Consider the following 89,132-nt stretch of genomic DNA (forward strand, 5'->3'; position numbering starts at 1 on the left):
CAGATCGCCGTCGCCGGGCGCATGGGCGGGAACAGTGGCACGGCCAATCCCATCGTGGGCGGCGGTGGCCATCCGCTGACACTGCGCCTTGCTCAGGGCGGCATCGGTCGCAACGATGGCAATGGTGGTATTGCCGCGCTCGCTGGGCAGGCTGTCTGTCGCGGCCAGGGCGTGCATGGCCCGCATCTTGCGACTGTCGAGGCTGCGACCCAGCCCACTGGCGCTATCCGGGCCGAGGCCGCCAAATTCACCGTCCACCTCAAAGGGGGCAGCCCAGAAATGCCGATCCCCCGGGGTGGTGACGCTGCCCATCGGATTGGCGGCAACAAGGGCGCCAACGGTGACGCCATTGTCCAGCACAAAAGAGGCAGAACCCAGCCCGCCCTTTACCATGGCGGTCAGCGCCCCCATGCCAGCCCCATGGCTGCCCAGGGCGAAATCGGTTGCGGCCGCCTGAAAGGCGGCGCGGCCCAGGGCGCGATAGGGGTTATCCTGCCAGTCCTTGTCGCCACCATTCAGCAGATCAAACAGGATGGCGCCGGGCACCAGCGGGATGATGGCGGGACCCAGGGCAAAGCCCCTGCCAGCGGCCCGCAGCCCATCCACCACGCCGGAACAGGCATCCAGCCCATAGGCCGACCCGCCAGAAAGCACCAGCGCGTCAATCTTGGCGACCGATTTATCCGGTGCCAAGAGATCTGTTTCGCGGCTGCCAGGCGCGCCCCCCATAACATGGACCGACGCGGTCAGCGGTTCTGGGCTCAGCAGTACAGTGGTGCCTGATTTCACCACCGGATCATCGGCATTGCCGACCAGCAGGCCGGGGACATCCGTGATAAGGTTCTTGGGACCTGGGATCATTTTGGCGGGTTCCTGTTCCAAAGCCAAGAACTGGGCAGAGAGGCCCAGCTCTATAGATGTCATCTGCCCGGTCTTTGATCTGTCTCAAACACACCTAAGGGTGCGGTCAAGACGACCGGGCAGGTGGGGGGAGGCGGGTGGCCCCTAGATGCAGCGGCCGCCGTCGACTTCCATGGCGACGCCTGTGACCATGCTGGCCTCATCCGAGCAGAGATAGCAGGCGGCATTGCCCATGTCCTCGGGGGTGGAAAACCGCCCGATTGGAATCGACGAGATGAACTTGGCGCGCACCTCCGGTGTGTCTTCGCCCATGAAGGATTTCAGCAGCGGCGTTTCCCCGGCGACCGGGTTGATCGCATTGACCCGGATGCCCTGCGGGGCCAGTTCGACGGCCATGGTTTTGGTCGCGGTGATCATCCAGCCCTTAGAGGCGTTGTACCAGTTGAGATTGGCACGTGGCGAGACCCCTGCTGTTGAAGCCACGTTGAGAATCACTCCGCTCGCGCGGGATTTCATGTGGGGCACCAGGGCGCGGGCTGTCAGGTAGACCGATTTCATGTTCACATTGAACACCCGGTCAAAGTCGTCTTCGCTGACCTCATCCAAGGGGGTCGGCAGATGGGTGACGCCGGCATTATTGACCAGGATATCGACCTGGCCAAAGTGGGCGATCGCGGCCTCGGCCATGGCGTTGACCGAAGCGGCATTCGCCACATCAACCTGCTGGGCCATGGCTGCGTCGCCGCGCTCTGCTGCCATGGTCTGGGCGGCTTCGGCATTGATGTCTGCGATCATCACCCGCGCGCCCTCGGCTAGAAATTTATCAACGATACCAAGACCAAAACCAGACGCGCCGCCTGTTACAATTGCGCATTTTCCAGCAAGCCGCATGATGTGCTCTCCTCAAAAATAATTTGGGCACAACATGGCGAAGGCGGCGGGTGGGTGCAATCGCTAGGATCACTCTGGAGTGATTTTTCCACGGGTTGATTTGATCGCACCGCGCTGTTTTTTGCTGTCCAGCCGCCGCTTGACGGATCCGCGGGTGGGTTTGGTCGCTATACGACGTTTTGGCGCCACCAGGGCCTGGCGGATCAGCGCCACCAGTCGGTCGCGCACCAGTTCTCGGTTGCGTTGCTGCGAACGGGTTTCGTCGCATTGCAACAGGATCGCGCCTTCCTTGGTCCAGCGGCGTCCGGCCAGCCGTTTGAGGCGGGATTTCACCGCCGGGGTCAGTGCCGGACAGCGGGCCGCTTCGAAACGCAGTTCAACCGCGGTGGCCACCTTGTTCACATTCTGCCCGCCCGGCCCCGAGGCGCGCATGAAGCTCTCGCTGAGTTCCCAGTCCTGCACTGTGATGTTATCTGTGATTTCGAGCATGGGGCAGGATCTAGCGCGACTGGGCCAAATGGAAAAGGCTGCAGCCGGGCAGGGCGCAGCCTTTTGTCGGAACTGTTGTATTGCGGCGTGGTGCTGCCTTAGCGGGCTGGCGTGGCTGTCAGCCGGGTCACCAGAAAGCGGAAGGGGATCAGCGCCAGCAGCGCCAGGCCCAGCTTGACCAGCCAGTCAGCCAGCGCCAGCGATACCCAAAGCGGCACCAGGGGGCCAAGGCCCAGCAGCGGCAGCATATCTTGCGCCCAGGAGGTGTCATTGCCAGGTTCAATCCAGGCCAGCGCACCGGAAAAGGCTATGGTGAAGAACAGCGCCGTATCCACCACAGAGCCAATCAGGGTCGAGGCCAGCGGCGCCCGCCACCATTTTCCGTCGCGCAGGGCGGCAAAGATCGAGACATCTAGCAGCTGCGCGGTGAGGAAGGCCAGGCCAGACCCAAGTGCGATGCGCAGGGTGACCAGGGGGCCAAATTCACCAATGATCTGGGTGCCGATGAGCGAGCAGGCCACCCCGGTGACAAAGCCGACCAGCACCACGCGGCGCGCAGCAGCGCTGCCATAGACGCGGTTCATCACATCGGTGATCAAAAAGGCAATGGGATAGGTGAAGGCCCCCCAGGTCAGCCATTGGCCAAACAGGAATTGCACCAGGATATTCGAGGCCACGACAGTGGCCGCCATGGCAAGAATGCCAGGAAGATGAGAGCGGTTCATTTTTCAGTTCCGTTTTTTATACAAGGTCGCGGCGACTTGTTCCGCAGGATCTGCGAAAGACGCGCCCGTTTATCGCTGTGCAGGCCATTTGGCAAGCCTTTTGCCCCTGTGTGGCAGGTGGTGGCGTGACGGCAGCGATGACAACAGCCAGAACACAGGCGGGGCTCCCGCCCGGTTCCACACAGTCAAAGACTGTGCCTCTCCCGTTGGGCCGGGCACCGCGCGGTGCCCGGTGCGGCCGCGCCCGGTGGCGGGGGGGCAAAAGGAAGAGGCGGCGATACCGGAGGGGACAGGCCCTATTCGGGCAGGAAAAACTCTACCAGTTCGGTGCGCTGCAGGCTGCGGAAATTGTCATCCGACACCATGGTGGCCCGCAGCCGGTCTGCGGCGTCGCGCCAGACCGATAGTCCTTCGAGATTGTCGTAGGCGCCAAGCGCGCTTTGGAACAATGTGACCTCGTTCTGCGGCCCCTGTGCGGTGATGTCCCAGCGACGTAGCCGACTGCGAAAGCCGATCAGCATAAAGCTGCGCTCAAGCAGGTAGAACCGGCCATCCGGGCCAAAATCCGCCCCTACAGGGAGAAAGCCGTCCCGGCGTGGCAGCGCAAAAGGCTGGCTCCAACGGTGGCCATTCCAGCGCCAGACCGGGATATCGCCAGCAGCATTCGGGGCATTTTCCGGCAGGGTGTACAGCCGCCCCTGCGCATCAACCGCCAGGGCCTCCAGCGCCTTGTTCAGGGGCATCGCGTCAAAGGCATCGGGGCGCGGCAACACCTGCGCGCGGGCGCTGTCGGCCCGCTGATAAGCCACCCGTGGCACCCCCTCGAAAGAGATGTAGACTGTGCCATCGGCGGCAATCGCCAGGCCTTCGCTGTCCATGACGCGGCCAAACAGGGTGCGCCCGGTGGAGGTGCGCAACTGCTGGGAACTGCGCAGCTGGACCTTGGAAATCGTGCCCCTGTCGCGCTGGATATCGGCGCGGACCAACCGGGCACGATCGCTGAGCACCGTCATCGCGCTGCCATCTGCCGAAACATTGATCCCTGAAAACCCGCCAAACCAGCTTTGGCTTTCCTGCCAAATGTAGCGCCCGGCGAATTGGGCGGTCTCGTGGCGCGGGCGGGGACGGTTTGCGGCATAGGCCGCAACCGCCGCCAGACCGCTGGCCAGCAGCAGACAGATGAGCAGGCTGCGGCGCGATCTAGCGGCCATACGGGGTTTGCCGAGGTTCACAGCGTGTTGGTCCGTTTTGTATGGGCCGTGTCTGCTGCGGCGCAGTTTGCACACACCCAGTCTGCGCAGGCCCGTTCTGCATGGCTTCGCCTGCCGACTCTCGGGAATTCAGCTTTTAGTCTGATTGCAGAACGGCTGCGCATTGTCTGGGTAAATCCGATAGGGTGTAGTCGCGCCGAGGCTTAGGCGCTGGGGCGTTGGGGTCAACCGGTTTTGGTGGGGGAGGGTTCAAAATGTCATTGACCCAGCGCTGCGCGGCCTCGCAGCCGTCGCCACGTGGCGGGCGATCCTGATCGACGCAGCCGCGTGCGCCCCTTGGGCAGGCCAGCCGGACATGGAAATGATAGTGATGTCCCCACCAGGGGCGAATTTTGCGCAGCCAGCGCCGATCCCCCTTGGCATCCTTGCACATCTGCACCTTGGCACCGGGGAAGACGAAAATACGCGCCACCCGCTTGTCCTGGGCGGCGGCCTTGATGATCTCGTGGTGGGCGCGGGTCCAGTCGGAATTCACATAGGCCCCGTTGTTGCGACGCATGGAAATGGAAGAGAGCTTTTCGCGCTGCGAGCGGCTATAATTCAGCCGGTCCGCCGGGCGCATCCAGATATCAATATCCAGCCCAACCTGATGGCTGCGATGCCCTGAGGTCATCGGACCGCCGCGGGGCTGGCTGATATCGCCGATATACAGGCCGTTCCAGCCCGGCTGACGGGCGGCAATACGGCTCAGCTTTTCTATGAAATCAATGGTTTCAGGATGGCCCCAGTTGCGGTTTCTGCTCAGCCGCATGGCCTGCCAGGTGGGGCCGGTTTCCGGCAGTTGCACGGCACCAGCAACGCAGCCCTTGGCATAGGACCCATGCGGCGCCGCTGCCTGGCGAGAGCCGGTATCCTTGGCCCCAAACAGCTGCTTGGCCGGGGTGGCGGCGCTGGCCGGTACTGCCAGCGCAAACACAACACAAATACTCGCTATCAGTTTTTTCAAAACTGGTCTCCTCTTGCCTCGACCCGGTGCAATAGGATCAATCCAAGGATGAACAGAAAGACCACCGGGGTAATACCCAATCGTGCGCTACCTGTCAGGGTTGTGGCAACCCCAATCAGGAGCGGTGCCAAAAAGGCGGTGGCCCGACCGGATAGACCGTATAGTCCAAAGCTCTCTGTTGCCTTGGCGGGATTGGTATGGCGCACCATCAGGCTGCGGCTGGCGGCCTGCAAGATTCCGCCGAAACCGCCGATCAACATGCCGCAGCCAAAGAAAATCGCATCCGGCAGGCTAGAGCCAGGGGCAAGAGGCACGCCAAACAGTGTCTCACGCGACATGTTGACCACGATGATGCAGACTAGGGTCAGCACCAGAATCGACCCCACGATGACCGGCTTGGGGCCAAGCCGCTTGTCAGCAAAGCCGCCGACCCAGCTGAAGAGGGCCGCCGCAACAGCCGAGATGACGCCGAAAACTCCGATCAGCGTGATTTCCCAGCCCAGCACCAAGGCGGCATAGACACCACCAAAACTATACAGTCCGTTCAGCGCGTCCCGGTACAGCATCGAAGACCCCAGATACCGCATCAGGCTGGGCCGCTGGCGCAGCGCCTTGACCGAGGTGACCACCAGCCCGATGGCCTGGCGCAGGGTGCCGCGCTCGCCCGTGCGGGCATCATCCTTGACCCAGAGAAAATAGGGCACCATGAAGACGATGAACCACAACGCAGTGAAGGGCCCCACTGCGCGGGTGCCCTCGCGGCTTTCGGCGTTCAGTCCCAGAATGGGATCCAGCCCGATCAGGGTCTTGCCTGTTCCCTGTTCCACAAACAGCAGCAGCATGATGAACAGCGCAAGCACGCCGCCCAGATAGCCAAAGGCAAAACCGGACCCAGAGATCGCCCCGACGTCGTCTTTATCGCCAAGGCTGGGCAGTTGCGAATTGGCAAAGATCAGGGCGAATTCCGCGCCGATAAAGCCAAGGCCAAAGCAGATCAGCATTGTCCAAAGATTGGCACCGCCCGGATCCATGAACCAGATCGCCCCGGCACCGACAACATACATCAGCGAAAACCCCAGGAGCCAGGGTCGCTTGTGCCCGGAAATATCGGCCATTGCGCCAATGAAAGGCGCGCCAAAACCGATGAGCAATCCGGTAATGGTCAGCCCGCGCGACCACATGGTCTGGGCCTGGGCGCTGGCGGCTTCGGGGTCCAGGCCTTCCCCCATGTAGTAATTTGCGGCGACAGCGGCAAAGAAAGGGCCAAAGACAAAGGTCACCAGCAGCGTGTGATAGGGCTGGCTGGCCCAGTCAAAGAACCACCAGCCCCAAATGCGCTTGCGCGCCGAAATATTGCTCATCCTGTCCCCACCTGTTTTTCTGTGGCGATAAGACAGGGGTGGGGGCCGCTAGGCAAGCCCATCTTGCATCGGCGGTCGGGGGCGTTGCGCGTCCGCCGCGCGCCAGGCATCACTCCAGTCGGGCGTCGCTGTTTCTTGGCATGTGCCCCTGGTGCCACCGTTTAACCAATGGTCAACCGCAACCTCGTGGAAGCCTTGCACATGGGGGCCGGGCTGCTTACCTAGGGGCCTGATATTTGAAAGAGGTAAATGATGCTCTCGCTGTTCCAAATTTTGCTGCTGGTCCTGGACATTGTCTGGTTCTTTATCATTGCCCATGTGATCATGAGCTGGCTGATCAATTTCCAGGTGCTGAACCTGCAACAGCAGCTGGTTGGGCAGATCTGGTACATGCTGCAACGCATTCTTGAACCGCTTTATGCCCCGGTGCGCCGCATTCTGCCCAATATGAGCGGCATTGATCTGGCGCCGCTGGTGGTGCTGATCGCGGTCTATGCGCTGCGCATCATCATTCAGAATAATATGATGGCCTTCTACTAGGCGCGATCATACCGCCGCCGAATGCAATTTCAGCGGGCGAAGCCGATTAAATGTGTAGGGGTGAAGCGTAAAGCTTTGCCCCTTTCGCTTGCCGCCCGAATCGACCTGTGGGATTGTAGCGCCTAAATCAGAGCAGCCGCCCCCAACGAGGTCCCACTTCATGACAGCCGCGCCAGCGACCCCCGAGACAGAGGCCTCTGTCACTCCGCTATTGCGCGATATCTTTGGCTTTGATGCCTTTCGCCCCGGTCAGGAAGAGATCGTCGATGCGGTGACGCGCGGCGAGAACGTGCTGGCGATCATGCCCACCGGTGGCGGTAAATCGCTGTGCTTCCAGCTGCCCGCGCTGCAACGGGCGGGCATCACCGTGGTGATCTCGCCGCTGATTGCCCTGATGCGTGACCAAGTGCGCGCCCTGCAGGCGGTTGGCGTCAATGCAGGGGCGCTGACCTCTGGCAATACCGAGGAAGAGACCGAAGCCGTCTGGCAGGCCATCGAGGCGGGCGAGCTGAAGCTGTTGTATATGGCGCCCGAACGTCTGGCCTCGGGGGCGACCCTCAGCATGTTGCATCGCATCAATGTCAGCCTCATCGCGGTGGATGAGGCCCATTGCGTCAGCCAATGGGGCCATGATTTCCGCCCCGATTATCTGCGCATCGGCGAGCTGCGTCAGGCGCTGGACGTGCCCCTGGCTGCCTTTACCGCCACCGCCGATTCTGAGACCCGCGAAGAGATCGTGCGCAAGCTGTTTGACGGCCATGTCCCGCGCAGCTTTCTGCGTGGCTTTGACCGGCCCAATATTCATCTGGCCTTTGCCGCCAAGGATGGCCCACGGCGTCAGATCATGGAGTTTGCAGGGGCCCGCAAAGGGCAGTCTGGCATTGTCTACTGCGGCACCCGTGCCAAGACCGAAGACCTGGCCCGCGCCCTGCGCGATGCCGGTCACGCCGCCTGCCACTATCATGGCGGTATGGAGGCCGGGGAGCGCCGCGATGTGGAAACACGGTTTGCCCGCGAAGATGGTCTGATCGTGGTGGCCACCGTGGCCTTTGGCATGGGCATTGATAAGCCGGACATCCGCTGGGTCGCCCATGCGGATCTGCCCAAAAGCATTGAATCCTATTATCAGGAAATTGGCCGGGCTGGTCGTGATGGGGCGCCTGCTGAAACGCTGACGCTGTTTGGATCGGATGACATCCGCCTGCGGCGCAGCCAGATCGACGAAGGTCTCGCACCGGCTGAGCGTCGCGCCGCAGATCATGGGCGGCTCAATGCACTGCTGGGGCTGGCCGAGGCCCTGACCTGCCGCCGCCAAAGCTTGCTGAAGTATTTTGAAGAAGCGTCAGAGCCCTGCGGCAATTGCGATCTTTGCGATAGCCCGGTAGATGTGTTCGACGGCACGACGGCGGTGCGCAAGGCGCTGTCGGCTATTTTGCGCACCAATGAAACCTATGGCGCGGGCCATCTGATCGACATTCTGTTTGGCAATGAAACTGACCGGGTGCGCGAAAAAGGCCATGATGATCTATCGGTCTTTGGCTGCGGCAAAGAATACAGCAAACGACAGTGGCAGGCGGTGTTCCGGCAAATGATGGGCCATGACCTGGTGCGCCCCGACCCCGAACGCCACGGCGCCCTGCGCATGACCGAAGCCGCCCTGCCGGTGCTGAAAGGCGACGCGCAGATCTCGCTGCGCCGCGATACCATCAAATCGGCGGAACGCCGCCCTGCAGTCAAGATGCTGGTCTCGGAAGAGGATGCGCCGCTTCTGTCGGCCCTGAAGGCCAAGCGTCGCGCCCTGGCCGAGGCGCAGAAAGTGCCCGCCTATGTGGTGTTCAACGACAAGACCCTGATCGAAATGGCCGAAGCCCGCCCGGAAACCCTGGATCAGATGGCCCGGATTGGTGGGGTGGGGGCCAAGAAGCTTGAGCGCTACGGGGCGGAGTTTCTGCAAGTCATCACCGGCGCGGTGGAGCAGCTGCACCCCGCAAGGCGCAAGCTGGCCATGCGGGCGGGGGCAGGCAGTACATATGACGCGCTGATGGCGGCGCAGGCGCAACTGACCCGTGGCACCTGTGGCACCCTGAAACCGCTGAGCTGCCCGGCGCAGTTGCTGGCCAAGGTGGCGCAGATGCGCGCGACGGATGAACGCGGCATCGCAATCCTGCTTGGCGACCGCCGGGCAGAGAGATTCTTGCCCGCCTTTCTGGACGTTCTGCGCCAGACTGACTAAGTCTGATCACGGAAACAAAGCGGCAACAAAAGGAGCGCGCGATGCTGGTAGTGGTATCCCCGGCCAAAAAGCTGGATTGGACAGAGCGGGAACAGGAGATGACCTTTCCTGCTTTTCAGAATGATGCCATCGCTCTGAATGCCGTGGCGCGTGGTCTGTCTGTGCCAGAGCTGATGAAGCTGATGCATATTAGCGAGGATCTGGCCAAGCTGAACTATGACCGGTTCCGCGACTTTGCCGCAGATCCGCAGGCCAAAGACCTGCGCCCTGCCGCGCTGGCCTTTGCCGGCGATACCTATCAGGGGCTGGAAGCGGCTTCGCTGGAGCCCGAAGAAATGGCCTGGGCACAGGATCACTTCCGTATTCTGTCCGGGCTTTATGGCCTGCTGCGGCCGCTGGACGGGTTGCAGCCCTACCGGCTGGAGATGGGATCGCGGCTGAAAACCCCGCGCGGCAAGAACCTGTATGAATACTGGGGCAGCCAGATCGCCGAGGCGCTGAACGCCCAGGCCGAGCAGATCGGCGCGCAGGTTCTGGTCAACTGCGCCAGCCAGGAATATTTTGGTGCCGTCGATCTGAAGGCGCTGAAATTGCAGGTGGTGACGCCGGTCTTCATGGAGCTGAAAAACGGCACGCCAAAGATTGTCAGCTTCTACGCCAAACGTGCCCGCGGGGCGATGGCGCGCTACGTGATTCAGCACCGGCTCTGCGAGGCCGAGGCCCTGCAGGGATTTGATGCCGGTGGCTATTGCTATCAGCCAGAGCTGTCCGAGCCGCAAAAACCGGTTTTCCTGCGCAAGCCAGAGGCCTGATCCTAGGCGGCGGTGGTTACTTTGACGGGTTGGAAATCGGTCGTGGCGTGTTGCAGAATACGGTCCAGAATGACCGCCTTGCGCAGGGGTTTGGTCAGATAGTGATCCAGCCCAGCGGCAAGGATGCCTTCGGAATCTCCGTTCATGGCATGCGCCGTCAAGGCCACGATGGGCACGTGACGACCGGTCAGCATCTCTAGCTGACGGATGTGCTTGGTGGCCTCTTTGCCGTCCATCTGCGGCATGGAAATATCCATGAAGATCAGATCAGGTTCAAAGCTTTGATACTGTTCAAGCGCCTCTAGGCCATTGTTGGCAAACTGTAGTTCGATGTTGAGATCTTTGACCATCTTGCGAAAGACCAACTGGTTGGTCTTGTTGTCTTCGGCGGCCAGAATGCGCATCTGCCGCGCCTGCATCTCTTGCGGGGGCAGGGTAAGCTGTTTGGCTGCTGCATTATCTGCGGCATAGGCCTGTTCCAGGGTCAGTGGTTCTGGTTCGGCCTCTGCGGTCCCGTCTTCCAGTGTGATCAACTCTGGTACGGCGTTGCCGTTGGCGTCTGGGGCCTGGGGCCTGGTGATGGCATCGGCAGCGGTTTGTCTATCCAGCAGGGAATTGCCCAGGGTCGCAAGCTTGGCAAACAGCGCGTCGCGCGGCGTCGGCCTTGGCAGCAGATCCAGAGAGAGCTCCTCTATGTCGCTAGTGGGGTATTCGTGCAGATTGGAGCAGAGCATCACAATGGGCACATCCTGCCACCCCTGCTCGCGCAGCTGCCGGGGAAGCGCCAGCCCCCCATCGCCGGAGAGGGTGTGATCGCCAATGACGATGTCGATGCCATCGTGCATCTTTGCCCCTGCCTCTGAAACGTTCCTTGCTGCGGTGACTTCAATCCCCAGCAACATCAATTGTCGCTGCAGAATTTCAGTATTGAGCGCCGAATCGTCCACCAGCAGAATATGTTGCAGACTTTTGGGCAGATTGGGGGCGGGGCTATGGGTTAGCCCGACGGTGGGCAGCGGAATGCGGAAACCAAAGCAGGATCCTTTGCCCTCGTCGCTTTCGACCCAGATTTCGCCCTCCATCAATTCGATCAACCGCCGCGAGATGGCCAGCCCCAGACCGGTGCCTTCGAACTTGCGATTGCTCTCATCCTCGACCTGGTTGAACTCACCAAAGACGTGATCGATCTTGTCCTCCGGGATGCCGATGCCGGTGTCTTCAATCATGCAATGCACCGAGCAGACGCCTTCTTCCGGGTCGGAAACCCCGGTGACGCGCAGGGTGACATGGCCTGATTTGGTGAATTTCACCGCATTGCCTGCCAGATTGGTCAATACCTGACGGATCCGCCCCGGATCGCCAATGAACTGGGTGGGCAGAAACAGGTCGTAATCCACCAGCATCGACAGACCCTTGTCGCGCGCAGTGGGCTGCAACAGCATGACGATTTCGTGGATGCAGCGCTCCAGATCAAAGGCTTCCGTGTGCAGGACAAGCTTGTCGGCCTCGATTTTGGAATAGTCCAGCACGTCGTTGATGATCACCAAGAGCGCCTCACCCGAGTTCTGGATGGTCTTGGCGTAGAGCTGTTGTTCTTCGTTCAGGGCGGTGTCGTTCAGCAGTTCTGCCATGCCGACAACGCCGTTCATCGGGGTGCGGATTTCATGTGACATATTGGCGAGGAAGGCTGATTTGGCGCGGTTGGCCGCCTCGGCCCGTTCGCGGGCGTTGCGCAGCTCTTCCTCGTAATGCACCGAAGAGGTGATATCGAGTGCCAGGCTCACCACGTCGCCGCCATGGCCGCGTTGGTCAATAAGGCGCAGATAGCGGTCGTCCCACAGCTGGATGATAATGGGGTCGGGCGAGATCGACAGCCAGCGGTCGCCCATCATGGCGCGCCAGGCGTCTGGCTTCAGCTTGCCGGTATTGACCAGGCCTTCATCAGTCAGAATTTGCAGGATCCGCATGTACGAAACCCCTGGAGAGACCTCTTCCAGCCCATCAAAGATGTTGAGATAGGCAGTATTGGCACCAATCAGCTGGCTGTCTGCGTTGAAAAAGGCAAAGCCATCCTGAAAAGCCTGGATCGAATGCCAGAGCCTGCGTTCTGCAGTTTCGATCTTTTCATTGGCCATGCTGAGGTCGGATTTGACCTTGGCATTTTCATCCCGCACCGTTGCCACTTCGGCTTGGCTGACGCCGATCTGCTTGGTCAGTGCCAGTGCATGACGGCCCAGTTTGCGATTCGCAGCCGAGAGTTCAGCCTGCTTGAGCTCAAGCAGTCGTTCCGCGGCCAGTCTGGCGCGGCGCTCTTCTGTGATCTTGTCAGCAAGGCTCATCCCTGCGAGCTCCATCAAAATAACAACAGTTAGAATCCCCATAGGGGGCAACGGTTCAGCAATAATCAAATGTCTGGTAACTAGTCTTACGCGTGAACATCTTGCTATGACGTTAAGCCCGTGTCAGCCTTGTAGCGATTTGGGAGAGCGTCATGTCAGTTCAATTTTTTACACGATCCACGTTTTTTATTGTTTGGGCGCATCGGGTTGCTGCCAAAGTCGCCGCTGCTTTGGCAGGGCAGGTCAAAGGGTCCAGCTGCGCGCTGGTCGTGCTGGCGTTTGCGGCGACGGTCGCTGGCCTGCCCCAGCGTGCCACGGCAGACCCAGCTATTCCGCCGCTGCGCTATCAGGCCTTTATGGATACGGATTATTACGGATCGGACCTTCAGGCGCTGTTTGATACTGACCTTGCCGCCTGCGAACGGGCCTGCTCTGCCCAGGACAGCTGCGCTGGATTTTCCTATAATACGCGGGCCAATGCCTGTTTCCCAAAGCAGAATATGCAGACGGCCACGCCCTTTGTCGGGGCGGTTTCTGCGCTGAAGCGTGCCCAATCCCCACAGATGCTGGCCCAGGGCGAGAGCCGCGCCAAGGATCTGGCCTTCCTGCGCGAATCGGATTTGCAGCTGGCCTATCGCCAGGCGAAAGAGATCGGCCTGCGTCATGCCGCCGAAGGCGCCACCCTTGAGGACATGGTGATTGCCGGGCAGATCCAGGCCCGCAATGGCAATGACAAGGGCGCGTTGCGCTGGCTGGCGCAGGCGGTCGCGCTCAGTGATGAGGCTGGGCTATGGGCAGAATATTCCGCCGTATTGCTGCGCTACAGCGGGGACAAAAGCCGGGGCCAACAGGAACTGCGCAATCAGGCGCTGGCCTCCGGGTTGAACGCTTTTTTGCGCGCGCCTTCAAATGCGGTTCAGGCCAATGGGCTGGTTGCCGCCGCGCTGGCGCTGGAAAAACTGGGCCGGGGGCGGGACATGCTGCCGGTGCTGCGCCTGGCACAGGCCCGCGCTCCGCGCCAGGATATCGCCGGGCTGCTGGACCGCTCAATTGCAAAATACGGCTTTCACGTCACCGACAGCCGGGTGCATAGCGACAGCGCCAATCCGCGGCTCTGTGTTGAATTCTCGGAACCCCTGCTGCTTAGTGGGGTTTCCTATGAGGATTATGTCAAACTGCCAAGGCCCGGTGTCGTGGCCACTGCCCAGGGGCAGGAGCTTTGCCTCGAAGGTCTGGAGCATGGGACGCGCTACAGCCTGACCCTGCGCCGGGGGCTGCCTGCGGCGAATGGCGAGGCGCTGCTCAAAGATGTAGACCTGACCCATTATATTGGTGACCGCAGCCCGGCGGTGCGTTTCCCCGGGCGCGCCTATGTGCTGGCCAAGACAGATCAGGCGGCGCTGCCGATTGAAACGGTCAATCTGGATGAGGTCGATCTGCGCCTGCGCTGGATGAGTGACCGCAACCTGCTGCGCAGCATTCAGGATGGCTATTTTGGCCGCCCGCTGTCGCAGTGGCAGGAAGAACATTTTGCCAGCGATATCGCCGAAGAGATCTGGCGCGGCACCGCAGTTCTGCAGAATGAACTGAACCAGGATATGACCACCCGGCTGCCCCTGGCCGAAGCAATAAGCGGGCAACCAGTTGGCATCTACGCGCTTTCGGCCAGTATCAAGGGCGCCGACCCCTATGACAACCCCGGCGCCACCCAGTGGTTTGTTCTGACGGATCTGGGGCTTAGCTCTCTGTCTGGCAGCGATGGGCTGCATGTGCAGGTGCAGGGGCTGTCGGATGCCAAGCCGCGCGCCGGGGTTGAGGTCACGCTGATTTCCAACGCTAATGCAGTGCTGGGTAAAACCACCAGTGACGCAACAGGATATGCGCATTTTGCGCCTGGTCTGGCGCGCGGGCGTGGTGGGGCTGCCCCGGCCATGGTTCTGGCCCGTGTACCTGGCTCTGATGACACAGAGGCGGGCGAGGATTTTGCCTTTCTGTCGCTGAAAGATGCGGCCTTTGATCTGTCCGATCGCGGCGTCGAGGGCCGCCCGGCCCCTGGCCCGGTGGATGTCTTTCTGGCCACGGATCGCGGCGCGTATCGCGCCGGAGAGGTGATCCATGTCACTGCGCTGACCCGTGACAGCACCGCCCATGCAATCGAAGGCCTGCCGCTCAGCGCTATTTTGACCCGCCCCGATGGGGTGGAATACAGCCGCCATCTGTCGAGCGGCGGCAAGATGGGCGGTCATGTCTTTGCCCTGCCCGTGGGGCCAAGCGCGCCACGGGGCACCTGGCGGCTGGATATCAAAAGCGACCTAAAGGCCCCGGCCCTGGCCACGCGCCAGATCCTGGTCGAAGATTTCATGCCGGAACGCATCGATTTTGAACAAAGCGTCGCCAATGCCGATCTTCTGCGCCAGGGCGAGGCCGCGCAGATCGACATCAAGGCGCGGTATCTGTTTGGCGCCCCCGGCGCTGACCTGGCCATCGACGGCGATCTGCGTCTGCGTCCGGTTGACCGTCTGGAAGGCTGGCCCGGCTATCGCTTTGGCCGTCATGACGCGCCGCGCGACAGCCAACGCAACTATTTTGGCGATGAAAGCACCGATGCGGCAGGCGCGGCCCGGATCACCGTGGCCCTGCCCGAGATCGAGGCCGCAGGCCGCCCGCTTGAGGCCTCGCTGACCACCCGGCTGACTGATGGATCGGGCCGCCCGGTGGAACGCAGTCTGGATCTGCCGGTCAGCCCCGAGGGGCCGATCCTCGGCATCAGGCCGCTGTTCGAAGATGTGGTCGCCGAGGGCACCGAAGCCGGCTTTGAACTGGTGGCGCTGTCGCCCAGCCGCCAGCCGATGCCGATGCGGGTGAAATGGAGCCTGAACCGGATCGAGACCCGCTATCACTGGTATCAGCTCTATGGCAATTGGAACTGGGAACCCAGCACCCGCCGCAAGAGCATCGCCACAGGCGAAGCCACGCTGGGCGAGACCCCCTTTGTGCTGTCGACCCCAACCGATTGGGGCCAGTATGAATTGGTGGTGGAGCGGCTGGATGGGGACTATGTCGCCGCTTCGCTGGATTTCTATGCCGGCTGGTACGCCCCGGCCGATGCTTCGGCAACGCCGGACCGACTGGAGGTGTCGCTGGATCGCGATAGCTATAGCCCCGGCGATACTGCCCGGCTGCGGCTGCTGCCGCAAAGCAGCGGCACGGCGCTGATATCGGTACTGTCGAACCGGGTTATCGAACGCCAGGCCGTAGAGGTCGAGGCCGGTGAAGTGGTGATCCCGCTGAACGTGACGCAGGACTGGGGGAGTGGTGCCTATGTGACCGCGACGATGCTGCAACCGCTGAGCGGGCGGGCCAGCCGGACCCCGACACGGGCGCTGGGGCTGGTGCATGCCAAGGTGACCCAACCGGGACAAGAGCTGCGGGTCAGCGTCGAGGCTCCGGAACTGGCGCGCCCCCGCAGCACGGAAACGGCGCGCATTGCCGTGACCGGGGCCGCACCCGGGGCGCAGGTCTGGCTGACGGTGGCGGCGGTGGATCTGGGTATTCTGAACCTCACCGGATTCAAATCGCCAGACCCAAGCGGGTACTATCACGGCCAGCGCCGCCTCGGGATGGAGCTGCGCGACCTTTACGGACGGTTGATTGATCCGGGCAACGGGGCCTTTGGGCAGTTGCGATCCGGTGGTGATGCGAACCGTGGCCTGCAGATGCAGTCGCCGCCGCCCACCCAGGATCTGGTGGCCTTCTTTTCCGGCGCAGTTCAGGTGGATGAAAGTGGATCGGTGGATTTTCCGATGGATCTGCCAGCCTTTAACGGTACCGTGCGGCTGATGGCTGTGGCCTGGTCCAAAACGGCGGTTGGCCAGGCCGAAGCCGATATGCTGGTGCGCGACCCGGTGGTTGTGACCGCGACCCTGCCGCGCTTTCTTGCGCCGGGAGATCAAAGCCGGGTGCGGATCGAAATGGTGCATGCCGACGGCCCGGCGGGTGAAATGCAGCTAAGCGTACAGAGCCTTGGCAGCGGCCTGTCCCTTGGAACGCTGCCCGCTTCGGTAGTGTTGGAAGAACAGGGCAAGGCGGTGCTGGAATTGCCGGTCACCGCCACGGCTGTTGGTGATCCGGAACTGGTGTTGTCGCTGGTGACGCCTGCGGGCAAACAGCTGAGCCAGGTTCTGCGCCTGCCGGTGCGGGCCAATGATCCGGTTGTGGCGACCACCCGCCGTTTCAGCCTGCAAAAGGGCGGGACGTTCCAGCTGACGCCGGATGTCTTTGCCGGGCTGAACCCGGGCACCACCAGCGCCGTGCTCTCGGCGGGGCCGCTGGCCCGGTTTGACGTGCCCGGTCTGCTGCAAAGTCTGGATCAATACCCCTACGGCTGCACCGAGCAGGTGACCTCCAAGGCGCTGCCGCTGCTCTATCTGTCTTCGGTGGCGCAGTCGCTGGGCCTGGGGCAAGGGCCGCAGGTGGATGCGCGCATTCAGGCGGCAATTCAGCGGGTGCTGACCCGCCAGGCCGGCAATGGCGCCTTTGGCCTCTGGCGGGCCGAAAGTGGTGATTTCTGGCTTGATGCATATGCGTCTGACTTCCTGTCGCGGGCGCGGGCACAGGGGCATACCGTGCCCGAAAAGGCCTTTGTGCGGGCCATGGACAACCTGCGCAACCGGATCAACTATGCCTCTGATTTTGACGGAGGCGGCGAAGATGTGGCCTATGCGCTGCTGGTTCTGGCCCGTGAAGGGGCCGCTGCGATGGGCGATCTGCGCTATTATGCCGACGTAAAGGCAAATGATTTTGCCACGCCTCTCGCGGCGGCGCAGTTGGGGGCGGCGCTGGCGGCTTACGGCGATCAGCGCCGGGCGGACCGGATGTTTGCCCGTGCGGGCGCGTTGCTGGAACAGGCCGGGGCGGAACGCCCGGTTTGGCGCGCCGATTATGGCACCCAGCGCCGCGATGCGGCTGGCGTGCTGGCATTGGTGGTCGAGGCCAGGTCCGACGCCCTGCCGCTGGAACGGCTGACCCAGCTGGTGACGGCAACAACCGACCGCAGATCAACGCAGGAATCTGCCTGGACCCTGCTGGCGGCGCATGCGCTGATCAAATCGCCAGAGGAGTCAGGCATTCTGGTCAATGGCCAACCAAGCAAAGGCCCCTTTGTGCGGGTGAGCGGCGATCAGCTGGGGCTGGATCTGGCAATTTCCAGCGCCAGTGGCGCGGCGGCGGATCTGACCCTGACCACGCTTGGCGTGCCAGAGGTGGCGCCCGAAGCGGGGGGCTATGGCTATACTATCCAGCGCAGTCACTACAGCCTGAACGGGCAGAAGCTGGCCGGTACGGAGTTTGCGGTTGGCGATCGCTTTATCACCGTGCTGCAGGTCACGCCGCATGAAACGACTGGCGCGCGGCTGATGGTGAATGATCCGCTGCCCGCCGGGGTGGAAATCGACAATCCCAACCTGCTGCGCTCGGGCGATCTGCGCGATCTGGAGTGGTTGCAACTGTCCGTGGCCGAGCACGCGGAATTCCGCAGTGATCGCTTTCTGGCGGCGGTGGATCTGTCCGGCAGCAAGCCGGTGACGCTGGCCTATATCAGCCGGGCGGTGACGCCGGGGCGGTTCCACCATCCGGCGGCGCAGGTCGAAGACATGTACCGCCCGGCCTATCGCGCCCATACCGCTGCCGGATCGGTTGAGATCCGGTGACCCAGGGCGCATCTGCCGGGTCGCAGGCCGGGGGGGCTTCGCGGCTGTGGTACCGGGGCTTTGCCCTGGCGCTGCTGCTGGCCCTGGCATCGGCCGGGCTGCGGGGGCTGGACCGCTGGGTGGCGGATACGGCGCTGCCGGTCACCCTGGCGGAAACCTCGACAGAGGTGCTGGACCGCAAGGGGGATCTGCTGCGGGTCTATCCCGTGGGGAATGGCATCTGGCGGATGGCACCGCAGCTGGAACAGGTCGATCCGCGCTTTATTGCGATGCTCACCACCTATGAGGACCGGCGGTTCCAGTCCCACGCGGGGGTGGATCCGCTGGCCCTGCTGCGGGCGCTGGGGCAGGCGCTGTGGCACGGGCGCACCGTGTCGGGCGGATCTACCTTGACGATGCAGCTGGCGCGGCTGCTGGAGGATGGCACCACGGGGGCCTGGGCGGGCAAGATCCGCCAGATGCGCCTGGCACTGGCACTGGAGCGGCACCTGTCCAAGGATCAGATCCTGGCGCTTTACCTCACCCATGCGCCCTATGGCGGCAATCTCGAAGGTATCCGCGCTGCCAGCTATGCCTGGTTTGGTCGCGCGCCCAATCGACTGACACCCTCGCAGGCGGCGCTGCTGATTGCCCTGCCACAATCGCCAGAACGTCGCCGCCCGGATCGTGCGCCGGTGGCGGCGCAGGCGGCGCGTGATCGGGTGCTGGATCGGTTGGCGCAGGCGGGATTGCTGACAGGAGCCGAGGTTGCCATGGCAAGCCAGGCCCCGCTGCCCTCTGTCATGCAGCCCTTTCCGCGTCTGGCGCCACATCTGTCGGACCGGCTGCTGGCGGCGCGACCGGGGGCGGCACGGCTAACGCTGACCCTGGAAGGGGAAGTCCAGGCCAAGATGGAACAGTTGGTGGCAGAGGCTGCGACCCGTGCGGGCGCGCGGATCTCGGCGGCGCTGCTGGCGGTGGATCACCAGACCGGAGAGATCATCGCCTCGGTGGGCTCCCCCGCCTATGCCGACAGCGCGCGGCAGGGCTTTGTCGATATGACCCAGGCGCTGCGCTCGCCGGGATCCACCCTGAAGCCGCTTGTCTATGGCATGGCGTTTGAGGCCGGTCTGGTGCATCCCGAAAGCCTGATCCATGATGGCCCGATTGATTTTGACGGCTATGCGCCGCAGAATTTTGATGGGGCCTTTCGCGGCGATATCCGTGTGCGTCAGGCGTTGCAACTGTCGTTGAATATCCCGGTGGTTCGCCTGACCCGAGAGATCGGCCCGGCGAAGCTACTGGCCCGATTGCGGCGGGGGGGTGCGCAGCCACAATTGCCCGCCAGTGACAAGCCCGGATTGGCCATCAGCCTGGGCGGCATCGGCACCTCACTGCAGGATCTGGTGCAGGTCTATGCGGGGATTGCGGCGGGGGGGCAGGGGGTTGCCCTGCGCAGTGATCAGACCGTTGCCCGCCACCCGTTGCCCCGGCTGCTGTCCGAGGAGGCAGCCTGGCATTTGGGCGATATCCTGCGCGGGCTGGCACCGCCAGCGGGGGCGCGGGCTGGGGTGCTTGCCTATAAAACCGGCACCTCCTATGGCCACCGGGATGCCTGGGCCATTGGCTGGGATGGGCGGCATGTGATCGGGGTCTGGCTGGGGCGGGCGGATGGCACCCCGGTACCGGGGGCCTTTGGCGGCGATCTGGCCGCCCCATTGCTGTTCGAGGCCTTTGGCCGTCTTAAACCCGAGATGACGCCCTTTGCCCCGCCGCCTGCGGCGACGCTGATGGTCGGGGCGGCGGAGCTGCCGCTGCCGCTGCGCCGGTTTCGCCCCCGCGATGCGGTTTTTGATGCGGCAGCGGATGCGCCGCAACTGCTGTTCCCGCCGGATGGTGCCCATCTGGCGCTGGAGGGCGGCCCGTTGGTGGTGAAACTGCGCGGCGGCCTGGCCCCCTTTGCCCTGCTGGCGGATGGTCGGGTCCTGACCAAGGGTCAGCGGCGGCGCGAATTCGAAGTGCCCAATCCCGGACAGGGGTTTTCCAGCCTGGTGGTGGTCGATAGCGCGGGCCAAAGCGCCCGTGCCGGGGTGGAGATCGACGCGCCTGGCCTCTGAGGTGATCGCTGTGCGGTTGTTTGTGGTGCCTCTTTGCCTGCCAGTTTGCCCGTACACCTGTGCGCCTGCCTGTGCACCTGTGCGCCTGCCGTTTGGCCCGCCGCCCCTACTAGCGACGGCCTTCGCGCAGCCAGCCAGCCAGTATGAAGGCAGCCGCCAGCAGCAGCCCCAGCCAAGCCGGCAAAAGCGCTGTTTGCGAGACAGATAGGGTTTCATGCGCGGCGCGGGGGGTCAGGCCTATCCAGTTGCGCCCGGCGGCGGGGCGGCCCGGCTTTACGTCGCGCAGCCTTGGCAGCCCCTCTTCCAGGCGCAGGCTGCCGCCGCGTAGCGGGGCCAGCACCGGGGCCAGGACTGTATCGGTGGCGATGTTCTGCTGGAATTCGCGCGGCGTCGCAGGGCCAAGGCCGACAACCGCGCTGGCCTCGCCTTCGCGCAAGCGGTAGAGGCCCGGCATGCTGCCGGTATGGGTTGCCTCCCACAGGCCGGGGGCGCGTTGCTGCATGGTCAGGGTGGTCTCTTGCCCATCGGGGGCGGTGATCACCAGCGGCCCGGCTGCGCCCTGCATGCGGCGGCGGAAAATCTGCATGCTCTGGCCGGTGCTTTCCGCCCAGAGCATCTCTTCCTCCAGTTCTGGTTCCTTCATCATCCAATGGGCAAGGCGGCGCAGCAGTTCCAGCTGTGGCCCGCCACCTTGATAGCCGCGACTCCAGAGCCAGGCATGGTCCGAGGCCAGGAGCGCCACCCGTCCGGCCCCAACCCGGTCAAGCACCAGCAGCGGCCGGGGGCCGAGGCCCTGCATCAGCACATGTCCCTGCGGCGAAGACAGTTCGATCTGGCGCAGCCAGCTGCCCCAGCTGGGGCCGTCATCGGGGCCGGTATTGGTGGATGTGGCGATGGTTCGATGAGCCTGTTCCAGGCCGGCGGTGACGGGGTGGCGATGGCCAAGATCGGTGATCCGGGGGCGGTAGGGCTGTTCCAGCACCCGCGCGGTGGGGGCGGCAGGCAGCACCCGCGACAGGGGCGAGCGATAGATCGAATCGGCGCTGGCAAAATCCGGCCCCGCCGCCACCAGAACAGCGCCGCCCTGTTCCACATAGTTGGCCACGTTATCAAGATAGAGCGCCGGCAGAATGCCGCGCCGTTTGTAGCGATCAAAGATGATCAGATCAAAATCCTCGATCTTTTCCAGAAACAATTCGCGGGTGGGAAAGGCGATCAGTGACAGCTCATCCACCGGCACCCCGTCCTGCTTTTCTGGCGGGCGCAGGATGGTGAAATGCACCAGATCAACCGAACTGTCGGATTTCAGCAGATTGCGCCAGGTGCGCCCGCCCGCATGGGGCTCTCCCGAGACCAGCAGGACCCGCAGCCGGTCACGCACGCCATTGATCTGCACCAGGGCGGCATTGTTGCGGTCAGTCAGTTCGCCCTCTGCCTGCGGCGTGGCAAAGCGGATCACGTTGCGCCCGCCATGTGGCAGGGTCAGGGGCAGGTCGAAATCCACCCCCAGCGGCAGGACAAAGCTCTGCACCGGGCCACCGTTTATGGAAATTTCCACCGGGGCCTGGCCTTGATCTGGCGGCGCGGCGCCTTGATCCTCGATCCGCAGGGTCAGGGTGACAGGTTCGCCGATAATGGCAAAGGCGGGTGCCTGGCGCAGCACCAGGCGGCGATCCCAGTCGCCCTGCCGTCCGGTCAGCAGCAGATGCATCGGCGCGGGCAGATCAACCGGCTGATCGGCATCATGCACCAGCCCGTCTGACAGCGCGATAATGCCAGCCACACGGCCCTGTGGCTCATCCGCGAGCGCCCGTGACAGCGCCTGCATCAGCGCGGTGCCACTGTCCGCTGCGCCATCGGGGAGGTCGATCCAGCGGGTTTCGGTATTGGGTCGCGCAGCCAGTTGCTGCTCCAGCCCGGCGCGGGCGGTTGCCAGCTGGGCCTGCCGGTCTGACAGATGCTGGCTGGCGGTATTGTCCACCGCCACCAGCACGATATCCTTCAGGTCTGCGCGGTTTTCTTGCTGCGCCACTGGCCCCATCAGCGCCGCCAGCAGGCACAGCGCTGCTAGCCCACGCAGCCCCCAGCCGGGCAACCGGCGCCATAGCGCCAGCGCAATGCAGGCCACAGCCAGCGCCATCAGCGCCCAGAGCACCGGCCAGGGCAGCAGTGGATCAAAGAGCAAAACCTGTGTCATCGCATCTGCCCCTATTGTCCCAGCCGTTCCAGCAGGGCTGGCACATGCACCTGGTCTGATTTGTAATTCCCGGTGAGCACATGCATCACCAGATTGACCCCAAAGCGAAAGGCCAGTTCGCGCTGGCGTTCGCCGGAATAGCCACGCCCGACTGGCAACAAGGGCCTGCCGTCGCGATCCACCGCCCAGGCCGCAGCCCAGTCATTGCCGCCAATTACCACCGGCGTCACCCCATCGTTGAGGTCGCGAAAGGGGATGCCTTCGACCTGCACTGCATCGGCAGGTGCCGCCTCAACCCAAAGCGGGCCGCGCGGATGGCGGCCGGGAAAATCCTGCAACAGGTAAAAGGCCCGGGTCAGCACATGATCGGATGGCAGTGGCTCCAGCGGCGGGATATCCAGCGGCAGGGCCAGTTGCTGCAACCGGCGTGCGGCGGCGCTGACCGCCCCATTGGTTGGGCGGCCGCTGGCCAGCGCGGCATCGCGGGTGTCGAACAGGATCATGCCGCCAGAGCGCAGATAGGCATTGAGCCGCGCATAGGCCGCTGCCGAGGGCAGCGCTTGTTCCGGGATCACCGGCCAGTACAGCAGCGGATAGAGCGCAAGATCGTCGCGTTCCAGATCAATGCTGACCGGCAGTGCAGGTTCCACTGAGGTGCGAAAATACAGGGTGTCCGACAGGCCACGCAGCCCGGCCAGGGCGATACGGTCGGTTGTGGCATCGCCCGTGAGAACATGCGCCAGGGTCAGCTCAGCAGCGCGGGTGACATGATCTGCGGGGATGTCCTGACCGGCGTTTGGGTCTGTGTTTCCAATGGTATCCTGACCAGAGCCTGCGGGGGTTTGCACTGGAACTTGGGCCTGAACCTGCGCCTGCGCGGGGGCGGGGATCAGGCCAGCAATCAGCAGACCAGCCCCAATCAATCCAGCTCCGGCGATCATGCCCACCCCGGAAGCGCGTCGCAAAAGGCCGCTGATCTGCAGGGTTGCCAGCACATCCAGGCTCAACAGCAGCAGCGCCAGCCCCAACAAAAGCCCCGCCAGCGGACGTTCCGGGGTGCTGTCATAGCCGGCAAGGCTGATCCCAGCCCCCCAGCGCGCCGGGGGCAGGCTATCGCCCTGGCGCAGGGTGTTGCGGGCCAGACTGCGGCTATCGCTTTGATAGAGACCAGGGCGCAGCCCAGGCCCGGCCTCGGCGGTGATCAGATCAGGGCCGGATACACCGGGCAGGGTGCCTGCCTCGGCCCGACGGCCATAGCCATCCAGCACCGTGACGGGCCGCCAGGTGGTGCCCTCCAGGCTGGTGGCCTCTGGTGGTTTGGCAGCGGAAGAGACCGCCAGTCGTTCCAGCATGCGTACAAAGAGACCCGAAAGCGGCAGGCTGCTCCATTCCGCATTTGCGGTGACATGGAACAGCACCACCTGCCCCTGTCCCAGTGGCTTGCGGGTGACCAAGGGGGTGCCATCCTCCAGCGCGGCGATGACGCGATCAGCCAGGCTCGGGTCGGGTTGGGCCACCACCTGGGATGAAACAGAAACCTCTTCGGGGATGGTCAGGCCAAAGAAGGGAGAACCTGCGGCAAAGGGGGCCAGGGTCTTGGGTTCCCCCCAGCTCATGGCGCCGCCGATGCTGCGCCCGCCAATGCGCAGCCGCACCGGCATGAGGGTTTCTTCATCCTTGCGGGCGGTGTCGCTGCTGGCCAGACGCGGCCCGGCAAAGCGCAGCAGCAAGCCGCCCCCCTCGACCCAGGCGATCAGCGCGTCGTTGATCTGTGGCGAGAGGCGCGCCACATCGGCCAACACGATAACATCAGGGTTGGCGGGCAGGATCTCGCTCAGGCTGCCCTCCAGCAGGTCAGCGGTGGGGGCCAGGGCCTGGCGCAGGTAGTGCAGCTGCGAGAGCAGCGCCAGCCCTTCATCCGCAGCGCCGGCGGCAATCAGGGCCACCTCACGCCGCCGCAGGCGATCATCGCTCAGGCTGACGGCACCGGCAGACCGCTGGCCGGTGATTTCAAAGCGTTCAATGCGGGCGCGCAGTTCGGCGGGCAGGGTCAGCCGGGTGCTTGCCAGCAGCGCGTCGGGTGCAAAGGACAGGCCAACCTGTGCCAGGGTGCGCTGGGTGCCGCCGGGGTCACGGCCACGGGCCTGCACCACTATCTCGGTCGGGGTGTTGATATTGGGGCCCGCATGGCTGCGCAGGGCGGAAATTTCCAGGGCGCCGTCTTGTGCTTCGGGCGGCAGCAACCCCAGCACCGGCAACCCCGAAGAGACCACGGTGACCGCGCCCCGAGCGGCCAGCGCGGTTGTGATGCTTTCCTGCTCCGAATAGGCCAGCCCATCACTGAACCAGAGGCTGTCAAAGTCCATATCGCTGTTGTTCAAATGGTCCAGTGTTGCCTGGATCTGCGCCGGGCCGGGCTGCCAGGGTTGGGGGTGCAGGCCAGCCAGTTGGCTTTGCCAGGTGCTGGCGGCCTGAAACTGAAGCGCCTGCGGTGCGCTTAGCTGCAATAGGGCCACGGGGCGATTGGCGCGCCCGGCATCTTCAAGCCGGGTGGCGATCTGCTTGCGGGTCTGGGCCCAATGCGCGGCCCCCGCCCAGGAGGCATCGACCACGACGACCAAAGGCCCGGACCCTGCCGTCTCGCGGGTTGGGTTCAGCACAGGCCCGGCAAAGCCCAGGATCGCCGCCGCCACGGCCAAGAGCCGCAGCACCAAGAGCCACCAGGGGGTGCGGTCAGACTGGCTGTCGCGGTCCGACAGGCCCAGCAGCAGGATCACTGCCGGAAAGACCCGTTTCTTTGGTGCAGGCGGTACCGCCCGCAGCAGGATCCACAGAATGGGCAGCGCCAGCAGCCCCAGCAGCAACCAGGGCGCGGCAAAGCCAAGGCCGGCAATTGATGTCATGGCTGGCCTCGATCCATCGCATGATAAAGCCACATAAGGGCGGCAAGGGCGGGGTCATTGCTGTGGTGCAGCCCCAGGCGCCAGCCGGTGGTGCGGCACAGCTGATCCAGCGCATCGCGCCGTTCGGCCAGCCGCGCCAGATAGCTATGGCGCAGGGCATCTGCCTTCAGGGTTTCATGGCTGAGCGCCCCGCCGACGCTTTCGAACCGGGTGCGGCCAGCATAGGGAAACTGCTCTTCCGCCGGGTCCAGCACCTGCAGCAAGACCCCGTGAACGCCGCGATCCGCCGCCTTGGACAGGGCGCGTTCCAGCGGCGCAAAGGGGCCGAGAAAATCTGAAATGAACAGGGCGCGGGCCTGCGGAGCCATGGCGCGGTCCTCGGGTGGTGCATAGTCTGCAACCTGCACAGAGGGGGCTTTGGGGCTGTCTTGGGCAGTGCTGAGCGCCTCTGCCAGACGCAGGCTTTGCAGGGTGCCGCGACGCGGCGGCAGGCTGCCACCGGTCAGCCCGACCCGTTCACCGCCCCGCAGCATCAGAATAGACAGGGCCAGGCCAATCAGGCAGGCGCGGTCGATCTTGCGCGGCTGTTCAGGCGAGGAGGCAAAGCGCATAGAGGCCCCCGCATCAACCCAGAGATAGACCGTCTGGGCAATCTGCAATTCGCGTTCACGAACAAATTGCACATCCCCGCGCGCGGATCGACGGTGATCGACCATCCGGCGGCTGTCGCCCTGTTGCAACGGACGATATTGCCAGAAATCATCACCCATGCCGGCCCGCCGCCGCCCGTGGTCACCGCTGAGCACTGACCCGGCCAGTTGCTGCGCCTGCACCAAGAGCGGCGGCAGGGCGCTGGCGGCGCTTTCGGCGGCGCTGCGCAGTCTGGCGGGGGCATTTGCGGCCTCCTGAGGGGCGGCGGTCTGGCTCATGCGGCGATCCCGCTTTTGTTCAGGTCGGCGGCGGTTTCGCTGATCAGATCCGCAAGGCTGTCACCGCGCGCCCGTGCCGCAAAGCTGAGCTGCATGCGATGGCTAAGCACCGGCAGCGCCATGTCGAGCACATCCTCGGCGTTTGGCGCAAGACGGCTGTGCAGCAGGGCGCGGGCGCGCACCGCCAGCATCAGCGCCTGCGCGGCGCGGGGGCCGGGCCCCCAGGCCACGGTTTGCGCCACCTGCTGAGATACATCGGGTTCACTGGGGCGGAAGGCGCGCACCAGATCCAGGATCAGCTCTACCACGGCGTCGCCCACGGGCATGCGCCGCAGCAGTGTTTGGGCCGCAACAAGCTCGGCGGCGCTAAAGACCGCATGGGCGCTGTCTTCGCTGTTGCCCGTGGTGGCCAGCAGGATGTCGCGTTCGGTATCGCGGGTTGGGTAGGGCACGTCGATCTGCAGCATAAAGCGGTCCAGCTGCGCTTCGGGCAGCGGGTAGGTGCCTTCCTGTTCGATCGGATTCTGGGTGGCCAGCACGTGAAACGGCTGGCCCAGCGGCCGGTCAGCACCGGCAACGGTGACCTGGCGTTCCTGCATCGCCTGCAGCAGCGCTGATTGGGTGCGCGGGCTGGCCCGGTTTATTTCGTCCGCCATCAGCAGCTGGCAAAACACCGGACCCGGCAGAAAGCGAAAGGCCCGGGTGCCATCTGCGGCGGTGTCCAGCACCTCCGAGCCGAGAATATCGGCGGGCATCAGATCGGGGGTGAACTGCACCCGTTTGCCATCCAACCCCATCACGGTCGATAGGGTTTCCACCAGCCGGGTCTTGCCCAGGCCGGGCAGCCCGACCAGCAGCCCATGGCCGCCGCACAGCAGGGTGGCCAGCGTCAGGTCCACAACCCGTTCCTGGCCGATGAAGCGGCGGGTGATCGAGTCGCGCGCCAGTTGTAGCTTTTGCTCCAGCGCTTCGATGCCGGCCAGCAGGTCATCAGGTTCGGGCATGACATTCCTTTCTCAGCGGATATACAATCGTATTGTATCGCGGTTGAGGGAAATGGCAAAAGCAATGAGTGGACAAAAAACTGTGACACCGTCGGCAGATGGGCTGGCCGCCTCGATCCGGGCGGCAGAGAAGGCGACAGGCAAAGCGGGTGGCACGCGCGGATTGCCGCCGGTGCATCTGTGGAACCCACCCTATTGCGGTGATCTGGACATGCGGATCGCCCGTGACGGCACCTGGTATTACCTTGGCAGCCCGATTGGCCGCTTTGAATTGGTCAAGCTGTTCTCTTCGATCCTGAAGCGTGAAGAGGGCAAATATTTCCTGGTCACCCCGGTTGAAAAAGTCGGCATCACCGTGGAGGACGCGCCCTTTGTCGCGGTTGATTTTGAGGCCACCGGGGCGGGGGCAGAACAACAGCTCTGCTTTACCACCCATGTGGGCGACCAGATGGTGGCGGGCCCGGAGCACCCGATTCGGGTGGAGCGGGACGCCGAGACCGGCGAACCATCGCCCTATGTGCGCGTGCGCAGCAATCTGGAGGCGCTGATTGACCGCAAGAGCTTTTATCGGCTGGTCGAGCTGGGCTGCCACCATGACGGCTGGTTTGGTCTCTGGTCCGGTGGGGTGTTTTTCCCGGTGATCCCTTCGGATGAGCTGCCCGTAGGCTAGGGCATGGTCTGGGGCTTGCTCTGGGTGCGGGTTAGGAAAAATGCGTTATTTTCGGTGCTTGGCCTTGCCTGGGGGGGGCGCTAGACCCTAGCGGGATCATCGGTGCCTGCGTGGTGCCAACAGACCGGAGGTTTCCTTGAATGCCTAGATTCGCGGCAAATATTTCAATGCTCTTTGCTGAACTGCCCTATCTGGAGCGTTTCGCCGCCGCGGCCGCCGCCGGGTTCACGGCGGTGGAAATCCTGTCCCCCTATGATGTCGCGGCAAAAGAGACCCAGCGAGCGCTGCTGTCGCAAGGGCTGGAGCTGCTGCTGATCAATGCGCCGCCGCCCAATTACACGGGCGGGGTGCCGGGCTATGCGGCACATCCTGATGGGGTTGACCGGTTTCAGCGTGATATTCGCCGGGTGCTGCGCTACGGCGAGGTGCTGAGAGTGGGGCTGATCCACATCATGGCCGGCTATGCCAAGGGCGATGAAGCCCGCGAGACCTTTATCAACAACCTGCGCTGGGCCGCGGATCTTGCGCCCAGGCAGCGCTTTACCATCGAGCCGCTGAATGCCGGGGATCAGCCGGGGTATTTTCTGGACGATTACAACCTCGCCGCAGAGATTCTGGAGGCAGTGAACCGCCCCAATGTCGGGCTGCAATATGATGCCTATCACGCGCAGATGATCCATGGCGATGCCGCGCAGGTCTGGCAGAACTTTGGCAAGCAGGCGCTGCATGTCCAAATTGGTGCCGCGCCCAGCCGATGCGAACCCGGCACCGGGCCGGTGGATTTTGAGGCCCTGTTCCAGGCCATTGATGCCAGCGGCTACAAAGGCTGGATCAGCGCAGAGTACACCCCCTCGACCCGGCGTACCGAAGATAGCCTGGGCTGGCTGCCAAGATCACGGGTGCTCAGCATCGCACGAGGCTGAGGGCGGGTCTGATGGCAGGGCGGGGGGCTGGGCTGAAGGCGGCGTGTTGCCTTGCGGTAAAAGGCAGGCGCTCCCGCCAATTCCGCAACATCCCCAGGGGGATGTCGCTTCATTGTTGGGGGTGGCGCCGCGCTGACGCGCGGCGAAACGACCTGCTGAGATGCGCTTCAGGGGCAGGTGTGCCCAGAAGCGCCTTTGCAAGGTTGGGGCCTGCTGAGTCGCCTCAAGGGCAAGCCGCGCTGGGCGCGGCGGCTTTGCCGCCCTTGACCCGAATCAGCAGAAAAAAGCGATCGTGCAGGCCTGTGAGGCCCGAAAAGCCCGAGGCTTGGTGCGGGCGCGCCGCGCGTCTGCGCGGCGCCACCCCCAACGGGGGAGGACCAATCTCTGATTGTTCCGAGACGGGCGGGAGAGCCGCCTTGGTGCAGAGTGAGTGAATCCTGGCCTGAAAGCATGTCGCGTTCATGGCCATTCAGACGGCATGCTCTAGTGCGCTTCGGCCCAATTTCTGCCCTGGCCTGCCTCGACGCTCAGCTTCACGTCCAGATGCACTGCGGGGCTGGCGGCACCCTCCATGACCTGGCGGGCGGTCTCTATGGTTTCTGCCACCGCCTCTTTGGGGACTTCAAACAGCAGTTCATCGTGGACCTGCAGCAGCATCCGCGCAGGCAGGTGGGCGATGGCCTGGGGCATCCGCACCATGGCGCGACGGATCACGTCGGCGGCAGTGCCCTGGATCGGGGCGTTGATGGCGGCGCGTTTGGCAAAGCTGGCGCGCGGTCCCTTGGCGGCGATTTCGGGCGTATGGATCTTGCGGCCAAACAGCGTCTGCACATAGCCGTGCTCTTTGGCAAATTCCACCGTCTGATCCATATAGGCGCGAATACCCGGAAAGCGTTCAAAGTAGCGGTCGATAAAGCCCTGGGCCTCGGCGCGTGGAATGCGCAGATTGCGGGCCAGACCAAAGCCGGAGATGCCGTAGATGACGCCAAAGTTGATCGCCTTGGCCTGACGGCGAATATCCGGGGTCATTTCCTCCATCGGGACGTTGAACATTTCTGACGCGGTCATGGCGTGGATGTCGTGGCCTTCGGCAAAGGCGGCCTTCAGCGCGTCGATACCGGCGACATGGGCCAGGATGCGCAGCTCAATCTGGCTATAGTCGAGGCTGAGCAGAAGATTGCCTTCATCCGCCACAAAGGCCTCGCGGATGCGGCGGCCTTCCTCGGAGCGCACGGGAATATTCTGCAGGTTGGGATCTGATGACGCCATGCGGCCGGTATTGGCACCGGTCTGGATATAGGAGGTATGCACCCGGCCAGTATCCGGGTTGATATGGTCCTGCAGCGCATCCGTATAGGTGGATTTCAGCTTGCTCAGCTGGCGCCAGTCCAGCACCAGGCCCGGCAGCTTATGTTCGGTGGCCAGATCTTCCAGAATATCGGCGCCGGTGGCATAGGCACCTGTCTTGCCCTTTTTGCCGCCGGGCAGTTCCAGCTTGTCAAACAGGATCTCGCCCAGTTGTTTGGGCGATCCGACATTGAAGGGCTGGCCCGCCAGGGTGTGGATTTCATCCTCCAGCCCGGCCATTTTCTGGGCAAAGGCATTGGACATGCGGCTGAGTGTATCGCGGTCCACCTTGATGCCATTGCGCTCCATCTCGGCCAGCACCGGCACCAGAGGCCGTTCCAGGGTTTCATAGACCGTGGTGACCTGCCGCTGGTGCAATTCGGGTTTGAAATGCTGCCACAGGCGCAGGGTGATATCGGCGTCCTCCGCGGCATAGGGGACTGCATCGGCCAGCGGCACCCGGTCAAAGGTGATGGCGGATTTTCCCGTGCCCAGCAGAGGCTTGATTGGCAGGGGCGTGTGGTCGAGATAGCGTTCCGACAGGGTATCCATACCGTGGTTATGTTCACCCGCGTGCAACGCGTAGGACATCAGCATGGTGTCATCAATCGGGGCCACATCAATGCCATAGCGGTGCAGGATCTTGGCGTCATATTTCATGTTCTGCCCGATTTTCAGCACCGCCGGATCCTCCAGCATCGGCTTCAGGATCGCCAGCGCATCGTCCAGCGGCATCTGCCCCTCCGCCAGACCTTCGCCGCCAAACAGATCATCTCCGCCCTGTTTATGGGTCAGCGGAATGTAGCATGCCGCCCCCGGTTCAACGCAGAGCGAGACGCCGACCAGATCTACCACCATGGCATCCAGCCCGGTGGTTTCGGTATCCACCGCCACATAGCCGCGCGCATAGATCTGATCGATCCAGCCCTGCAGGGCGGCGGTATCCCCGACCGAGGTGTATTTTTCCGCGTCAAAGGGCACCGCGCTGGGGGCGGCGACAGGGGCGGCTTCGCTCACGGGGGCTTCCGGGATGCTGGGCACCTCGCGGCCCAGCTGTTCGGCCATGCGCTTGGCCAGGGTGCGGAACTCCATTTCCGCAAGAAAGCCCAAAAGTACCTCGGCATCGGGTTCCAGCACCTCAAGATCTTCGAGGGTGAAATCCAGATCCATGTTGCAGTCCAGCTGCACCAGTCGTTTGGACATTTCGATCTGGTCGCGCTTGTCGATCAGGGTCTGACGGCGTTTGGGCTGTTTGATTTCTTCGGCCCGGTCCAGCAGCTCTTCGAGCGAGCCAAATTCATTGATCAACAGCGCCGCGGTCTTGATGCCGATGCCAGGCGCGCCGGGGACATTGTCGACAGAATCTCCAGCCAAGGCCTGCACATCGACCACCCGGTCGGGGCCAACGCCAAACTTTTCCACCACGCCGTCGCTGTCGATGCGTTTGTTCTTCATTGCGTCCAGCATTTCAACGCCGCCGCCAACCAGCTGCATCAGATCCTTGTCCGATGAAATGATGGTGCAGCGCCCGCCGGCATCGCGCGCCTGACAGGCGAGGGTGGCGATAATGTCGTCGGCTTCATAGCCCTCGACCTCTTTGCAGGCGATGTTAAAGGCGCGCGTTGCCTCGCGGGTCAGCGGAAATTGCGGTCGCAGATCTTCCGGCGCAGGCGGACGGTTGGCCTTGTAGAGATCATACATTTCATTGCGGAACGACTTGCCGGAATGGTCGAAAATCACGGCGACATGGGTCGGCGCATCCGGGCCAGTATTGGCCTCGACATAGCGGTGCAGCATGTTGCAAAAGCCCGCCACAGCGCCAATTGGCAGCCCGTCTGATTTGCGCGTCAGTGGCGGTAGGGCGTGATAGGCCCGAAAGATAAAGGCCGAACCATCAATCAGATGCAGATGGCAGCCCTTGCCGAATGTACTCTCGCTCATGCCTGTCGCGCTCCCCTGGGAAATCCGTTCGTGTTCCGTTTCCGGTTATCGGTGATCTGGCGCGTAAGGGCAATTGCCGTTTGGGCCAGAGCCTAGAACATGCCCATGGCCAGCCCCGCGCCCAGAGCCTGACCCAGATCGGCGCAGCGGGCCAGCTCTGCTGGGGCAATGGATTTCTCGGCCAGAATCGCCTCGGGTGTCTGGGCATGGGTGCATAGGATCAGCGGCGGCTGGATCTCGCGCAGGCGCCAGCCCTGGGCGATGCGGGCCAGTTGCCGGGCCGCGCCGGTCCCATCCGAGCCGGCGCAGATCATCTGGGCATAGGCACGCCCGTTGAGCTGGCCCAGCACCGGGTAGTAGCAGCGGTCAAAGAACTCTTTCATCTGCCCTGACAGGCTGGCCAGATTCTCTGGGCCGCAAAACAGATAGGCCCCGGCTGCCAACAGATCGTCGGGACCGGCCTCGGCGGCCTGCAACAGCCGGGTGTCGCATTCCTGGCTGGCCGCGGCTGTTGCAGCCTTCGCCATTTGCCGGCTGCCGCCGGTGCGGGAATGATAGATGATAAGAAGCGTGCTCATGCCTTCAGCATATCCAGAATGGACTGTGGTGTCAGCGGCATCAGAAAATCATGGTGGGCCGAGGCTGCGACAGGCTGCACCGCATACGGGCACCAAGCATGTTTCAGCCCCCTGGCGATCCTGACGGCATAGCGCGCGAGCGATCCGGCCTGCTACATCGCTTTGTCTTCGAAACCCTTGAGGATGTATTTGCAATCGCAATAGGGACATTCCACAAAGCCGGTGTCCTCGGGGATCTGCAGATAGACACGGGGATGACCCAGCGCGCCTTCGCTGCCATCGCAGGCAACGCGGCTGGTCTCGACGATTTTGGTTTCGGGCGCTTCAATGGTCATCGCTGGCGGTCCTTATGAATTTCGGCTAGGCGCATGGTGAAACCATGTATGTATGATGCCAAAACCGGGGGCAAGAGCTGCAATGAGAGATGACGCAATCCATATCGAAAGCTTGCGCAAAACCTACAAGGGCGCCAAGGGCCAGCCGGAAAAGCAGGCCCTTAAGGGCATCGATCTGACCATTCCGCGCGGGTCTGTCTTTGGGCTTCTGGGGCCAAACGGGGCGGGAAAATCTACCATGATCAATATCATGGCCGGGTTGGTGCGCAAATCTTCCGGGCGGGTGACGATCTGGGGCTTTGATCAGGATGCCAACCCGCGCCAAAGCCGCGCCGCCATTGGGGTGATGCCGCAAGAGTTGAACCTGGACCCGTTCTTCACCCCGCGCGGCGCGCTGGAGGTGCAGGCAGGCCTTTACGGCGTGCCAAAATCAGACCGGCGCAGCGATGAGATCCTTGCCATGGTGGGGCTGACCGACAAGGCCCATGCCTATGCCCGCACCCTGTCGGGCGGCATGCGTCGGCGGCTGCTCTTGGGCAAGGCGCTGGTGCATCATCCGCATATTCTGGTGTTGGATGAACCAACTGCCGGGGTGGATATTGAGCTGCGGCAAATGCTTTGGGCCAATATCCGCAAGCTGAACCAGCAGGGCATGACCATCATCCTGACCACCCATTACCTGGAAGAGGCCGAAGAGATGTGCGACGAGATCGCCATCATCGATCAGGGCAGCGTGGTGGCGCGCGACAGCACCGCCAACCTGCTGGGCCGTCTGGATGCCAAATCCATGATCGTGCAGCCCGCCAGCCCGGTCACGATCCTGCCGCAGGGGGCTGGCATCACCTCTGAACTGCGCGAAGACGGCGCGGTGGTGCTGCGCTACCACGGCAATGAAACCAGCGCCGAAGAGGTGCTGTCAGCCGTGCGCGCCGCCGAAATTTCCATCCGCGATGTCAAAACCGCCGAGGCCGATCTGGAAGATGTCTTCCTGTCTCTGACCAAATCGGGCTGAGCTGACAGGCTGGCCCCTTGCTCCCCCTGCCCCTGCCCAGGCGCGCGCCGGGGCAGGGGATTGGCAATCGTTGTGAACAAAGTCTTGCACTGTTTAGCGGGCGAAACATTTGCCGCCGCGCGGAAGGTGGTTCACCCCGGCGGGGCAAGCGGGTAAAAGGCTGCAAACCTGTTGCAACACCGCCCTGATCCGGAGCCCTGATATGTCCACGCCCAAACCTGTTGTTCTGTGTATTCTTGATGGCTGGGGCAGTGCGGAACCCGGTGCCGCCAACGCGCCCTATCTGGCCAAGACCCCCACCTTTGATACGCTGATGGCCGCAGGGCCACAGGCGCGGCTGGTGACCCATGGGCCGGATGTTGGTTTGCCCAGTGGTCAGATGGGCAATTCCGAGGTGGGCCATACCAATATCGGTGCTGGCCGCGTGGTGGCGATGGATCTTGGCCAGATTGATCTGGCAATCGAAGATGGCTCTTTTGCACAGAACGCCGCCCTGTTGGATTTCATAGCTAGGCTCAAGAAAACCGGTGGTGCGGCGCATCTGATGGGGCTGGTGTCTGATGGCGGGGTTCACGGGCATATCAGGCATATTCTGGCGGCGATCCGTGTCCTCACCGACGCGGGCGTACCGGTCTGGCTGCATGCCATCACCGACGGGCGCGACGTGGCGCCGAAATCTGCCTATGGCTACTTTGAACAGCTGAAAGAGGCCCTGCCGCAGGGGGCCAGGATTGCCACGGTGACGGGGCGCTATTTTGCCATGGACCGCGACAACCGCTGGGAACGGGTGGGCGAAGCCTATGCCGCCATGATCAAGGGCGAGGGCCGTTCGGTGGCGGATGCCCATGATGCGGTGACCCATGCCTACAACCAGTCCGAAACGGATGAATTCATCGGCGCCAGTGTGATCCGCGGCTATGATGGGGTGCAGGATGGCGACGGCTTCTTCTGCCTGAATTTCCGCGCCGACCGCGCCCGTGAAATTCTGCGCGCCATTGGCGAGCCGGGCTTTGCCGAATTTGACACCGGCCCGCGCCCCAAACTGGCAGCGCTGCTGGGCATGGTGGATTATTCTTCCGCGCATAACGCCTATATGACCACCGCCTACCCCAAGGCTGAACTTGTCAATACGCTGGGCGAATGGGTTGCCAAACAGGGCAAGCGGCAGTTCCGCCTGGCGGAGACTGAAAAATATCCGCATGTGACCTTCTTCCTCAATGGCGGCAAGGAAGAACCAGAGCAGGGTGAAGACCGTGCCATGCCCCAATCCCCCAAGGTGGCGACCTATGATCTGCAACCAGAGATGAGCGCGCCAGAAGTGACCGAGAAATTCGTTGAAGCCATCAACGCGGGGTATGACCTGATTGTCACCAATTACGCCAACCCCGATATGGTCGGCCATACCGGTGATATCCAGGCCGCGATCAAGGCCTGCGAGGCGGTGGATCAGGGGCTGGCCCAGGTGGTAGAGGCGCTTCGGCGCGTGGGTGGTGCCATGCTGGTCACCGCAGATCACGGCAATTGCGAGGTCATGGTCGACCCGGAAACCGGCGGTGCCCATACCGCGCATACCACCAATCTGGTGCCACTTGTGTTGGTGGGTGGGCCAAAGGGCGCCGGGCTGCGCAACGGCCGCCTTGCCGATCTTGCCCCCACCCTGCTAGAGCTGATGAACCTGCCCAAGCCAGATGAGATGACGGGCGAAAGCCTGCTGACCTGACAAAGCTGACCTGACAAAACAGACCAAGAAGATCTGAACCACATGATGACACGCGCCGCTGGGCTGCTTTTCCTTGCACTGATCACCCTTGCCGCACCGCTGCAGGGTTTGCAGGGGGCTGCCCGCGCGGCCGAGACGCCACCGGCCCCGGCAGAGGCCGCACGACAGGCCGCGCGCCAGCTGGAGGCGGCAACCGTCGCACTGGAGGCGGCAGACAGCGCGCGCGACCGGGTCAAGGCGTTGACGGAAACCCTGCACGCCTATGAGGCCGGGCTGGGTGCCATGCGCGAAGGTCTGCGGCGGGTTGCGCGGCGCGAAAGCCAGCTTGTGGCGCAGCTGAAATCCCGCGAAGACGAGGTGGCCGAGCTGCTGGGCATCCTGCAAACCATCGAAACTTCGGCACCGCCGGTGCTGATGCTGCACCCTTCGGGGCCTTTGGGCGCGGCGCGGTCGGCCATGATGGTCGCCGAGGTGACACCGGGTCTTTATGCCCGCGCCGAGGCCCTGCGCCAGGACCTGGAAGAGGTACAGACCCTGCGCATTCTGCAACAGAGCGCGGCCGACACCCTGCAAGAGGGGCTGGCCGGGGTGCAAGAGGCGCGCACGGCGCTGTCGACCGCCATTTCCGATCGCACCGACCTGCCGATGCGCTTTACCGAAAATGGGGTGCGCACCGCGATCCTGATTTCCTCGACGGAAACGCTGACCGGCTTTGCCAGCGGGCTGGCCGAGGTGGCGGGCGGTGCGGATAAGATCACCCCGCTATCAGTGGATATCAGCGCCCAGCGGGGCAGCCTTGCGCTGCCGGTCGAAGGTCTGCTGCTGCGCCACTTTGGGGCGCGGGATGCCGCCGGCATTGCCCGCCCGGGGGTGCTGATTGCCGCGCGCCCGCGCGCCTTGGTCAGTTCTCCGACGGCGGCGACGATCCGCTATCGTGGCCCGCTGCTGGATCTGGGCAATGTGGTGATCCTGGAACCGCAGCCCGATACGCTTTTTATTCTCTCGGGTCTGGAAGAGGTTTTTGGCATCGCCGGGCAGGTCATTCCCGCAGGCACTCCGGTGGGCCTGATGGGGGGCAGCCCGCCCCAGGCTGGTGCCATTTTGTCACGTAGTGGTGAAGGGGGTGGAACTGACCGGACAGAAACGCTCTATATAGAAGTTAGAATGGACAACAGTCCGGTGGATCCAGAAACATGGTTCCAAATCGGAAAAGGTGGATAAGGTTTCATGAAAAAATTTGTCATGGCGGCTCTTGGCGGTACACTGGCCGGGATCGTTGCAACAACCTATGTGGCCGGGCCCCTGCTGGCGCAGGAGGCAAGCCGCGAGGCGACGGTCTATGAACAGCTGGATCTGTTTGGTGACATTTTTGAGCGTATTCGCGCGCAATATGTCGAAGAAGTCGATGAGAAAGAGCTGATCGAGGCGGCGATTGGCGGCATGCTGTCCTCACTGGATCCGCATTCCAGCTATCTGTCGCCAGAGGATGCCGCCAGTATGCGGGTGCAGACCCGTGGCGAATTTGGCGGCCTTGGCATCGAGGTGACCCAGGAAGAGGGCTTTGTCAAAGTTGTCTCCCCGATTGATGGCACCCCGGCAGACGAGGCCGGTATGGAAGCGGGCGATTTCATCACCCATGTGGATGGCGAAAGCGTGCTGGGCCTGGGCCTGGACGAAGCCGTCGATCTGATGCGCGGCCCTGTCGGATCTGAAATCATCATCACCGTGGTGCGCGAAGGCGAAGGCGAGCCCTTCGATGTTTCGATCATCCGCGACACCATCAAGCTGACAGCCGTGCGGGCCCGTACCGAAGGCGACACCGTGGTGCTGCGCATCACCACCTTCAACGACCAGACCACCCCCAATCTTGAGGCCGGTTTGCAAGAGCAGGTCGAAGCGGCCGGCGGCATGGATAATGTCAACGGCATCGTGCTGGATCTGCGCAACAACCCCGGCGGGCTGTTGACCGAAGCAATCAGCGTTGCTGACAGCTTCCTCGACAGTGGCGAGATTGTCTCTACCCGTGGTCGTGACCCGGAAGACGGTGAACGCTTTAACGCGGTGCCCGGTGATTTGTCGAATGGCAAACCCATCGTGGTGCTGATCAATGGTGGCTCTGCCTCGGCCTCTGAAATTGTCGCCGGTGCGCTGCAGGATCATCGGCGCGCTATCGTTGTTGGTACCAAGAGCTTTGGCAAAGGCTCGGTGCAGACGGTGATGCCACTGCGCGGCGATGGCGCCATGCGTCTGACCACTGCGCGCTACTACACGCCGTCGGGCCGTTCCATTCAGGCCCTGGGCGTGTCACCTGACATCGTGGTGCAGCAGCCCCGTCGCTCGGCCGAACCCGAGGACGAGGAAGAAAGCCTGGCGCGCCGGTCTCGTAGCGAGGTGGATCTGCGCGGCAGTCTCAACAATGACAGCCTGACCGAGGATGAAATTCGCCAGATCAAGGCAGATCGTGCCAAGGCGGAAAAGGCGGCGGAATTGCGCGAGCAGGACTATCAGCTGGCCTATGCCATCGACATCCTCAAAGGGCTTGTCGCCCTGGGACCAAAGCCATAACTGCCAAGGTGTTTTTCATCACCTGTTCAGGGGGGAACTCCCTGAATTTGCACTGCGCAACACCCAAGGCCGCCCCTCACGGGGGCGGTCTTTTCTGCCCTGTTGCGCTGAAACAGAGACTTTGCCCCGGTTTTGGTCTATGACCAAGAGCGCACCGCCCTGTGCGGCCCCCCTTGAAAGCCCGTGCCTATGACACCAACCGACGATCCGATTGACGCACCAGCCGGTGCCACCCCAGCCGCCTCTGCCACAGGGCTGAGCCCGCTGGAAAAGCTGGGCTGGCAGCCGTTTTTTGCGGATCAGGTGGTGGATGAGGATCTGCAGGCAACCCCGCCGGCGCGCGTTGTCGAGGCCCATCGCAGTGGGCTGCGGGTGCGGGGGGATGGCATTGATCAGCTGGTGCCGCCCAAGCTGGCCGCCACCGTGGGCGACTGGGTGTTGCTGGATCGGGTGCTGCCGACCTCTAGCCGGGTGCTGGAGCGCAAGAGCCTGTTCAAGCGCCGCGCGCCGGGCCATGATCGCAGCCTGCAGCTGATTGCTGCCAATACTGACACGAGCTTCATTGTTTCCTCGTGTAATCCGGATTTCAATCTGGCCCGGCTGGAACGCTATCTGGCGCTTGCCTTTGGCGCGGGCGTAGACCCGGTGATCCTGCTGACCAAGCCGGACCTCTGCGACGACCCGACGCCCTATGTGACCCAGGCAGAAGCCATCTCGGAGCGGGTGCCTGTGGTGCTGCTGAACGCCAAGAGCGCAGAGGCCAAGGCGCAACTGGCCCCCTGGTGTAAACCTGGCGAAACGCTGGTGTTTCTTGGGTCCTCCGGGGTGGGGAAATCAACCCTAGTCAACGCGCTGTTTGGCAAGGAAACGGCCGAGACCGCCGCGATCCGCGAAGATGACGCGCGTGGCCGCCACACCACCCGGCACCGCCACATGCGGTTTCTGCCCAATGGCTGCGCGGTGATGGATACGCCCGGCATGCGTGAATTGCAGATGGCCGAGGCCGAAAGCGGCATTGCCGATCTGTTTGAGGATCTGACGGAACTGGCCAGCCAGTGCAAATTTCGCAATTGCAAACATCAAAGCGAGCCGGGCTGCGCCCTGACCGCCGCCTTGGCAGAGGGCACCATCACCCAGGCGCGACTGGAACGCTGGAACAAGCTGGCGGCAGAGGATTTGTTCAACACCGCCTCGCTGGCAGAGCGCAAGGGCAGCGACAAGGCGCTGCACAAAACCATTCGCGCGGTTCAGAAACGCAACAAGAAGTCACGCCGCTAGGGGGTGTTTTTGACATTAACGCCCGGAAATCGGCGCCACGCCTTGCCGGGATTGGCTAGGCTGGCCCCATGATGTTTGACCTGCCTGATTCCCAGACGCTCTATACAGCGCTTTGTGCCCGCGATCCCGCCTATGAAGGGCGCGCCTATGTGGGCGTGTCTTCTACCGGGATTTTTTGTCGCCTGACCTGCCCGGCGCGGAACCCCAAGTTTGAAAACTGTCAGTTCTTTGCCAGCCCCGGTGCCTGTATCGAGGCGGGGTTTCGCGCTTGCAAACGCTGCAAGCCGCTGAAGGCTGCCGCCGGTGATGACCCGTTGGTGCAACCCCTGATCGACGCGCTGGAGGCACGCCCGACCCATCGCTGGCGCGAGGGGGATCTGGTGGCATTGGGGCATGATCCCTCTACCGTGCGGCGGGCCTTCAAGCGCCATTTCGGCATGACCTTTCTGGAAATGGCCCGGCAGCGTCGGCTGCGGGAAGGCTTTACCGCGCTTTCTGCCGGGGCGCCGGTGATTGCGGCGCAGATTGATGCGGGCTTTGACAGCCCTTCGGCCTTTCGTGCTGCCTTTGCCCGGTTGGTGGGGATGGCGCCGGGGGCGTTTCGCCGTGATGCATTGCTGCTGGCGGATTGGATCGACACGCCGCTGGGGGCGATGATCGCCATCAGTTGTCCGCACCGGCTGCATTTGCTGGAATTTGCCGACCGCAAGGCGCTGCCGCGTGAAATGATCCGGCTGCAAAAGGCGCAGCCCGGTGGCGTTGGCTTTGGTCGCCCACCGCCAACCCAGCAGATCGCGGCAGAGCTGGCGCGCTATTTCGCCGGAGAGGTCGCCCGGTTTCAGACGCCGCTGGCGCTGCATGGCACGGCCTTTGAACAAGAGGTCTGGCGCCATCTGTTGCAGATCCCCGCGGGCGAGACCCGCAGCTATTCGCAGATCGCCCGCGATCTGGGGCGCGCCAGCGCGACACGGGCGGTGGCGCGGGCCAATGGCAGCAACCAGATTGCCGTGGTGATCCCCTGTCATCGGGTGTTGGCGGCAGATGGCAGCCTGACCGGCTATGGCGGTGGGCTGTGGCGCAAACAGCGTCTGATCGAGATAGAGACCGGATTTCGCAGCCGCCTGATGGCCTGACCGGCCCTGTTGTGCCTAGGTGGTTTCCAGACAGTGGCGGCGAAAGGCCCGTTTCAGCATGTCAAGCTCGGCGCGCAGCAGCTCGATTTCGGCGCGCATATCATCCACGGCTGCCTCGCCTGCGATCAGGGAAAAGCTGTCCAGCTTCTGCCCGCCGCTGCCGCCTTCGGCGATGACAAAGGTCTGCACCCCATCGGCAATGGCCGTTGCCGGAATGGTGATGTGCAGGTTCCATTCAGCATCGGTACTGCCTTCGCTGATCACCACCCCGTCGAGCGGGCGATCCTGAAACAGGACCTGGATATCGGGCGGCAGGCCAGTGTCGTTGGCGCCGGTGATCACGCCTTCCCAGGTGCCATTGCGAAAGCGGATCTTGGTAACGGTGAGCTTGCTCATCTTTCGGGGCCTCAGATATTGGCGCGACGATAGCGCGCAAAGGTCAGATCGCGGAGTATCACCTGGTTCATGTCCGGCGCTTCAAAGATAAGATCCAGCCAGATCCGCTCGATGCGCTTTTCGTTCAGGGTGGAATAGGCGAGGTCATATTCGACGGTGACGTTTTTTTCACCCAGGGGCAATTCGCGCACCAGCTGTTCGGTATTGGGCCCATGGCGAATGTTCAGCCGGGCAAAGATCTCCAGCGGCTTTTCGCTCTCCAGGATCGTGTCGACGCGGATCAGGTGGTGCCGGGCAAGGTTGGTACAGGCTTCGGGCGGCAGATCCACCACCAGCGACAGGAAAGAGCCGTCAAACTTGAACACATCCATGCGCAGGCCAAAAGGTGCCAGATCTTCTTCGCGGCTGTTGCGTAGCTGGCGCAGGGTCAGTTCGGAAATGCTGCAATCATGGAACAGGCTGACCTCATCGCTGAGCCTGGATTTCGACGGCACCGAAGACAGCCCCGGAGTAGGCAGCGGCCCGCGCCAGAGCTCTGGTCGCCAGGACCAATCGGTGCCATGCGGGCGGGGAAAGGCGGAAGTTCCGATCTGCGGCAAGGCCAGGCGTCCGTCTGCGATATGGATCAGCCGGTCCAGCTGGCCATGCAGGGCGCGCGCCTGATTGCGCTGCTGGCGCAGCTGCGGCAGCGCCATGGTTGCGGCCTGCGCCACTTCGCGCCGCCAGCGGCGCAGCGCCAGCCGGTGAAACACCCTGTTCAATAAACCGCCCATATCGCCTGTCGCTACCTTTGATTGCCCGCCAGCCTGTGCGGGTGCCTGTCCCCAGATCGGGATCTTTGTTCTGGCCTGTCAGTCCACTGTCAATCTAGCCGGGGCAGCGGGGTGAAATAAACCTGCAATTTTTTGCCGCATTGATTGTTGCTGGCGGTGTTTCTGCGGCGGCTCTTGCGCTGCCGGGCTGGCGGCGGCGGTCGGGCGCGCCCTGGGGCGCAGGCCTGATGCCGTCTGCGGGGCTGCGGCAGGCGCGGTTGCACCGGGAGCGGCCGTGGCTGGCCCTGCCTGGCTGGCGGCGAGGCTGCGCCGGGCCATCTCGGTCAACAGATCCGCGCCGTTTCGCCCAAGCAGCGGGCTGCCTTCGGGTGCATAAAGCGCCAGCACCACCAGCTGATCCCCGATCACAAAGGCACCACGCCAATGATCGGCGCTTGCGGCGGACACACCCATCGCGCCATGGCCGGGCCAGCGCAGTTTGATCAGCGGCAACAGGCCTTTGTCATTGTAAGACAACATCTGCGCCCCCGCGGCAGAGCGGGCCAGTTCGGCGGTTGAGGGCGGCGCGCTCTGGCTGGTCTTGCCCAGGGTGGCCGTGATCACGGCGGCGCGGTGACGACCAAACAGGCTAGGACCCTGCAACAGATTGCAGCGCGGCAGCAGGGCAAAGCCGCCATCGGGATCTTGGCGCAGCGTCGCCTGGTCAATGCAGTGTCCCCTGGGGGCCACCAGGGTGACGGCACCTTTGGCCAGGCGGACCTGTGTTTTCGTCTGTCCCGGCGCAGCCCCCTGCGGCGAAGTCTGGCCAAATCCTGTGCTGGGGGCGGCAAAGGAAAACCCGGTTTCTGGCAGTGGTCCGCAGGCCGACAGAGCACCGATAAGGGCAAGGGCGGCAAGGCGTGCCGCTCTCCCGCCAGGGGCGCGCCGCTGCGCGGTCCGCCACAGTCTCCAGCGCCCATTCAGCCCGGTGTGCAGTTCCGGGGGCCGGTGTCGCGTGATTGCATTCATCTGTGTTGGTCTTCTGGCCACGCGGGCCAGCCCTTGTTGCCCCGGAACTGGGGTCTGTTGTTCTGGGAGGTGCAATAATTCCACCCTTTCGGCAGCGCAAGTGAACAGAAGCGTGACCTAGATCACCTTGCTTTTGTCCAATATGGTGCATACCCAGGCCAGGTTTTGACACAGTGACTCAGTTTCTGCTGCACGGGGCAAGCTGGTGGCCAGTGCAAGACCCTACCGTGCAGCTTTTATGCCACAAGGACCGGCTATGCCATCAACGCTGTTTTTGTTTATCTGGCGCTATTCCAAGCGGCAGCAATTGGGGCTTCTGGCGCTGACGCTGCTGATCTTTCCCTTTCTCTATGCCGCCTTGGAACTGCCCAAGCGGATCATCAACGATGCCATCGGCGCGCCGGAACCCATTGTCATGGTCTGGGGACATGAGATGAGCCAGGTCGGCTATCTGCTGGTGCTGTGCTGTGGCTTTCTGGCGGCAGTTGTGGTGGCCGGGGTGCTGAAGATGCGGCTGAACACCGCCAAGGGCGTGGTGGCGGAACGGTTGCTGCGGCGGCTGCGCTATAGTCTGATCAGCCGGATGATCCGCTTTCCCAAGCCCTATTTCCGCACCACCAGCCAGGGGGAACTGGTGTCGATGATCACCTCGGAAAGCGAACCCATGGGCGGCTTGATGGGCGATGCGCTGGCGCAGCCGGTGTTTCAGGCGGGGCAGATGCTGACCATCGTGGTCTTCTTGTTCATGCAGAGCGTCTGGTTCGGGCTGGTGTCGATCGCGCTGATCCCATTGCAGGCCTGGCTGATCCCGCTATTGCAGCGCCAGATTAACCTGCTGAACAAAGAGCGCATCCAGGAGGTGCGCGCCCTGGCCGCCGAAATCGGGGAAACCGCCGCCGGGATCTCCGATCTGCGGGGCAATGGCGGCTGGCGGTTTCGTCTGGCGCAGATCTCGGATCGGCTGGGGCGTTTGTTTGAAATCCGCCGCCGGATTTACAACAAGAAATACTTCATGAAGTTCCTCAATAACCTGATCGGCCATATGACACCTTTTGTGTTTTATTCCGCTGGTGGGGTTCTGGCGATCCGCGGTGAAATCACCGTTGGCGCGTTGGTGGCGGGACTGGCGGCCTACAAGGATCTGTCAGCCCCCTGGAAAGAGCTGTTGACCTACTACAATCAGGTGCAGGACATGGGGCTGCGCTGGTCGATCATGACCGAACGCTTTGCCCCCAAGGGTATGATCGATGCGGCCCTGATCGAGGGCATGCCCGAGGATCTGCCGCATCTGCGCGGCGATGTGGTGTTTCGCAATGTGTCGCTGCGCGATGGCGATGGCAATATGGTGCTGGAAGATCTTTCCCTCACCATTCCCGAAGGCGCGCGGGTGGCGGTGCAGGCCAGCAGTGACGCTGAGCGCCGGGCCTTTGCCCAGTTGCTGACCCGCGATGTGCTGCCGACGCGGGGCTCTATTCTGCTGGGCGGGCACCGGCTGGAGGCGCTGCATCAGGGGGTGATTGCGGCGCGGGTTGGCTATGCCTATTCGCAGCCCTATCTGTTTGACGGCTCGCTGGGGGATAATGTGCTGATGCCGCTGCGGGCGACCCCGCAGTTGCCACGCCCTTCGGTGCGGACCCAGCGCCAGATCGCCGAGGCAGGGCGCGCAGGCAATAGCGCCGACCCGCTTGAGGCGGATTGGGTCAATCCGGCGCTGGCCGGGCTGGGGTCTGAAGGCGATCTGCGCGACTGGTGGTTCCAGCTGATAGAGGCCATGGGCGTCGATCAAGAGCTGTTCCGCCGCACCCTGAAGACGCAGTTTCAGATCGGCAGCCATCCGGCGCTGGAACAACAGATCGTGGCGCTGCGGCCACTGATCAAGCAGCGGCTGCTGGCGGCGGGGCTGGACGATGTGGTGCATCACTTTGATCCTGACAGCTTTCATCCGGCGGTGCCCCTGGCCGTCAATATCCTGTTTGCCGCCCCCCGACGAGACATCCCCCCGGAAGAGCTGCTGGCACCTGGGCGGCTGTTTTATCAGGTGATCCAGGACCAACATCTGGAAACCGAGACCCTGGGCATTGGTCTTGGCGTGGCAGAGATCCTGGTCAAGACCTTTGGCCGCGACAACTATGACCACCCGCTGTTCCAACGGCTTGGCATGGATGAAGCGCTTTATGCCCGCCTGTGCAGCGCCGTAGAGGAACATACTGCCCTGCAAAGCCAGTCGCCGGTGCCCGCCGAAGGGCTTAGCGAAGCGGCGCGGGCCAGTTTGATGACCATTCCGTTCTTGCTCTCGGCCGAGCAGATAGGCCCCGGTTTTCCAAATGGGTTCAAGGCGCGCATTCTGAACATTCGCGCCACCATCGGTGCGGCCTTGCGGGCGCGTTCTGGCGGGCTGTTTGTTGCGCTGGATCCGGCGGCCTATGTGCCGCGCCTCTCGGTGCTGGAAAACGCGCTCTATGGTAAAATCTCGCGCCATGCCGGCAACAAGGCGCATCAGGTCGAAGCCCTGGTGAGCGAGGTGATGACCGAACAGGGGCTGAACAAACGGCTGGCCCTGATCCTTTACGATCTTCCCTCTGGGCTGGGCGGGTCGTTGTTGGATCCGATGTTCCGCGAGCGTGCAGCCTTTACCCGTGCGGCAATCAAACGCCCCGACATCCTGATCCTGGATCGGGCCCTGGCCAGCCATGATTCCGCCAGCCGCCTGCGCACCCGCGACCGGCTGCGCGATCTGCTGCCCGCCAGCACCATGATCTTCATGGAGGACGAATTCCGCCACCCAGAGCGCTATGATCTGTTTGTCGAGATCCGCGATGGCCGTATCGACGGGGTTGAACGGCGGATGGATCCCAGCCCCGAGGGGATGGCGGCAGAGGATTTCCGGCAAAAAGCCGAGGTGATTGCCCGCGCCGATCTGTTTGCGCAGCTGGACACCCGCAACCAGCGCCTACTGGCCTTTTCCGCCCAGTGGCACCGGGTGGCACAGGGGGAGCTGGTGTTTGCCCAAGGCGAAAGCGGCGATGCCGTCTATCTCTGTCTGGAGGGGCGGGCAGAGCTGTTCTGGCCCGAGACCTCGGGCGGTGATGGGGGGATCGGCGCGGTGCCGGTGACCGTGATCGAGCCGGGCCGCTTGATTGGCGATCTGGCAGTGATCTTGCAGCAACCGCGCGAAATGGACCTGCGCGCCGTGGTCGACTGCCTGTTTCTGCGCATCGGCGCCGAGGAATATCGCGCGGTGATCGAGAGCGATGCCAAGGTCGCTACCCAGTTGCTGGAGACGGTCGCGGGACATTTGGTGGGCCTAGCAAAACAGGTGCGGCTTGCCGGGTTTCCGGTGGCAGAGCCGCTGGAGGTTGCAGTCTTTCCCGTTTCGGGCTCTGGTGTGTCTGGCGCGGATGAGCCCGGATCTTGTGATGCGCCGGACAGATGAGACCCAGACAGAGGGCCATGTAATATGAATGCAGAATCCGCTTATCAGGCGCATGAAACCCTGGTGGCACCGGGGCGGGCGAAATCCCATATCTGGCGGATACTGGCCGGGCTTGGCATCATTGCAGGGGTCAGCTACGCGTTGAACCTTGGGGCCTTCTTGCTGGTTCTGCAGCTGAGCTCTGCGGCGGATCTGGCGGCGGTGGTACAGGGCAGCACGCCTGCGGCAATGCTGCTGGTGCTGGTAACCTTTGGCTTTATGGCGCTGGGTGCCGGCGTCGCGGCGCGGCTGTTGCAGGGGCGCTCTTTTGTCAGCCTGGTCGGGCCGTTGGCGCCTCTGCTGCATCAGTTTACCCGGGTCTTTTTGCGGTTGCTGATTGTCTTTGGCATCGTTCTGGTGCTGCCGCCTTATGATTTTGGCGCGCCGCTGGTGCCCAATCTCGCGCTGTCGCTCTGGCTGGGGCTGCTGCCACTGTCGCTTTTGGCGGTTCTGGTGCAGGTCAGCGCCGAAGAGGTGGTGTTTCGTGGCTATTTGCAACAGGCGCTGGCGGCGCGATTTCAAAACCCGCTGATCTGGCTGCTGCTGCCCTCGGCGCTGTTTGGGCTGGCCCATTACATGCCGCAAGAGGCCGGCGACAATGCGTGGCTCTTGTGTCTGTGGGCCATGGGCTTTGGCTTGGTCACGGCAGACCTGACCGCGCGGGCAGGCACGCTTGGCCCAGCCATTGCGGTGCATTTCTTTAACAATATCGTTGCCTTGCTGGTTGTGGCATCGCCCAGCAGCCTGAACGGGCTGGGGCTTTACCTGCTGCCCTATGATCTGTCGGATGTGGCAGGGTTGCGGCCCTGGCTGATGGTGGACTGCGCGACGATGCTGGTGGCCTGGCTGGTGGCGCGGTTGGCGATACGGCGCTGATTGCAATTCGCGTCAATGCACCTTATCTGGGATGCCAAACCGGCCCCCCGATAGAGGCATGATATGAACTGGATCACCAATTACGTTCGCCCAAGGATCAATTCGATCTTTTCGCGCCGCGAAGTGCCTGAGAACCTTTGGCACAAATGCAGTGAATGCGGCACCATGCTGTTTCACCGCGAACTGAGCGACAATCAAAACGTCTGCACCAACTGCGGTCACCACATGCATATCACGCCGCGTGATCGTTTCGCCGCGCTGTTTGATGGCGGTGTCTTCACCGAGGTCTCGGTGCCGGAACCGATTGCGGATCCGCTGAAATTCCGGGATCAGAAAAAATATCCCGACCGCATGAAGGCGGCGCAGAAAAAGACCGATGAAAAAGAGGCCATGCTGGTCGCGGCGGGTGAAATTGGCCGCACGCCGATCATCGCCGCAGCGCAGGACTTTTCCTTTATGGCCGGCTCCATGGGGATGTATGTCGGCAATGCGATTATCGCCGCCGCCGAAGAGGCCGTGAAGCTTGGCCGCCCGCTGGTGCTCTTTGCAGCCGCTGGGGGAGCCCGCATGCAGGAAGGCATCCTGTCGCTGATGCAGATGCCGCGTACCACCGTTGCGGTGCAGATGCTGAAAGAGGCGAACCTGCCCTATATCGTTGTGCTGACCCACCCCACCACCGGCGGCGTGACGGCATCCTATGCGATGTTGGGCGATGTGCATATTTCCGAACCCAATGCGCTGATCTGCTTTGCCGGGCCGCGGGTGATCGAACAGACCATCCGCGAAAAACTGCCCGAGGGCTTTCAACGGGCGGAATACCTGCTGGACCACGGCATGCTGGACCGGGTGATCCCGCGTACCGAGATGCGCGATGAACTGATCACCATCATCCGCATGCTGATGGGGCTGCCACCACAGGTGGTGGGGGATCTGCCCGCCCCGAGCGAAGGCGAAACCGCCGCTCTTGAGGTCCCGGATGCCGCTCCACCCGCCCCATCGGACGGCTGAATGCGCTAGGCTATTGTGATGCGGCCCGCCTTTTACCAGGGTGGGCCGTTTGTCGTTTATCTGATCCCTGTCTTTGTTGACCCGCTGCCAGTTGAGTATGCTTCATGTCCCAGCCCAAATCCGACGTCATCCTCGCCCGCATGCTGGCGCTGCATCCAAAGATTATCGATCTGACGCTGGATCGGGTCTGGCAGCTGCTGGCGCGGCTGGACAACCCGCAGGACAGCCTGCCGCCGGTGATCCACCTGGCGGGAACCAATGGCAAGGGGTCAACCCAGGCGATGATTCGCGCCGGGCTTGAAGGCTGGGGGAAATCTGTCCACGCCTATACCTCGCCGCATCTGGCGCGGTTCCATGAACGCATCCGCCTGGCCGGAGAGCTGATATCCGAACCGCATCTCAGCGAAATTCTTGATGAGTGTTACGCCACCAACGGCGGGGAAAGCATCACCTATTTTGAAATCACCACCGTGGCCGGGCTGCTCGCCTTTGCCCGCACCCCGGCGGATTATACCCTGCTGGAGGTCGGCCTTGGCGGGCGGCTGGATGCCACCAATGTCATCGCCAAGCCAGAACTCACGGTGATCACGCCGATCTCGATCGACCATGAACAGTTCCTGGGCAATACCCTGGCCAAGATCGCCTTTGAGAAGGCTGGCATCATCAAGCGCGGCGTGCCGGTGGTGGTGGGCCCACAACCCGAAGAGGCCCTGGAGGTCATCGAAGCCAGGGCGGCGCAGCTTGGCGCGCCGGTCCTGGCCTTTGGACAGCAGTGGCATGTCAGTGAAGAACGCGGCCGCCTGGTGTATCAGGATGAGCGCGGCCTGCTGGATCTGCCAATGCCCGCGCTTCTGGGCGCACATCAGGTGCAGAACGCAGGCGCGGCCCTGGCGGCGCTGCGCCACCTGGGTGCTGATGAAACCGCCTGCGAAGCGGCCATGCTTCAGGCGGAATGGCCGGCCCGGATGCAGCGGTTGAAAACCGGCCCGCTGGTTGCGGCGGCCGGGCAGGCCGAACTCTGGCTGGACGGCGGTCATAACGCTGCCGCCGGTAGCGCCCTGGCAGAGGCCCTCGCAGCCTTGCCCAAACGACCGACCCACCTGATCTGCGGCATGCTCAACACCAAGGATGTGACCGGATATCTGGCCCCGCTGGCAATCCAGGCCGAGAGCCTGACGGCGGTCTCCATCCCGGATGAGGTCAACACACTGACGGCCAGCGAAACCCAGGCCGCCGCCGTGTCGGTTGGCCTGCCCGCCAACTGCGCAGAAAACACCGCCGCCGCCCTGGCGCAGATCCTGCACCAGGCCCCGCAGGCGCGGGTGCTGATTTGCGGTTCTCTTTACCTTGCGGGCCATATCCTGCGCGAAAACGGCTGAACGAAATACTCTGCCCCTGCTTCATTTGGCCCTAAATATCCACTTTTTTGCCCGCTCAACGGCTGGGCGCACTGGCCGCAAGGGCAGGGCTTGGTTGCGCCTGTGTTCCAATCGCAACCGGGGCGCGCAGTTCCAGGCCGAGGGGCAGGCTGGTCGAGCCTGGCAGCGAAACCAGAACATCGCAAATTCATGGGGCCTGAAAGCCCCTCATAGCCTGCCCATGCCGATGAACAATTGCCGCTCTTGATCTTTGATCGCGCGGCGGCCGTGCATGACACGGGTATTGTCGATAATGGCGACATCGCCGTCCTGCCAGTTGATCTCGACAGTGCAGGTCTCGGCGATCTCGCCCAGTTCTTCGATTTCATCCTTCGCAACGGTGCTGCCGTCGTCCAGTGTGTAGACGGGGGGCTCATAGTTATGCGACGGGCCAAGAATCGCGTTGGCAAAGGCCTGTCCCCCCGACAAGGCAGAGGCCCGCACCGGCGAGACCTTGATGCGGTACTCCAGCGATCCGTCGTTATTGAGCGTGAAATCCTGATCCGGGATCGCTGATTTGAACTGCAGGATATGTTCATGCGTGACCTCTTCGGGGGCGCTGATGGCGGGGTGTTCGTTTGCAAGATACCGTTTCCACAAGGTTTCAGGCAATGTACGGGTGACCATCATGCGCTGTGACCAGCGCCGCTGCTGCGCATCCGAAAACGCGTCAAAAACACGGCGACCGTCGCAAATTGTGGTCTGGGATCCCTCAAAAGCGGCCCGAGCGCTGTAGAAGGCAACCATGTCCGGGCAAACGGGTGTGTTGCCGTTTTCGATATGCAGGCCAATGGGGCCCAGACCTGCGTCTACCTTTTGCGTGTTCTTGTCTGAATTTTCGCGCGCAGGATCAAAGGTGATAGTCTTGCACAGCTGCGAGGTGACGGCGCTGAACGTGGCCATATCCATGGGAAAACCGCGCAGCAGGGTCCAGCCGTCCGACTGCAAATGGCCCTTGATCTGCGCAAGGATGGCGGGCGTGACAGAGGTTTCGCCAGCTTCGGCGGCACGGATAATATTATAGGTCATGGGGAATCCTGTGGATTTTGTAGGTTACGGACGTTGCAGCGGCTCAAGCGCCGCCAGCGTTTTGGGATCGCGGGCCTGCGCGCCGACCGATCTATCAACCAAAGCGGGCAACACGCGCTGCACTTTGACAAAGATGCTTTCCTTGCCTTTTGGGAAACTTTCGCGTTTGCCTTTCAGGATGGCATCCCATGCCTGCGCGGCGACCGTTTCGGCAGAGTCGAGCGTCATGTCCAGCGGTTCGATCAATGCGCTGAATGCGCCTTCTGCGGCGGTTCGGGTGGCGCGCGGCGCAATATAGGTCAGGCCAACGCCGGTGCCTGACAGCTCTCGCCGTAGCGCGTCCGAAAACCCGCGCAGGCCGAATTTCGTGGCCGAGTAGCCGGCAAAGAAGGGATAGGCGATGTCACCAAAAACAGAACCGATGTTGACAATGCGGCCTTTGCTGTGGTGCAGGGCGGGCAGCAGATCGCGGGTCAGGGCCATCGGTGCCACAAGGTTGGTCGTGGTCATCCGCTCAAGGTCTGTGTCGGCCATATCGGCGATGTGGCCAACGCTAAGCACACCTGCATTGTTGATCAGAATGTCCAGCCCGCCCTTTGTCGCCTGAACCAGCGCGGCGCGTCCCTTTGCCGTGGTTACATCCGCCGGGATGCAGCGTACATCGGCATCGCCACAGGCGAGCTTGGTCTGGTCCAATGTTGCGGATGTGCGGCCAGCAAGGATCAGCGCAAAGCCTTTGGTCGCGGCCTGAATGGCCAGTGCCCGGCCAATGCCGCTGCCTGCACCGGTAATGAGAACAGTATTTGCACGCGTCATGATGCGATCCTTCCTGCGGGATTGGGCAGGGCAAGGGCACTGCGGGAATTGATGATTTCTGCAACGACAGACCGGTTTGGCGTTCCTGCCGGGAAAAGCAGCTGCGGTTCGCACGGATCGGTGATGATGACGTCACTTGGGCGCGCATAGGGCGGCAGGTCCCTGAGGTAGCTATCAATCTGCGCCAGCTCGATCGGGGCCGCAGCCACCACGATCAAGACCAGGGCATCGTCTGACCTGCGCAATCCCAGCCCGGAGCTGACGATACGCGGATCGGCGTTGATGCGCTGTTCAATCCATTCAGGCGATATGTTGCGCCCCTCGCCGGTAATCAAAAGGGCGTCCTTGCGTCCATCTATGACCAGTCGTTCCCCATCAAAATGGCCCAGATCGCCTGTGCGCCACAGGTCCGGCGCAGCGGCACCGTTGAGATAGCCCGCCATGACCGTGGGGCCAGAGACAACGATTTCACCGTTGTCCAAGCTCACGTTGAGCCCCTTTAATACGGGCCCTACCGTTCCGGGGTGATTGTCGCCAGGGGTGTTCATGGCCACGACGGCACAGCATTCCGATAGCCCGTAGCCTTCGTGAACCGGGATGCCTGCGGCCAGGGCCTTGTTGATCAGATCAGGTGCGCAGGCAGCCCCGCCCACGGCGACGAAACGCAGGCTGTCGGGGGCGTGGCGGTCAGCCAGGGCCGTGACCCACCGGCCCAGAAGCGCGGGGGCCAAAAGGCTTGTGGTGGGGCGGATGTCGTCAAAGGCTGCGACCAGGGGGGCAATCGGCGCGCCGAAGAGGGATCTGGTCGCCGCATGCCGGAACACGGTTTTGGCACCGGCGACGATGGGCAGGAAGATCCCGCAGATTTGTTCCAGCAGCTGGGCCAGGGGGAGGAGGGAAAGATGCGTATCCGTCGCAGTGGCGGCGATGACGCGACTGAGCGCAGTGATAGAGGCACCCAACTGGCGGTCGCCCAGCACGACGCCCTTGGGCGTGCCGGAAGAGCCGGAGGTGTAAATGACCCGCTCTGCCCCGCCCGTATAAGGCCGAAGCTCCAGCGGTTCCGATGGGGTGGTCGACGCGTCTACGATCTTGAGATGCGGCAGGGCGGCAAAAAGGTCAGGGGAGGTTGTGATAACGGTGCCGACCTTGGCATCCATCAGGATATGCGCGTTTTGGTCAGCACTGAAAAAGAACGGCAAAGGGACCTGTCGTTTGCCACAAAGCGTCGCTGCAAGATCGGCCACCACATAGTCGATACCGCCAGCCAGACCTATCGCCACACTGCTGTCGATGGTCTCTAGATCGCGGGCCAGATGTTCCACTCGGGTGGCGAGGTCTTGCCAGCTGATACGGCCTGCGTCGTCTTCAAAAGCAATCTCTTGCGGGCGGGTGGCCGCGTGGTGATGTAACGCATCAAAGACTTGTTTCATCGCGCGGCCTCTGCCGCGATTTGCACGGCTGGCACGGCTGACACGGCGCGTGCGCGCGGGGACAGCACAACCGGCTGAGACAACACCTCACTAAATGCGCATACTCTTGGATCGGTGTCATAATAGCTGCCCCAATCCAGCGGATTGTCCACCATGCAAGCCCGTGCCTGTGCCAGTTCAACATATCCAAGCCCGGTTCTGCGCAACAAACGGCGCAGCGGCGTGGTGGCCGTGAAGACACCACAGGTCATGCCATTGTCGCGCCCCCAGCGGATCATTCTGTCCAGCATTGGCAGAATTGGAAACGGTGTTGTGGATGCGAGAGAGACGACTTCCATGATCTGGTCGGCAGGCACATGGATGCTTGCGGCGCTTTTCAAGGATGTTGAAAAATCCGACGCTAGATATGCATCGGAAAAGAACCCGTCCCGTGCGGTACGAATACCCGCAGCGCATAGAATTTCGCCATCCATGCGCTTTGCCGCAACCAAGAGCGGTGCAAATTCGCGAACTCTTGCGCCAAAGGCGTTCCAGTAAATATTCGTGATGTGATCTTGGATTGCCGCGCGCTCGGGGCAATCACCACTCAGAAACTCGATTTTCATTTGCGACCTCAACGTGCCTTGTTTTGACGTGTTGAGGCAGCATCGCGCGCCTGACTTACATGAGACTTACAGCAAGAGCCTAGGGATCAGAATTAAAGATAAAGGAGAAAACACTGCCGCCGCCCGTACGGTCTGCAATGCTGACCGTTGCGTTATGGCAGTCTGCCACGGATTTGACGATGGCCAGCCCTATTCCCGATCCGCTCTCTGTCGCATGGGGTTGGATGCCACGGTTGAACCGCTCAAACAGGGCTGTTTTTAGCGGGTCCGGCACGCCCGGTCCCCGGTCCAGGACCCGCCAGCCGGCCGGGTTTGACAAGATCTCTATTTCCACTTCGCTGTGTACAGCCGTGTAGTGCAGGGCATTCGCGATGAGATTGCCAAGCGCAATGGCCAAGAGGCCGGCGTTGCCGACGACCTCTGCCTGTTCGGCACCGGTGACGGACAAACTGCGCCCCGCGCGCAGGGCATCCTGCACATAGTTCTTTGCGGTTTCGACGGCAACGGTGTGCAAATCCACAGTTCCAAAACCGGTCAGAGGGGCGGAATCGGCCCGCGCCAGATCAATCAGCTGACTGAAGATTCGGTCGATCTGGTCTGCGTCCTGTGACAATGTTTGTTTGAGTGCCGCGTCCTCGATCCGGTCAATGCTGGACCTGAGCACTGCAATCGGTGTGCGGATTTCATGTGCTACATTCGACGAGAAATCCCGCTGCGCCTTGTATCCCTGTTCCAGGCGGTCAAAGGCCTTGTTTACATCTGCGACCAGTGGAACAAATTCAGCGGGCAGCCGGTAGGCATCAAGTCGGCGGCTGGCGGCAAGCGGACCAATCTCGCGTGCCTGTTCTGACAGGGCGCGCAGCGGCGCCAGTGATCTGCGGGTTGCCAACAAGGCTGCCGTAATCACCATCAGGACGCCAAGGGCACCCCACCAGATCTCTTCTTCGATTTCGTGCAGCAGTTTGGAAAATTGGGTCTCGTTGTTTCCCTTGGGATAGGTCGAGACCAGAACAAATATGTCCTGTTCCATGATGATCGCCCGCAGACCCAGGCCGACGCGTTCACCCGGTAACGTGACCGCGCGCGGTTTGCCCAGTTCCAGTGCTGCGAGTTGCTGCCAGATTCTATCCGATGCTTCTGCCCCGACAACGGGGCTGCCATCTCCGGTAAAGACAGTATAGCGAAAGTTCCCGTTGATCCCCCTAAACCGCAAGGCGTCGGGGTTCAGCCCAAAACTTGCGCTGGTTGGGTCGATCTGGCCGATGACCTCCCTGGCTTCTTCGATCATTGCCTCCCGGAGGTTCTCTTCGAGGTGTTCTTTGAACTCTTTGATCAGTACCAAACCGGCGAGGAGCAAACACAGGATCAACGCCGCCATGATGTTCAGCAGCAGCCCGCGTTTCAACGATCTTTGTGGCCCGAATAGAAACGCCCACAGGCTCATGCCAGACGTTCCTTGAGGACGTAGCCGATGCCACGCAGATTGTTGATTTCGATAGAGGCCCCCTTTTCGGCCAGCTTTTTGCGGACCCGGTGGGTCAGGACCTCAATTGCATTGGGCGTCGCCGCATCATCAAAACCATAAAGCGCGTTTTCAATGGCGTCTTTGGTGATGACCCTATCGGAGCGGCGCAGGAACAGCTCCAGCAATGCAAGCTCGCGTCTGGAGAAGGCGCAGGTCGTGCCCGCAATCGCCAGTGACCGATCTGCGGTTTCAAAGGTCACGTTCCCACATGTCAGGGTCACCCCAAGCGCCCCACCGGGGCGACGCAGCACGGCGCTAATGCGCGCGATAAGTTCGGCAACCGCAAAGGGTTTGACCAGATAGTCGTCAGAGCCTGTATTCAGCCCCTTGATGCGATCCTCCAATGCATCCCGCGCGGTGCAGATGATCACAGGCAATTGCGGATTGATCTGTTTGATCTGTGGCAGCAATTCCAGGCCATCGCGGTCCGGCAAGCCGAGGTCCAGAATAACCGCGTCATAGTCAAAGCTCCTGGCTGCATGCAGGGCATCGTCTGCTGTGTGGACCAGGTCGACGACGAAACCTGCATCACGCAAACTGGCGCTCGTGTTGAGCGCCAGTTTGTCGTTGTCTTCGATATATAGAAGCCGCATTTATTAGATCGCCCTATTTCCGAATGTATATAACCGTTGACCCATCATCCGCCTTGAACGCGACCTGTGCAAGGATGCCGTCAGCGTCATACCAAAGGTCACGCGCCAGATCGCCGGACACGCGGTAGTGATGTGCCGGGACACTCCCCGCTTTGGTTTCTACGGTGTCTGCGCCCAGATCGGCGACACGTACCGTCATGATCTTGCCATCAATGGTGTTCATCAGCTTGCTGCTGCGCAGGATATCATCGTTCCAAAGGCTGGCGGGCAAAGCCCCCTTGTTCGCAGTTTGCAAGCTGTGAGGCGCGCCATCATCATTTGTTGCTGAACTCAGTTCCTGCAACTTGCCGCTTTTCCACCTCTCTACACTGGTGTGTTTGAAGCTATAGGCGGTGGTTCTGATCAAAGGCACCTTTACCACAATGTCCGTCGCCACCTTCACAGTCAGTGCGCCGCCGCCACCAGAAAAACTGTAGCTGTGATCGCCAATATCCTTGCCTTTGCGCATGACGTCAAAGGCCAGTTTTCCATTTGAGGGGACCGAGAGGGCGTGAACAGGTGCGGCCAAGGCGACGGCAATCCCGGCGACCAGTGCAAGAAGACGCATATCAAACTCCATTGTTGTGCTGCGATTTGCGCTTCAATGGAAGGCGAGCCTTACAAGAGACTTACAAACGATCACCCCCTGAACATGCCGCTGTGCCGTGAAACGGGCAGAGCGGCTGTGGCGCATTCAACCTCTGACTGCAACGCAGCGGTCAAAATCCCGGCCGCCGTTGTGCCCGTGGGGAAAAGACCCGGATATGATCTGTTCAGTCGGTCCCTTTGTCCGAACCGCCGACAGGCAATGGCTTGGTGTTGACAGGCGTTTCCAACAAGACCTCTAGAAATGCACTGGCTGCCGGTGAGAGGGATCGACCGGTTTGACGCACCAGTCCGATCCGCCGCCGGGCCCCGAAACCGATGATGGATCGCTGGACAAGGCGTTCGGTCGGCAAAATCGGTAGTGTCAATTCCGGCAGCGCCGTAATGCCCAACCCCTCGGCCACCAATGCACCGGCCGTTGCAAGATGCGCGACCTCAAACCGCGGCGACAGCGGCCGGTTCAATCGAAGGCAGGCGCTGTCCAGCAATTCACGTACGGATGTGCCCTGTGCCATTGCGATGAACGGCATCTCTACCAGTTCCGACCAATCGTATGTCCGGTCTTCCGCAAGCGGCCCATCGGGTGCCCCAATCGCAACAAAGGCATCATCCATCACTGGCTGAAACGCGAGCCGAGACCGTGTTGACAGCGTTCCCGCAGTAAAGCCGATTTCTGCGCGCCCGGTTTCAATAACCTCGATCACGCTTTCAGATAGCGCATCGATGATTTTCAGGTCGATGTCCGGATACTTCGATGTAAAACGGCGCAGGACCTGGGGCAAAAAGGCCGCCGTGACAGAGGGCAGCCCGGCAATGGTCAGCTGCCCATGCCGCGCCGAAAGGTGCGCGTCGAATTCCGCATAGGCATCCTGGGCGGTGTGAACCATACGCGCTGCGATACGGGCAAGCACAGCGCCGCTGGTGGTCAGCCTGACATTGCGGGTATCCCGGTCAAAAAGGCGGGTGCCGAGCTGATCCTCAAGCGCCGAAATGTGGCGAGAGAGCGCAGATGGCGATATGCGAAGCGTCTCGGCGGCGGCGCGGAAGGATCCGGTTTCTTGCAGTGTCAGCACCGCAGTGTAGTCAGACAAAGACATATTGTTGCGTTTCATGCATCAATTATTCCAGAATCAGCCATTTTCGCAACAGGTAATTCATTGCATGATCGCCTGGCCCCCATAGGGCATCCACGGGAGGAACTCATGAAACACACAATCGCCGCGCTTTTTGGCGCAACTTTGCTGGCATCGCCACTGGCCGCGCAGGAAACTGACCTGCTGATCGGCTCTACCTCGGCATCGTCGAGCCACTACGGATATTTTGTTGCAGTAGGCCAACTGATCAATGAAAACACCGAAGGGCTGAAAGCCTCTGTGGTTGAAACAGGCGCGACGCTGGACAACATCCGCCGCATGGGTCGCGGACAGATTGACCTTGGCCTGGTGACGACAAATGCCGTGCAGCACGCCGTATCGGGCACCAACGCCTTTGAAGGCAATGCGCAAGATCTGCGCCTGCTGTGGGTGTACACCAACGCGCCGCAAAACGTCGTCGTTCGCGCCGATGCTGATGTCGATAACCTGGAGGGGCTGGCAGGAAAGCGGTTCAACCCTGGCATCAAGGGCGGATCGACCGAAGCGACAACCGAAGCCGTGTTCAAAGCGCTTGATCTCAGCGCCGATTACGTGCGCGGCTCGACAACCGATATTGTCGGCGCAATCAAGGACAACCGCCTTGTGGGCTATGTCAAATCGGGTTCGGGTCCAAAGCTTGACGGGTCCACCATGGATATCGCAGTTTCGACAGATATTTCGGTTCTTGGCTTGAGCCCGGAACAGGCTGAAACCCTGCGGGCAGATATGCCGGATATTTCCGTCGTGGATATTCCAGCAGGCGCTGCTGATGGTATCCCTGCGTATAGCACCTGGGCCTTTGGGGTTGGGGTCGCTGCGCCTGCATCAATGGACGACGAAACGGCTTATCAGATTGTTTCTGTCATCATGGCCGACAAGACCGCACAGGCCAATGCCATGGCTGCGCTTGCGGGGGCGAACCTGGCCCAGATGACTTTGGATTATGGCACGGTACCGTTGCATCCGGGGGCCGCGCGCTGGTTCGAAGAACAGGGCATGGAGATTCCTGCCAAGTTGATGGCCAAGTGATATGACCCTTGCGAATATTCAAAAAGGGCTTGCCATATTGGTAGGAGCCTTCGTTTTCTACACAGCGGCAAGCGGTCCGTTCGAAGGGCTGATCCAGCGCGCGCTTTTCCTCGCGTTGGTGTCCTCTTTGGGTTTCGCGCTTTACCCGTTGGGCGCTGGTACCCGCTGGCGTCCGATTGGTGTGGCAATTGATCTTGCGCTTTGCAGCCTTGTGCTGATCGCTTGTGGTTATGTCGTTTGGAACTACGACGAAATAATGACCTCGCTGCCCTGGGCCACAACCATAGACAAAGCGCTGACTGCAGGGCTTGTGCTGGCGGTGCTGGAGCTTGGGCGGCGCACCGTGGGACTGATCTTTCCGGTCCTCGTTCTGGTGGGGCTGGGCTATGCTCTGTTTGGCAATTTGCTGCCTGGTGCCCTGCGTCATCGCGGTTTTGATACGGCCTTTGTGACCGAGACGATCTTTCTTGGGGATCTTGGGATCTGGGGCATGTTGACGGGGGTGGCAGCAACGGTCATCGCCGCCTTCGTCCTGTTCGGGGCGCTTTTGCTGCATACCGGGGGTGGGCAGGCCTTCATGGATCTTGCCATGCGCCTTGGCGGCCGTCAGCCCGGTGGGGCGGCCAAGATCGCAACCATTGCAAGTGGCCTGTTCGGGATGATCTCTGGCTCGGCGGTGGCAAATGTCGCGACCACGGGCAACTTTACCATTCCGATGATGATCCGGCTTGGCTATCCGCGGCCCTTCGCAGCCGCAGTAGAGGCCGTGGCGTCGACAGGGGGGCAGATCGCGCCGCCAATCATGGGGGCTGCGGCCTTCGTCATGGCGGAAATTCTGGGCCTTCCCTACACCACAATTATACTTGGGGCGATCATTCCGGCTGTCCTGTTCTATGCCTCGGTCTTTGTTACCGTGCATTTTGTCGCCCTGCGCCGTGGCCTTGCGGTTGTGCCCGAAGACGAGCTGCCTGCCTGGGCCACCATCCTGTCGCCGCGTCGCGTGGCACCGATCCTTTGTGCGCTGGGTGGGCTTGGCATTGGTATCTGGCTTGGCCGGTCGATTGCCACCGCCGCGTTTTATGGTGTCATTGGGCTGTTGATCGCATTCATTGCAACCGAAGCGGGCCGCCTGTCCCCGCGTGCGATGATCGGCAAGGTCATCAACGGGTTGGAAGACGCCGGAAAAGGCATGGTCATCATCGGCGTGCTCTTGGCGGGTGCGCAGGTGCTGGTGTCGATGATCAACCTGACGGGCATCGGCGTGACCCTGTCATCCCTGATCGTGTCGATGGCGGGCGACAGCGTGCCGATGGTTGCGGTAATCGTGGGTTTTGTCTGCCTGATCATGGGCATGGGCCTGCCGACCACCGCCGCCTATGTTCTGGTTGCAGCCGTGCTGGCACCCGCCATGACAGCCGTGGGTGTTGACCCCTTGGCGGCCCATCTCTTTGTGTTCTATTTCGCCACGATTTCCGTCATCACGCCCCCTGTCTGTGTGGCAGTCTTTGTTGGGGCTGGCATCGCAAACACCAACTGGCTCCCGGCTGCGGGGCACGCTGTGCGCCTTGGCGCGGTGACCTATCTTGTGCCCTTCCTGCTGCTGCTCTTTCCGGGCATGTTGTTTCAAGGCGGCCCGACCGCGATAGCGGAAGCGATCCTGGCGGGGGCAGTGCTGGTGCTTGCGGTGCCGACGCTGCTGACAGGATCGCCGCTTGTCGGAAACCGGCTGATCGATACGGCTTTGCTTCTTGTTGTGATTGCCCTGGCAATCTGGCCCCATCCAATCACCCCTGTCATTGCCCTTGCCGTATATTTCGGCGCCCGCAGGCTGGGCCAAAGGCACAAGGAGGTCTTGGCATGAAACCCTTCAGAATTGGCTGTGGCGCGGGATTTCAAGGGGACCGGATCGAACCGGCCGCCGATCTTGCAAATCGCGGGGCGCTGGATGTTCTGGTCTTTGAATGTCTGGCCGAACGCACCATCGCACTGGCGCAAAAGGCGCGGCTTGACGATCCTGACGCGGGCTATGATCCGCTGCTTGAACGTCGCCTGCGCGCAACCCTGCCGGGCTGTGCAAGACACGGCACCAAGATTATCACGAACATGGGTGCGGCCAATCCGGGCGCCGCAGCGAAAAAAGCGCGCGCCATTGTGGCCGATCTTGGGCTGTCACTGAAAGTTGCGATGGTGACGGGGGACGATGTCTCTGATCAGATCGCAGATTTCATCCTTGACGAAACCAAGCAACCCGCCTCGGCGCTGGGGCAACGCATGGTTTCGGCAAATGCCTATATCGGCATTTCCGGCATTGTCGCGGCGCTGGAGCAGGGGGCTGACATTGTTATATGCGGGCGTGCGTCTGATCCTGCACTGTTCCTGGCGCCTTTGGTGCATCACTTTGGCTGGGCGATGGACGATTACCAAAAGCTTGGGCGCGGTACATTGATTGGCCACCTGCTTGAATGTTCGGCGCAGATTACCGGCGGGTATTTTGCGGATCCGGGCGTCAAGGATGTACCAGACCTTGCCAATATCGGCTTTCCCTTGGCCGAGGTAACAGCAGATGGCAACGCAGTTGTAACCAAGCTTGCGAATACCGGCGGGATTGTCACCCCGGCCACCTGTACTGAACAGCTGCTTTATGAAATCCATGATCCGGCGCGCTATCTGCAGCCGGATGTCGTGGCGGATTTCTCGAAAGTGACCTTCGAAGCCGTTGGCAAGGATCGCGTGGCGGTACGCGGTGCAACGGGCCAGCCCCCGACCGGGCAGCTCAAGGTTTCGGTTGCCTACCGGGATGGCTGGCAAGGCGAGGGGCAAATTTCGTACATGGGAAGCAATGCCCGCGCCCGCGCCGATCTGGCGAGGTTCATTCTGGATCAGCGCCTGACCGCATCGGACATCGACGAACGCCTTGGCCACCTGATCGGCAGCGAAGAAGACATGCGCCTGCGCTATACCGCGCGCTGCACCAGTGCCGCCACCGCCCGTTCGATCGGCGAAGAGGTGGAATCGCTCTACCTATGCGGCCCGGCAGCAGGGGGGGGCGTTTCGAAATCAGTGCGGGAAATCATCGCCATTGCCTCGACATTGATGCCTTCGCATCGTGTTCAATTGCGCGCTGATATCTTGGGAGTGAACCATGAAGCTGCATGAACTTGCGCACGGCCGAACCGGGGATAAAGGGGATACCTCCAATATATCCATTATCGCCTACCGCGCAGAGGATTTTGATCGTTTGCTTGCCGAGATTTCAGCCGAACGTGTCGCCGCCTATCTCAATCAGCCGACCAGCGCAGTGTCACGCTATGTGTTGCCGCAGCTTTGCGCCATGAATTTTGTCCTTAAAGGTGCCCTGAAAGGCGGGGTCACAAGATCCCTGGCACTGGATGCGCATGGCAAATGTCTCTCTTCGGTGCTGCTTGAAATGTCGTTGACCTCTGACAGCGCGTAAGCACCCGCGCCCCCTCACCCTGGGGGCACGGGCTGTCCTGAGTTGCCCGGGCCTAGATTCTGCGGAATGTTTCCTGGATGACCTGTTCGGCCACGGGGGAAAGCTGGCGGTCTTGCTGGACGATCACAAAAAACGGCGAGACCAGAATATCTTCGACGAGATCCAGCCGCGTGACATTGACGTCCAGCCCAGAGCCGGTCAGCAGCTCTGCGACCTCGTAGGATTGCGGCGCGATGGCGGTTGACCCCTGCAAGAGCGCCAGCGCCACAAGCAGGGATGACGTGTTGGTGACCTGGGTCGGCCGCTTGACGCGATTGGCGTAGAAGGCCGCCTCAACCGCTGCGCGGATTGGTGTGCCACGGTCTTGAATGACCCATTCGAAATCGGCCAGATCGCGCAGGCGGAGCGCCTTGCGCCCGGCCAGGGGGTGGTCGCGGCAGACCAGCATGGAGACCACCTCGTTGCGGGCAGGATGAATGCGGTAGTGGTGGCCGCTGTCGTCGGGCGGAGGCCGGGCGATGATGAAATCGAAATTGCCCTCGTCCAGCCCGCGCAGCAAGGTGGCTGAGGGCGCGACCTCGACGGTGAATTCTATCTCTGGGGCCAGTTCACGGATGGCGCGGATCACTGGAACGACCATGCCCACCGCTGGGCCCGTCACCGTGCCGATGCGTACTGATCCCGTGCGGCCGTCGGTGACGTGTTGCACATCGGTTTCCAGCCTGTCGAAACTCTGGAGGATCTGCCGGGCGTGGCGCACAACAGTTTCGCCGATCGCGGTTGTTGCCATGCCTTTGGCGTGGCGGGTGAACAGTGGCGCGCCGACAAGGGTTTCGATTTCAGAGAGCATTCGCGATGCCGCAGGTTGCGATATTGCGATTTCTTCGGCGGCGGATTGAAGCTTGCCTGTCTCTGCGACCCGCAGGATCAGGCGCAGATGAGAGGTCTTGAGACGGCGTGCAATCGACATGAGCATATCACCTTTGGTATGATCTGGGCGAATATTAGAATTTTACTGTTATGTAAACCTGCCTTACCCATGCGGCGAGCCTAATCGCTCGGAATGAGGAAACGCGCGATAGATATATAAATGACCGCGCATTTTGGGAGGAAACCATGAAACTCACCCGCCTGCTTATCACAGCGGCGGCGTCGGCACTCGTGTCGACTGCTGCCTTCGCTGAAGGAACCGTTGGTATCGCAATGCCGACCAAATCGTCTGCGCGGTGGATCTCGGACGGCAATTCGATGGTGGAACAGTTCGAAGCTGCTGGCTATGGCACCATCTTGCAATATGCCGAGGATGACATCCCCAACCAGCTGGCCCAGATTGAAAACATGATCACCAACGGCGTTGATGTTCTGGTGGTTGCCGCAATCGACGGTACAACGCTTTCGAACGCGCTGGAAAACGCCCATTTCGCCGATATCAACGTCATCGCCTATGACCGGCTGATCCGCGACAGTGAATATGTTGACTACTACGCCACCTTCGACAATTTCAAAGTTGGCGTTCAGCAGGCGACATCGCTGGTTGACGGGCTGAAAGACCGCTTTGGCGATGGCCCCTATAATGTCGAGCTGTTTGGTGGTTCGCCCGACGATAACAACGCCTATTTCTTTTACAATGGCGCGATGTCGGTCCTGCAGCCGCTGATCGACGCGGGGACCGTCAATATTGTGTCCGGCCAGATGGGTATGGAAACCGTCGGCACCCTGCGCTGGGATGGCGCGGTGGCGCAGGCCCGCATGGATAATCTCCTCTCGGCCCATTACACCGAAGCCCAGGTGCATGGTGTCCTCGCCCCCTATGATGGCCTGTCGATTGGGATCATCTCGTCGCTCAAGGGGGTGGGCTATGGTTCGGATGATCTGAAAATGCCGATCATCACCGGCCAGGATGCTGAACTGCGCTCGGTCAAGTCGATGCTGGCAGGCGAGCAATATTCGACCGTTTTCAAAGACACGCGTGAGCTTGCCCGGGTGACTGTGGGCATGGTTGATGCGCTGCTCAAAGGTGGCGAGCCTGAGATCAATGACACCAAGACCTATGACAATGGCGTCAAGATCATCCCAAGCTACCTGCTGGAGCCGGTCTCTGTCGACATGTCGAACTGGGAAGAGGTGATCATCGGGTCCGGTTACTACACGATGGATGAAGTCCAGTAACCTGGTTTCCCTTTGGCTCTGTCCGCTTGCGGGCGGGCAGGGCTTTTCAATCATGGAGGTAGGGCTATGAACGCGCTACTCGAGATGCGCTCGATCACCAAGGAATTTCCAGGGGTCAAGGCGCTCGATTCGGTGAACCTGGCCGTAAAACAGGGCGAAATTCATGCACTCGTCGGGGAAAACGGCGCTGGCAAATCTACATTGATGAAGGTGCTATCCGGTGTTTATGCGGCGGGAAGCTATGAGGGCGAAATTCACTATGACGGCGCGCTGGCCGAATTTTCCGGCATCTCGGATTCCGAAGCGCGTGGCATTATCATCATTCACCAGGAACTGGCTCTGGTGCCGCTGCTGTCGATTGCCGAAAATCTCTTTCTTGGCAATGAACACGCGGTTGGTGGCATTGTCGACTGGCGTGAAACCAATCGCCGCACCGAAGAGCTTCTGCGCAAGGTCGGGCTGTCAGAACCGCCCAGCGCGCTGGTTGATGCGCTGGGCGTGGGCAAACAGCAGTTGGTCGAGATTGCCAAGGCGCTGTCGAAAGAAGTTCGCCTGCTGATCCTCGACGAACCCACTGCCGCGCTCTCGGAAAGTGATAGCCAGGCGCTGCTGGATCTGATGCTTGAATTGAAAGAACAGGGCGTCACCCAGATCATCATCAGCCACAAGCTGAATGAGGTGCGCCGCGTGGCCGATACCGTGACCGTTATTCGCGATGGCACCAGCGTTTCTATCATGGAGGCCGAAAAGGGCGAAATCACCGAAGACCGCATCGTGCGTGACATGGTGGGCCGTGACATGGCCGACCGCTACCCTGGGCGCGCCCGCCGGGCGGGTGAAACGCTGATGGAGGTCAAAGGCTGGAACGTCTGGCACCCGCAGCATAGCGAGCGGCAGATGATCAATGACGTCAATCTGGCGGTGCGCGCCGGCGAAGTCGTCGGTATTGCCGGGCTGATGGGGGCCGGGCGCACTGAACTGGCGATGAGCATCTTTGGCCAGTCCTACGGTCGCAACATATCCGGCAGCGTCGAAATGAAGGGCACCCCGGTTGATGTGAGCTCGGTCTCCAAGGCGATCAAGGCCGGGTTGGCCTATGTCACCGAAGATCGCAAATCGCTGGGTCTGGTTCTTGATGAAACCATTCAGCGCAACATCACCTTGGCCAATCTGCCTGAGGTATCGCGCAACATGGTCCTGAACGAAGCCCGCGAAACGCAGGTGGCAGAAGACTACCGGTCGGCGCTGAACATTCGAACCCCCAGCGTGTTTCAGAAGGTTATGAACCTGTCAGGCGGCAACCAGCAAAAAGTTGTGCTGTCCAAGTGGTTGTTTGCGCAGCCCGAGGTACTGATCCTGGACGAACCAACCCGCGGCATTGATGTCGGGGCCAAATTTGAAATTTACGGCATCATCAACGACCTTTCGGCCCAGGGCAAAGGAGTCGTGATGATTTCCTCCGAGATGCCCGAACTTCTGGGCATGTGTGACCGTATCTACGTAATGAACGAAGGCTCCTTCGTCGGCGAACTCTCAGCCGAAGACGCCAGCCAAGAGCGCATCATGTCGCTCATCGTGACCGAATAGGAGACAGCAAAATGGAACTTGCAGAAGGCACCGCAGGGGCCCCCAAGAAACTGGGGATCAAGGAATACCTCGTGCGGCATATGCGTGAATACGGTCTCTTGTTTGCCCTGATCGCGATCATGGCGTTTTTCCAGATCGTCACCAATGGCACGCTGTTGAAGCCGGTGAACGTGACCAATCTGCTGTTGCAGAACAGCTATATCATCATCATGGCGCTGGGGATGCTGATCGTCATTGTCAGCGGCAATATTGACCTGTCGGTGGGCTCTGTCATGGGGTTTGTCGGGGCGCTGGCCGCCGTGATGATCGTCGAATGGGAACTCTCTACCGGGGTCACCATGGTGACCTGCCTTGTGGCGGGCGGCCTGATTGGTGCGGCGCAGGGCTATTGGATCGCCTATTGGAAGATCCCCTCCTTCATCGTCACGCTGGCGGGGATGCTGGTGTTTCGCGGCCTGTCGCTCTGGCTGCTGGAAGGCCAATCCCTGGGCCCGTTCCCGCGTGAATTCCAGATGATATCAAACGGATTTGTGCCGGATATCTTCCCATCATGGCTGTCCTCGGGGCTGGCGGGTCTGCTGGATGCCAAGCGGGTGAATGTGCTGTCGCTTTCGACGGGGCTGGTCGCGGCAGGGCTGATCACCTGGATGGGCATGAAGTCACGCGCCCAGAACCGCGCCTATGGCATGGAGGTAGAGCCAAGTGCCTTCTTCTATGCGCGGATCGGGATCACCTCGCTGGCGCTGATCTTCATTTTCTACAAGCTGTCGACGTTTCGCGGTCTGCCCAATGTGCTTTTGACCATGGGTGTGCTGACCCTCATCTATGCCTTCTTCACAGAGCGTACCGTCACCGGCCGTCGCATCTATGCCCTGGGTGGCAACGAAAAGGCCGCCAAGCTGTCGGGCATCAAGACCGAGCGTCTGACCTTTCTGGCCTTTGCCAACATGGGGGTTCTGGCCGCAGCGGCGGGCATGGTCTTTGCCGCACGGCTGAACTCGGCCACGCCCAAAGCAGGCTTTGCGCTTGAACTGGATGTGATCGCGGCTGTCTTCATTGGTGGTGCCTCTATGTCGGGCGGTGTCGGCAAGATCGTCGGCGCGGTTGTCGGGGCCTTCCTTATGGGCGTGCTGAACAACGGCATGTCGATCCTTGGCATTGGCATCGACTACCAGCAGGTGATCAAGGGGCTGGTGCTGCTGGCTGCCGTGATCTTCGATGTTTACAACAAATCAAAGCAGGCCTGATATGACATTCAAACCCGCAAAATGGCCCCGCAAGCTGCGCTCTGCCGAATGGTACAGTGGCAGCACCAAGGATGTGATCTACCATCGCGGCTGGATGAAGAACCAGGGCTATCCGGACGATCTGTTTGATGGTCGCCCCGTGATCGGCATCCTGAACACCTGGTCGGACATGACGCCCTGCAACGGCCACCTGCGCGAACTGGCTGAAAAGGTGAAGGCCGGCATCTGGGAGGCCGGGGGCTTTCCGCTGGAGGTGCCTGTCTTCTCGGCCTCGGAAAACACGTTTCGCCCTACGGCGATGATGTTTCGCAACCTTGCGGCGTTGTCGATCGAAGAACAGATCCGTGGGCAGCCGATGGATGGCTGCGTGCTTATGGTCGGCTGTGACAAGACCACACCCTCGCTGCTGATGGCTGCGGCGTCCTGCGATCTGCCCTCTATCGTGGTGACGGGTGGGCCGATGCTGAACGGCTGGTTCCAGGGTGAACGTGTAGGCGCAGGCACCCATCTGTGGCGCTTTTCCGAGGCGGTCAAAGCCGGGGAAATGACGCAGGAGGAATTCCTGTCAGCAGAGTCTGCGGTGACCCGTTCTTCCGGCACCTGCAACACCATGGGCACAGCCTCCTCTATGGCGTCTATGGCCGAAGCGCTGGGCATGGCCCTGTCCGGGAATGCCGCGATCCCGGCTGTCGACAGCCGCCGCCGCGTGATGGCGCAGCTTTCGGGGCGGCGCATCGTGCAGATGGTCAAAGACGATCTCAAACCCTCTGACGTGCTGACCCGCGCGGCCTTTGAAAACGCCATCCGCTGCAACGGCGCGGTGGGGGGGTCAACCAATACGGTGGTGCATATGCTGGCCATCGCCGGCCGTGTCGGCATCGACATCACCTTGGACGATTGGGACCGCTGCGGCCGTGACATTGCCACCATCCTGAACCTGCAGCCTTCGGGAAAATACCTGATGGAAGAGTTCTTCTATGCCGGTGGCCTTCCGGTTGTTCTGAAACGGCTGGCCGAGGCCGGGAAGCTGCATAAGGACGCGCTGACCGTTTCGGGGGAAACCGTCTGGGATGAAATCAAGGACGCGGTCAACGGGAACGAGGACGTGATCCTGCCCATTGACAAACCGCTGACGGAGAAAGGCGGTATTGCCGTTCTCAAGGGTAATCTTGCCCCGAAGGGCGCGATCCTGAAACCTTCGGCGGCCTCTGCCCACTTGATGCAGCATCGCGGTCGGGCAGTCGTTTTTGAAGATATCGACGACTACAAGGCCAAGATCAACGATGATGCGCTGGATATCGACGAGACCTGCATCATGGTGCTGAAGAACTGCGGCCCAAAGGGCTATCCCGGCATGGCCGAGGTGGGCAACATGGGGCTTCCCCCCAAGGTGCTGAAGAAGGGGATCACTGATATGATCCGCATTTCGGATGCGCGCATGTCCGGCACCGCCTATGGCACCGTGATCCTGCACACCTCGCCCGAGGCGGCGGCTGGTGGCCCGCTGGCGGTGGTACAGAGCGGTGACATGATCGAGGTCGATGTGGAAAACCGTCGCCTGCATCTGGATATTTCCGATGCCGAACTGGCCGAGCGCCTGTCCAATTGGCAGCCAAGCCACGAAACGGCGGCCTCCGGCTATGCCTGGCTACATCAGGCCCATGTCGAGGGTGCCGATACCGGCGCCGATCTCGACTTTCTCAAGGGGTGCCGTGGGGCGCCGGTCGGAAAGGATTCGCATTGATGAAAATTGCACTTGTAGGCATTGGCAAGATTGCTGTGGATCAGCATGTTCCGGCCATAGCCGCTGCGCCGGATTGGGATCTTGCCGCCACCGTATCACGCCAGGGCACAGTTGATGGCGTTCCCGCCTTCACCGATCTGGATGCAATGCTGAAGGACTGTCCCGACATTCGTGTCGTGTCGCTTTGTCTGCCGCCGGTGCCGCGCTTTGTTGCGGCCCAGGCCGCGATCCGTGCCGGGCGGCATGTCATGCTGGAAAAGCCGCCAGGCGCAACGCTGTCGGAATGCCACGCGCTGGAATCCCTGGCGCGGGCGCAGCGGGTTTCGCTCTTTGCGACCTGGCATTCGCGTGAAGCAGCAGGCGTGGCAGGTGCCAAGGCATGGTTGGCCGACAAGACCCTGCGCCGCCTTAGCGTGACCTGGAAAGAAGACGTGCGCCGCTGGCATCCTGGCCAGGACTGGATTTGGCAACCCGGCGGGCTGGGCGTCTTTGATCCGGGCATCAACGCCCTGTCGATCGTGACAGAGATCCTGCCCGACCCTATCCATGTGACCAGTGCGGTTCTGAAGGTGCCTGAAAACTGCCAGACTCCGATCGCCGCTTCGGTTGGGTTTTATCATCCGCAAGGGGCCGAGATTACGGCCGAGCTGGATTTCCTGCAGCAAGGCGAACAGATCTGGACCATCGAGGCAGAGACGGATCAGGGCACACTGGTGCTCTCCGGTGGCGGCGCAAGGCTGACCATCAATGGCAAAGAAACGCTGGAGGACACCGGCTTTAGCCTGACGGGGGAATATCCCCGGCTCTATGCGCGCATGGCGCAGGTTGTCGGCGATGGCGACATTGATATGGATCTGTCCCCGATGCGCCATGTGGCAGATGCCTTTACGCTGGGGCGGCGGGTGTCTGTCGCACCGTTCATCGAGTGAGCACAGCATGCGGCATGCATCCGTTGAAACCTTTGGCACGACGCCCGGCGGCGATCCCGTTCATCTTCTGCGTTTGGAAAACGGCGGCAGCCGTGCCGCAGTGATGAGCTGGGGCGCAAGCCTGCAGGATTACCGCGTGCAGGGCTGGGGGGCTCCGGTCATTCTTGGCAGTCCGGATTTTTCCGCCTATCTGGGGCCTTTGCTGCATTGCGGGGCCATTGCAGGCCGTGTTGCCAACCGGATCGCCAAGGGGCGCGCAATGCTGCAGGGCCGCGTGGTTGCACTGGATCGCAACGAAAACGGCAAGACCTGTCTGCATGGCGGTGCCCGTGGCACCAGTCTGCGCAATTGGACCATTGCCGAACATGACAGCGCGCAGGTGGTGCTGAAGGTCACGCTGCCTGATGGCGAAGGTGGCTTTCCCGGCAGGCTCGACATTACCGCGCGCTATGCGCTGGAAGAGGACGGCGCATTGCGCCTGACGCTCAGCGCCCGAACCGATGCACCGACATTTTGCAATCTGGCCCATCACGCCTATTGGAGCTTTGCCCCCGAGGATGGCCTGCAACACCATGACCTGACCCTGCCCGCCGATAGCTACCTGCCGGTTGATGCGGATCTGATCCCGCTTGGACCGCCCGCGTCGCTGGACGGGACGCGGTTTGATTTCCGCAAGCCACGGGCGGTCAAACGCGCGGGTGATGCGCTGCTGGATCACAACTTTTGCTTTGCCGAACCGACACAGGCGTTGCGCCCTCTGTGCTGTCTTGACTATGGCCCCATGCGGCTTGAGGTCGAGGCGGATAGCCCTGGCTTGCAGATTTATGAGGGCGCGCATCTTGATACGGGGCTGGCGGCCACGCTCACTGGTATGCCCTATGGCGCCAATGCCGGCTTAGCGATCGAACCGCAGGCCTGGCCCGACGCGCCCAATCATCCCGAATACCCGGATATCCGGCTGAACCCGGATGAGACCTATCGCCAGGTCTCGCGGTTTCATCCGCATGTCCGCGACTGACATCCAAGGAGACAGATATGAAGAAAACACTGACTGGCATTCTGCCCGTTGCCCCAACTCCCTTTCATGCCGATGGCCGTATCGACGAAGACGGGATGCGTCGTGTTCTTGACTGCATGATCGATCAGGGGGTCGATGCGATCTGCATCCTGGCCAATTATTCCGAACAGTTCCTGTTGTCGGATGAAGAACGCGCCACCCTGACCAGGCTGAGCCTTGAACATGTGGCAGGCCGGGTGCCGGTAATCGTGACGATCAGCCATTTTTTCACCGGTATCGCGGTGGCGCGCGCGCGCGAAGCGCAGGAGATGGGCGCGGCGATGGTGATGATGATGCCCCCCTATCACGGGGTCGGGCTGGTCCCCGGGGAGACAGGGATCCATGAACATTTTCAGGCCGTTTCGGATGCGATCAACATCCCGATCATGGTGCAGGACGCGCCGCTGTCTGGTGTGTCGCTGCCAGTGCCGTCGCTGGTCAAAATGGCGCGCGAGATCGAAAATGTCAGCTATTTCAAGATCGAAACGCCTTTTGCTGCCGATAAACTTGCGGCGCTGATCGAGGCTGGCGGCGATGATATCGTCGGCCCGTTTGACGGTGAAGAAGCGGTAACACTGCTGGCCGATCTTGATGCGGGGGCAACCGGAACCATGACCTCGGCACTGCAGCCAGAACTGATCCGGCCAATCGTCATGCGCTATCTTGATGGCGATCACGACGGGGCGCTGGCGCAGTGGAAACTGTGCCTGCCGCTGATCAACCATGAAAACCGCCAATGCGGTCTGCGCGCGGCGAAGACCGTGATGATGGCTGGCGGCGTGATCGGATCCGACCATGTCCGCCATCCACTGAAGCCGATGAGCGAAAGAACAAAAACCAGACTCTTGCAACTTGCTGGTGAGCTTGATCTGATCTCGCTTCGCTGGGGCAAATAAGGAAACCAGGAACATGACATTTCAAGCACATGGAAAACATCTGATCGCAGGCGATTGGGTGGCAAGTGCCACGACATTCACTTCCGATCCCGCAGATGGTCCGGCCCGAAACTTCAGCCTCGGCACACCCGAGGATGTCGACCGCGCCTGCAATGCCGCGGAAGAAGCCTTCTGGTCCTACGGGTATTCCACCCGCGCTGAGCGGGCCGCCTTGCTGAACGCGATTGCCGACGAGATCGAGGCACGCGGCGATGCCATCACCGAAATCGGCATACAGGAAACCGGCCTGCCAGAGGCCCGCTTGCAGGGCGAACGTGGCCGAACCACCGGCCAGTTGCGCCTGTTTGCGGCGCATATTCTCAAGGGGGATTATCTGGATCGTCGCCATGACACCGCGCAGCCGGATCGTGCGCCGCTGCCGCGGCCTGATCTCAAACTGGTGCAGCGGCCCATTGGCCCGGTGGCTGTCTTTGGCGCCTCCAACTTCCCGCTGGCCTTTTCCACTGCAGGCGGTGACACCGCTGCCGCGCTTGCAGCCGGCTGCCCTGTTGTTGTCAAAGGCCATCCGGCCCACCCCGGCACCGGCGAAATCATCGCCGAGGCAATTCATGCCGCTATCGCCAGTTGTGGTGTGGCGCCGGGGGTCTTTTCGCTGATCCAAAGCAATACGCGCGATGTCGGAGAGGCCCTGGTACAGCACCCGCTGATCAATGCGGTGGGCTTTACCGGTTCGCTCGGCGGTGGGCGCGCGCTGTTTGATCTTTGTGCCGCGCGGCCTGTTCCAATCCCTTTCTTTGGGGAGTTGGGCAGCGTCAATCCGATGTTCCTGTTGCCGGTCGCACTGCAGGCCCGTGGCGGCGATATCGCCGCTGGCTGGGCCGGCTCGCTGACCATGGGTGCCGGGCAGTTCTGCACCAATCCGGGCATTGCCATTGTCATCGACGGCGCGGATGCAGATGCCTTTACCACGGCGGCGATCAAGGCGCTGGAGCCGGTCGGCGCGCAAACGATGCTTACCGATGGGATTGCCAGTGCCTACCGCGCCGGGCGCGATCGTCTGGCCGCCAGTGCAGGGGTGCAGGAACTGCTGACTTCCACCTGCGATCAGCGCAATGCGACGCCCTATCTGTTCGCCACAACCGGCGCAGAATGGCTTGCCAATCACGCGCTGGGGGAAGAGGTCTTTGGCCCGCTCGGCCTGATTGTCCGGGTCGCGGATGAGGCCGAAATGCTGAAGGTGGCGCAGTCCCTGGAAGGCCAGCTGACCTGCACGCTGCACATGGACAGCGGCGACACCGGCCTTGGGCAAAAGCTGATGCCCGTGCTGGAGCGCAAGGCTGGCCGTGTCATGGCCAACGGTTTTCCAACCGGCGTCGAGGTCTGCGAGGCGATGGTCCATGGTGGGCCATACCCTGCCTCGACCAATTTTGGCGCAACCTCGGTGGGCACCTTTGCGATCCGTCGCTTCCTGCGGCCTGTCTGCTATCAGAATGTCCCCCATACGCTGCTGCCAAGCGATCTGGACTGACATATGGCTAAAGCACACTGGATCGCCGCCGACTGGGGCACCTCACGCCTGCGCCTTTGGGCGCTGGATGGCTTGGATCAGGTTGTCGGCGATGCGGCGTCCGACAGGGGCATGGGGCGTTTGCAGCCAGATGCCTTTGAGGGCGCGCTGCTGGAACTGGCCGCGCCGTTCCTGGCCGAGGAAGGCCGCACCAAGGTGTTGATCTGCGGGATGGCCGGGGCGCGGCAGGGCTGGATCGAAGCGCCCTATGCCGCCGTGCCCTGCCTGCCGGCAAAGGGGCACACCGTCCGGGCTCCAACGAGGGATCCGCGCCTTGAAGTGCATATTCTGCCCGGGCTTTGCCAGATGGACCCGCCCGATGTCATGCGCGGCGAAGAGACCCAGATCGCCGGTATTCTGGCAGGGGATCCCGGTTTTGACGGCACGCTTTGCCTGCCCGGAACCCATTCCAAATGGGTGCGCGTTGCGGGTGGAGCGGTGCAGTCCTTCAACACGGCCATGACGGGAGAGCTGTTTGATCTGCTGTGCAACCAGTCAATCCTGCGGCATTCTCTTGACGCTGGCTGGGATGACGCGGTTTTTGCTGCGGCAATTACCACCTCTGCGGCGCAGCCCGCGCAGGTCTTTTCACAGCTGTTTGGGCTGCGGGCCGGGTCGCTTGTCGGCGGGGCGGCGCAAGATGCACCGCAGGCCCATCTGTCGGGCCTGCTGATCGGGGCCGAACTGGCGGCAATGCGCAACTACTGGCAGGGCAGGGCGGTGTCCGTGATTGGTGCCGATAACCTGGCCCGCTGCTATCATCGCGCACTTGCGCAGCTTGGCGGCGAGGTCACCACACTGCATGGGGTCGATCTGGCCCTGGAGGGGCTGAAAGCAGCCTATCGTCAACAAGAGGACAGCCCATGACACAGCGTAACCTTGTCGCCATCCTGCGCGGCGTGACGCCTGCCGAAGTGACAGAGATCGCCGAGCGGCTTATCGAGGCCGGTATCCTGCAGATCGAGGTGCCGCTGAACTCACCGGACCCGCTGGAGTCTATCGCCCTGCTTGCACGGGCCTTTGGCGATACGGCGCTGATCGGCGCGGGCACGGTGCTAACCCCGCAGGATGTCGCGCGGGTGCAGGCGGCTGGCGGGCGGCTGATTGTGTCGCCCGACACCAACCCAGAGGTAATCCGGGCCAGCAAGGCGGCGGGTCTTGTGTCCTATCCCGGTGCCATGACCCCGACCGAGTGTTTTGCCGCGCTGCGGGCCGGGGCGGATGGGCTGAAGCTCTTTCCCGGTGCCCTGATCGGCCCGGCTGGGCTCAAGGCGGTGCGGGCGGTGCTGCCGCCGCAAACAACTGTATTGGCTGTTGGCGGCGCAGATCCTGACAGCTTTGCACAGTGGCGCGCGGCGGGGGCAGACGGGTTTGGCCTTGGTGCCGCGCTTTACCGTCCCGGCGACAGCGCGCAAGACGTGGCTATAAGGGCGCAAGAGGTGGTCGGCACCTATGACGAGGTGTTTGCATGACCAAGGCAGAGATTTTTGATAGCCGCGCCTGCGCACTGGGTGAGGGGCCGCTTTGGCACCCTGAACGGCAGCAATTGTTCTGGTTCGATATTCTGGGCAAGCGGCTGTTGTCGCAGCTGGATGGCGCAGCGCTGGACTGGCAGTTTGACGAACATGTCTCGGCGGCGGGCTGGATTGATCGCGATAGGTTGATAATCGCCTCTGAAACCGGGCTTTTCACCTTTGATATCGCCAGCGGCAGCCGCAGCTTGCTGCACCCGCTGGAAGCCGAAAACCCGGTCACCCGGTCAAATGACGGGCGGGCCGACCCCTTGGGCGGCTTTTGGATTGGCACGATGGGCAAACAGGCCGAGCCGGAGGCCGGGGCGATTTATCGGCTCTACCAAGGGGAGCTTCGCAAACTGTTCGACGCGATCACGATCCCGAATGCGATCTGTTTTACCCCGGATGGCACCACCGCCTATTTCTGCGACACCCCCCGGGCAAAGATCATGCGCCAGCCGCTTGATCAGGCGGGCTGGCCAGTTGGTGACGCAACCGTCTTTGTCGACCTCGGCCCCGAGGCGCTGTTCCCTGACGGGGCGGTATGTGACGCCGAAGGCGCGCTTTGGAATGCGCAGTGGGGGGCTGGGCGCGTGGCGCGGTATTTGCCCGATGGCCAACTTGATCACGTGGTTCATGTTGGCGGCAAGCACAGCTCTTGTCCGGCCTTTGGCGGTGCCGATTTTTCGCAGCTTTTTGTGACCACAGCGCGGCAGGGTCTACACGAGGCGGGACCGGGTGAGGGCTGCCTTTATCGCGCGGACACCAGCTACACGGGCTGCCCGGAAAACCGCGTCATTCTGTGAAACAACAGTGGCAATAGCCGCCCCGCGGGGGGCTGCGTCTACTTCATGACGGCGTCCATGCCGATGGCAGAGATGGTCCGGTAATAGATAAAGAGCACCAGCAAAAAGAAGGCGAACAATACCAGTTCATGCTTGAAATGGTGGGAATGAAAGAAGGCGCGATCTCGGTGGCGAATGACATCCATCAGCTCATCCCCGAAGCGGATCGACAGAAATGTGCCTAACCCGGACAGTATGATTATACCCCAATATGGGAATGGGTTCGTAAGTATGGTGTACAAGAGTTCGGTGAGGACGGTCGTTTTATAGTAGCCAGGACCATAGAACATCAGTGCTGCATTCAGGCCAAACGCCACAAGCCAGACGGCGATTTCCGAGACGACCATGCGAATGCCGAACAGCAATCGAAGGGGAAAATCCAGCAGGAACCCGGCATCGGCCACTGGCGTACACAGGACAAAGAAACTCCAAGTGATCAGTGCTGCTGCGCCGCCGGTTGCGATATCGTATTCGTAGCTGAGATAGCCAAAATACCCGACGAGAAGGCAGCAGAGGAGAAGGAACTTGATGAAAATCTGTCTGCTCGGTTTTGCTGTCATGTCCATGCCTATTTGCACCCCTCTTGGCAGCAGTAGTGAAAATCCCTCGGGTGATCCAGAAAGGATTGCGTAAAGGGGCAAGGCCGTAGGCCGTTGCGGACTTTGGCGTGGTGTCAGGCATTGGATCGGATCCACCGGGAGGCACCCGGCTGGACCCCCTGTGCCCCCTGCACCAGTTCTTTGTCGGGGGGGCATCTTGTTCTCCGGCGGCTGTTACTTTGGTTGCTTGGCTGAACAGGGGCAAACATATCTCTTGCCGGGTTGCGTCAACCTGTAATATAGGTATACAGGATTGCAAGGCACAGCCCCCTGCTCTGCCTCCCACGCGTAAGGGATTGCCGTGAGTGATGACTTTGACAACCTGGATCGGCGCCCGCTTTATTCCCGCGTGGCCGACAGCATCCTGTCCATGATTGCCGAGGCTAGGCTTCGCCCAGGCGATAGGCTGCCCTCTGAGGCAGAGCTGGGCGCGCGCGCCGGGGTCAGCCGGGTGGTGATCCGTGGGGCCCTGGCCCATCTGGCGGGGGCCGGGCACATCAAGATTTCCAATGGGCGCAGGGCGCAGGTCAATGCCATCAACCCAGATATTCTGGCCGGTACCTTCAGTCATGGGCTCGCCACCGCGCAGTTTTCAGTCAGCAAGGTGTTGGAACTGCGCCAAGGCATTGAAACCGCTACCGCCGCGCTGGCTGCGACCAACCGTACCGCCGCCCAGGCCGAGACTCTTGCTGCGCTTTGCGCCCAGATGGAACAGGCGGTGCGCGATCCCGAAGCCTTTGCCGATCTGGACTATCTGTTTCACCTGACCATTGCCGAGGCCACGGATAACCCGCTTTATGTCTATATCGTCACGCCGCTGCGCCGGATCATAAAAGAGTCTATCACCGCAGGGCGGCGCGCCCAGCCGTCGCCCGAGGCGCAAAACCGTATCCTTGAGGATCACCGCCGTATCCAAGAGGCCATTGCCAAGGGCGATGCCGCCGCCGCCAGCGATGCGATGCGCCGCCACTTTGCAGCCGCCAACCAAGCACTGCACCCAGAGGATGCCAACAGCTTTACAGGACCGTCCACATGACCACGCCCCACCGCCGCCCACTGGACATCCTGTGTTTTGGCGAACCGATGTTTGAATTTTCCTGGCTTGAAAAAGATATGATCCGCCCCGGCATTGGCGGTGACGTGTCCAACACCGCCGTGGCGGCGCGCAGGGCCGGGGCCACATCCGGGATGCTGACCCACCTGGGGAGTGACGGCTTTGCCGATCATATTCTCACACTCTACCAGGAGGAAGGCATCGACGCCTCGCGCATTGTGCAAAAGGAGGGGGCGCAGACCGGGCTATACTTCATCGAATACGGCCCGCAGGGGCACCAGTTTTCCTATCGCCGCGCCGGTTCCGCTGCCAGCCAGATTACCCCGGAAGACCTGACCCCGCAGATGTTCGAACAGATAGGTGTGCTGCATCTCAGCGGCATCACCCAGGCGATTTCTGACAGTTCCTGCGCCGCGGCACTTCGGGCCGCAGAACTGGCACGCGCGGCCGGGGCACAGGTGTCTTTTGATACCAATCTGCGGCTGAACCTTTGGTCGGCGCCCCAGGCCTGGCGGGCGTTGCAGCAAATCCTGCCCCTGGTGGATCTGGTTTTTCCGAGCATCGAAGATTGCCAAGCCCTGTTTGGCACCAGCGACACCACCGAGATCTGCGATCGCTTCTTGTCTTTTGGGGTACAGATGGTTGTACTGACGCTGGCTGAAAAGGGCGCGCTGGTGGCAACCCCGCAGGGCCAGCACAGGATCGACGCCTTTCCAGCCGATCTGCGTGATGCAACCGGGGCTGGCGATACCTTCGATGGCGCCTTTCTGGCTGAATATGCCAGAACTGGCGATCCTGTTGCCGCCGGACGGTTTGCCTGCGCGGCGGCCTCTCTTTCTGTCGAAACCAACGGGGCTGTTGCGTCGATCCCCGCCCGAGAGTCAATTCTTGCCCGTCTCAACCAAGGTGATACCCAATGAAATTGAATTCCGAAGCCGCCCGCAGCGTGACCCGCGATATCTGCAATCTGGCACCGATCATGCCGGTGCTTGTGGTGCGTGACGTGGCCCATGCGGCCCCCCTGGCCAAGGCGCTCATCGCCGGAGGTCTGCCCGCGCTGGAGGTCACTTTGCGCACGCCTGCGGCGCTACAGGTGATCGAAGCCATGGCAAAGGTCGAGGGCGGTGTGGTGGGCGCTGGCACCCTGGTCACGCCGCAGGATGTCCGCGATGCCAAGGCGGCTGGCGCTGTTTTTGGCGTCTCGCCCGGTGCCACGGATGCCTTGATCGAGGCCTGCCTGGAGGAAGAACTGCCGTTGCTGCCCGGCGCGGCCACCGCCAGCGAAGCCATGCGCCTGCTTGAACGTGGCTTTACCACCCAGAAGTTTTTCCCCGCCGAAGCCTCTGGCGGTGCGCCCGCGCTCAAGGCGATTGGCGCGCCACTGCCGCAGATCAGTTTCTGCCCAACCGGCGGCGTCAACCTTGCCAATGCCAAGAGCTATCTGGATCTGGCAAATGTTCTCTGTGCGGGGGGCAGTTGGATTGCCCCCGATGCGCTGGTCGCAGCGGCGGATTGGGATCAGGTTGAGGCCCTCGCGCGTGAAGCACGGCAAACACTGTCTGTCTGATCACCCCCGCGCGGGGTGGATGCCGCCATCTTGTGGCCGCGAACCGGGACTGCTGCAGGATAGCGGCGCAGGACTTGGGGGACGGGGTACTTCACTGTTCCCGGAATGCCCTGATCATACTGTCTGCGACAGGTTTCATAAGGTATTGGATGAAGGTCCTGTTCTGGGTTTGAATCATGATCTGGGCAGGCATGCCCGGAGTGGGGGTAAAGCCCCTGACGCGCTGCAATTCGCTGGGGGCCACGGAAATACGCGCCACATAGATTTCTTGTGGCAGCTCTTGCGAGCGGTCCAGAATCGCGTCTGCGGATACGTAATAGACTTTGCCTTCAAGGATTGGCGTCGTGCGCTGGTTCAGGGCGGTCAGCCTGACTGTGGCAGCTTGCCCCTTGCGGACCACGTCAATTTCGGTGCGCGGAATCTGGGCTTCGATGATCAGGGGTTCGCCGGTTGGCAATATTTCCAGAATTGCCTTGCCGCTTTCGACGACACCGCCTGCAGTGTGATAATGCAGGCGAACAACCGTCCCTGAAACCGGCGCAACAATTTCGGTCCGGGTGAGGATGCTTTCGGCTTTGCGGGCCTGTTCGCGAACGCTTTCCAACTCTGATTGTACCGCTTGCAACTCGTCAAGTGCTGCGCTTTGGGTTTCGTTGATGGTCTGCGAGATCTGCGACTGGTAGCGCTGGGACAGCGAGGCGGTTTCGTCGATTTCGGATTGCAGGCGGCCAATCTGGCCCTGGGCTTCAGCCAAAGCGCGGCGCAGGGTGTTGTATTCCGATTTGCGCACCAGGCCCTTTTCCAACAGCACTTCTTTCGCCTGAGAATCTTCTTCCAGAATTTCCAGTTGAGCCTGGGTGGCAGCCAGTTGTTTTTCATAGCCGACCGACCGGCTTTTCAGGGCTTCGATGCTTTGCTCTAGCAGGTTTATTTCATTCTTTAATTGCTGGGTGGCGGCGTCGAACACAATCTGCTGCCCATCAAGCATTGCGACCACATTGTAGTCTGAGCGGAGCTGTTCCAGTCTGGCGGGGTAAACCAGCGTATCCTTGCGATTGTATTCAGCAAGAATACGGCTTTCCATCGCTTCCAATCTGACCTGACGCAAGAACAGCTCGCGTTCGGTTGCAAGGGCAGAGGTTTCATCAAGCAGCACGATTGGCTGTCCTGCGACGACGTTTTCGCCTTCTTCGACAAGAATGGCTTTGATGATGCCGCCTTCGAGGTGCTGAACAATCTTGTTGCTGCCGGTGGCAACAAAGCTGCCCTGAGAAATGACCGCGGCGGCCAGGGGCGCCCTGAAGGCCCAGACCCCAAAGCTGCCAAGCCCAAAAATCATCAGGAACAGACCGAAGGTGACATGCTTTTTGATCGACCGGGGCACATCGTCATACCATTCTGCCGGTTCAGCAAGTGCGATCGGGTTAGGCATTGCCCTGTCCTCCATTGCCTTGTGGCGGTAGCTTGCCAGCGGCGTTTGTGCGTTCCGACAGTTTTTGCAGAACCTGATTGCGTTCGCCAAACAGTGCAATATTGCCATCCGCCAGCAGCATGATCTTGTCGACGACGCTTAGCAGTGATGGTTTTTGGGTGATGACAACCACGGTGATACCGGCCTCGCCCGCGTGGCGGATGGCATTGGCAAGCGCCCGGTCCCCAGAGGTGTCGAGGTTGGAGTTGGGTTCATCCAGAACCAAAAAGCGGGGGTTGCCGAAAAAGGCGCGCGCCAGGGCAATACGTTGCTTTTGCCCGCCCGACAGTGGCGAGCCATCGGCAGCGACCATGGTTTCATAGCCATGCGGCAGCGAGGCGATCATATCATGCACATCCGCCAGAAGCGCGGCGCGATGGATGTCTTCGTCGCTGGCACCTTCGCGCATCCGGGCGATGTTGTTCTTGATGGAGCCCGGAAACAATTGCACGTCTTGCGGCAGGTAGCCGATGTTTTCGCCCAGTTGTCGGTCATCCCAATTGCGTAGGTCCATCAGGTCAAGCCTGACGTTGCCTGAGGTCGGCAGAATTGAGCCCACAAGCATTTTCCCCAGTGTTGTCTTGCCGGCGCCAGAGTTGCCGATCACCGCCAATGAATCCCCCGGATTCAGGCTGAATGTCAGACCGTTGAGGATGACCTGTTTCGTGCCTGCCGGGACAAACAGCAGGCGCTCGACATTCAGACGGCCCTCGGGGCGGGGCAAGCGGAGTTTTTCGTACTTTTGTACCGATGACATCATCAGGTTGCTGACCCGGTCATAGGCCGCGCGGGATTGTGAAAAGCCGTTCCAACCTTCGATCGAGCCTTCGATCGGTGCCAGCGCACGACCGGCAATGATAGAGGCCGCGATGACCATGCCGCCGGTTATCTCCCCTTCGAGCGCCAGATAGGCCCCCCAGCCCAGCATCGCAATCTGGGTGAGCAATCTTGCCCCGCGTGAGACGGCAGCCCAAATGATGTTTCGATCCTGTGCCAGCACCTGGGCGCGCAGCGACGCGGCGGTGTCACGGCCCCACAATGCGACCGCCTCGGGGACCATGGCGAGGGCGTTGATGATCTGGCTGTTGCGCGACATCGAGTCGAGATGCATGTTTGCCCGCGACTGGGCCTGATTTGCCTCTGCAAAGGGTTTGGATGTAGCCCTTTGGTTGATCAACGCAATGAGCATGAGCGTAACCGCCGTCGCAATCACAATCATGCCGAGATGCGGGTGAACGAGGAAAATCGCGGTAATGAACAGGGGGGCGAAGGGGACATCCAAAAACGAGATCAGCGTACCGGATACCAAAAAGGACCTGAGCAATTGCAGGTCGCCCAAAGTCTGATACTGGCGGCCGTTGTCTTGCAGAGAGGCATGTGCCGCCGCACTCAGGACAGGGGCGCCCAGCAGGACAGCCACCTCTACGGCCGTGCGCATCAACACGAAGCGTCGGACAGCATCAAAGATGGATTGCATGATCACCGCACCAGCGATGACAATTGTCAGCATGATCAGCGTGTCGAGCGACCGGCTGGTCAAGACCCTGTCGGAAATCTGGAATAGGTAGATCGGGATCGCCAGCACCAGAAGATTTGTCGCGCAGGTCAACAGCATGACAAAGCCGAGATTGCGCCGCACGACTTTCCGCCCTTGGCGCAGCTTTAGGGCAAATTGTTCCGGGCCACCGCGCTTGTGAAACTGTGGTTTTGCACCACCACCACCGTCGCCACCACCACCACCGCTGTTGGTATTGGCAGGTGGCTTGCCGCCGCCTGGCTTCAGGACTGGTCCGGTATCGGCATCAATCTGAACGCCACCGATCCCCCTGGCGATAGGCTGCTTGGTGTCGATTTTCTCGGGTTTGTTGCATCGTTGTGCGGGCGTCAGCAGCAGTGGCTGTTTTGCTGTAACATTCTGCGCGGTGCCGTTTGCGCCGTTCGTGGTGGTGTTTTGTTGCGTTTTGTTGCGAATGCTTTGGTCAGCTTCGGAAACAGATTTATCTAACATTTTTTGTACTCAATTCTATTATGCTAACATTGTTTGCATCATGTCTGGGTTCCCGCTGTATTCGGGGGCTGTTGCAACGATTTCGGCATCAGACGGTGCCTCGCCGTCCGGGCTCATCATTCCCTCCGCCAGAAATGCGACGGCCTCATTGGCAAGCGCGGGTAACTCTACGCCCAGTGGATCTGCATCCGTGTCGATGAGATTGGCCTGGTAAAGAAGGGCGTCGCTGTAGGCTTCGCCACCGACACGCACTTCAGAATCCACGCCATAGATATTTACGGATGCAGTATTGATCGCGGCATTTGAGCCGGTCACCAGCTCTATCGACGCGCCGGTCTGTGCTTGGAAATTATCAAGTGCCATATGCACCTGGTCGGAATCTCCCATGATATTGGTTTGTTCCAACCAATTGAGGGTCGTGAAATCCCCGGAGATGTACAAAACGGTCAGGATGTCATCGCCTGCAAATGCGTTATCATGGGCGACGCTGTCGTTGATCGTTGTCGCGCCATTCGCAAATGCATTGCTCGCATTCGCAAAATTCGAGGTCATATCCGTGTAGCTGTCGATCCCGGTGGTTGAGATATTCGCGCCGTTGAACAACAGGTTGTCGCCGCCGGAAAAGCCGAAAGGCACATCGCCTGTGAATGTGACGGTGTCATAATCCATCACGACGTTCATCTGGCTGATCTGATTGACCGTGATCATGTTGCCACCGATCATCACCAAATCGTAGCCATATCCGATTTCCATGAAACCGGCCAAGTTCACGATGGTGTTGTCCCCCATCACGATCTGCGTGTTGCTCCCGGTGAACTGGACATCGGCGCGATCATGGTCGGTCATGAAGCTGAACTGGCTGACCCAGTTTGCCATGATAATATCGCCATCAATCCGGGTAACCGCCCAGTTTTGCGGCAGGCCGGTGGGCGCGCCGCCTGTGTCCTCGGCCATGGCTGCGTCGTCTGTGACGGGCTGTGAAGAGATATGCGACATTGTCGCCACGTTGAAGTTGGCAGAGACCGTTGCCCCAGCCTGTGCGTTCAATGTGACGTGTTCGAACAGCACATTCACCTGGCTTATCACGTTCAGGTCGACCACATCCCCCATGACCGAAATCACCGGCGCGTCAAGCCAGCCCACGGAAATGGACGCGTCATTCACCATGACGTTGGCACCGGTTACCAAATGGTGCCCGTCATCAATCTCGAACTGTTCGGAGGCGGGCGATGATCCGTCGAGCCCCTGGAAGGGATCGGTGTTTGCCAGTGCGTCGGGGTCTTCCTCGTCCTCGGGGGCGTCATCGCTCAGCACGACATCGGGGTTTTCCGCCTGGAAGTAGGCCGGCATGATATCGTCCAAAATCGGGGTTTCTTCGACGGTTTCACCATTCACATAGCTGCCGTAGGCATCATCCCCGTGCTGGACGGTAACGATTTCACCTATGCGGGATGTGCCATCTGTGTCACCCATGCTTTCATGCAGGGCTTTCACGGTGTCGAGGGTGCTTTTGCTAAAGTCCAGCGGCGCGCTGGTTGCAACCACCCCCAGGGCCTGTGCAATCGCATTGATGCTCTGCAAAGTGGTAAGATACTCGGCAGGGTCAACAAAATCCGCCGGTATTTCGTTCATGAAGAGATCGTCATTGTCTTCCATCCAGGCGTTCTGGATCGTAATCGTCACAACGCTGCCCGCAGGCTCCAGCGTTAAGTGAGGCCGATTGAAGCTGAAGGACAGGGAAACCGATCCTGATGCAGCCCATGCCAGTTCGTCTGCGCCCTCTGCCAAAGGATGATAGTAGGGCAGGTGAGTGTTCAGAATATCAGGGCCGTAGAATTGGGGTACCTGTTCCAAATCCGGCGGGGTGTATTCCAGAACGGGGGTAAAGTCCGTGAGTGTGTAGGGGGCCTTGAACGTAACAACAATATTGGTCAGATCATTTGTTTCGGCATCTGCTAATTGGAGCGCTTTGAAGTCGTCATAGGCATCGCGCATGCGTTCCTCTTCTACCGCAATATGGAAGAACCCGATCATGTGGGCGACGATTTCGGTTACTTTGTCAAACATTGTACTGGCCCCAATTTCTGCGATTGAATGGCCGCTCACCTCATAAATTTTTTGGCTTTTTGGCAGACCAATCCCGTCTGCAATTGTGGTTGGATGTTTTGGAACGGAACCGGGCCCAATGTATTGGGCCCGGCTTGGTGTGATTAAGGCTTATGCGCCGTCGCTGTCGTCGCCGATATAGCTGGAGCTGAAGCCCCCGCCGACCACGGTCATGTCGACACTGTTGCCAAGCACGTTGGCACCCATGACGATGCTTTGGTTAAACGCCGTGGTGTCGATCTGCGAGGCTGCCGAAGCAAAGGATTCCCCGGTTACGAACCCGTCGTCACCGTTGTGCGAACCCCACATTCCGGCATCACCGCCAGCACCACCGGCGCCGGTTGTGGCGTTGCCGCCATTGCCGCCGGATCCACCGCCAGACTGAACGCCGCCAGCAGTTGCGTGGCCGCCAAATGCGTTGCCGCTATCGCCGCCCCACGAGTGGCCGCCGTAGCCGTCGCCGCCGTCACCAGCCCCAGCGAGGTTGATCCCGCCGTTGCCCTGGGCGTTGCTCAGCGCAGCAGACCATGCGGCGGCATCGCCGCCGTCACCGCCGTTGGCGTTGCCGCCAGCGCCGAAGCCTGCGCCATTACCGCCAGCAGCCGCGAGCGAACCAGCGTCGCCGCCGTTGCCGCTTTCACCCGAACCGGCACCAAGGCCAGCACCAAGTGCATCAGCATCGGCGTTGCCGGTGTCGCCACCGTCAGCCCCGGCCAATCCAAGGCCAAGCAGGCCCAGACCGATGCCAGCCGCACCGGCGTCACCGCCATCGCTGCTGTCCGCACCAGCACCTGCAGCACCGACGCCTACGCCAGCACCGCCGGCATCACCGGTATCGCCGCCTTCGGCATTCGACCCGGCAAGACCAAGTCCCAGACCAAGGCCAGCACCGATGGAAGCAGCATCGCCCCCGTCGTCGCCGTCGGCATCTGCGTCAGAACCGGCACCGCCGATACCAACACCCAGGCCGATTGCAGCGGCACTACCGCCGTTTGCGCCTGTGCCGCCAGCAGCCGCGCTGTTGCCGCCATTGCCGCTTGCACCACCGGTTGCACCAGCAGAGCCACCAATGCCAAAGCCACCCAGGGCAACGCCACCGTTTGCATCGGCATGGCCGCCACCGGATCCGCCATCTGCGTCAGCATCAATGCCGTCTTCGGATTTCGCAAAGCCGCCGTGAGAGGTGTTGGTCTGGTTCATCGTGCCGCTGTTGGACACGTTGCTCAGGTGATCATTGTCTTGCAGGTTGTTGGACTGCGTGTTGATCGTTCCGGCATCGTTGCCTGCACCGTTCAGCGCGTCATTCAACATGTCGTCCAGATCCAGATCATTGCCGGGATTGTAGTCAATGTCGCCATGCGCCATGATGAAATCACCAGCATTGGAATGGTCCAGATCAATGTCAGCAAAGTCATCGTCTGTTGGCTCATAGCCGCTCAGATCGATATCAATGTCGACACCAACGGTGGTTTCGCTGGTATTAGTGTTGGAGTTGTGGTTGCCGTTGGCGTTCAGGTTGGCATTGCCGTTGGCATTTCCGTTGGCATTGCCATTATGGTTGCCATTACCATTGTGATTGCCATTACCGTTATGATTGCCATTGCCGTTATGGTTCCCATTGCCGTTGGCGTTCAGGTTGCCATTACCGTTGCCGTTATGGTTCCCATTACCATTTCCATTGCCGTTCAGGTTGCCATTCCAGCTTTCGCTGGATTGAGATTGGTCCTGATCCTGATCAGAATGCTGACCCTGCGCCTGCAGCTGGGCCTGAAGTTCGGCCTGTGCTTGCGCTTGCGCTTGATCCTGTTCCTGATCCTGGGAGTCATTGTTCCAAGGACCAAACTGGAAGAGGTTGTTTTTCGTACCCATTGTGTTTCTCCGAAAAATGCATCGTCCGGATCGCCACTCATTTCAAAAGCGATCATCGGGGTCTGCGGTTGGATTGTAGGTGATTTTCAGTCCGTGGCGCCGACAGGGACATGAGGTTGAGACATGAAGTCGTCCTGACCTGGCACCAAAAAGTATGATTGTTTTTCGTTTTGCCCCCCCTTTATCTATTTCGATTCTGGAAACGATGGTCGCGGAAATGCCGAACTGGATAATTGTGGTCTGGTTGCCGAACCATCCTTCAGCAGCATTGCGAAACTGGGTTTGAAAAACCAGCCAACCAAAAGGCTTAAGCAGTGGGGTTTCTTGTTACTGATTGTTAATACTTGATTTTTGGAGATGTGCTTAGCCTTCACAGCACAATGGGCCTGGTCTCTGTGCAGGGGGCGGTAATCCGTTTGAGGAGGAGAACCTAATCCGTTTGATAGAGACGGTTGTGTGTGAAGCAAGGTTTCACTTATTGGTTGCGGTCGGCAAAGAATCGCCAGAAATGCCGATTTCGCTATATAATTATGCTAATTTTATGTTAATGCTTGAGATCCGGGCGCATTGAGAGATTCGTGAGCTATCGCCCGAGACTTTGAAAAAACTGAAGCTAGTTGAGAGTTGTTCTTACAGGGCTGGGCGCAAAATCACCGTATATTGGTTTGATTTTGAAAGTTTTTATTGCCGTTAGATGCAGGCACGATGCGTAGTAAGCAAGTGGAGCATAGGGTGGACGTTGAAGAAAAAATTGATTCGATAACCTGTATTTTCGTAGGGAATTCGCATGATTTCTCGGATCACGCGATTGATCTGGCCACGATCAGTGTAGGATCAGTTAAGTTCAGGCGGCTGGGAAAAATTGAAGACCTGCTATCTCGCAAGTTTGATCGGCCGGATCGGGTGCGATCAATCATTCTAAATCAATCTATGGCACATAGTTTTATTGATGTAATAGATGAGCTGCAAAAACGATTTCCCAATGCAACAACGGCATTGGCCTTCCGACAGCCCGAGCTGGCCCGCATGGTTCTGACGCAGGTGGGCAGGCAACGCCCAACGGGAGGAATCGCGTTTCTGCCGATGAATCGCGATATGGATCGCTGGTTGACGGTGCTGCGGCTTTTGATCTGTGGTGAAAACTTCATTCCAAGTGATTTGTACGATTTTTCTGCCCACAATATGGATGCAAAGCCAATTCACAACGGCTCCGGGGATGGTCATGCCGCGCCCTGCGGGATGCCAGAAGGGAAGAACAACACGCCGACCAATGGAGCATCCGGGGTTCGATTGACCCTGCGCGAAGCAGAGGTCCTGTCCTGTGTGGCGGAGGGCAAGCAAAACAAACTTATCGCAAATCGGTTGGGTTTGTCAGAGCATACGGTAAAATTGCATATCCACCATGTGATCGCCAAGCTTGGCGTGCACAACAGGACAGAGGCGGCGGTTTGGTTCCTTGAAAACCAGGGGGGCGCGCAGGTCACCCAATGAGTGAGGCGGAAAAGCAGCTCAACTTTGACGCCTTCCTCTTGCTTGTCGGCAAGCTGAACTATGTTTGGACCAACACCGAAAGTTTGCTCATTCATTTAATAGCCGGGCTTGCTGGTCTGGATAAAGAAACAGCCACGGTTATTTTCCTGACATTGAACACCACGCGCGCGCGCATCGATCTGGTCGAGCGGCTGTCAAAACTTGACAAAATTGATGCCGTTGAAAGAAGTGCTATTTTGGATTTGACAGGTCGCATTCAGCGGCAGTCGGCATTACGCAACAGATACAATCATTGCATTTATGCATTTGACGCCGAAGGCGGTAATCCACACACAATATTAATGAGAATTGCGGATCGCAAAGATACCCTCAAGATTGGACAATCTAGACCGCTGAATGATGCGGCTGCAGAAGATATCGAGGCGGCGATATCCGAGCTGAAGGAAATTAATAAAAACATTTGGAATACAATTTTGCATTTTGGCTACCCTAGCTAGAAAACAACCCCGCCTGATAATGGTTGGGGTTTAATATTTATCTGCAGGATAATTATCCTTGCTTCAGGTCCACCGCCATATTGCTTGCATTGTTTTCTGTGTGATCGTCACCGAAGATTGATACCTACCCTAACCAACTTGGCACTTTGACCGGGAAGAACCGGCACCTGGCGCTGTATTGCGCTTGTCGCCATCCATGTCTCGCTTCCATGACAGGCATTTGCACCCTGGCATCTAGGTTGAGGCCGGATGACAACGAAGGGCACGGGTATGACCCGGCAGCGACAAAGCTGAGACTGGGGGCAGTGGCGACTCGCAGCCCCTTTGCAGGGCGCCCAATTTGGTCGTCTTGTGCCCAGAACGGGTCTGCATCGGCAAAAAGACGCAGGATCGGGCGGGCTGTGCCGGCGGAAAAACACTCAATCAAAAAGAGCGGCAGTAAAGCGCACACAACACATGGCTGTTTTGGCGGCACGGCGCCGGAAATCCGGCCTTTGCCATCCTGGGCTGGAGGCGCGTAGATACCGGGCCTACCTCTTGTTCACGGCCCGTAGAGATGAAGGCGCGCCGAAGAAAACACAGAATAATGAATGGAGTGTACAACATGAACAAGATTTCCCTAGCCGCCGTTGCTGTCGCAGCTCTGACCGCATCTCCACTTGCAGCTGAATCTGTCGCTGGCGTGGATGCCGACGGAAATGGCACCTTCTCCCTCGAAGAACTTCAGGTAGCCTATCCAGAGCTTACCGCCGAAGTCTTTGTGCAGATTGATACTGACCTGAGCCCCTGAATTTCCTCCAGTTTTGTGTAGAGTCCGCCCAACCGAAGGACGGACAAATGAAGACGAGATTCACGGACGAACAGATCATCCAAATGATCAAGGAGCAGGAAGCTG

71 protein-coding genes (1 of these 71 only partly in view) are annotated in these 89,132 nt (G+C 61.2%); 39 read left to right on the forward strand and 32 right to left on the reverse strand.

Annotated features, from left to right (window positions below; translation table 11 throughout):
* From P2081_RS16190 to P2081_RS16220, 7 genes are all read right to left on the reverse strand, one after another.
* On the reverse strand, positions 1 to 861 hold the 5' portion of the coding sequence (locus tag P2081_RS16190) for a P1 family peptidase (protein ID WP_278923969.1). Its footprint begins 168 nt before the window's first position; only the first 861 of its 1,029 coding nucleotides appear in the window; it begins with the start codon at positions 859 to 861; the stop codon falls past the left edge of the window.
* A gap of 144 nt (positions 862 to 1,005) precedes the next feature.
* The gene (locus tag P2081_RS16195; protein WP_278923903.1) at positions 1,006 to 1,752 is read right to left on the reverse strand and encodes an SDR family oxidoreductase; all 747 of its coding nucleotides are present in this window, start codon (positions 1,750 to 1,752) and stop codon (positions 1,006 to 1,008) included.
* Positions 1,753 to 1,821: 69 nt separating this feature from the next.
* Positions 1,822 to 2,241, reverse strand: coding sequence for an alternative ribosome rescue aminoacyl-tRNA hydrolase ArfB (gene arfB, locus P2081_RS16200; protein ID WP_278923904.1), 420 nt, complete (start codon positions 2,239 to 2,241; stop codon positions 1,822 to 1,824).
* 98 nt (positions 2,242 to 2,339) lie between these two features.
* On the reverse strand, positions 2,340 to 2,966 hold the full coding sequence (locus P2081_RS16205; protein ID WP_278923905.1) for a queuosine precursor transporter: 627 nt from the start codon (positions 2,964 to 2,966) through the stop codon (positions 2,340 to 2,342).
* Positions 2,967 to 3,262: 296 nt separating this feature from the next.
* Positions 3,263 to 4,177, reverse strand: coding sequence for an esterase-like activity of phytase family protein (locus P2081_RS16210; protein WP_278923906.1), 915 nt, complete (start codon positions 4,175 to 4,177; stop codon positions 3,263 to 3,265).
* Positions 4,178 to 4,313: 136 nt separating this feature from the next.
* Positions 4,314 to 5,174 (reverse strand): penicillin-insensitive murein endopeptidase, encoded by an 861-nt coding sequence (gene mepA, locus P2081_RS16215; RefSeq protein ID WP_278923970.1) that lies wholly within the window; start codon positions 5,172 to 5,174, stop codon positions 4,314 to 4,316.
* Between the two features lie 5 nt (positions 5,175 to 5,179).
* Complete coding sequence (locus P2081_RS16220; protein WP_278923907.1) at positions 5,180 to 6,544, reverse strand: MFS transporter; 1,365 nt, start codon at positions 6,542 to 6,544, stop codon at positions 5,180 to 5,182.
* Positions 6,545 to 6,796: 252 nt separating this feature from the next.
* Here P2081_RS16220 and P2081_RS16225 point away from each other — a divergent pair, with 252 nt between their 5' ends.
* From P2081_RS16225 to yaaA, 3 genes are all read left to right on the forward strand, one after another.
* Positions 6,797 to 7,084 (forward strand): YggT family protein, encoded by a 288-nt coding sequence (locus tag P2081_RS16225; RefSeq protein ID WP_278923971.1) that lies wholly within the window; start codon positions 6,797 to 6,799, stop codon positions 7,082 to 7,084.
* A 160-nt stretch (positions 7,085 to 7,244) separates the two neighbouring features.
* A complete protein-coding gene (gene recQ, locus P2081_RS16230; RefSeq protein WP_278923908.1) occupies positions 7,245 to 9,317 on the forward strand; it encodes a DNA helicase RecQ in 2,073 nt (690 codons plus the stop codon).
* Positions 9,318 to 9,358: 41 nt separating this feature from the next.
* Complete coding sequence (gene yaaA / locus P2081_RS16235; protein WP_278923909.1) at positions 9,359 to 10,129, forward strand: peroxide stress protein YaaA; 771 nt, start codon at positions 9,359 to 9,361, stop codon at positions 10,127 to 10,129.
* A gap of 2 nt (positions 10,130 to 10,131) precedes the next feature.
* On the opposite strand, the gene P2081_RS16240 is transcribed toward yaaA, so the two are convergent.
* Positions 10,132 to 12,468, reverse strand: coding sequence for a response regulator (locus tag P2081_RS16240; protein WP_278923910.1), 2,337 nt, complete (start codon positions 12,466 to 12,468; stop codon positions 10,132 to 10,134).
* Between the two features lie 152 nt (positions 12,469 to 12,620).
* Here P2081_RS16240 and P2081_RS16245 point away from each other — a divergent pair, with 152 nt between their 5' ends.
* Entirely contained in the window at positions 12,621 to 18,176 is a 5,556-nt protein-coding gene (locus P2081_RS16245) for an alpha-2-macroglobulin family protein (RefSeq protein WP_490363286.1), read from the forward strand.
* A 44-nt stretch (positions 18,177 to 18,220) separates the two neighbouring features.
* A complete protein-coding gene (gene pbpC, locus P2081_RS16250; RefSeq protein ID WP_438826544.1) occupies positions 18,221 to 20,272 on the forward strand; it encodes a penicillin-binding protein 1C in 2,052 nt (683 codons plus the stop codon).
* Between the two features lie 109 nt (positions 20,273 to 20,381).
* On the opposite strand, the gene P2081_RS16255 is transcribed toward pbpC, so the two are convergent.
* Genes P2081_RS16255 through P2081_RS16270 form a run of 4 tightly spaced genes read right to left on the reverse strand, consistent with a single transcriptional unit; the run spans position 20,382 to position 27,305 of the window.
* Complete coding sequence (locus P2081_RS16255; RefSeq protein WP_278923911.1) at positions 20,382 to 22,469, reverse strand: hypothetical protein; 2,088 nt, start codon at positions 22,467 to 22,469, stop codon at positions 20,382 to 20,384.
* 11 nt (positions 22,470 to 22,480) lie between these two features.
* Positions 22,481 to 25,372 carry a DUF4159 domain-containing protein gene (locus tag P2081_RS16260; protein WP_278923912.1) on the reverse strand — a complete coding sequence of 964 codons (2,892 nt, stop codon included), beginning with the start codon at positions 25,370 to 25,372 and terminating at the stop codon, positions 22,481 to 22,483.
* Positions 25,369 to 26,301: a DUF58 domain-containing protein gene (locus tag P2081_RS16265; protein ID WP_278923913.1), complete on the reverse strand. Its 933-nt coding sequence runs from the start codon at positions 26,299 to 26,301 to the stop codon at positions 25,369 to 25,371. Before P2081_RS16265 ends, P2081_RS16260 begins: the two co-directional genes overlap by 4 nt.
* Positions 26,298 to 27,305, reverse strand: a complete 1,008-nt coding sequence (locus tag P2081_RS16270) for an AAA family ATPase (protein ID WP_278923914.1) — start codon at positions 27,303 to 27,305, stop codon at positions 26,298 to 26,300. Before P2081_RS16270 ends, P2081_RS16265 begins: the two co-directional genes overlap by 4 nt.
* A gap of 64 nt (positions 27,306 to 27,369) precedes the next feature.
* Here P2081_RS16270 and P2081_RS16275 point away from each other — a divergent pair, with 64 nt between their 5' ends.
* Entirely contained in the window at positions 27,370 to 27,975 is a 606-nt protein-coding gene (locus P2081_RS16275; RefSeq protein ID WP_278923915.1) for a DUF1285 domain-containing protein, read from the forward strand.
* 140 nt (positions 27,976 to 28,115) lie between these two features.
* A complete protein-coding gene (locus P2081_RS16280) occupies positions 28,116 to 28,898 on the forward strand; it encodes a hydroxypyruvate isomerase family protein (protein ID WP_278923916.1) in 783 nt (260 codons plus the stop codon).
* A gap of 483 nt (positions 28,899 to 29,381) precedes the next feature.
* Here P2081_RS16280 and polA read toward each other — a convergent pair whose 3' ends face one another.
* From polA to P2081_RS16295, 3 genes are all read right to left on the reverse strand, one after another.
* The gene (gene polA, locus P2081_RS16285) at positions 29,382 to 32,186 is read right to left on the reverse strand and encodes a DNA polymerase I (protein WP_278923917.1); all 2,805 of its coding nucleotides are present in this window, start codon (positions 32,184 to 32,186) and stop codon (positions 29,382 to 29,384) included.
* A 92-nt stretch (positions 32,187 to 32,278) separates the two neighbouring features.
* Positions 32,279 to 32,764 carry a flavodoxin family protein gene (locus P2081_RS16290; RefSeq protein ID WP_278923918.1) on the reverse strand — a complete coding sequence of 162 codons (486 nt, stop codon included), beginning with the start codon at positions 32,762 to 32,764 and terminating at the stop codon, positions 32,279 to 32,281.
* Between the two features lie 152 nt (positions 32,765 to 32,916).
* Positions 32,917 to 33,099, reverse strand: a complete 183-nt coding sequence (locus P2081_RS16295; RefSeq protein WP_278923919.1) for a zinc-finger domain-containing protein — start codon at positions 33,097 to 33,099, stop codon at positions 32,917 to 32,919.
* Positions 33,100 to 33,181: 82 nt separating this feature from the next.
* Here P2081_RS16295 and P2081_RS16300 point away from each other — a divergent pair, with 82 nt between their 5' ends.
* The 6 genes from P2081_RS16300 to P2081_RS16325 all read left to right on the forward strand — a co-directional run bounded on the left by P2081_RS16300 (position 33,182) and on the right by P2081_RS16325 (position 40,807).
* A complete protein-coding gene (locus P2081_RS16300) occupies positions 33,182 to 34,111 on the forward strand; it encodes an ABC transporter ATP-binding protein (protein ID WP_278923920.1) in 930 nt (309 codons plus the stop codon).
* A gap of 202 nt (positions 34,112 to 34,313) precedes the next feature.
* A complete protein-coding gene (gene gpmI / locus P2081_RS16305; RefSeq protein ID WP_278923921.1) occupies positions 34,314 to 35,831 on the forward strand; it encodes a 2,3-bisphosphoglycerate-independent phosphoglycerate mutase in 1,518 nt (505 codons plus the stop codon).
* Between the two features lie 42 nt (positions 35,832 to 35,873).
* Positions 35,874 to 37,052, forward strand: coding sequence for a murein hydrolase activator EnvC family protein (locus tag P2081_RS16310; RefSeq protein ID WP_417701253.1), 1,179 nt, complete (start codon positions 35,874 to 35,876; stop codon positions 37,050 to 37,052).
* Positions 37,053 to 37,058: 6 nt separating this feature from the next.
* Complete coding sequence (locus P2081_RS16315; protein WP_278923922.1) at positions 37,059 to 38,396, forward strand: S41 family peptidase; 1,338 nt, start codon at positions 37,059 to 37,061, stop codon at positions 38,394 to 38,396.
* A 189-nt stretch (positions 38,397 to 38,585) separates the two neighbouring features.
* Positions 38,586 to 39,674, forward strand: a complete 1,089-nt coding sequence (gene rsgA, locus P2081_RS16320; protein ID WP_278923923.1) for a ribosome small subunit-dependent GTPase A — start codon at positions 38,586 to 38,588, stop codon at positions 39,672 to 39,674.
* Between the two features lie 68 nt (positions 39,675 to 39,742).
* The gene (locus tag P2081_RS16325; protein WP_278923924.1) at positions 39,743 to 40,807 is read left to right on the forward strand and encodes a bifunctional transcriptional activator/DNA repair enzyme AdaA; all 1,065 of its coding nucleotides are present in this window, start codon (positions 39,743 to 39,745) and stop codon (positions 40,805 to 40,807) included.
* A 15-nt stretch (positions 40,808 to 40,822) separates the two neighbouring features.
* On the opposite strand, the gene P2081_RS16330 is transcribed toward P2081_RS16325, so the two are convergent.
* The 3 genes from P2081_RS16330 to P2081_RS16340 all read right to left on the reverse strand — a co-directional run bounded on the left by P2081_RS16330 (position 40,823) and on the right by P2081_RS16340 (position 42,984).
* Positions 40,823 to 41,203 (reverse strand): hypothetical protein, encoded by a 381-nt coding sequence (locus P2081_RS16330; protein WP_278923925.1) that lies wholly within the window; start codon positions 41,201 to 41,203, stop codon positions 40,823 to 40,825.
* Positions 41,204 to 41,214: 11 nt separating this feature from the next.
* Complete coding sequence (locus P2081_RS16335) at positions 41,215 to 41,976, reverse strand: DUF6478 family protein (RefSeq protein ID WP_278923926.1); 762 nt, start codon at positions 41,974 to 41,976, stop codon at positions 41,215 to 41,217.
* A 78-nt stretch (positions 41,977 to 42,054) separates the two neighbouring features.
* Positions 42,055 to 42,984 (reverse strand): hypothetical protein, encoded by a 930-nt coding sequence (locus P2081_RS16340; protein ID WP_278923927.1) that lies wholly within the window; start codon positions 42,982 to 42,984, stop codon positions 42,055 to 42,057.
* A gap of 256 nt (positions 42,985 to 43,240) precedes the next feature.
* On the opposite strand from P2081_RS16340, the gene P2081_RS16345 reads away from it, so the two are divergent.
* From P2081_RS16345 to P2081_RS16360, 4 genes are all read left to right on the forward strand, one after another.
* A complete protein-coding gene (locus tag P2081_RS16345; protein WP_278923928.1) occupies positions 43,241 to 46,417 on the forward strand; it encodes an ABC transporter transmembrane domain-containing protein in 3,177 nt (1,058 codons plus the stop codon).
* Positions 46,418 to 46,441: 24 nt separating this feature from the next.
* Positions 46,442 to 47,332, forward strand: coding sequence for a CPBP family intramembrane glutamic endopeptidase (locus tag P2081_RS16350; protein ID WP_278923929.1), 891 nt, complete (start codon positions 46,442 to 46,444; stop codon positions 47,330 to 47,332).
* Positions 47,333 to 47,395: 63 nt separating this feature from the next.
* Positions 47,396 to 48,340 carry an acetyl-CoA carboxylase, carboxyltransferase subunit beta gene (gene accD / locus P2081_RS16355; protein WP_278923930.1) on the forward strand — a complete coding sequence of 315 codons (945 nt, stop codon included), beginning with the start codon at positions 47,396 to 47,398 and terminating at the stop codon, positions 48,338 to 48,340.
* Positions 48,341 to 48,444: 104 nt separating this feature from the next.
* On the forward strand, positions 48,445 to 49,719 hold the full coding sequence (locus P2081_RS16360; RefSeq protein WP_278923931.1) for a bifunctional folylpolyglutamate synthase/dihydrofolate synthase: 1,275 nt from the start codon (positions 48,445 to 48,447) through the stop codon (positions 49,717 to 49,719).
* A gap of 207 nt (positions 49,720 to 49,926) precedes the next feature.
* Here P2081_RS16360 and P2081_RS16365 read toward each other — a convergent pair whose 3' ends face one another.
* From P2081_RS16365 to P2081_RS16400, 8 genes are all read right to left on the reverse strand, one after another.
* Positions 49,927 to 50,787, reverse strand: a complete 861-nt coding sequence (locus P2081_RS16365) for a TauD/TfdA family dioxygenase (RefSeq protein WP_278923932.1) — start codon at positions 50,785 to 50,787, stop codon at positions 49,927 to 49,929.
* Positions 50,788 to 50,811: 24 nt separating this feature from the next.
* Entirely contained in the window at positions 50,812 to 51,603 is a 792-nt protein-coding gene (locus tag P2081_RS16370; protein ID WP_278923933.1) for an SDR family NAD(P)-dependent oxidoreductase, read from the reverse strand.
* Complete coding sequence (locus P2081_RS16375) at positions 51,600 to 53,036, reverse strand: AMP-binding protein (protein WP_278923934.1); 1,437 nt, start codon at positions 53,034 to 53,036, stop codon at positions 51,600 to 51,602. The genes P2081_RS16370 and P2081_RS16375 overlap by 4 nt, the downstream gene beginning before the upstream one ends.
* A complete protein-coding gene (locus P2081_RS16380; protein ID WP_278923935.1) occupies positions 53,033 to 53,641 on the reverse strand; it encodes a thermostable hemolysin in 609 nt (202 codons plus the stop codon). The genes P2081_RS16375 and P2081_RS16380 overlap by 4 nt, the downstream gene beginning before the upstream one ends.
* A 79-nt stretch (positions 53,642 to 53,720) precedes the next feature.
* Complete coding sequence (locus P2081_RS16385) at positions 53,721 to 55,085, reverse strand: sensor histidine kinase (RefSeq protein ID WP_278923936.1); 1,365 nt, start codon at positions 55,083 to 55,085, stop codon at positions 53,721 to 53,723.
* Positions 55,082 to 55,759 (reverse strand): response regulator transcription factor, encoded by a 678-nt coding sequence (locus P2081_RS16390; RefSeq protein WP_278923937.1) that lies wholly within the window; start codon positions 55,757 to 55,759, stop codon positions 55,082 to 55,084. The genes P2081_RS16385 and P2081_RS16390 overlap by 4 nt, the downstream gene beginning before the upstream one ends.
* Positions 55,760 to 55,772: 13 nt before the next feature.
* A complete protein-coding gene (locus P2081_RS16395) occupies positions 55,773 to 56,366 on the reverse strand; it encodes a DUF6134 family protein (RefSeq protein ID WP_278923938.1) in 594 nt (197 codons plus the stop codon).
* A gap of 205 nt (positions 56,367 to 56,571) precedes the next feature.
* A complete protein-coding gene (locus P2081_RS16400; RefSeq protein ID WP_278923939.1) occupies positions 56,572 to 57,516 on the reverse strand; it encodes a LysR family transcriptional regulator in 945 nt (314 codons plus the stop codon).
* A 90-nt stretch (positions 57,517 to 57,606) separates the two neighbouring features.
* Here P2081_RS16400 and P2081_RS16405 point away from each other — a divergent pair, with 90 nt between their 5' ends.
* From P2081_RS16405 to P2081_RS16420, 4 genes are read left to right on the forward strand one after another with little or no spacing between them, the layout of a single operon-like run.
* Positions 57,607 to 58,566 (forward strand): TAXI family TRAP transporter solute-binding subunit, encoded by a 960-nt coding sequence (locus tag P2081_RS16405; RefSeq protein WP_278923940.1) that lies wholly within the window; start codon positions 57,607 to 57,609, stop codon positions 58,564 to 58,566.
* A 1-nt stretch (position 58,567) separates the two neighbouring features.
* Complete coding sequence (locus P2081_RS16410; RefSeq protein WP_278923941.1) at positions 58,568 to 60,427, forward strand: TRAP transporter permease; 1,860 nt, start codon at positions 58,568 to 58,570, stop codon at positions 60,425 to 60,427.
* On the forward strand, positions 60,424 to 61,722 hold the full coding sequence (locus P2081_RS16415) for an acyclic terpene utilization AtuA family protein (RefSeq protein ID WP_278923942.1): 1,299 nt from the start codon (positions 60,424 to 60,426) through the stop codon (positions 61,720 to 61,722). The genes P2081_RS16410 and P2081_RS16415 overlap by 4 nt, the downstream gene beginning before the upstream one ends.
* A complete protein-coding gene (locus tag P2081_RS16420) occupies positions 61,709 to 62,020 on the forward strand; it encodes an AtuA-related protein (protein WP_232401882.1) in 312 nt (103 codons plus the stop codon). Before P2081_RS16415 ends, P2081_RS16420 begins: the two co-directional genes overlap by 14 nt.
* A 52-nt stretch (positions 62,021 to 62,072) precedes the next feature.
* On the opposite strand, the gene P2081_RS16425 is transcribed toward P2081_RS16420, so the two are convergent.
* A complete protein-coding gene (locus P2081_RS16425) occupies positions 62,073 to 62,990 on the reverse strand; it encodes a LysR family transcriptional regulator (protein ID WP_278923943.1) in 918 nt (305 codons plus the stop codon).
* Positions 62,991 to 63,136: 146 nt separating this feature from the next.
* On the opposite strand from P2081_RS16425, the gene chvE reads away from it, so the two are divergent.
* The 11 genes from chvE (at position 63,137) to P2081_RS16480 (ending at position 75,536) form a co-directional block, all read left to right on the forward strand.
* A complete protein-coding gene (gene chvE, locus P2081_RS16430; protein WP_278923944.1) occupies positions 63,137 to 64,189 on the forward strand; it encodes a multiple monosaccharide ABC transporter substrate-binding protein in 1,053 nt (350 codons plus the stop codon).
* A gap of 66 nt (positions 64,190 to 64,255) precedes the next feature.
* A complete protein-coding gene (gene mmsA, locus P2081_RS16435; RefSeq protein ID WP_278923945.1) occupies positions 64,256 to 65,776 on the forward strand; it encodes a multiple monosaccharide ABC transporter ATP-binding protein in 1,521 nt (506 codons plus the stop codon).
* Positions 65,777 to 65,787: 11 nt separating this feature from the next.
* A complete protein-coding gene (mmsB, locus tag P2081_RS16440; protein WP_278923946.1) occupies positions 65,788 to 67,023 on the forward strand; it encodes a multiple monosaccharide ABC transporter permease in 1,236 nt (411 codons plus the stop codon).
* A gap of 1 nt (position 67,024) precedes the next feature.
* Complete coding sequence (gene araD, locus P2081_RS16445) at positions 67,025 to 68,767, forward strand: L-arabinonate dehydratase (RefSeq protein WP_278923947.1); 1,743 nt, start codon at positions 67,025 to 67,027, stop codon at positions 68,765 to 68,767.
* A complete protein-coding gene (locus P2081_RS16450; RefSeq protein ID WP_278923948.1) occupies positions 68,767 to 69,696 on the forward strand; it encodes a Gfo/Idh/MocA family protein in 930 nt (309 codons plus the stop codon). Before araD ends, P2081_RS16450 begins: the two co-directional genes overlap by 1 nt.
* A gap of 7 nt (positions 69,697 to 69,703) precedes the next feature.
* Entirely contained in the window at positions 69,704 to 70,714 is a 1,011-nt protein-coding gene (locus P2081_RS16455; RefSeq protein WP_278923949.1) for an aldose epimerase family protein, read from the forward strand.
* A gap of 17 nt (positions 70,715 to 70,731) precedes the next feature.
* Entirely contained in the window at positions 70,732 to 71,649 is a 918-nt protein-coding gene (locus P2081_RS16460) for a dihydrodipicolinate synthase family protein (protein ID WP_278923950.1), read from the forward strand.
* 13 nt (positions 71,650 to 71,662) lie between these two features.
* The gene (locus P2081_RS16465) at positions 71,663 to 73,177 is read left to right on the forward strand and encodes an aldehyde dehydrogenase (NADP(+)) (protein WP_278923951.1); all 1,515 of its coding nucleotides are present in this window, start codon (positions 71,663 to 71,665) and stop codon (positions 73,175 to 73,177) included.
* A gap of 3 nt (positions 73,178 to 73,180) precedes the next feature.
* Complete coding sequence (locus tag P2081_RS16470) at positions 73,181 to 74,083, forward strand: 2-dehydro-3-deoxygalactonokinase (RefSeq protein ID WP_278923952.1); 903 nt, start codon at positions 73,181 to 73,183, stop codon at positions 74,081 to 74,083.
* On the forward strand, positions 74,080 to 74,688 hold the full coding sequence (locus P2081_RS16475; RefSeq protein WP_278923953.1) for a 2-dehydro-3-deoxy-6-phosphogalactonate aldolase: 609 nt from the start codon (positions 74,080 to 74,082) through the stop codon (positions 74,686 to 74,688). The genes P2081_RS16470 and P2081_RS16475 overlap by 4 nt, the downstream gene beginning before the upstream one ends.
* The gene (locus P2081_RS16480; protein ID WP_278923954.1) at positions 74,685 to 75,536 is read left to right on the forward strand and encodes an SMP-30/gluconolactonase/LRE family protein; all 852 of its coding nucleotides are present in this window, start codon (positions 74,685 to 74,687) and stop codon (positions 75,534 to 75,536) included. Before P2081_RS16475 ends, P2081_RS16480 begins: the two co-directional genes overlap by 4 nt.
* A 38-nt stretch (positions 75,537 to 75,574) precedes the next feature.
* Here P2081_RS16480 and P2081_RS16485 read toward each other — a convergent pair whose 3' ends face one another.
* A complete protein-coding gene (locus P2081_RS16485) occupies positions 75,575 to 76,141 on the reverse strand; it encodes a hypothetical protein (RefSeq protein ID WP_278923955.1) in 567 nt (188 codons plus the stop codon).
* 334 nt (positions 76,142 to 76,475) lie between these two features.
* On the opposite strand from P2081_RS16485, the gene P2081_RS16490 reads away from it, so the two are divergent.
* Genes P2081_RS16490 through eda form a run of 3 tightly spaced genes read left to right on the forward strand, consistent with a single transcriptional unit; the run spans position 76,476 to position 78,795 of the window.
* Positions 76,476 to 77,210 (forward strand): FadR/GntR family transcriptional regulator, encoded by a 735-nt coding sequence (locus P2081_RS16490; RefSeq protein WP_278923956.1) that lies wholly within the window; start codon positions 76,476 to 76,478, stop codon positions 77,208 to 77,210.
* Positions 77,207 to 78,148: a sugar kinase gene (locus tag P2081_RS16495; RefSeq protein WP_278923957.1), complete on the forward strand. Its 942-nt coding sequence runs from the start codon at positions 77,207 to 77,209 to the stop codon at positions 78,146 to 78,148. Before P2081_RS16490 ends, P2081_RS16495 begins: the two co-directional genes overlap by 4 nt.
* A complete protein-coding gene (eda, locus tag P2081_RS16500; RefSeq protein ID WP_278923958.1) occupies positions 78,145 to 78,795 on the forward strand; it encodes a bifunctional 4-hydroxy-2-oxoglutarate aldolase/2-dehydro-3-deoxy-phosphogluconate aldolase in 651 nt (216 codons plus the stop codon). Before P2081_RS16495 ends, eda begins: the two co-directional genes overlap by 4 nt.
* A gap of 91 nt (positions 78,796 to 78,886) precedes the next feature.
* On the opposite strand, the gene P2081_RS16505 is transcribed toward eda, so the two are convergent.
* The 4 genes from P2081_RS16505 to P2081_RS16520 form a co-directional block, all read right to left on the reverse strand.
* A complete protein-coding gene (locus P2081_RS16505; RefSeq protein ID WP_278923959.1) occupies positions 78,887 to 80,227 on the reverse strand; it encodes an HlyD family type I secretion periplasmic adaptor subunit in 1,341 nt (446 codons plus the stop codon).
* Positions 80,220 to 82,274 carry a type I secretion system permease/ATPase gene (locus P2081_RS16510; RefSeq protein WP_278923960.1) on the reverse strand — a complete coding sequence of 685 codons (2,055 nt, stop codon included), beginning with the start codon at positions 82,272 to 82,274 and terminating at the stop codon, positions 80,220 to 80,222. Before P2081_RS16510 ends, P2081_RS16505 begins: the two co-directional genes overlap by 8 nt.
* An 18-nt stretch (positions 82,275 to 82,292) precedes the next feature.
* Entirely contained in the window at positions 82,293 to 84,341 is a 2,049-nt protein-coding gene (locus tag P2081_RS16515; protein ID WP_278923961.1) for a type I secretion protein ATPase, read from the reverse strand.
* Between the two features lie 150 nt (positions 84,342 to 84,491).
* Positions 84,492 to 85,745 carry a hypothetical protein gene (locus P2081_RS16520; RefSeq protein ID WP_278923962.1) on the reverse strand — a complete coding sequence of 418 codons (1,254 nt, stop codon included), beginning with the start codon at positions 85,743 to 85,745 and terminating at the stop codon, positions 84,492 to 84,494.
* Between P2081_RS16520 and P2081_RS16525 the strand changes: the two genes are divergently transcribed.
* The 4 genes from P2081_RS16525 (at position 85,737) to P2081_RS16540 (ending at position 89,027) form a co-directional block, all read left to right on the forward strand.
* Entirely contained in the window at positions 85,737 to 86,363 is a 627-nt protein-coding gene (locus P2081_RS16525; protein WP_278923963.1) for a hypothetical protein, read from the forward strand. The two genes, P2081_RS16520 and P2081_RS16525, sit on opposite strands and share 9 nt — an antisense overlap.
* Before the next feature lie 618 nt (positions 86,364 to 86,981).
* Positions 86,982 to 87,740, forward strand: coding sequence for a response regulator transcription factor (locus P2081_RS16530; RefSeq protein ID WP_278923964.1), 759 nt, complete (start codon positions 86,982 to 86,984; stop codon positions 87,738 to 87,740).
* Complete coding sequence (locus P2081_RS16535; protein ID WP_278923965.1) at positions 87,737 to 88,237, forward strand: hypothetical protein; 501 nt, start codon at positions 87,737 to 87,739, stop codon at positions 88,235 to 88,237. The genes P2081_RS16530 and P2081_RS16535 overlap by 4 nt, the downstream gene beginning before the upstream one ends.
* 604 nt (positions 88,238 to 88,841) lie before the next feature.
* Positions 88,842 to 89,027 carry an EF-hand domain-containing protein gene (locus P2081_RS16540; protein ID WP_278923966.1) on the forward strand — a complete coding sequence of 62 codons (186 nt, stop codon included), beginning with the start codon at positions 88,842 to 88,844 and terminating at the stop codon, positions 89,025 to 89,027.
* Positions 89,028 to 89,132: the final 105 nt, after the last annotated feature.

This window comes from Pseudophaeobacter profundi (genome assembly GCF_029697505.1).
GTDB lineage: Bacteria > Pseudomonadota > Alphaproteobacteria > Rhodobacterales > Rhodobacteraceae > Pseudophaeobacter > Pseudophaeobacter profundi.

Bases quoted from the DNA above. Each gene is read 5' to 3' on its own strand.
- P2081_RS16425 (WP_278923943.1), bottom strand. From the start codon at position 62,990: ATGTCGATTGCACGCCGTCTCAAGACCTCTCATCTGCGCCTGATCCTG.
- P2081_RS16210 (WP_278923906.1), bottom strand. From the start codon at position 4,177: ATGGCCGCTAGATCGCGCCGCAGCCTGCTCATCTGTCTGCTGCTGGCC.
- gpmI (WP_278923921.1), top strand. From the start codon at position 34,314: ATGTCCACGCCCAAACCTGTTGTTCTGTGTATTCTTGATGGCTGGGGC.
- P2081_RS16505 (WP_278923959.1), bottom strand. From the start codon at position 80,227: ATGCCTAACCCGATCGCACTTGCTGAACCGGCAGAATGGTATGACGAT.
- P2081_RS16495 (WP_278923957.1), top strand. From the start codon at position 77,207: ATGACCACGCCCCACCGCCGCCCACTGGACATCCTGTGTTTTGGCGAA.
- P2081_RS16345 (WP_278923928.1), top strand. From the start codon at position 43,241: ATGCCATCAACGCTGTTTTTGTTTATCTGGCGCTATTCCAAGCGGCAG.
- P2081_RS16460 (WP_278923950.1), top strand. From the start codon at position 70,732: ATGAAGAAAACACTGACTGGCATTCTGCCCGTTGCCCCAACTCCCTTT.
- P2081_RS16340 (WP_278923927.1), bottom strand. From the start codon at position 42,984: ATGAATGCAATCACGCGACACCGGCCCCCGGAACTGCACACCGGGCTG.
- P2081_RS16255 (WP_278923911.1), bottom strand. From the start codon at position 22,469: ATGACACAGGTTTTGCTCTTTGATCCACTGCTGCCCTGGCCGGTGCTC.
- P2081_RS16480 (WP_278923954.1), top strand. From the start codon at position 74,685: ATGACCAAGGCAGAGATTTTTGATAGCCGCGCCTGCGCACTGGGTGAG.
- araD (WP_278923947.1), top strand. From the start codon at position 67,025: ATGACATTCAAACCCGCAAAATGGCCCCGCAAGCTGCGCTCTGCCGAA.
- P2081_RS16220 (WP_278923907.1), bottom strand. From the start codon at position 6,544: ATGAGCAATATTTCGGCGCGCAAGCGCATTTGGGGCTGGTGGTTCTTT.
- P2081_RS16400 (WP_278923939.1), bottom strand. From the start codon at position 57,516: ATGAAACGCAACAATATGTCTTTGTCTGACTACACTGCGGTGCTGACA.
- polA (WP_278923917.1), bottom strand. From the start codon at position 32,186: ATGAGCGAGAGTACATTCGGCAAGGGCTGCCATCTGCATCTGATTGAT.
- P2081_RS16410 (WP_278923941.1), top strand. From the start codon at position 58,568: ATGACCCTTGCGAATATTCAAAAAGGGCTTGCCATATTGGTAGGAGCC.
- P2081_RS16350 (WP_278923929.1), top strand. From the start codon at position 46,442: ATGAATGCAGAATCCGCTTATCAGGCGCATGAAACCCTGGTGGCACCG.
- P2081_RS16310 (WP_417701253.1), top strand. From the start codon at position 35,874: ATGATGACACGCGCCGCTGGGCTGCTTTTCCTTGCACTGATCACCCTT.
- P2081_RS16265 (WP_278923913.1), bottom strand. From the start codon at position 26,301: ATGAGCCAGACCGCCGCCCCTCAGGAGGCCGCAAATGCCCCCGCCAGA.
- P2081_RS16290 (WP_278923918.1), bottom strand. From the start codon at position 32,764: ATGAGCACGCTTCTTATCATCTATCATTCCCGCACCGGCGGCAGCCGG.
- P2081_RS16260 (WP_278923912.1), bottom strand. From the start codon at position 25,372: ATGACATCAATTGCCGGCCTTGGCTTTGCCGCGCCCTGGTTGCTGCTG.
- recQ (WP_278923908.1), top strand. From the start codon at position 7,245: ATGACAGCCGCGCCAGCGACCCCCGAGACAGAGGCCTCTGTCACTCCG.
- P2081_RS16395 (WP_278923938.1), bottom strand. From the start codon at position 56,366: ATGCGTCTTCTTGCACTGGTCGCCGGGATTGCCGTCGCCTTGGCCGCA.
- P2081_RS16515 (WP_278923961.1), bottom strand. From the start codon at position 84,341: ATGTTTGACAAAGTAACCGAAATCGTCGCCCACATGATCGGGTTCTTC.
- eda (WP_278923958.1), top strand. From the start codon at position 78,145: ATGAAATTGAATTCCGAAGCCGCCCGCAGCGTGACCCGCGATATCTGC.
- P2081_RS16405 (WP_278923940.1), top strand. From the start codon at position 57,607: ATGAAACACACAATCGCCGCGCTTTTTGGCGCAACTTTGCTGGCATCG.
- P2081_RS16450 (WP_278923948.1), top strand. From the start codon at position 68,767: ATGAAAATTGCACTTGTAGGCATTGGCAAGATTGCTGTGGATCAGCAT.
- P2081_RS16375 (WP_278923934.1), bottom strand. From the start codon at position 53,036: ATGAAACAAGTCTTTGATGCGTTACATCACCACGCGGCCACCCGCCCG.
- P2081_RS16380 (WP_278923935.1), bottom strand. From the start codon at position 53,641: ATGAAAATCGAGTTTCTGAGTGGTGATTGCCCCGAGCGCGCGGCAATC.
- P2081_RS16360 (WP_278923931.1), top strand. From the start codon at position 48,445: ATGTCCCAGCCCAAATCCGACGTCATCCTCGCCCGCATGCTGGCGCTG.
- yaaA (WP_278923909.1), top strand. From the start codon at position 9,359: ATGCTGGTAGTGGTATCCCCGGCCAAAAAGCTGGATTGGACAGAGCGG.
- P2081_RS16540 (WP_278923966.1), top strand. From the start codon at position 88,842: ATGAACAAGATTTCCCTAGCCGCCGTTGCTGTCGCAGCTCTGACCGCA.
- P2081_RS16300 (WP_278923920.1), top strand. From the start codon at position 33,182: ATGAGAGATGACGCAATCCATATCGAAAGCTTGCGCAAAACCTACAAG.
- P2081_RS16325 (WP_278923924.1), top strand. From the start codon at position 39,743: ATGATGTTTGACCTGCCTGATTCCCAGACGCTCTATACAGCGCTTTGT.
- P2081_RS16420 (WP_232401882.1), top strand. From the start codon at position 61,709: ATGAAGCTGCATGAACTTGCGCACGGCCGAACCGGGGATAAAGGGGAT.
- P2081_RS16390 (WP_278923937.1), bottom strand. From the start codon at position 55,759: ATGCGGCTTCTATATATCGAAGACAACGACAAACTGGCGCTCAACACG.
- P2081_RS16225 (WP_278923971.1), top strand. From the start codon at position 6,797: ATGCTCTCGCTGTTCCAAATTTTGCTGCTGGTCCTGGACATTGTCTGG.
- mmsA (WP_278923945.1), top strand. From the start codon at position 64,256: ATGAACGCGCTACTCGAGATGCGCTCGATCACCAAGGAATTTCCAGGG.
- P2081_RS16470 (WP_278923952.1), top strand. From the start codon at position 73,181: ATGGCTAAAGCACACTGGATCGCCGCCGACTGGGGCACCTCACGCCTG.
- P2081_RS16195 (WP_278923903.1), bottom strand. From the start codon at position 1,752: ATGCGGCTTGCTGGAAAATGCGCAATTGTAACAGGCGGCGCGTCTGGT.
- P2081_RS16315 (WP_278923922.1), top strand. From the start codon at position 37,059: ATGAAAAAATTTGTCATGGCGGCTCTTGGCGGTACACTGGCCGGGATC.
- P2081_RS16415 (WP_278923942.1), top strand. From the start codon at position 60,424: ATGAAACCCTTCAGAATTGGCTGTGGCGCGGGATTTCAAGGGGACCGG.
- arfB (WP_278923904.1), bottom strand. From the start codon at position 2,241: ATGCTCGAAATCACAGATAACATCACAGTGCAGGACTGGGAACTCAGC.
- P2081_RS16295 (WP_278923919.1), bottom strand. From the start codon at position 33,099: ATGACCATTGAAGCGCCCGAAACCAAAATCGTCGAGACCAGCCGCGTT.
- P2081_RS16525 (WP_278923963.1), top strand. From the start codon at position 85,737: ATGCGCCATGATGAAATCACCAGCATTGGAATGGTCCAGATCAATGTC.
- P2081_RS16280 (WP_278923916.1), top strand. From the start codon at position 28,116: ATGCCTAGATTCGCGGCAAATATTTCAATGCTCTTTGCTGAACTGCCC.
- P2081_RS16510 (WP_278923960.1), bottom strand. From the start codon at position 82,274: ATGTTAGATAAATCTGTTTCCGAAGCTGACCAAAGCATTCGCAACAAA.
- P2081_RS16535 (WP_278923965.1), top strand. From the start codon at position 87,737: ATGAGTGAGGCGGAAAAGCAGCTCAACTTTGACGCCTTCCTCTTGCTT.
- mmsB (WP_278923946.1), top strand. From the start codon at position 65,788: ATGGAACTTGCAGAAGGCACCGCAGGGGCCCCCAAGAAACTGGGGATC.
- P2081_RS16455 (WP_278923949.1), top strand. From the start codon at position 69,704: ATGCGGCATGCATCCGTTGAAACCTTTGGCACGACGCCCGGCGGCGAT.
- P2081_RS16245 (WP_490363286.1), top strand. From the start codon at position 12,621: ATGTCAGTTCAATTTTTTACACGATCCACGTTTTTTATTGTTTGGGCG.
- P2081_RS16205 (WP_278923905.1), bottom strand. From the start codon at position 2,966: ATGAACCGCTCTCATCTTCCTGGCATTCTTGCCATGGCGGCCACTGTC.
- P2081_RS16485 (WP_278923955.1), bottom strand. From the start codon at position 76,141: ATGGACATGACAGCAAAACCGAGCAGACAGATTTTCATCAAGTTCCTT.
- P2081_RS16365 (WP_278923932.1), bottom strand. From the start codon at position 50,787: ATGACCTATAATATTATCCGTGCCGCCGAAGCTGGCGAAACCTCTGTC.
- P2081_RS16520 (WP_278923962.1), bottom strand. From the start codon at position 85,745: ATGGCGCATGGCGACATTGACTACAATCCCGGCAATGATCTGGATCTG.
- P2081_RS16240 (WP_278923910.1), bottom strand. From the start codon at position 12,468: ATGAGCCTTGCTGACAAGATCACAGAAGAGCGCCGCGCCAGACTGGCC.
- P2081_RS16475 (WP_278923953.1), top strand. From the start codon at position 74,080: ATGACACAGCGTAACCTTGTCGCCATCCTGCGCGGCGTGACGCCTGCC.
- P2081_RS16275 (WP_278923915.1), top strand. From the start codon at position 27,370: ATGAGTGGACAAAAAACTGTGACACCGTCGGCAGATGGGCTGGCCGCC.
- rsgA (WP_278923923.1), top strand. From the start codon at position 38,586: ATGACACCAACCGACGATCCGATTGACGCACCAGCCGGTGCCACCCCA.
- P2081_RS16335 (WP_278923926.1), bottom strand. From the start codon at position 41,976: ATGGGCGGTTTATTGAACAGGGTGTTTCACCGGCTGGCGCTGCGCCGC.
- P2081_RS16270 (WP_278923914.1), bottom strand. From the start codon at position 27,305: ATGCCCGAACCTGATGACCTGCTGGCCGGCATCGAAGCGCTGGAGCAA.
- P2081_RS16465 (WP_278923951.1), top strand. From the start codon at position 71,663: ATGACATTTCAAGCACATGGAAAACATCTGATCGCAGGCGATTGGGTG.
- chvE (WP_278923944.1), top strand. From the start codon at position 63,137: ATGAAACTCACCCGCCTGCTTATCACAGCGGCGGCGTCGGCACTCGTG.
- accD (WP_278923930.1), top strand. From the start codon at position 47,396: ATGAACTGGATCACCAATTACGTTCGCCCAAGGATCAATTCGATCTTT.
- P2081_RS16330 (WP_278923925.1), bottom strand. From the start codon at position 41,203: ATGAGCAAGCTCACCGTTACCAAGATCCGCTTTCGCAATGGCACCTGG.
- P2081_RS16370 (WP_278923933.1), bottom strand. From the start codon at position 51,603: ATGACGCGTGCAAATACTGTTCTCATTACCGGTGCAGGCAGCGGCATT.
- P2081_RS16385 (WP_278923936.1), bottom strand. From the start codon at position 55,085: ATGAGCCTGTGGGCGTTTCTATTCGGGCCACAAAGATCGTTGAAACGC.